The organism is Pseudomonas sp. CFBP 8772 (assembly GCF_014841665.1).
Taxonomy (GTDB): Bacteria; Pseudomonadota; Gammaproteobacteria; order Pseudomonadales; family Pseudomonadaceae; genus Aquipseudomonas; species Aquipseudomonas graminis_B.
This window is the reverse complement of sequence record NZ_JACYUI010000013.1, coordinates 1-115343: the sequence shown is the minus strand read 5'-3', so window position 1 is coordinate 115343 and position 115343 is coordinate 1. Positions and strand designations below refer to the sequence as shown.

The window sequence follows — 115343 nt, the reverse complement described above, 5'->3', positions numbered from 1 at the left end:
CGCAATTTCTCCATCATCGCCCACATTGACCATGGCAAGTCGACGCTGGCTGACCGATTTATCCAGATGTGCGGCGGCCTGACCGAGCGCGAGATGGAAGCTCAGGTCCTCGATTCCATGGACCTGGAGCGTGAGCGCGGGATTACGATCAAAGCCCACAGCGTCACGCTTTATTACAAAGCGAAGGACGGGATCACCTACCAGCTCAACTTCATTGATACCCCGGGGCACGTTGACTTCACCTACGAAGTCAGCCGCTCGCTGGCGGCATGTGAGGGCGCGTTGCTGGTGGTCGATGCCGGTCAGGGCGTAGAAGCCCAATCCGTCGCCAACTGCTACACCGCTATCGAACAGGGCCTGGAAGTCATGCCGGTCCTGAACAAAATTGACCTGCCCCAGGCCGATCCGGACCGGGTCAAGGAAGAAATCGAAAAGATCATCGGCATTGATGCCACCGACGCCGTGGTCTGTAGCGCCAAGACCGGCCTGGGCGTCGACGAAGTGCTGGAGCGTCTGGTTCACACCATCCCGGCACCGACCGGCAACATCGAAGATCCCCTGCAAGCGCTGATCATCGATTCGTGGTTCGACAACTACCTGGGCGTTGTTTCCCTGGTGCGTGTGCGTCACGGCCGCGTCAAGAAGGGCGACAAGATTCTGGTCAAGTCGACCGGCAAGATGCACCTCGTCGATAGCGTGGGCGTGTTCAACCCCAAGCACAGCGCCACCGCTGATCTGAAAGCGGGCGAAGTGGGCTTCATCATCGCCGGCATCAAGGACATTCACGGCGCGCCAGTGGGTGACACCCTGACCCTGAGCACCACCCCGGACGTTCCGGTGCTGCCCGGTTTCAAGCGCATCCAGCCGCAGGTCTACGCCGGTCTGTTCCCGGTCAGCTCCGATGACTTCGAAGACTTCCGCGACGCGCTGCAAAAGCTGACGCTGAATGACTCTTCCCTGCAGTATCTGCCGGAAAGCTCGGACGCGCTGGGCTTCGGCTTCCGCTGCGGCTTCCTCGGCATGCTGCACATGGAGATCATCCAGGAGCGCCTTGAGCGCGAGTACGACCTTGACCTGATCACCACCGCACCGACGGTCATCTTCGAGCTTCTGCTGAAGACCGGTGAAACCATTTACGTCGACAACCCGTCGAAATTGCCAGACCTGTCCACCATCGAGGACATGCGCGAGCCGATCGTGCGGGCGAACATTCTTGTGCCTCAAGAGCACCTGGGCAACGTCATTACGCTGTGTATCGAGAAGCGTGGCATTCAGCACGACATGCTGTTCCTCGGCACGCAGGTCCAAGTGACCTACGATTTGCCGATGAACGAAGTGGTGCTGGATTTCTTCGACCGACTGAAGTCGACCAGCCGCGGTTATGCGTCGCTGGACTACCATTTCGATCGTTATCAGTCGGCCAATCTGGTTCGCCTGGACGTGATGATCAACGGCGACAAGGTCGACGCTCTGGCGCTGATCGTGCACCGTGACAACGCCGCCTACAAAGGCCGCGCGTTGACTGAAAAGATGAAAGAACTGATTCCTCGTCAGATGTTCGACGTGGCAATCCAGGCCGCCATTGGCGGTCAGATTATCGCGCGTACAACCGTCAAGGCGCTCAGAAAGAACGTACTGGCCAAATGTTACGGTGGTGACGTCAGCCGTAAGCGCAAGCTGCTCGAGAAGCAGAAGGCCGGTAAAAAACGCATGAAGCAGGTCGGCAACGTGGAAATTCCACAAGAAGCCTTCCTTGCAGTGCTCAGGTTGGAATAGTCAGGCCCTATGTCACTAAATTTCCCGCTGTTGCTGGTCGTCGCCGTGTTTGTCTGCGGTTTGCTGGCCCTGTTCGATCTGGTCATATTGGCGCCGCGTCGCCGTAACGCGATAGCGAACTATCAGGGCAGCGTGAGCCAGCCTGATGTCGCGGTCGTGGAGCGGTTGAACAAGGAGCCGTTTCTGGTCGAATACGGCAAATCGTTCTTTCCGGTGTTGTTCATCGTTCTGGTCCTGCGCTCGTTTCTGGTTGAGCCGTTCCAGATCCCGTCGGGCTCGATGAAGCCGACGCTGGACGTGGGCGATTTCATCCTGGTCAACAAGTTCTCGTACGGCATTCGCCTGCCGGTGATCGACCTCAAGGTCATCCCGGTCGGAGACCCGCAGCGTGGCGACGTGATGGTGTTCCGCTACCCAAGCGACCCCAACGTCAATTACATCAAGCGGGTGATCGGCTTGCCAGGTGATGTGATTCGCTACACCAACGACAAGCAGTTGTTCATCAACGGCCAGTTGGTGGCCAAGCAGTTGATCGGTTCGGAGCCGGGCACGCTGGGCAGCGCAGAGCTTTACAACGAGAAGCTGGGCGAAGTGGAGCACCAGATCCGTCAGGAAATGAGCCGCTACCGCGCGCCGCCTGATCATGAATGGACCGTTCCGGCCGCGCACTACTTCATGATGGGCGACAACCGCGACAATTCGAATGACAGCCGTTACTGGGATGATCCCAACATTCCCAAGGACGAGCTGGGCATGGTCCCCGACAAGAATATCGTCGGCAAGGCCTTCGCGGTCTGGATGAGCTGGCCTGAACCCAAGCTCAGCCACTTTCCGAACTTCTCGCGAGTCGGTCTGATCAAGTAACCGATGCGGCGCTGCCATTGGCAGCGCCGTATGTCATTCAGGGCCATGTTGCGTGGCCGATCTCGCAGGTGACGAGGAAGGGCTACTCTTGAAAACAATCATGACGTCTGCCGGTCCGCAAAAAGGCCTCTCGTTCATCGGCTGGCTGGTGTTGCTGGCGATTCTGGCCTTCGCCGGAAGCGCTGCCGCCAAGATCGTGCCGCATTACATGGACTACCTGTCTATGAAGAAAATCATCGAAAGTGCCGGCACTGATCGCACGGCAGACATCACCAACGCCGGTGACCTTTACGCCTATGTGGCCAAAGGTATGCAGGTTAATAACATTCGGGATTTGGATTTGAACAAGGCGTTAACTGTGACGACGGAGAACAACAGGTTCCTCGCTCATTTGAACTACGAAAAACGTGAGTCACTGATCCAGAACATCGATCTGGTGGTCAAGTTCGACCACGAATTCAGCGTGGGTAAACCGTGAGCGTTTCATTGAGTCGCCTGGAGCGTCAGCTCGGCTATACCTTCAAGGATCAGGAGCTGATGATCCTGGCCCTGACCCACCGCAGCTTTGCCGGACGCAACAACGAGCGTCTGGAATTCCTCGGTGATGCCATTCTCAACTTCGTCGCCGGCGAAGCGCTGTTCGAGCGTTTCCCCCAGGCGCGTGAAGGTCAGTTGTCCCGTCTGCGCGCCCGTCTGGTGAAAGGCGAGACCCTTGCGCTTCTGGCTCGCGGTTTCGATCTGGGCGAATACCTGCGCCTGGGCTCGGGTGAGTTGAAGAGCGGCGGCTTTCGCCGTGAGTCGATTCTGGCTGACGCACTGGAAGCCCTGATCGGTGCGATCTACCTCGACGCCGGCATGGACATGGCAAGGGAGCGCGTGCTCGCCTGGCTGGCCAGCGAGTTCGAAACCCTGACCCTGGTCGACACCAACAAAGACCCGAAAACACGGCTGCAGGAATTCCTTCAGTCACGCGCCTGCGATCTGCCACGCTATGAAGTGGTGGATATCCAGGGCGAGCCGCATTGCCGAATCTTCTTCGTCGAATGCGAGATCTCTTTATTGAATGAAAAAAGCCGGGGACAAGGCGTAAGCCGTCGCATTGCCGAGCAGGTAGCAGCGGCCGCAGCCCTTATCGCCCTGGGTGTGGAGAATGGCAATGACTGATTCACCTGCAACACGCTGTGGCTATGTTGCCATTGTTGGCCGGCCAAACGTGGGCAAGTCGACGCTGCTGAACCACATCCTCGGCCAGAAACTGGCAATCACGTCGCGCAAGCCGCAGACGACCCGGCACAACATGCTTGGCATCAAGACTGAAGGCGCCGTGCAGGCGGTCTATGTCGATACCCCCGGCATGCACAAAAACAGCGACAAAGCGCTTAACCGCTACATGAACAAGACCGCTTCGGCAGCGTTGAAAGACGTCGATGTGGTGATTTTCGTGGTCGACCGCACCAAGTGGACCGAAGAGGACCAGATGGTTCTCGAGCGCGTGCAGTACGTGACCGGCCCGTTGATCGTGGCGCTGAACAAGACCGATCGCATCGAAGACAAGAGCGCGCTGATGCCGCATTTGTCCTGGCTGCAGGAGCAACTGCCGAACGCCCAGATCATCCCGATCTCGGCGCAGCAGGGGCATAACCTGGAAGCGCTGGAGAAGGTCATTGCCGATCAGCTGCCGGAGAATGAGCACTTCTTCCCGGAAGATCAGATCACCGACCGCAGCAGCCGTTTTCTCGCAGCGGAACTGGTGCGCGAGAAGATCATGCGTCAGCTGGGTGCCGAGTTGCCGTACCAGATCACCGTCGAGATCGAGCAATTCAAGCAGCAGGGCAAGACGCTGCATATTCACGCGCTCATTCTGGTCGAACGCGACGGGCAGAAGAAAATCATCATTGGCGACAAGGGCGAGCGCATCAAGCGCATTGGCTCGGATGCGCGTCGTGACATGGAAGTGTTGTTCGATTCCAAGGTCATGCTCAATCTGTGGGTCAAGGTCAAAGGCGGCTGGTCCGATGACGAGCGCGCGTTGCGTTCGCTGGGTTACGGCGACTTGTAATCTAAGCAGTCTGGTTGTGCCGAACACGTGTGGGAGCGAGCTTGCTCGCGAAGAGGATGTGACATTCAGCATTTGATGTTGACTGGGATCGCCTGTTCGCAGGCAACCTCACTCCCACAGTCGTTTCAGATTGCCCGTCCGGCCGCGTTCTTTCATCGAGATAGCCATGTCACAAACCCCTCCCGTCGGTCAGCTCGCTTATGTGTTGCACAGCCGTGCGTACCGCGAAAACAGCGCACTGGTCGATTTCATTACCCCGAAGGGTCGCTTGCGTGCGGTGTTGCGCAGCGCTCGGGGAAAGGCGGGGACGATGGCGCGTCCGTTCGTGCCGCTGGAAGTCGAATTTCGCGGGCGGGGCGAGCTGAAGAACGTGGGGCGCATGGAAGGCGTCGGCGTCGCTACGTGGCTGGAAGGCGAGGCGCTGTTCAGCGGTCTCTATCTCAATGAATTGCTGATTCGTCTGTTGCCCGCCGAAGACCCGCACCCGGGCGTGTTCGAGCATTACGCTGCGACCCTTGTGGCCCTGGCCGAAGGGCGCGCGCTGGAACCGTTGCTGCGCTCGTTCGAATGGCGGCTGTTGGACGATCTCGGTTACGGCTTTGCGCTGGATGCAGACGTCAACGGTGATCCCCTGGCCAGCGACGGCCTGTACCGGCTTCAGGTGGACGCAGGCCTTGAGCGGGTGTATCTGTTTCAGCCGGGATTGTTTCAGGGCGCCGAATTGCAGGCGATGTCTGAAGCGGACTGGACTTCGCCGGGCGCGCTGTCGGCGGCCAAGCGTCTGATGCGCCAGGCCCTGGCCGTGCATCTGGGTGGGCGGCCGCTGGTCAGCCGTGAATTGTTTCGCAAACTCTAGCGTCCAGCGGCGCAAACCTAGAAAATCCTTCCTCGCTTGCGCAATCAGCCACTACTGGCTGGCACCGCCACAGTAATCAGGAGAACCCCGTGACCCACAGCACTCGCATTCTGCTCGGCGTGAACATCGACCACGTTGCTACCCTGCGCCAGGCCCGCGGGACGCGCTATCCCGATCCGGTCAAGGCCGCGCTGGATGCCGAGGAAGCGGGTGCCGACGGCATCACCGTGCATTTGCGTGAGGACCGTCGGCACATTCAGGAACGCGATGTATTGCTGCTCAAAGACGTGCTGCAAACGCGCATGAATTTCGAGATGGGCGTCACCGAAGCGATGATGGCGTTCGCCGAGCGCATTCGGCCGGCGCACATCTGCCTGGTGCCGGAAACCCGTCAGGAACTGACCACGGAGGGCGGGCTGGATGTCGCCGGTCAGGAAGCGCGCATCAAGGCGGCGGTGGAGCGGTTGTCTGCCATCGGCAGCGAAGTGTCGCTGTTCATCGACGCCGATGAGCGCCAGATTGCCGCGTCGGCCCGGGTTGGCGCGCCGGCCATCGAGCTGCACACGGGCCGTTATGCCGATGCCGAAACCCCGGCGGCCGTCGCCGAAGAGCTCAAGCGCGTTGCCGATGGCGTTGCTTTTGGTCTGGCCCAGGGCCTGATCGTCAATGCCGGTCATGGTTTGCACTATCACAACGTTGAAGCGATCGCGGCGATCAAGGGCATCAACGAACTGAACATCGGCCATGCGCTGGTGGCCCATGCCCTGTTTGTCGGCTTCAAGTCCGCGGTATCGGAGATGAAGGCGTTGATTCTGGCAGCGGCGAGTTCTTCTCACCGCCAGTGATCTGAAGGGACGACCACCATCGCCTTCGCGAGTAAGCTCGCTCCCACGGGTGATTTGTCCGCAATGACAGCTGCGGTGTTGTCATGCTCCACGAGCGCGCGCGATGGCGCCGTTGTGGGTTTACGGCTTGCGCCCAACGATCACCGCACGCCGCGGTGCAGGCAGTCCTTCCACGGTCTTGCTGTGATCAGCGGGATCGAGAAAGTCGCTCAACGATTGAAAGCGCATCCAGTCGGTGCCGCGCTGTTCCTCTACCGTGGTGGTGCTGACGTCGACGCAGCGCACATCCACAAAACCCGCGCGGCGCAGCCACAGTTTCAGCGCGGGGACTGATGGCAGAAACCACACGTTGCGCATCTGTGAGTAGCGGTCTTCCGGCACCAGCACCTGATTCGCGTCGCCTTCCACCACCATGGTTTCCAGCACCAGCTCGCCGCCTTTGACCAGGCAATCCTTGAGTGCCAGCAGGTGATCGATGGGGGATTTGCGGTGATACAGCACGCCCATGGAGAACACCGTGTCGAAGCCTTCCAGCCGCGCGGGTAGATCTTCCAGGGTGAACGGCAGGTGCCACGCCGGCAGGTCCGGCAGGTAGCGCTGCATGGCCTGGAACTGGCAGAAGAACAGCCAGTTCGGGTCAACGCCGATCACGCTGTCGGCCCCGGCCCCCAGCATGCGCCACTGGTAATAGCCGTTGCCGCAGCCCACATCCAGAACGCGCTTGCCTCTCAGATCAAGGTGCGGCGACACCCGCGACCATTTCCAGTCCGAGCGCCATTCGGTGTCGACGTGCACGCCAAACACATCAAAAGGGCCTTTGCGCCACGGCGACAGGCCCATCAGCGCCGCGCGGGTCTGCTCGCGGGTGGCGTCGTCGCAGTCGGCGTCGAGGATGAAATCGTCCTTGAGCTCGATGCGGCTTGGCGTCAGATCAGGCAAGGCATTCAGGGCGCCTTGCCAGCGTTCGAGGTCGCCATGACCCTTTTCCATCTTCGCGTCGAGTTGCGCCTGCAGGCCTTGGGCCCAGGCATACAGTGGCGTGCCCGCCAGACGGCGGACCAGGGGAGCGAGATCAATCATGGCAGGGCAATCAACGAGGCGAAATTAAGGCACTGAAACCAGGGCACGACTTTACTGAAACCGGCGGCCAGCAAGCGTTCGCGGTGCTGCTCAAGGCTGTCGGGCTTCATCACATTTTCGATCGCGCTGCGTTTCTGCGCGATCTCCAGCTCGCTGTAACCGTTGGCGCGCTTGAAGGCGACGTGCAGATCGCTGAGCAGCGCGTGCTCTTCGGTGTCATCAAAGCGCAGCTTCTCCGACAGGATCAGCGCGCCGCCGGGCAGCAGCGACTGGCGGATGCGAGTCAAAAGGGCGAGGCGTTGCTCGGGGGCGATGAACTGCAGGGTGAAGTTCAGGGCAACGACAGAGGCCGGCTGAAACTCGAGACCCAGGATATCGCCGTCGATGACCTCCACCGGCAGCAACTCCTGGTACATCGAGTCCTGGGCGTTGAGGTATTCGCGGCAGCGCTCGACCATGGCCGACGAGTTGTCGATGGCGATCACCCGACAATCTTCAGTGCGCACATGCCGGCGCAACGCCTGAGTGACGGCGCCCAGTGAGCTGCCCAGGTCGTAGAGCACGCTGTGGGGCTGGGCGAACTGCGCCGCGAGCACGCCGAGGTTTTCGACGATGGTCGGGTAGCCCGGTACCGAGCGCTTGATCATGTCCGGGAACACCCGCACGACGTCTTCGTTGAAAGCGAAGTCGGGCACCTGGGGCAGCGGCTGGGCGAATAGGCGGTCGGGTTCTGGGCTCACGGCGATTCCGGGTGACAAGGCGAAAAGTGCGGCATTTTAGCCAATTCCGTCCCTCGGCTGGAACCTCATCTCATCGTTCGTGTGCAGACGTTTGCCCCTCAACGGCAAAAGCCGCCCCGGTTGCACCTGGGCGGCTGAGACGCAAGCCGTGTTATCAGTATGTCCAGCTTACCGATGCGGTTAAGTTGCGTGGATCACCGAAGTTGCTTTGGTTGTAGCGCAGGCTCTGTTGGTATTTCTCGTTGGTGAGGTTGTTGAGGTTGAACTGGGTGCTCCAGTGCTGATCGATGTCATAGCGGGTCATCAGGCCGATGAGCGCGTAGGCCTCCTGCCGGGCGGCCGGTGCGTCGTCGTTATGGGTCTTGCTCTGCCAGCTCAGGCTGCCGCCGACCTTGACCTTCGGTGCCATTGGCAACTGGTAGGTCATGGACGACGTCAGGGCGTGGCGCGGGATGAATTTGCGCGCACGGCTGTCGTTGTCGTCGGTGATATAGACGTAGGTGTACCCGCCGTTGATTTGCAGGCCGGGTGCCACTTCGCCGGACGCTTCCAGCTCCAGGCCGCTGCTGTCGTAGGACATCGCCTCGTACACGTAGCCGCCAAGGCTGGCGTCATACACCGAACTGCCCGGCACGTTGTCCTGCTTGGCATGGAACACCGCTGCGCTGACGTTGAGCTTCTTGTCCAGCAACTGGCCCTTGATGCCCGCTTCATAGCTTTTGCCTTCAAGGGGATCGAGCACCCGGCCTTGGCCGTCGAGGTAATACTGCGGATTGAAGACTTCGGTGTAACTGGCGTACAGCGCGTATTCGGGGGTCAGGTCGTAGACGATGCCGGCGTACGGCGTGACTTTGCCGTGAATGCGCACCTTGCGCGCGGAGCCGTAGTTGTCGCCATTGCTGTCGGCGCTGAGCATGCGGGCACCGGTGATCAAATGCAGGTCGTCGGTCAGGCTGAAACGCGCGCCGGCGTAGACGCTCTTCTGGCGATCGGTGTAGTTCGACGTCGCAGCGGGCAACGCGGCGACGTAATTCGGCCGCGGCAGGTAGCCATGCAGCGCATCTTCAAGGGTGACAGGCGAGTAGTTGAGTATGTCGCCATACTGCGAGGATTCGCGGTTGCGCTGGCGTGCAGCGTTCGCCCCCAGCGTGAGTTGATGTTCGCGACCGCCCAGCATGAAGGGGCCGCTCAGGGAGTAATCGCCACTGAGTTCGAGGTTTTTGTCTTTGTACTTGGAGCCCAGACCGCTGTAGCCGGTCGGCGAGTCGGTGGAGCTCAACATGTAGAACATCTCGGTGTCTTCGCGGTGCTCGGCGCCGGCGACGGTCAGCTTCGACTTCCAGTCATTGGCGAAGGTGTGCTCCCACTCGGCAAACGCGCGTTGCGTGTGAACATCCCAATGCACCCACGGCTGGGAAATATTGGAATGGGTGCTGCTGTAATGGATGGCGTTGCCATTGCCATCGACCAACGGCAGTGCGCCCCAGCTTGAGCCATTGGCGTTGGTTTTCTGGTCTTCGTAACCAAGGGTCAGCGTGTCACTGTCGCTCAAGTCGAATGCCAGCAGACCGCTGAAGATGTTCTTCTCGCGAGAGTAGCGATCAAGGTATGAGTTGCCGTTCTCGTTGGCGTAGATGACGCGTCCGCGCACGTTGCCTGAGTCGGTCAGTGGCCCGGAAACGTCGATGTCCACCCGGCGTTTGTCCCAGGAACCGGCAGTCACGTCGATCTTCGCCTGGGGATCGTAGGTCGGGCGTTTGCGGATGAAGTTGACCGTGGCCGAAGGGTTGCCGGATCCGGACATCAAACCGTTGGCGCCGTGAACGATATCGACCTGTTCGTAGGGCGCCAGGTCAATGTCGCCCACCAGCAACCCATTGGTCATCGGCATGGCCGTGCCGTCGTACTGGAAGTTGTTGATGTCGAAACCGCGCGCGGTGAAATAGGTGCGGTCAGTTTCGACTTTTTGCACGTTGACGCCGGGGGTACTGGTTAATACGTCGCGAATGCTGTTGAGCTTGAAGTCATCCATTTGCTCGCGCTTGATGTTGGTAATACCTTGAGGCGTTTGCTGTTTGGTCAGGTCCAGCCGGGTAGTGGTACTGCCGGGTTTGCCTTGATAACCGAGCGGGTCGCCGGTGTCACCGTAGGTGGCCGTTGACGTCACGTCGGTGGCGGGCAGGCTGAGCGCTGTGTCTTCGGCATTCGCTGTGTTAAGCACGCTCAGTGCGATTAACGAAAGGGCCTTTGGGCAAAAGGGGATCGAGTGGCGCATGGCGGGCGAAGCTCCGGCGAATGTAACGAATGATGATGGTTCTCAAGTATCGGCAAGTTATAATTGAGAATCAATGTCATTTATCGATGTTCACCCCACCGCATTAAAGCTTTCCCATCCTCAGTCGAAGAACCTTAGTTGCAACCCATTTCATTACCAGACACAGGGAACCGTGGCATGCATGCGTTCAAGGCGTTGTACGAGTCCGTCGAGCGGCAGTTTTTCGATTCTTTGACCAAGAAGCTGTCGAGCCTTTTCCTGATGGTGATGGTGAGCGCCCTGGTGTACTGGGTGGCCGTGAGCATCCGCGCGGACATTCTGCTTCAGTTGCGCAGCGCGCAGTTGCCGGCGGGGACGCTAGGCATGATCGAAGGCAAACTCGATGTGCTGAGCAACGCCATTCTGGGCAGTACGCTGTTCACCCTGTGCCTGGTCAGTTTCATGGTCTGGTATTTCCGCCACCTGATCGTGCGGCCGGTGACCCAGATGACGCTGGCGCTGGAAGGCATTGCCAATGGCGAGGGCGACCTGTCCAAGGACTTGCCGCTGTTGACCCATGATGAAATTCGCGTGCTGGCGAGCACCTGCAACCGGTTTCTCGCCAAGCAGCGGGAGATCATCAGCAGCGTTCAGGCGCTGACCGTGCACATTGCCGTGGAGTCCGCGCGCTCGCTGAAAAACATCAGCGATTCCAGCGACAGCGCGACCCATCAGGCGCGCTTCGCCAGGGAAGTCATGGAGCAGAGCAACGACGCAGTCGGGCGGATTGCCGAGGTGTCCCGGCAGACCCAGGGCATTTCCGGGACCACCGCGCAGAACCTCAGCATGGCCCGAGACTCCTACACCGAGCTGCTGGAAGTGACCGGCAACATCAGTGAGATTTCCACCAGCCTGAATGAGTTCGGTACGCTGGTGTCGGCGTTGAACCAACGCTCGTCGAGCATCAAATCCATCGTCGGATTGATTCAACAGATTTCCTCCCAGACCAACCTTCTGGCGCTCAACGCGGCGATCGAGGCGGCGCGTGCGGGGGAGAGCGGCCGTGGTTTCGCGGTGGTTGCCGACGAAGTCCGGACCCTGGCCCAGAACGTCAGTCGTGCCACCGAAGACATTTCCCAGAACATCGACGCCATGCTGCTGGAAGTGAGCTCGACCCACGAGCAGACCACCCAGATCAGCCATAGCGCCCGGGAGACCCAGAAAGTGGTCGAGCGCGCGTCAGGGCATTTCGAGAGCATGATCGGCGATTTCGAATCCACTCACATCAAGTTGGAAGACATCGCCTCGCACATCTTGCAGTTCGCCGACAGCAACACCGGCATCAATAACCGCGTCACCCAGATTCATGCGGACAGCCAGTCCATCGACCAGCGCATGCAGCATTCCGCTACCGCCACCCGCGATCTGTCGGGCGTGGCGGAAAAGGTCCAGGCGCTGCTGGGACGCTTTGTCCTCGGGCACGGCGCGCTGGACGCCGGCATTACCCGCGCCTGTCATTGCCGCGACCGACTCCAGGTGCGTCTGGCCGCGCTGCAACGTGAAGGGGTCAACCTGTTCGATCAGAACTACAAACTGATCCCCGGGACTGACCCCAAGCAATACACGACCAGCTACAGCGAGCGCTTCGCCCAGATCTGTCAGGAGGAGTGCGACGCGCTGACCAAAGGCACGCTGGGGGGCAAGGTCACCTTCATCGTTGACGCCAAGGGCTACTGCCCGGTGAATAACAGCTGGGTGTCGAAAAAACCTACGGGTGACCGGGCTGTCGACCTGCCGGTCTGCCGGAACAAGCGCATGTTCGCTGACCCCATCGGCCTGCGTGCAGCGGGTAACCAACAGCGCTTCCTGTTGCAAACCTACCTGCGCGACACGGGGGAAATCATGACCGAGATCGACGTGCCGTTTTTCTTCGACGGCCGTCATTGGGGCAACTTGCGCATGGGCTTCGATGCGGCGCAGTTACTGACCGAATGACGGGGCTTACGCCAGTGCTTGGCGACTTGCATGGACGGGGATAGATTGATTTACGGAGACGCGTGTAAATACATGGACGGGGACAGATTTATTTACGGAGAAGCGTGTAAATAAATCAGTCCCCTTTCGATCAGTTCACGGTGATCACGCAATCGAAGGTGCGTTCTGGCGCCACTTCCGGCGCCCACGGCTGCTGGTAGACCATCATCAGATGGCCCGTGCCTGCATTGGCGGCTCGGTAGCGCCAGACCGACTGACCGCCTTCACCCACCAGACCTACATCTTTAGAGGCATTGAACACCTCAGGCCCGAGGCTGGCGAGTATCGACGGCGCGGGGTTTTGCATCAGCCAGCGGTGCCCGGTGGTGGGGTTGCTGGGCAGCATCAGCATGAGGGTCTGGCCGGTTTTGAGGGTGAGCGGGCAGTCTTGCTGATCGTCCAGGGAAACGATCTGCTTCGGTGTCGCCGCGCAAGCGGCAAGGAGGGAGAGGCTGAGCGGGACGAGCAGGCGGGCAGGGGTCATGAAGGCTCCGGTCGTGGGCAACGTTTGGGGTGAGGATAACCGAAGATCGGGTGGTTTTAAGCGTGCCTGGACGGGGACAGATTAATTTACGGAGAAGCGTGTAAATAAATCAGTCCCCTTTGATGCGAGTCCCCTTTGATGCGGAAGATCGGGTAGTTTTAAGCGTGCCTGGACGGGGACAGATTAATTTACGGAGAAGCGTGTAAATAAATCAGTCCCCTGTGATGCGCAACCACGTTCGCATGTGACTGGGCCAAATGCGTTGGTTCAGAGAACGAATTGGGAAATGTACCTGGAAATTTCGACGATGGAGGTCTTCCCGGTGAATTCGAACTTCACTTTGCCCAGGGCTGAGAAGTAGATCTCGAGTTCCGAGTCGAGGTCGAAGGTGCCGGACGTTTCCACCGAGTAAGCCACGATGTTTTTATACGGCAATGAAGTGAAGTCCTTCTTGCTGCCGGTAATGCCTTGCACGTTGACGGAAATGATCCGCTTGGTCGTGAAGACGACGCCGTCGCGCATCGACTTGTAGGCGTCGATGACGGTTTCATCCTCAAGCAGCAGCGCGGCCACACGCTCAGCGTATTCGTTGTTCTGCTTGAGTTTGAAAAAGCCTTTGTTGTTGAAGTCGAGCATGTTGAACTCCTTGTCTGAAGCCCACTTCCACAGGTCACGATTCGCCCCTGTGGAAGTGATGCTGGTCCGTCTTAGAACAATATCTTCGCCACATCCGCAAAGCGTTTGGCGAAGTGTGCGGTGATGCCTTCTTTCAGGTAATCCGGCAGTTCTTCGAAGTTGCCTCGGTTGGCTTCCGGGAGGATCAGCTCGTAGATCTTCTGCCGCCGCGCCGCAATGACCTTCTCCCGCACGCCGCCAATCGGCAGTACGTGGCCGGTCAGGGTCAGTTCGCCGGTCATCGCCACGCCTTTTTTCGGCGCCTGGTTACGCGCCAGCGACAGCAGCGCGCTGGCCATGGTGACGCCCGCACTTGGCCCGTCTTTCGGCGTCGCACCTTCCGGCACGTGCAAGTGGACGAAGGCTTCGTCGAAGAAGCTCTTATCGCCGCCAAACTTCGCCAGATTGGAGCTGACGTAGCTGTAGGCGATTTCGGCAGATTCCTTCATCACGTCGCCCAGCTGGCCGGTGAGCTTGAAGCCGCGGTTGAGCGTATGGATCCGTGTCGCTTCGATCGGCAGCGTCGCGCCGCCCATGCTGGTCCAGGCCAGGCCGGTGATCACGCCGGTGCCCGACAGCACTTGCTCGTTGCGGAACACCGCCATGCCCAAGGAGGCTTCCAGTTCTTTCGGGCCGATCTTGACCACGGTGTCCGGGTTGTCCAGCAGCTTGACCACCGCTTTGCGCACCAGTTTGCCCAGCTGTTTTTCCAGCTGCCGCACTCCGGCTTCCCGCGCGTACCCGTCAATCACCGCGCGCAATGCACTGTCGCTGATCATCAGGCTGTTTTTCGAAACGCCGGCCTTGGCCAGTTGCTTGGGCCACAGGTGGCGCTTGGCAATGGCGAGCTTTTCTTCGGTGATATAGCCGGACAGCCGAATCACTTCCATACGGTCCAGCAGCGGGCCGGGGATCGAGTCCAGGGTGTTCGCGGTGCAGATGAACAGGACCTTGGAGAGGTCCAGACGCAGGTCCAGATAGTGGTCGAGGAATTCGACGTTCTGTTCCGGATCCAGGGTTTCGAGCAGCGCCGAGGCCGGGTCGCCCTGGAAGCTCTGGCCCATCTTGTCGATCTCGTCGAGCATGATGACCGGGTTCATCACTTCCACGTCTTTCAGCGCCTGCACCAGCTTGCCCGGTTGGGCGCCGATGTAGGTGCGACGGTGGCCTTTGATCTCGGCCTCGTCGCGCATGCCGCCAACGCTGAAACGGTAGAACGGACGTCCCAGGGATTCTGCGATGGATTTGCCGACGCTGGTTTTACCCACGCCCGGCGGGCCGACCAGCAGCACGATGGAGCCGGAGATTTCACCCTTGTAGGCGCCGACGGCGAGGAACTCGAGGATGCGGCTCTTGATGTCATCAAGGCCGGCGTGGTGTTGATCGAGCACCTTGCGCGCATGTTTCAGATCGAGCTTGTCGTCACCGAACACGCCCCACGGCACCGAGCTTGCCCAGTCCAGGTAATTACGGGTGACGGCGTATTCCGGCGAACCGGTTTCCAGCACCGACAGCTTGTTGATCTCTTCGTCGATGCGCTTGCGCGCCTGCGGTGGCAGGGTCTTGCCCACCAGGCGCTCTTCGAACTGTTCGATATCTGCGCTGCGGTCGTCCTTGGTCAGCCCCAGTTCCTGCTGAATGACCTTGAGCTGTTCCTTGAGGAAGAACTCACGCTGGTGCTCGCCGATCTTGCGGTTCACTTCGGCGGAGATTTCTTTCTGCAGGCGCGCGACTTCGACTTCCTTGCGCAGCATCGGCAGGACTTTTTCCATGCGCTTGAGCACGGGCACGCAATCGAGCACCTGCTGCAGCTCGACGCCCGTGGCGGAGGTCAAGGCGGCGGCGAAGTCGGTCAGCGGCGACGGGTCGTTGGGGCTGAAGCGATTGAGGTAGTTCTTCAATTCTTCGCTGTACAGCGGGTTGAGCGGCAGCAGCTCCTTGATCGCGTTGATCAGCGCCATGCCGTAGGCCTTGACCTCGTCGGTCGGCTCGTTGGGCTGATGGGGGTATTCGACCTCCACCAGAAACGGCGGGCGGTGGTGCTTGAGCCAAGTCTTGATGCGCACGCGGCTCAGGCCCTGGGCGACGAACTGCAGCTTGCCGTTTTCACGGCTGGCGTGGTGCACCTTGACCAGCGTGCCGTACTCCGGCAACGCCTTGGTGTCGAAATGACGGGGATCGTCGGGCGGGGTGTCCATGAAGAACAGCGCCAGGGAGTGGTGATCAGACTTGCTGACCAGCTCCAGCGTTTCGGCCCAGGGCTCTTCGTTGACGATGACCGGCAGCACTTGGGCGGGGAAGAAAGGACGGTTGTGGATCGGAATGATGTACACCTGATCCGGCAGGTTCTGGCCGGGCAGGGCGAGGCGCTTGCTGTCGGAGCCGAGGATTTCGTGCTCGTGATCGTCGTCCGGGTGCGGCTGGTTGGCGTCGGATTGCTGGTCGCTCATGGGGCACCTGCATAAATGGAGATGAGCCTTAGATGGGGCAGATTGGCTCAGGTTTCAATAGCGTCGGTCGATAGCAATGACGGGGGATCGTTTTAAAGCCTGTAAGGCGTTGCGCCAGGCCGTGGCATTCCACTAATGAAGGCCATGTGCTTTGCTGGAAGTCCGTCTGATATCGCTGACCGCCGATGTGGGCTACGCTGGAAATCATCGCCACGGAGGCTCTGCCGGCCTCGCTGTCTGGAACATCTGTCATGCGCCACGTTTTTATTTCATTGTTGCTGGTTGTAACCGCGCTGCAGGGCACCCTTGCCAGTGCGGCCAGCCTGACCGCCGAATTCGTTGATGCCCAGGGCAAGCCGCTTCCCGACGCGGTGGTTACCCTGCGCGGCGCAACGGCGCCGCCTGCCGGGCCGATGAAAGCCGACATGGACCAGCGCGATGTGCAATTTGCCCCCCACGTGCTGGCCGTCCGCAGTGGGACGGAAATCAGTTTCCCCAACAGCGATCAAATCCGCCATCAGGTGTATTCGTTCTCGACGCCCAAGCGTTTTGAATTGCGGTTGTATGGCGGTACCCCGTCGGCCCCCGTGCTGTTCGACAAGCCGGGCGTGGTCGTGCTCGGCTGCAACGTCCACGACAACATGATCGGGTATGTGTACGTCACCGACGATGGCTGGTTCGGCGTCAGCAACGACAAGGGCGCGCTGACCCTGGATCAAGTGCCCGCCGGTCACTACGCCGTCACTCTCTGGCACCCCCAGGGGGCCGACATGCTGCCCGTGTCCGGTGGCGACATCGACATCCCGGCCGGCGGCCTCAAGCAACGGTTTACCATCGCTGTGCAGCCCAACGCTGATAACACCCCGGCCGCGCCGACGCCCAGCGCGTTCGGCGATGCCTTTCATAAAGCAGCCCACGAATGAAGGTGCGCATCAGCTTTCAGGCGCGGATTGCCGGCGTGTTGATCATGCTGCTGCTGATCGTGGTCTTCGCCGTGTTTATTGCAGTGAGAGCGGCGACCCAGGACGCGGTTCGCAAGCAGGCCCAGGCACAGCTCGAAGTCGGCACCCGGGTGTTCGAAGGTTTGCTGGAAATGCGCGGCAAGCGGCTGCGCGACGCCGTGCAATTGCTGTCCACCGATTTCGGCTTCCGCGACGCCGTGGCATCGGCGGACTCGGCGACCATCCGCTCGGTGCTGCTCAATCACGGCGCCAGAATCAACGCCAATGACATGTTCCTGCTGGGCATGGACGGCACGGTCATGGCCAGCACCGTCGCGCAGATCCCCGAAGGCTCGCCGTTCCCCTACACCCAGGCGTTGCGTGAGCTCAAGGGCAAGAATCAGTCGATGCTCATCGTGCCGTTGCAGGGCCAGCCGCACTTGCTGGTGGAGAGCACGGTCCTCGCACCGCTGCCGATTGCGCGCGTGGTGATGGGCTTCAGCATGGACGGTGATCTGGCGCAGGAACTGCGCTCGTTGAGCGGTTTGCAGGTGTCGTTTCTGTCGATCGTGCAAAAGCAGCCGGGTCAGATGATCAGCACCCAGCCGGCGCCGCTGTTCGACAGCCTGCGCGGGGTGATGATGAACCCGCTCAGCGACGAGATGCAGATGACCGAGCATCAGAACCAGAGTTTTCTGAGCAAAACCCTGCGCCTGGGGAGCAACAGCGACAGCGAGGTCGTGGCCCTGCTGCAGAGCCCGCTGGATCAGGCCATGCAGGCATTCGCGCCGCTGGACAAGACGCTGTTCTGGATCACTGTCGTGGCGCTGGCGTGCTCGCTGGTCGGCGCGTTGTTACTGGCGCGCAACCTGTCGCGGCCGGTGAGTGCCCTGGCCCAGGCGGCCCGGCGGATTGGCGAAGGTGATTACGCCACCCCCGTGGTGTTGGATCGCCGGGATGAACTGGGGCTGCTCGCCAGCGCTATCAATTCGATGCAGAGCGGGATCGCCGAGCGTGAGCTGCAACTGGCCCACAACGCCCTGCATGATCCACTCACCGGGCTGCCCAATCGCGCGCTGGTCATGGAACGCCTCGGCAGCGCGGTCATTGCTCAACGGCCAGTGGCCCTGCTTTATCTGGGCATCGATAACTTCCGCGCGATCAGCACCAACGTCGGTCTCGAGGGAGTCGAGCAACTGCTGCGCATCATCAGCGAGCAACTGCAGGAGCCGCTGCGTCCCGGTGATACGGTGGCGCGGCTCTCCGACAACGAATTTCTGCTGCTGGTGCACAACGCTGAAACCGACAGTGCCGTCGCGGTGGCCGACCGGCTGCAGCGTCTATTGGTCAAGCCTCAGCGCATTGGCGAGCAGGACATCGCGATGGATGCCTGCATCGGCATCGCGGCCTATCCGGCCAATGGCGATTCGGCGTCCGAGTTGCTCAGACGTGCCTCCATTGCGCGGCAAGACGCGGCGCAGCTGCCGGGGCGTCTGCAGGTCTATGTGGACGGTCGCGATGTCGCCCACTTGCGCCAGATCAGCCTGATCCGCGACCTGCGTCAGGCCGCACGCAATGGCGAACTGTCCCTGCATTACCAGCCCAAACTGGACATCCGCAACGGCCGCGTGACTCAGGCCGAAGCCTTGCTGCGCTGGCAGCACCCGCAATTCGGCTCGGTGTCCCCGGCCGAGTTCATCGTGCTGGCAGAGCGCACCGGCAGTATTCAGATCCTCACCAACTGGGTGATCGAAGAAGCCCTGCGCCAGTTGGCCGAATGGGCATATCGCGGTCTGGTTCTGCAGGTGTCGGTGAACATCTCGGCGGACGACCTGTTGGACGGCAATCTGGCTGACCGCGTTGCTGCGCTGCTCAAGCTGTACCGCGTGCCGGCCGAACAGTTGATTTTCGAGATCACCGAAAGCGCCATCATGCGCGAGCCCGAGCAGTCGCTGAAGGTGCTCAATCGCCTGCGCGAATTCGGCATCAGCCTGTCGGTGGATGATTTCGGCACCGGTTACTCCTCGCTGGCGCACCTCAAGCGGCTGCCGGTGCAGGAATTGAAGATCGATCAGTCCTTCGTGCGCGATCTGGATGAAACCAGCGAAGACGCCGTCATCGTGCGGTCGACCATCGAGATGAGCCACAACCTGGGCCTGAAGGTGGTCGCCGAAGGCGTCGAGTACGAACACAGCCTGCGTTTACTGGAGCGCTGGCACTGCGACACCGCGCAGGGTTACCTGATCAGCCGTCCGCTCGATGCGATCGCTTTCGAAGCCTGGATTGCCCGCTCCCAGCTCCCACCCCGCATGACGGTGTATTGATGGAACACGGATTTATGGCACGACGCCTTTCGACGTACTTGAATCCCGTGCTGCTTGCCAGCGTGGTCGGAGGCTGCGCGACATGGTTCGCGCCGGCGGCCGAAGCCGAGCAGGGGCGCCTGATCGCCACCGGCGGCGCCAGCAGCATTGAAGGCGGCGCAGGCGGCGGGATCATCCCCTGGGCCATGCTGGCCGGGTATGACGAGCAGGGCGAGTGGGGCGGCAACGCGTTCGCCACCCACGTCGACTTGCCGGACTACACCCTCGATGTGGTCGGCGCTGCAGCGTCCTACGGCAATCGGATTGAGGTTTCCTACGCCCATCAACGCTTCGACCTGGGCTCACTGGTCAGCAAGCTCAACCTCCCGGATGACAACCTCACCCAGGACATCTTCGGCGTGAAGGTTCGCCTGTTTGGCGACCTGATCTACGATCAGTTGCCGCAGGTGTCGGCGGGGCTGGAATACAAACACCAGAACGATTTCCTCATCCCCAGCCTGGTGGGCGCCAAGCGCGATTCGGACGTCGAGGGTTATGTCACCGCGAGCCGTCTGTTCATGGGCGCGGCCTTTGGCTACAACGTGGTGGTCAACGCCGGCCTGCGTTACAGCCGTGCCAACGAAACCGGGTTGATGGGCTTTGGCGGCGACCGGCGCGATACCCGCAGCGTACTGAAAGAGGGCGGCGCAGCCATCCTGCTCAACCCGCATTGGGCAGTGGGCATGGACTACCGCGAGAAGCCCGACAATCTGTCGTTCGCCGGCGAAAGCGACTGGGCGGACTTCTTTGTCGGCTGGTTTCCCAACAAGCATGTTTCCGTGGTGCTGGCCTACGCCCGGCTCGGTGAAATTGCCACGCTGGACAACCAGAACGGCACCTACCTTTCCGTGCAGGGGAGTTTCTGATGGGGCGGTCTCAGTGGCTGATTCTCGGGCTCAGTCTGTCGTTGCTGGCGGGGTGCGCCCAACAGCCGCCCAAGGACGACAGCCTCTATCAGGACTTGGGCCAGCGCGCCGGCATCCAGAAAATCGTCGAAGGCATGCTGCTGCACATTGCTCAGGATGACCGCATTTATAAATACTTCGCCAAGGTCGACATCGTTCGGGTACGCGACAAGCTGGTGGAAAGGTTTTGCGTCGAAGCCGGCGGGCCGTGCACGTACACCGGTGACTCCCTGGAAGAAGTGCACAAGGGCATGAAACTCAGCCGCAGCGATTTCAATGCGTTGGTCGAGAACCTTATCGATGCGATGAACGAGCAGCACATTGCGGTGACGACGCAGAACCGTTTTATCGCCAGGCTGGCGCCCCAGCGTGGTGAGGTGATCGAGAAGTAGGGGCGCTAAAGGGGACCGCAAAAGGGGACAGATTTATTTACGGTGAAGCGCTGTAAATAAATCTGTCCCCTTTTGAGCGAAGCGCCTTTTGAGCGTTTCGGCGCGCAGAAAAAAAGGCGGTCACCTCACGGGACCGCCTTTTCTGTTACTGCACGACGCTAATCAGTGAAGCGGATCAATCCGGCAGTTTGTAGGCGATGACGTAATCGCCCTGTTTGGTGCCCAGCGAACCGTGACCGCCTGCAACGACCAGCACGTATTGCTTGCCGTCCTTGCCGGTGTAAGTCATCGGCGTGGTCTGGGCGCCTGCTGGCAGGCGGCCTTCCCACAACTGCTTGCCGTTACGAACGTCGTAGGCGCGCAGGTACTGGTCCAGCGTGGCACTGAGGAACGACACACCACTGGCAGTGATGAACGTGCCGCCCAGGCTTGGAACGCCCATGGTCAGCGGGATCGGAACCGGCGCGCTGTCACGCACGGTGCCGTTCTTGTGCTTCCAGATGGTCTGGTGGTTGGTCAGATCGACCGCCGCAACATAACCCCACGCTGGCGCCTGGCACGGCAGGCCCATTGGCGACAGCATTGCTTCGAGGATCACACCGTAAGGCGCGCCCTTGTTCGGCTGCACGCCTTCGGTTTCGCTCTTGCGACCCGGGCCGCCTGCGACTTCGGCCGCCGGCACCAGTTTGGAACGGAACGCCATGTAGCTCGGGTTCACGAAAGCAATCTGACGCACCGGATCGACCGAAATGCCGCCCCAGTCGAACACACCGAAGTTACCCGGGTACACCAACGTGCCTTGCAGCGATGGCGGAGTGAACGGACCTTCATAACGCAGGGATTTGAAGTCGATGCGGCAGAGCATCTGATCAAACGGCGTCACGCCCCACATGTCGCGCTCTTTCAGCGGCGGCGGCATGAAGTTCAGATCGGACTTCGGCTGGGTAGGCGACGTGTGATCGCCGGCAACAGCGCCCTGGGGTACAGGGATTTCGTTGATCGGTACGATGGGCTGACCGTTGCTGCGGTCCAGCACATAGATGCTGCCTTGCTTGGTCGAGGCCAGAACAGCAGGCTTCACGCCGTCAGCGGTTTTCATGTCCATGAGCGTTGGCTGACCGCCGACGTCCATGTCCCACAGGTCGTGGTGGGTGAACTGGAAGCTCCATTTCACGTGACCGGTGGCGATGTCCAGCGCGACCAGACCGGCGCTGAATTTCTCCGAGGCCTCGGTGCGGTCGCCGCCCCACTGATCAGGCATCTGGTTGCCCATCGGCAGGTAGAGCATGCCCAGCTTTTCGTCGACGCTGAACATCGACCACATGTTGGGCGAGTTGCGGGTGTAGGTCTTGCCCTCGGCAAGCGGCGTGGTGTCGTCCGGATTGCCGCTGTCCCAGTTCCAGACCAGACGGCCGGTGTGCACGTCGAACGCACGGATCACGCCCGACGGCTCGTCGGTGGAAACGTTATCGGTGACGTGACCGCCAATGACCACGAGGTCTTTGGTCACTGCCGGTGGCGACGTCGAATAGTAACCGCCCGGTGCGTAAGTGCCGATGTTGGCGCTCAGGTCGATCGAACCGTTGGTGCCGAAGTCTTCACACATCTTGCCGGTGTCGGCGTTCAGGGCGATCAGACGGGTGTCGGCGGTTGGCAGGAAGATGCGACGCGGGCAGGCATTGGCTGCGCCGGCAACCGCTGGAGCAGCAGGGCTTTGCGCAGGTGCGGCAGCGTCGGTCGGCGCGGTGGCAGCGTAGGCGGCGTCATCGTGATACGACACGCCACGGCAGGTCATGTGCGCCCAACCCTTGAAGTTGGCCGCCTTGCCGCTGCTGATCTTCGGATCGAAGCGCCAGATTTCCTTGCCGGTGTCCGGGTCCAGTGCGATGACCTGGCTGTGCGGCGTGCAGACGTAGAGCATGCCGTTGACTTTCAGCGGGGTGTTTTCGGCCGTGGTCTCACCCGGGTCGTTCGGACCCGGAATGTCGCCCGTGCGATAGGTCCACGCCGGGACCAGCTTGCTGACGTTGTCCGGGGTGATCTGCGACAGCGGCGAGTAGCGATCACCGAAGGCCGTGCGGCCGTATGACTGCCAGTCGCCGTCAGGCATGGCCGGCGCGGCGCTGGTGGTGCCGGCGGTTTCGCGGTCCAGTTGGCCTTTGATTTCACCGGGGTTAGTAAATTGGCTGGCCAGCGCGGCGATGCCCGCCACGATCACAGCGGCGCCCAATGCGCGGGTACCCGTATCGCCGACCTGGCCACGCAGGACCGGACGACGGAACCATGGCAGCAGCATGACGATGCCCAGGGCAAACCAGAGTGCCAGACGCGGCACCAGCTGCCACCAATCCAGACCCACTTCCCATAGCGCCCACACAGTACTGGCGAACAGCACCAGTGCGTACAGGCCGAATGCCGCGCCGCGACCCATCATCAGCAGGACGCCGGTGATGGCGAAGCCGATGCCGGCCAGCAGGTAGTAAAGCGACCCGCCCAGCGTCAGCAGTTTGATGCCGCCGACCAGCAAGGCCAGGCCCATTATCAGAATCACCAGCCCGAGCAAGCTCGGAAGCAGGCGACCCTTACCGAAAGCACCCTCAGTGCTCATAAGTGTTGTACTCCGTAACGATGTGGTGGTTAACGCGTGTTGGCGTGAAGGCGCGGCGGATAAGCCATGCCTTCAATGCCGATGCCTGGGTGCAGACGGGCGAGCTGGGCTGATCAGAACGAGGACTGGATTTTCAACCCCGCGACCAGCGCGTCATCAACCTGATTCACACCGCCCGGATGGCGGATGAATTGCAGGTTCGGGCGCACGGTCAGCCAGTTGGCGACGTGCACGCCGTAGTAGATTTCGGCGTTGTACTCGGTGTCCTGCACGGGCAGGAACGCCGGGTCGTTGTAGTCCGAAACGCCTTCGGCCTGATTGCGCAGGTTGCTGTTCTTGCGGTACGCCGGGTTGACGTGGATGCGGCTGATGCCGACGCCGATGTCATCCTCGGGGCGCGCATCGAACGGGCCTTTGTACGTCGCACCGAGGGCAACGAAGTTGTCGATCATGTTGGTTTTCTTGTCGTGCAGCGTGCCGTTGGCGAACAGGCTCAAGCCGCGGTCGTTGTCGCTGGACTCGCTGCTGACTTGCTGGCGCAGGGTCAGCCACATGCCGTGTTTGCTGGACGACGAGGCGTAGTCATCGCCACTCTGGGCGGCGTATCGACCGTTGCTGTCCTTGGAAACGTCGCTGCTGTCGGCGGTGCTGTAGTAGTAACCGGCGCGGTATTCGCCCGGCAGGCCGTTGACCTTCGGCGACCAGACCACCTCGACCGGCAACACGGCGCCCTGGGTACCGCTGCCGCTGAGTTTGAAGGCGTTATCGTTTTCCAGGTTGGAGGGGTTCTGCTCGAACGCACCAACCTGCACGAACAGTTCAGGGGTCAGCTGATATTTGACGCGCATTGCCCACTGGCTGACCGGCCAGTTGTACCAGATCCCGCCGTCCCAGTTGCCGACCTGGGAGCCGCACAGTGCCAGGTTCTGGAAGTCGCACGGGAAGGTGTTGAAATCTTCGCCTTCGTTGAACCGGCCGACCTTGACGCTGAGCGTCTGGTCGAGAAATTTCTGCTGGTACCAGAGGTCGGTCAGGCGTGTGACGTTGCCGCGGCCCCAGACTTCCTGGGACGACGAAATGGTGCCGGTGCGCGGATCGCCCACGCGGTCGTTGCTGATGTTGTCGCCGTTACGGTTGGTGAGGGTCAGTTGAAATTCAGCGTCGTGCCAGCCGAGGATCTTCTGCAGATCCATGTGCGCACCGAGGGCGAACTGGTCGCTGTAACGCGTCGCCTTGTCGTGGTTGTAACCGCCGTGCAGGTTGGAGCCCACTTCGATGACTGAGTCGAGCTTGAAGTCGTAGCCCTGTTCGGAAAGCTCACTGCGCTTGCCGCCCCAGTCACCCAGCATCCACGGCGACGCGCTGTCGAACGCCGGTGCAGCATGGGCACAGCTTGCAAACTCCAATGCGGCAAGGCTCAGGGCGCTGGCATGACGAAGGGCTCGGGACGATTTGCAGGTCGGGCGTTTCAGATGACGGGGCATAGGGCGTGAGGTCTTTTTGAGTTATTCGAGAGCAAAGGGCGACGCCGCTCGCAATGCTTGGGAGGCGCATTGCAAGGTCTTAATCAATGACGAGTTAGCCGTTTCAGCGTTTAGGGCGGCGATGATAGGACGCTAACGTTTTTTAAAAAAGTCGAAATTGCGACATGGATCGTTGCGGTTGGCGTAACAGTGGCGTGTGGCCAGGGTAGCGCTGTCCATGGTCTGGCCCGGGTGTCTGCTTTGTAAGAGAGCAGGGTGAAGCCCCGCCAACCCTTACAGAGGGCGCATGGATGTGCGTTTAGAGGGGAGTTCAGGTTGTAGGATTCTGCGGTGTGATGGCTGACGCTCCCGGCTGAATGGATGCGCTCAAATTGTAGGACCGGCTTTAGCCGGGAAGAGGCCAGTGTGTGCACCCTGAACGTTGCGGCATGACGACTGACGCCTTCCCGGCTGAAGCCGGTCCCACTAAGATCCTGCGTCGTGCCAGCAGGAATGCGCTGAATGCACGCGATCCAAATTGTGGGACCGGCTTTAGCCGGGAAGAGGCCCTGGGGTCACCCTCAGGTTTGCGGCGTGACCGTTCAGGTGACGGCGTTAAAACGTCGTCCGTAGCCCGACCTCCACGCTGCGCCCTTCTGCCGGTGCGATGTCGCGCAGAATGGAGCTGGCGTAACGCACGGTTTGATTGGTCAGGTTCTCGCCGCTGACGAACGCCAGCCACTGACTGCCGCCCACCTTGAACGTGTAGCCGGCGCTCGCCCCCAACGTCGTGTAGCCGTCGGTGCCGGTTTCGTTGTCCGGTACGCGCCGTTGGGAAGCGGCGTGTTCGAGGTCGATCCTCGCTTGCCACTTGTCCAGTTCCCACAACAACCCGCTTTGGAGCCGCAAAGGCGCGATCCGCGGCAGGGCTTCTCCCGTATCAAGATTCTTGGCGCGGGTGTAATCGCCGGACAGCTCCAAGGCGAAATTGCCATAGCGGGTTTCGCCGAGCTTCCAGTGATCCTTGGCCTCGAACCCGGCAAACCGTGCGCGCACGCCTGAATAGGTGTATTCGGGAATGCCGTCGGGGTCGTCAGCGCCTTCATCGTTCAATGTGCGGCCGCTGCCCAGCAGTCCGATGTAGTTGGAGAAGTGGCTATAGAACACGCCGACACTTCCTTTGTGGGTACCGTTGTCGAAGCGCAGCGCCAGATCGCTGGAAACGGCTTTCTCCTTCGACAGGTCCGCATCACCGAGCTCGTACGTGCCGGTGGCGACGTGAGCACCATCGGCGTAGAGCTCATAGAACGTCGGCGCCCGCTCGGTGTAGCCAAGGGTCGCCGCCAGCGACCAGATCGGCGTCAGGGTGTAAACGGCCCCGGATGAAACGCTCCCTGCGGTAAAGCTGCTTGAGCGGCTGGCGTTTGCGAATCGCGCGTTGCCTCCGCTGTCCGGGTCCACAGTCGTGTGTTCAATGCGCCCGCCCAGGCTGAGCTTGAGGCGGTCGGTGGCCTGCAGTTCTTCCAGAATGAACAAGGCACCGGCGTCCGTATCGGTCTGCGGCACGAAGGCCTCTTCGCCCAGGGCTGAAAACTCACTGCGCGTCACTTGCGCGCCGACGACGCCCTCGACCGGGCCGATGGGCTGGTGCCGGGCCTCGACGCGGGCTTCATAACCCTTGTTCTTGAAGGTGGTGCCGACTTCGCCGTCTTCGATCTCCATGTGCTTGTAATCGGTGTAACCGGCGTCGAGTTTTACCGAGCTGAACGGGCCGGAGAGATTGCGGATCTCGGAGGCAAACGCGTAATGGTCCTGCTTCATGCGGATGCGCACGCCCTGCTCGGCAGGCGAACCGTAATTGGAATCGTAGTTGCTGTAGGAAACCCCGGCGTAACCGTCGTCCCAAGTGTAGGAGCCTCCTATGGCGCCTCCGTCCTGCCGACCATCGCTGTTGCCCAGGCGATGTTTCTTGTCGCTGTCTTGCGGATCCCGCGCGCGTTGATCGGCGGTGCGGGCATAGCCCGGGATTTTCAGGTCGTTGAACTCACGAGCATTGGCGTCCAGGTGCAACGCAAAGGTGCCATTGCCTGCTTCCAGTTTCCCGGCGCTGCTGCGGGTCGTGTCGGCACCGCCGTAACGCAGTTCGCCCGCGCCCTGAATGCCCTCGATGGATTCGGTGGGGATGCGGTTGTCGAACGTGTTGACCACGCCACCGATGGCGCTGCCACCGTAAAGCAGTGCCGCAGGGCCGCGCACGATTTCAATGCGGTCGACGTTGACCGGGTCCAGCGGCACCGCGTGATCGTAGGATAACGACGAGGCGTCGAGCGCACCGACCCCGTTGCGCAGGATCCGGATGCGGTCGCCGTCCAGCCCCCGAATGATCGGCCGGCTCGCGCCCGGTCCGAAATAAGAAGAGGACACGCCGGGCTGTTTATTCAGCGTCTCACCGAGGCTGCCTTTCTGTTGCAGGGTCAGCTCATCGCCGGTCAGTACCGTGCTGGGCGAGGCGAGTTGATCGCTGCCGAGCGGGTTGGCGGTGATGATTTGCGGCTCTACTTCGATGGCGTACGCAGGTGAGGCAATCAGCAAAGCGGCAGCGAGTGGCGTCAGGCGCCACGGGCGGAGTTTTGAGGGACGGGACATGCAGCGTTTCCTTGCAGAACGATTCAAAATGTACGATTTGTAAGTGTTATAACATAACACTAAAAAAGCAATCATTTTGATATCGGTTGCTGCTTCGGGTGCTTGCAGCCTTCACACTGATCACTGCGTCCGCTAAGGTGCGCAGCTCGCGAAACCTCTTGCCAATCAGCCCCGTCCCATCAGCGTCCATAGGCCCGCCATGACCACACCCAATAACAACCCGCTGCACGGCGTGACTCTGGAGCAGATCCTCATCGCGCTGGTCGAGCATTACGAGTGGTCGGGCCTGGCCGAGCGCATCGACATTCGCTGCTTCAAGAGCGACCCGAGTATCAAGTCCAGCCTGACGTTTTTGCGCAAGACGCCCTGGGCGCGGGAGAAGGTCGAAGGGTTGTACATCAAGCTGGCGCGCACCAAGCGCCCGAGCTGATTCGCTGACTGCCAAGGATGTGAACGCAATGCAAAACCCCCTGCTGCACCTGTCCCCAGGCCGGCGCCGCTTCGTCGTCACGGCGGCCATGCTCGGCTGGTTTGGGCTCGCGGTGCAGCTGTACCTGATTCTCTGGGGGCGATGGATTGACCACGCCAGCCTGCTCGGCGGCCTGGTGCGCTTCTGCAGTTTCTTCACCGTGGTGACCAACACGCTGGTGGCGGTGGCGCTCAGCTGCGCGGTCATTGACCGGCATTCGGCGGGGTACCGATTCTTCCGTTCTCCCGCTGTCTGCGCCGGCATCACCACCAGCATTATTCTGGTGAGCCTCGCTTACAACCTGCTGCTGCGCCATCTGTGGACGCCCGAGGGCTGGCAGTGGATCGCCGATGAATTGCTGCACGACGTCATGCCGCTGCTGTTCCTCGGCTACTGGTTGTTCTTCGTGCCCAAAGGCCTGTTGAAACCTCGACACGTGTTGATCTGGACGCTGTATCCCGTCATGTATTTCGGCTATTTGCTGCTGCGTGGGAATGCCTTCGGCGACTACCTCTATCCATTCCTGGACATCGGCACCCTTGGGGTGGCCAAGGCGCTGACCAATGCGCTGGGCGTGCTGGCGGGTTTCGTGGGAATCGGGTCATTTGTTTTCCTGATTGATCGGGTGTTGGGCGGCAGAGGGCAGTTGTAAGCATTCAACAATGCTGACGCGCCCTGAATCTCGGGCGCGGGCAATATTCAATCATCTCCGACGACCTCGTACGCCTCACTCCTCGTCCGAACCGTCCGCGCGCCAGTAGCCCGCGGCTTTGACCGACGCCTCGTCCAGCTTGAACTCATCCAGCAGCACGCGCCGCACTTTGCGCGACAAGGACGATTCGGTCGCCACCCAAACGTATAAATCGCCATTCGGCAGGGTCAGTTGGCGCGTGACTTCAAGCAGATCCTGCTCGCCACGCACCACCCAGATCACCTCGGTCTGTGCATCGCTGGTCAGCGCCTGTCGCTCCGCCAGGTTATCGATTTCAACCACCACCAGCGCACGCCGACCCGCCGGCAACGCTTCCAGCCGACGACCGATGGCGGGGAGGGCGGTCTCGTCACCGATCAACAGATAGCTGTCGAACATGTCCGGCACGATCATCGAACCCCGAGGCCCGGCGATATTCAGCGTTTGCCCGGCTTCGGCCTGGGCCGCCCAAGTCGCTGCCGGACCGTCCCCATGCAGCACGAAATCAATGTCCAGCTCGCCGGACTGCGGGTCGTAGCGACGCGGGGTGTAATCGCGCATCGCCGGGCGCGGGCCTTCAGCGTTTTGCAGCGGTGCGTCACTGTCCAGCGCCGCCTGCTCTTCGGGCGTGGTGGCGAACAACAGTTTGACGTGGTCATCCGTGCCCAGACTGATGAACCCTTCAAGCTCCGGCCCGTGCAAGGTGATGCGGCGCATGCGCGGGGTGATGTCGGTCACCCTCAGCACCTGCAGCGTACGACGTTTGATCTCGTGGCTGACGCGGTGAATTCCCTGGGGTGCATTCATTCAGATTTCTCCGCAGCGGGTTGTTGGCCGTCGACGATGGCTTTCGCGGTGTCGTTCAGCAGGTCGCGAACCCGCAGGATCTCCTCAGGGTTCCAGCGGCCGTGGTGCATCTGCAACGCATGACGCAGGTTATGCACGGCCTCGTGGATTTCCGGCGGACGATCATGCCCACGCAACGAGCGCTTGCTGACTTCGATGCGCATTTTCACGCCATCCAGCGCGACGGCCTGTTCGGTCAGGAACTGCTGACCGGCCTCGGTGATGCAATAGCGTTTTTTGCCGCCGTCGGCATCGCCCTGGATCAACTCGCTTTCTTCCAGAAAGGTCAGCGTCGGATAAATCACGCCGGGGCTCGGGCTGTAGGCGCCGTCGAACAGCGCTTCGATCTGACGAATCAAGTCATAGCCATGGCACGGCTGATCGGCGATCAGCGCCAGCAGCATCAATTTCAGGTCGCCTGGGGCAAATACCCGAGGCCCACGGCCGCCGCGTTCACGGCCGGGACGTTTCTCGAAACCATCGCGGCCGTCGCCGTGTTCGCCGAAGTGTGGGCGGTGGTGGTGGGGGTGATCGTGTGAGTGGTCTTTCATTTTTTTCATCTCTTGGTACAAGTTAGATATACCTTAAGATATATCTTATTGTTTCCACAAGATGGGTTAAGACGAACGGTTGTCGTCCCGTTTCAGAGGCATGGGATCGATGAATACCGGTTACAGAAGCGTGGCCACCTGCGTAGGGACGGGCGCTTTGCACTGGGTGAAAGTGCCCGGCTCCAAGTAGGGATTGAGGATCGGCGCCATGCCTTTGAGGACTTGCACCGGAAGGGCGGAGGTGAATTTGAAGCTCTCGGCGGCGCGTCCCGGGACGTAGGCCGTCAGCGTGCCGTAGTGGTTGTCGCCGATGAAAAACACGAACGTCGCGGTGCGGTTGATGGCCTTGGACGCCAGGATTCGACCCCCTGCGCCAATGCTTTCGATACGGTTGTCGCCCGTGCCGGTCTTGCCGCCCATGGCCAGCACGCTGCCGTCACGGGTTTTGAAACTGCCGGACACGCGCCTTGCCGTGCCGGCATCCACCACCTGGGACAGCGCCTCGCGCATGGCTGCGGCGACTTCCGAGGGCAGCACCCGTTTGCCCAGCTCGGGGTTGTTGATCAGTTGCGTTTCGTACGGTGTCTGCGCGGCAAAGTGCAGGCTGTCGATGCGCAACACCGGCAGGCGGATGCCATCGTTCTGGATGATGCCGATGAGTTCGGCAAGCGCGGCGGGTCGATCACCGGAACTGCCAATGGCGGTGGCCAGCGACGGCACCAGATGATCGAACGGATACCCCAGCCGTTGCCAGCGCTGGTGGATGTCGAGAAACGCTTCGATCTCCAGCATCGTACGGATACGGCTGTCGCGCGCGCTCTTGTGCTGGCTCTTGAACAGCCAGCTGTAGACCTCCTGACGCTCGAAACGGCTGGCCGCGACGGCATCCTTGAACGTGGCGTCCGGGTTCTGCAGCAGATACCCCACCAGCCACAGATCCAGCGGATGAACGCGGGCAACGTACCCTTGATCCGGCAGATCAAACTTTCCGGGGCCGTAGGCGAAATAGAGGTCGTCCAGGCGCTTCTCGGTGAGCGCCGTTTTACCCTTTTCCCCGGCCATGTGCGCCCGCACGAACGCATTGAACGCGCTTTGCGAAGCGTCAGGCAGCAGGTAACGGTGCACGGCGGCAAGTCGGCTCGCGGCAGGATGTACCCCGTCGAGGAAGGTGTCGAGTCGGTCTTGGGTGGATTTGTTTTTATAGCGTTTCCAGAAGCGCAGCAGGAACGACTTGCCCTCGCGGTCGGCGAAATCGGCCAGGTATTCCTGGCGCCTCGGATCGCTGTCGTCCTTGAGCAACACCGCGCTGTTGTTGGGCCCTTGGTAGGTGGTGTAACGCACCAGATCGCGCATCAGGCGAATGAACGGCAAGTTGATCGACTCGCGCAACGCCTCGCGAAGGGTGGGGTTGCGCGCGTTGTCCTCCCGGCGAAAATTATTGAAATGATGCAGGCCGCCGCCGGTGAAAAAGCTTTCGCCGGGGCTGGCCGAATACTGACGATCGAGGGCCGCAGCGAGCATCTTCGCGAGGTCCCGATCGGTGTTCTGAATCAGGTAGTCCACCGCCCAGCGGCTAAGGCGGTCGGACTCCTCGACCGGGATTTTTCTCAGGGCGCTGGCGGGCAGATCGACGTACTTGTCGTGCAGCTCGGCGATGATCTGCAAGTACGTCGTCAGCACGCGCATCTTGGCCGTCGATCCCAGCTCCAGCTTGCTGCCCTCGTTGATGTCGAACGGCTGATCCGTGCTGTCCGTCTGCACCCGCACCCGCGAGCCATCGGGGTCGCGCTCGAACAGGGTAAAGCTGTAACGCACCGCCTGGGTGCTGGCCGGCGTCAGCAGATGCTCACCGATCAGCCCCATCTGACCGGCAAATTCGGGCTTGGCGAGGTCGCGCAGGTACTGGCCGACGCTGACCTGCAGGTCGTTTTGCAGCGTGCTGGTGGCCGAAAGGTCCAGGCGGTCAAGGTCGTAGAGCGAACGGTTGAGCATGTTCGACAGCCGCGTGCGGGCGACGGTGATGCCTTTGTTGCTCTCAATCGGTTGCACGGTCGGCTGCTGCACCCAGTCGCGATAGGTCAAGCTGGCGGCCAGAGCGGCGTCGGCCAGCGGTTGATCGATGACATGGTTCTGCGCGAGCACGCGCAGATGGCTGTCAGTCAGATCCGCAAGCTCCTTGCGCCCCTTCGCCAGAAAGTGCGAGGGCCTGCGCTGCGCGATCACCAGCGACAGGACCTCGCGCAGCGCCAAACCCTGCGCCGCCAGGGTTTTATCGTCTTTTGCCGTCGACGCCAGCAACTGGTTGGTGCGGTCGAAGTCCGCGCCGTACCAGACCCGCAACCCTTCGGCCATGCCGTGGACTTCACCATGACCCGGGACCGCCGACAGCGGCACGCTGTTGAGATAGTCCCGCACCACCCGCTGCCGCGCCTCAAGGGTCTGCTGCCCCGGCTGATAAGCGCGAACGCTGGCGGACACCATCTGACGAATCTTCTCGCTGCCCGACAGCGTCAGGCCGTCCGGCGAGTGCCGGTACTTCTCCAACTGTGTCGCCAACGTGCTGCCACCGGCCGATTGCCCCGGCAACCCCACCATTTTCGCCAGCTGAGAGAGCGCCGCCTTGAAGAACCTTGGCCAATCCACCGCCGGGTTGGCCAGCGGGCGCTGATCATCCAGCAAGTCGCGGTTCTCGATGAACAACAGACTGTTGACCAGCACCGGTGGGATCGCGGCAAAGGTCGGGTACAGCTGCTGCGGATAGGTGTACTGATACAGCGGCGCGGCGCGACAGTCAGAAATGGTCAGGCCGGATTGAATCTTCTCCTGATACGGGACGAAGAAACCGCGCCTGGCGTAGGACATAAGATCAGGGGAGAACCGCGCCTGGGCGCTGATCAGGTAGTCACGCTTGAGCAAGCGCGGCAGGAATTCGCCGAGGGCGGAATAGCCCAGACGCTTGTCGAAAGGCCCGTCACCGGGATACACAATCGCGTCGCTGGGACCGGCTTCGACAGCGTAGCTCAGGCCTTGGGCCAGATGACTGAACTCCTGCGCCTGCAAACGGGAGCTGCGCACCTCGGTCGAGACCACAAATCCCAGGATCACTGCTGCCATCAGCACCGCCACCAGCAAAAACCGCCACACGTAACGCCGTGGGCGAGCATGGGCTGGCACTGATCCGTTCCCCTGACTGTCAGCCTTGACCGCAGCCTTCTTCGTATCGGAATGCCAAAAAGCGCCCATATCGTAAGCCCGGTCAAACCTGCACATCGCACTTGTTACAAGCGTAGACGCTGGTGGGCGCGGGTGAAGAGTTTGTGACCGGCGCTCGGTCGGCTTCTTTAGGAGGCACGTTCGTCATCCAACCGCTGGAACTTCGTGATGGGCGCGAGGGATCTCGCGCCTCGTGCCTGATTATTCCTTCCCCGGGGGCCGTTATGGGGACTGACTGATTTGTAGGAAATCTCTTGTTTTCAGCCTCGTCAGTTGACCGGCGTTGATTGAGATAGTTACGTCCTTTTGTCACCTCTGAATGCGGTGGCAAATCAATTTAAAGAGGATGAAACTATGAGCAGAAAAATAATTTTGAGTGACATGTTAAGAGGATTTTTTGTAGCGTGTGTCTGTACTCTCGCCGCGCCTGCCAGCGCTCAATCAATCTCCCCCGCTCAACCCTATGCCAAAGGTTTAGAGGAAAGTGTTTCTGAGGTACATGATGATGGTGAGATGATTCTTACTGTGTTGTCTGATCAAACTCACGTGTTAGACGCTGTGCTTAAAAGCAAGACCGCCGTTCACTACTACAGTTTTACTTCCGTCCGGGGCCAAGATGTACTGGTGTCTAACACACCGGGATTGTCAGGTGCACCGTTTTGGGAGCTGGAATACTTCGATGGTGCTAACTGGCTTAAAAAACCTGACTCTGAAGATAAGTTCTCTAGTTTGATGCCTGGGACTGAGGTGCTTATCAGGGTTATCCACAGAGCGGATGTCCCTTTATCTGGACAGCCTTATCATTTGGCGATCGGCTCTTACCCCGTTTTAAAAAATTTCGAATTTAGCGACGAAATCGGTGTTAACAGGATTCCTTCAGGTTATACCGAACCGTCTTGGTTATGGACACAGGGCTACACCCAAGGAATCTTGAAAGGAAGATTCACTGACTCTGTCGGGGCGCCGCTGAAAGGGGCTGTCGGGCGATTTGTGCTCAGTCTTAAGGAATCCCGCATTCGGCCGGTCGTAGAGAAGGTGATCAGTGACGAGCACGGTGTCGTCACCAAAGTCGTTAACTTCGAGCGCTGTGCCGGAGGCCACGAGGCCAGGGATTACGTAAGCTACAATCACGGTACTAACACGTGGAGAAGTTATTACTATGTGGGCGGCTATGTATTTTCCAACTTTTTACTGGGTGCTAAGGGAGAGGTAGAGGCCAATAAAGATCTTAGGCTATTCGGCCATATCTGCAATCAACGGCTAATTAAAAGTGTTCCTGGGCCCGCCTGAATGAATGAGCTTGGCTGGTCATTCTCCAGCCAAGCTTATCGCTGCTTCAGATATGCACTGAGATAAACGGTGTCCGTTTTTCCGCCCTCTCAGAGATTTGTTTTTTCCACGTTTGCTCCATGTCGTCGCTCTCGAGGATTTTTCCGTAGTCAACAATCCGGGCGATATCAGCCGCCTCAAGCTTGTAGAGGGTATTGAAGCCGGTTTTGTCATATTTGGCTAACGCTAACATTGCGCTGGAATGGTCGACCAAATGATCCTCAATGCCTCGGTGCTTTAGCTGCTCGGTCAGCCAGATCCGCTCCTCTGTGGAGAGACTTTCCTGAGGGTCGAGTATCTGGATATTCCCACTGCTATCAAAGCCAAAGCTGAAGTTTTTGGAAGCCAGTTCCGGTCGTAGTTTATAGAGCTCGTTTTTGAATGACGTATAAGCCAGATTTGCCAGTTCAAGCGATATGGCCGCATCAACCCTTTTCAAGGTTAGATAGTCGGCCATGCTTGTTATGTTCTTCATATTCGGCTCGGCAAGCCACGGTTGTTCATCTTCCACTGCAACTGGGCCTTGAGACACGTCTAGGCTGCCGGGGGATTCTTCGCCCTGCTTTAGCTGTACTGAGATCCTCGCTGGTGCTAAAGCCACGTGCTGCATCAGGTGATGTAGTTCCATTTTTTCCTCCGCTGATTTGTCCACTCCTTCGCGTAACGGCAATTCGCGAAAAAGCTTTGCCTGATAAACCAGTAGGAAATTTCCGAAGCTCCATCCAAGTGAGACATGGTTCTCAAACCTTCACCACCTGCACCGCTTTCGGACTGCCCAATCGCTTGTTCAACTCCAGCCAGTTCGACAACAGCAGCATCAATCCCAGCCCCAACAACGCGGTGATCACGCGCATTTGCCAGGCATCGTCAGCCAGCGCGTTCGCCATGTCGGCCAGCGGGGCGAGGAGGACGCCCAGGCAGAAGATCTCCAGCGAATAGCGGCCCATCCGGCAGGTCTGCTGGACAGGCCAGTTGTCGAGCCAGGTCATCGACGTCGGCAGCGTCTTCGCGACGACATACACCAGCGCAAGGAAATGCAGCAGGCGCAGCGGCGACAGGTCGGTTTTGCTGATTGGGTAGATCAATTCGGTGAGCGCGGTAGGCAGGAGCGCGTCATGCACGTCGGGAAATTTCCACAGCACGGTGATGACGCCGGCCAGCAGCAGGTAAGCCGCGGCTATGAGAAACAGCGGCTGTTGCCAAAGCGGCCGAGCAGGGGCGATTACGATTGGCGCCCGTTGGGTATGCAGGGCAAAGGCCCCGCCGAGCACGAAGATCAACTGCCAGGCGACGGGATTGAAATACCAGTAACCGCCGCCTTCGTAGGCGCGCAGGTTCCAGCCGAGCAACGGCACCATCATGTACAGGGCAATCGACAGGCCGATCGCCAGCGCTGCGTTGCGCAGCATGACAGGCAGGATCAACGGCAACGTGCCCATCAGCAGGATGTACAGCGGCAGCGGGTCGGTGAGGTTGGGTTTAAAGCGCAGCAACAGTTCATCGGCCAGCGCCTGCTGCGGGTTGCCGACGAAATACTCCAGGCCCATCTCCCGCACCATGTCCCGGGTTTCGACGTGATTGTTGGCGACGAAAACGATGCCCATCAGCAGCGTCAGCAAGAAGATGTGCGCGACGTACAGCACCCATGTGCGCCGCAGGATACGCACGCACGCCACGACATAACCGTCACGCTGCGCCACGCGCCCGTAAGCGAGTACGGCGGCATAGCCCGCGAGAAACACGAACACCTCGGCGGCGTCGCTGAAGCCAAAATTGCGCAGCGTCAGTTGCGCGAAAGGGTTGGCTGGCACGTGATCCCAAAAAATGAAAATCAGCGCCAGACCTCGAAAGAAGTCGATGCGATGGTCGCGTCCGTTCGTCATGACGGTGGGCCTTGCAAAGGTGTTTAAAGAAGAGGGGCCAATGGGGCCATGGTTCCTTGCCGTCAGCAGGGTCTGATCGGCGGCGCGCAGGGTGGCGGGTTTGCGGGGTAAAAGCAAAGGGTGGATGTTGCAGGATGTCTCGCTTTATAGCTCTTCTGAAAGCCGGGACAAATCATCCATCGGTTTTCGGCTGGCTTCGTCGCGTTTGTTCTTGAACGCCATCAGGTCAGAGAACAACACCCTGCGGTGGCGACCGGTTTTAAAGTGAGGAAGAGCGCCTTCCCCAAGCAGCTTGACGAGATGAGGTCTAGAGACGTTGAGGAGATCAGCGGCTTCCTGAGTCGTCAGTTCGGCATGCACCGGGACCACCCTGACAACGTTGCCTAGAACTGAGGATGTTATTCGAAATAAACGAAAATGCGATGGCGCGCTCAGGTGAGCCTGCCGTCTCGGCTCGCAAGCCGTAGAGCAGTCCGAAATCGACTGGTGGACGGCGGCTCAACGCTTTCATTCGATCTCATCCCTGCGACACCGTCAGGTTGGCCTGGAACCGGCATTTTTAACGACGAGCAATGCACCAGGGGAACTCACAGGCGCCCCTTTTTTCGCGGAGATTTCCAACCCAACCGTGAATTACTGAGCTTGCGGCATCAGCATCGGCTTGCGGTCCAGCGTCTCGCTGACCATTCGATAAATGTCTTCTTTGCCCTCGTCGTTGCAGCAGCGGATCTCGTGGAGCACTTCACGCTCTCTGGGAGACAGCGCGATGTAGTTCCATTCACACGCCTGGCGCATGAACACGTCGTGGTCGTTGACCGGCATGACGTCGTCAGCGGCTTCGTGAAAAGCCTCCACGATCGTTTCGATCAGGCTGACGAGTTGCTCGGATTCAGGCTTGCCGCCAGTTGCCTGGACCAGACGCTGCAGATGATTCAACGCGCTGCGGGCGTCAATCAGCTTCATGTGTCCCGGGACACTCATTTCGTATCGATCGATCAAGTGCATGGCACTCCCTCCTGGTGTTTTTGTTCATTCCGTTCCCGTCGAGGACCGGGCTGAGGTCGTCAGAGGCGCGAACGTTAGCGGCAGGGGAAGCGGCGGAAAAGGCGAAAGTTGTAACCGTTACAAAATCGTTAGCGGTTGAACTTTATCGAATTGATACTGTATAACGTATTACATGATTGTTTACATTCTGGAGAAAAACGATGAAGCCCGACATCCATCCCGACTACCGTAAAGTGCTCTTCCACGACACTGCTGCCGATGTGTTTTTCCTGATCGGCTCCACGGTTGATACCGATCGCACACACACGCACACCGATGGCACCACCTACCCTTATGTTGCCCTCGACGTGTCCAGCGCGTCGCATCCCATGTACACCGGTCAACAACGCAAGACCACCACCGAAGGCCGCATCGCGGGCTTCAACAAGCGCTTCGCGACCTTCGGTTCCGGCGCCAGGAAAGAGGAATGACAGCAGCACCTCCCGCGCTCCGGGCATCGCCAGTCGATCACCCGGGCGCGGGATTTTTTTGCCCCGTTTTTCCTGTATTCCGTCTCGCAAGCCACCTTGGCACTGGACTATCGGGCCAAATTGCTTTTAGCTCTGCGACCTGAAATTCAGGAGCATCCCCCTTTGAAAAAGTCAGTCGCCATCGTTTTCGGTGGGCAATCCTCCGAGCATGAAGTGTCGTTGCAATCGGCGCGCAACGTGATCAACGCGATTGATCGCAACAACTTCTCCATCACCCTCATTGGTGTCGACAAGCAGGGCCACTGGCTGCGCTTCGACGAGCAGGATTACCTGCAGAACCCTACTGATCCTGCGCACATCAAGCTCAGTGACTCCGGGCGTCTGCTTTCGCTGATGCCGGGCGCCAGCGGGCCGCAATTCGTGGAAGTGCAGACCGGCGCAGAGGTGCCGCGCATCGACGTGGTGTTCCCGCTGATCCATGGCAGTTTCGGCGAAGACGGCTGCCTGCAAGGCATGCTGCGGCTGCTGGACATTCCGTTCGTGGGCCCGGATGTGCTGAGCTCCGCGGCTTGCATGGACAAGGATGTGACCAAACGGCTGCTGCGCGATGCGGGTATATCGGTGGCGCCGTTCGTGGTCCTTCAGCGTGGCGAGACCGTGGATTTCGTCAGCGTCTCCGCCCAGCTGGGCCTGCCGCTTTTCGTCAAACCGGCGTGCCAGGGATCGTCGGTTGGCGTGAGCAAAGTCACCGACGAGGCCGGCTATGCAGCCGCCCTGAAGCTGGCCTTCGAGTACGACAACAAGGTGCTGATCGAGCAGGGTATCGTCGGTCGCGAAGTGGAATGCGCCGTGCTGGGCAACCACGAGCCGAAGGTCAGTGTGTGCGGTGAGGTCGTGGCCAATGACGAGTTTTACGCCTACGACACCAAGTACCTGAACGACGGTCAGGCGCGCATCGCCATCCCCGCGCAGATGGCCGAAGAGATGAGCGAGGCCGTGCGTGAAGTGGCGCTGCAGGCCTATCGCGTGCTGGGCTGCGCCGGTTTGGCGCGGGTGGATTTCTTTGTCACCGAGGCACGGGAAATCATCATCAACGAGGTCAACACGCTCCCCGGCTTCACCTCCATCAGCATGTACCCGAAACTCTGGCAGGCCAGCGGATTGAGCTACGCCGAGCTGATCGATCGGTTAATCACCCTGGCGCTGGAACGTGCCGAAGAAACCCGCGCGCTGAAAACCGAGGTGGTGCTGTGACGGTGAAGACGCTCCGTATTGCCGCCGCGCTGCTGACCCGTGCCGATGGCAAGACGCTGCTGGTGCGTAAGCGCGGGACCGAAGCGTTCATGCAGCCGGGCGGCAAGATCGATGCCGGCGAGTCGGCGCTCGATGCGCTGGCCCGTGAGCTGAACGAAGAACTGGGGCTGGTCATCGCGCCTGAACACGCGCGATTCCTGGGCGAGTTTTCGGCGGTGGCGGCGAATGAGCCGGGCTTCGAAGTGAACTGCCAGCTGTACGGCGTTCACGTGGACGAGCCGGTCAATCCCGCGGCCGAGATCGAGGAAGCGATCTGGGTCGACGGCGAGAATATTGAGCAGTTGCACCTGGCGCCGCTGACCCGGGATTCGATATTGCCGCTGTACCGAGGCCTGCCAATCGCCTGATTTTGATGGGGGGTGCGGTGCGGCGGGTTAACGAACCGCGCTTACCCCGTCCAGTGTCGAAAACGACGTGTCCTTCGCCGTCAGCAAGAAGTCACGCATGTAGGGCGCGTCCAGCATGTCAGCGCGAATCGCCGCGTACAGCGTGGCGAACAATCCTTTTTCCCCCAGCCGCTTGCCCTTCACGTACCCGCGTGAGCTGTATTCATGCAGCGCCCAGTGGGGCATCCCGCACACGCCGCGGCCGCTGGCGACCAGTTGCATCATCATCACCGTCAGCTCGGACGTGCGCACCTGCGCCGGTTCGATGTCGGCCGGCTCAAGGAAACGCGTGAAGATGTCCAGGCGGTCGCGCTCGACGGGGTAGGTGATCAGGGTTTCATTGATCAGATCTTCCGGCACCACATAAGGCCTGGCCGCCAGCGGATGCTGATTGGCGACCGCGAGCATGGCCTCGTAGGTAAACAACGGCACATAGGTAATACCTGCCAGTTCCAGAGGGTCCGACGTCACCACCAGATCCAGATCGCCACGGGCCAGGGCGGGGAGGGGCGCGAAAGCGAAGCCCGACGCCAGATCAAGCTCCACCTCCGGCCATGCATCGCGGAACTGGTCGATTGTCGGCATCAGCCACTGAAAGCAACTGTGGCATTCGATGGCCATGTGCAGACGCCCTGCGACACCGCCGGCGAGTCGCGAGATATCCCGTTCGGCATGGCGCAGTTGCGGCAGTACCGAGTCGGCCAGTTGCAGCAGTCGCAGGCCCGCGCTGGTGAAGCGCACCGGTTTGGTCTTGCGCACGAACAGCGGCATGCCCATGCGTTCTTCCAGCTCCTTGAACTGGTGCGACAGCGCCGACTGCGTCAGATGCAGGCGGTCAGCGGCGTCAACGAGGCTGTCTGCTTCGCGTAAGGCATGCAGGGTTTTCAGGTGGCGAATTTCCAGCACCGACGGCGCTCCATGAGTAAATTTTGTGATCAACACGAATTTAATGAGTTTGTCTCATGTCAGGGTAAGTGTCGACAATGGCGCCATCTTTTGAAGGAAGCAGTCAGCATGGGCCAGGTCAACAACTCTAATTTTCCTCACATCGGCGTGGCCAGGGGCTTCAAGCACATCCTCGAAACCCTGGGTGACGGCATTGATGTGGATTCGGTGCCAACGTTTACCCATGACCAGCGCTTCAACCTGAGCTGGGCGCCGCTGTTCGATGAGGTCGACCAGGCCCGCGCCGAGGGCCACACCCTCCGGCCGGAGATCATCGGTCCCTTGACGTACCTCTGGCTGGGACAAGCGGAAGGGGAGGGCTTCGATAAGCTCGACCTGCTCGACCGTCTGCTGCCGGTCTACGGCGAGATCCTCGGCCGGCTGGCGGGCAAGGGCGTCGAGTGGGTACAGATCGACGAGCCAATTCTGACCCTCGACCTGCCCCAGGACTGGAAGAACGCCTTCGAGCGCGCGTACCACGCCTTGCAATACTCGCCGCTTAAAAAGCTGCTCGCGGTCTCCTGCGGCGGTCTGGGGCTGGGCAGCAACCTTGGCCTTGCGGTGTCTTTGCCAGTGCAAGGCCTGCATGTCGATGTGCTCAGTGCCCCGGAGCAAATGCCTCTGGTGCTGGACCGCCTGCCCATCTACAAGGTGCTGTCGCTGGGTGTAGCAGGCGAACTTGACCCCGCTGGCACCGACAGCGAAGCCGCCCTTGAGGTGGTAAAAGAGGCTCAACTGCGCTTCGCCGACAACCTGTGGGTGGCAGATTCGATCAGCTCGCCGGCAACAGCGGCCGCGTGAATACAGGGTGAGATGACCGTTTTGCTACCGCTCAGCCCTCTTCATCAAACTGTCACGCAACTGTGGCAGCGCGCTTGAGCAAACTTCATCAGACTCGCGGCCTACTGGGGTTCTGTGTGTCGGTGTTTTTCCATGCGGGTTTTACTTTTTCTGGCTGCGCTCTTGTGCAGCCTGCCGTCTTTTGCGGCCTCTCGATGCGATGTTGACGTTCCCACGCAGGTGGTCGAGCTCGATGACGTGCACCTGGCGTATCAAAGCATCGGGCGTGATTCCGATCCGGCGCTGCTGTTGGTCATGGGGCTTGGCGGTCAACTGATCCACTGGCCGGACGAAGTGGTCGTTGCCTTATGCCAGCAGGGCTTTCGCGTGATTCGCTACGACAACCGGGACGTAGGATTGTCGACCTGGGTCCAGGCGCCGCCGAGTCCCAACCTTACCTACGAAGTGCTGCGCTACAAAATCGGCCTGCCGGTGTCGGCGCCGTATTCGCTGACCGACATGGCTCAGGACGCGCTCGGCCTGATGGACGCGCTGCACGCTCAGCAATTCCATGTGCTGGGGGCGAGCATGGGCGGCATGATTGCGCAGCATCTGGCGGACGTGGCGCCCAAGCGCGTGGAGAGCCTGACGCTGATCATGACCAGCTCCGGCGCGCCCGGGCTGCCGATGCCCAGCCCGGCGCTGTTGCAACTATTGGCCCGTCGCGGCGCGCCTGACCGGCAGACTGCCCTTGAGCAACAGGCCGATCTTCTGGCGGCGCTGGGCAGCCCGGAGGTCAAGGATGATCGGCAGATGCTGTTGCATCAGGCGGCGGTTTCCTACGACCGGGCGTTCAACCCTGAAGGCGTGAAGCGCCAGATTCTGGCGATCCTGTCCGAACCCAGCCGAGTGGAATTGTTGAATCGTCTGCGCGTGCCGACGCTGGTCGTTCACGGCACCGCCGACCCGCTGTTGCCGGTCATGCACGGAATTCATGTGGCGGCGCACATTCAGGGCAGCCAGTTGAAGCTCATTCCCGGCCTGGCCCACCGCTTTCAGGAAGCCTTCAAGGCCCCGCTGCTGGCGGCCGTGTTGCCGTATTTGCGCGAGCATCGTGAAGACGCATCCCACGTCGCGCAGCTCTAATAAGACGGCGGGGTTGACCCGCCCATTGAGGGTGGGCGTGCCGGTGTAGGGTTTGAGCGCCACCGTGATCGGCGTATCGTGGTGCTTTTCCTCTCTTGCACGAGGCTGCCATGAGCACTCCGCTGAAAATCGATTTCATCTCCGATGTGTCCTGTCCCTGGTGCATCGTCGGCCTGCGCGCGCTGGACCAGGCGCTTGAGCATCTGGGCGATGAAGTTCAAGCCGACATTCACTTCCAGCCCTTCGAACTCAACCCGCAAATGCCCCCTGAAGGCCAGGACATCTTCGAGCACATCGCCGAAAAGTACGGCTCGACGCGGGAACAATTCCAGGCCAACGCCGAGAACATCCGTGAGCGCGGTGCAGAACTCGGGTTCGTCTTCAAGCAGGGCGAGCGGCGCATTTTCAACACCTTCGACGCCCATCGACTGCTGCACTGGGCTGAGCTGGAAGGCAAGCAGCACGCGCTGAAAGAAGCGCTGTTCACGGCGTATTTCAGCCAGCATGCCAACGTATCCAGCCACCAGGTGCTGGCGGATGTTGCGCAGAAAGTGGGGCTGGACCGGATGCGCGCCGAGGCCTTGCTGGCCAGCGATCAGTACGCCAGCGACGTTCGAGAACTCGAGCAACTGTGGGTATCGCGGGGCGTAAGTTCGGTGCCGACGATCGTCTTCAACGACCAGTACGCCGTTTCCGGTGGGCAACCCGTCGACGTGTTCGTCAGCGCCATTCGTCAGATCGTGGGCGAAGAATCCAGCGTGGTGAATCGGGCTGATTGAAACGCGAGATGAGGCCTGACGCGCAGCGCACAGGCGGCTGATCCGGGCTCTTCGACCCCGGACGGCCGATTATCCTTCTGCGCGTGCAGCCGTCACCTGCTGTTACGCCTCCGTCATTGCATTTCAAAAAACACTTGCTCCTCCCAGCCACTTTCGGATATCAATTTGTACATGATTAGACAGGTTCGATTCGACAAGAAAAAACGTGTGGTGGATGAGCTGGCTCGCCGCATCGAGACCGGACAGATGGGGTCGGGTGAGTTGTTGCCGGGCGAGAATCTGCTCGCACAGGAATTCAACGTCAGCCGCGGCACGCTGCGCGAGGCGCTGTCCGAACTCAAGCGGCGCAACTACATCGCCACGCAAACCGGCGTCGGTTCGATCGTCACCTACGACGGCATCTCGCTGGATCAGCGCGCCGGTTGGGCCCAGGCCCTGGCCGACACGGGGGCCAGGGTCAGCACCGAGATTCTGCGTCTGGTGGCGGTGCAGCGGCCCGATCTGGCAGGACGGTTCGGCACGGCCGAGTTCATCGCGCTGGATCGTCGGCGCACGGCGGGGGATGGCAGCGTGGTTTCCCTGGAGCGTGTGCTGATCCCGGCCTGCGACGGTCTGGAAAATCTGCCCCGCGACGGGCTGATCGATGATTCGCTGACGGTCACCCTGGCTGCCCACGGGTATGTCGGTGATCGCGGCGATCAGTGGATCGGTGCCGAGCCCCTGAGCAACGACGACGCGGCGCTGATGTTGCGCCAGCCGGGCTCGGTGTTCCTCAAGGCGACTCGCACTACTTTTGATCGCCGCGAACGTTTCATGGAGCACGTGGAAAGTCTTCTTGACCCCGTGCATTTTCGTCTGCATCTGGCTTTTGGATCACCCACATGACTGCACTGATCGACACGCGCGACCGAGGCCTGGGCGCTTTTTACGGATTGGCGCTGGGCGACGCGTTGGGCATGCCGACGCAGTCCTTGAGTCGCGAGCAGATCAGGCAGCGATTCGACCGCATCACTACGTTGCAGGCTGCCGGTGCCGATCAGCCTATTGCGCCGAACATGCCTGCCGGATCGATCACCGATGACACCGAACAAGCCGTTTTGGTCGCTGAACTGCTGGTCGCTGGAGAAGGGCGCATCGAGCCGTCGGATCTGGCGCAGAGCCTGATCGACTGGGAAGCGGTGATGCAGGCCAAGGGTTCGCAAGACCTGCTCGGCCCCTCGACCAAGCGCGCCATCGAGATGATTCTGGCCGGTCACAGCCCCGAAGAATCGGGGCGTTTCGGCACCACCAACGGCGCCGCCATGCGCATCACGCCGGTGGGCATTGCCTTCGATGTGCGCGAAGAGGCGCGTTTCGTCGAGGCGGTCAAACTGGCCTGCCAGGTCACCCACAACACCAATCTCGGGATCTCCAGCGCAGCAGCGGTCGCGGCGGTTGTCTCGGCGGGTATCAGCGGTGCCACTCTGGGCGAAGCCCTCGACGTCGGCGCGCGCATCGCCCATGAGGCCGAGGGCTACGGGTACTGGATCGCCGGCGGCCGCATTGCCGCCCGAATCCGGTGGGCCAAACAACTGTGCGTCGAATGCAGCAATGAACAACTGCCCGAATTGATTTATGACGTGATCGGCACGTCCGTCGCCTCCCAGGAATCGGTCGTCGCTGCGTTCACTGTCGCGCATCAGGTGGCTCGCGGGCAGTTGTCGGCATTCGACGCACTGTGCATGGCCGCCAGTCTGGGCGGTGACACCGACACCATCGCCGCTATTCTCGGGGCGATGCTCGGTGCCTGCGAGGGCATGGCCGCCTGGCCCGCACCGCTGATCGAAGAGATCCAGACCGTCAACGCGCTCGACCTTCATCCCGTGGTCGAGCAGTTGCTGTCCCTGCGCGGGGTCTGATCCGACCGAAGCCATCCCGTATAAAGAACAAGACCTACCTCGCGGCTCCATGTAGCGGCGAGTCAGGGTTTTTGCAGCCTGCAAAAGCCCACGCTGACACGGATGTCGTTTGCTTTGCGTACTGCCCACAACCAGAACAAATGGCACAGGAGCATTCACATGACGACATCCAACGCCGCTCAAGGCGCAGGTCAGCTTGAAACACGCGGCATCGAACCGGTTCCGGAGAACGAATGCAACGGCCACCCGTTGCAGCTTTTCTGGGTGTGGTTTGCGGCCAACATCAGCATCCTCGGTCTGCCGCTGGGGGCAACGCTCGTGGCCTTTCGCGGGCTGTCGATCGGGCAGGCGATCATCGTGGCGATCCTCGGCGCGGCCGGTTCGTTTGCTGTCGTGGGGGTCATCTCCATTGCCGGCCGACGGGGCAGGGCACCGAGTCTGACGCTGTCGCGGGCGATTTTCGGGGTGCGCGGGAATATCGGCCCTACCATCGTCTCGCTGATGTCGCGCCTGGGCTGGGAGACGGTGAACACCACGACCGCCGCTTTCGTACTGCTGTCGCTGTGCTCGATTCTCTTCGCCACGCCGGTGGAAGCTAAAAGTGCGCCGGGCCTGACCCTGGTGTTCATCGCCATTTTCGTGCTGATGACGCTGACCGTTTCCGGGCTCGGCCACGCCACGCTGCTGGTCATTCAGAAATGGGCGACGTACATCTTTGGCGCTTTGAACGTCATCGTCGGCGGGTTCCTGATCGCGCACATCGACTGGGCGGCCGTGTTCAACGCCGCGCCTGCACCGATGAGCGCGATGATCATCGGCATCGGCACCATGGCGGCCGGCACGGGCATCGGCTGGGCCAACGCGGGCGCCGACATGTCGCGCTATCAGCATCGCAGCGTCAAGGCCACGCGGCTGGTGGCCTCGGCCGCTTTCGGCGCAGGCATTCCACTGGTGTTGCTGATCACCCTGGGCGGGCTGCTGTCGGTGGGCAATGACCACCTGGCGTCGGCCACCGATCCGATCATCGCGATCCGCGAACTGCTGCCGACCTGGATGGCGGTGCCGTACCTGATCACGGCATTCGGCGGGCTGCTGCTCTCCAACAATCTGTCGGTGTACTCGGCGGGCCTGACCACGCTGACGCTGGGCCTGAGGATCAAGCGCGTGCACGCAGTGATTGTCGACATCGTGGCGATCTTCGCCGGCTCGATTTACTTCATGCTGATCGCCGACAGTTTCTACGGCCCGTTCATCACGTTCATTTCGATGCTAGCCGTGCCAATCACCGCGTGGGTCGGGATCTTCGTCGTCGACCTGATGCATCGCCATTACTATTCCCCCGCTGACTTGATGGACGTCTCGCCGCGCAGTGCCTATTGGTATCGCGGCGGGATCGAGTGGCGTGCGCTGGGTGCGTGGGCCCTGGCCATCGTGCTTGGGTACAGTTTCACCACCGTCGCGACCACGCCGGAGAACGTGATATTCAAAGGTTTGCTGTCCGACTCGTGGTTCGGCCATAACGGGCTGGGCTGGATCGTGACCTTCGTGGTCGCGGGCGGTGTGTATGCGTTGCTGGGCGGCGCCCGTGACCGTCGCGTTGTTGCCGAAGAGGTTGTTCATGCCCGCTAGATTGCTCTACACCGGCCAGGTCGTGGTCGATCTGGTCATGGCGCTGGACGCCTTGCCTCGCTCCGGCGGCGATGTGCTCGCCCGCTCGGCGGCCTTCGAAACCGGCGGGGGATTCAACGTGATGGCCGCCGCACGGCGCAGTGGTATGCCAACGCTGTACCTCGGTCGCCACGGCGCGGGGCGTTTCGGCGATCTGGCGCGACAGGCCATGGCGGCGGAAGGCATCGACATCGCGGCGGCGGCGTCGACGGGTCAGGACACTGGCCTGTCGGTGGCGCTCATCGAGCCTTCGGCCGAGCGCTCGTTCATTTCCTACGTCGGTGCCGAGGGCGGTTTGTCGGCTGACGATCTGCGTGGCGTCGAGGTGCAGCCTGAAGATTATGTGTTCGTCAGTGGCTACAGCTTGCTGCACGACGGCAAGGTGTCGACGCTGCTGGACTGGCTCGCGCGCATGCCAGCGGGGGCGGGCGTGGTGTTCGATCCGGGGCCGCTGATCGATTCGCCGGAGGCGTCCGGGATGCAGGTGGTGTTGCCATTGATCACGCTGTGGACGAGCAATGCCGAAGAAGCGCTGCGCTTCACCGGGTGCGAGACGATCGAGGGGGCCCTGGACAGGCTGGCGCACTGGCTGCGCAAGGATGCCTTGATGGTGGTGCGCGACGGACCGAATGGCTGCTGGATCCGTCAGGGTTCCGAGCCCCGACACGTGCGCGGCTTCCCGGTGACGGCCATTGACACCAATGGCGCCGGTGATGCCCATGCGGGGGTGTTGCTGGCCGGGCTGGCGTCAGGGCTGTCCGCTGCAGAAGCCGCATTGCGCGCCAATGCGGCGGCGGCCATTGCCGTCACTCGCTGGGGCCCGGCGACTGCACCGACGGCGGCAGAGGTGGATGAGTTAGTCGGCAGCAGCGAATTTCCCCTGGCACCCTGATGACCCCCGCCATCGCATGACCTGTAGGAGCGTGGCTTGTCCCGCGATCTGGCGCGAAGCGGCAGCCAATCCGCTGACTGCGTTCCTCAGGAAGGACCGAGTCGTCCGGTTTACGACTGCTGCGCAGCCGATCGCAGGACAAGCCACGCTCCTACGGTCTGCGGCCAGAATCAAACAGCGAACTTGCTCACCCCAACCCGTATTTCTTCACTTTGTCGAACAGCGTGGTCTTGGCCATGCCCAGTTCCTGGCTGGCCTGGCTGAGATTCCCGCCGCTGCGCTGCAGCGCCTCACCCAACAGGTTCTTCTCGAATGCTTCCACGGCTTCGGCGAAATCCAGGCTCTGGGTGGCGACTTCCGCACCGGCGGTCTTGAATGCTGGCAGGCCCAATGCGTACCGCTCGGCGACGTTGCGCAGCTCGCGCACATTGCCCGGCCAGTCGTGGGCCAGCAGCGCCGAGCGGGTCTTTGCGTCCAACTGCGGCGCCTCGCGGTCGAAGCGCAGTGACGACTGCTGCAGAAAATGTTCGAACAACTGCAGGATGTCTTCACGGCGCTCGCGCAGGGGCGGGAGTTCGAGGGTCACCACGTTGAGCCGGTAATACAGGTCGCTGCGAAACTGGCCCGCTTTGCTCAGCGCGTTGAGCTCCGACTTGGTCGCCGCGATCACCCGGCAATCCACCGCCACGCTCTGGTTTGAACCCAGTCGCTCCAGCGTGCGCTCCTGTAATACCCGCAGCAGTTTGATCTGCAGGTTGATCGGCATGCTTTCCACTTCATCGAGAAACAGCGTGCCGTCGTGGGCGTGTTCGATCTTGCCGATGCGGCGTTTGCCGGCGCCGGTGAACGCGTTGGCCTCGTGGCCGAAGATTTCGCTCTCGAACAGGCTTTCCGGCAGGCCGCCGCAGTTCAGTGCAACGAACTGATGGTCGTGGCGGCGGCTGAAGTCATGGAGGCAACGGGCAACCAGTTCCTTCCCGGTGCCGGTCTCGCCTTCGATCAGCACGTTGGCCGAGGTGTCCGCGACGTTGGCGATCAGTGCGCGCAGGGTTTGCATCGCCTGGGAGCGGCCAATGATCTTGCCTTCCAGAGAATCGCGCTCGGCCAGTTGCCGACGCAATGACCAGACTTCCCGGGCCAGCCCGCGTTGCTCCAGCGCGCGGCGGGCGACCTCGACCAGCCGCTCGGGGGAGAAGGGCTTTTCCATGAAGTCGTAGGCGCCATCGCGCATCGCACCGACGGCCATCGACACGTCGCCGTGACCGGTGATCAGCACCACGGGCAGGGTTCGATCGCGCTCTTTCAGGCGCTTGAGCAGCTCAAGCCCGTCGATGCCCGGCAGGCGAATGTCACTGATGACGATGCCGGCGAAATTCTCACTGATCAACGCCAGCGCTTCTTCGGCGCTGCCCACGCCCTGGCTGTGAATGTCTTCCAGCGCCAGCGCCTGTTGGCAGCCGAGCAGGACATGCGGGTCGTCTTCGACAATGAGGACCGTCAGATCAGTGTTCATGGTGTATTCCAGTGCTTGCCCGCGAAGCGGTGTGTCAGGTTTTCGAACAGGGTCGCTGCCCGGGTGCTTTCGCGAGCAGACTCGCTTTCATCAAACATCACCACACCGCTGAATCTTCAGCGGCTGGGATGCCGTCTTCGTGAGCAAGCTCACTCCCACATGAACTGTCGCACCGAGACTGGGGATGCACGGGTCTCTCATACACCCGCCGCCCCGGGGTCAACCAGCGGCAACACCAGCACAAACATCGTGCCGCCCTCGGCCGGGTGCTCAGCGTTGAGTGTGCCGCCGGCCGCCGTGGCAAGGCTGGCGGACAGCGTCAAACCCAACCCGAGGCCCTGCTCACCAGGCTTGGTGGTAAAGAAGGGTTCGAACAAATGCTTGCGCGCTTCGGCGTCGATGCCGTGGCCGTTGTCCCGCACACGCAACCGATAGCGGCCCTCGAACACGTCACCTTCCAGCCACAGAGTCGGCAGCGGCTGCGCCTGCATGGCGTCCAGCGCGTTGCCGATCAGGTTGACCAGAATCTGCTCAAGCCGGGTCTGATCAATCGCCAGTTCGACATCGTCGATCTGCTGATGCAGCGCCAGTGACGCATTGTCCAGACGCGTCGCGAGCAATTGCACTGCAGCCTCGACTGCCTTGCCCAGGGACGCCTGACCTTTATCTTCCCCGCGCCGGGCAAAGGCGCGCAGGCTGGCGGTGATACGGCCCATGCGGTCCACCAGATCGTTGATGGTGCGCAGGTTCGCACTCGCCGTGTCCAGCGCACCGCGTTCGAGGAACCGAACGGTGTTGCCGGACAACGTGCGCAGCGCCGCCAGGGGCTGATTCAGTTCATGGGCGATGCTGGTGGACATCTGGCCGATGGCCGCGAGTTTGCCGGCCTGGATCAATTCATCCTGGGCCTGGCGCAGGGTCTCTTCGGCCTGGCGACGTTCACGGATCTGGCCCTTCAGGCGTTCGTTGCTGGCGCGCAGATCGGCGGTGCGGTCGGTGATGCGCCGTTCCAGCTCGTTGTTCGCCTGCTCCAGCGCTTCTCGGGCGGCGAGGCGGGTGGAAATCACCTTGCGCCGCTCGTTCCAGGCAATCAGCAGAAATGCCACCAGCGCGCAGGCGACGGCGACCAGCATTCCCTGATTGGCGGCTTCCCGGCGCAAGTCTTCCAGTGGTGTCAGCAGGGTCAGGTGCCAGGGCGTGTCAGCCAGTTCGCGGGTCTGCGCCAGATAACTCACCACCGTGTGTTCATGATCGACGCTGGTGTTGGCAGGAAAGGTCAGCTTCTCGACGCCGTCGGCAATCGATTCACGTTCCAGCGGCACCAGCTCGTTGAGCGGCCACCAGTAATATTGCAGGCTGCGCGCCAGCCGCTCCTTGATCTCGGCGGTCAGCGGGCGGACTGATTTCAGCCGTCGCGCCGGATCGCTGGAGAGGATGATGATGCCGTTCTCGTCGCTGACAAACGCTTCCAGGCGCGCGCGCTGCCAGCGCTCTTCCAGCGCTTCAAGCCGGACCTTGATCACCGCGACGCCGATGATTTTGCCTTTCTCTTCCAGCCCGTGGGCCAGGTAATAACCCGGTTCGCCGGTGGTGCTGCCGATGCCGTAGAAGCGCCCCGGCAAACCGCGAATCGCGTCCTGATAATAGGCGCGGAAGGACAAGTCCTCGCCGAGGTAACTGTCGGCGTCGCGCCAGTTGCTGGTCGCCAGCACCCGGCCGGTGGTGTCCAGCACATAGATGGCCCGACTGCGGCTGCGCCGGTTCAGGCCTTCGAGGTAATCGTTGACCTTGGAACGCAACTCCGCAGACGGATGGTTGAGCAGGTCGGAAACATTGGATTCCAGCTCCAGCACGCTGGGCAGGTAGTTGTACTTGTTGATCTCGCTCTCGACGGTGCGCGCGTGCAGCTCAAGCTGACGCTGACCGTTTTCACCCAGCGCCTTGATGGCATTCTTCTCGCTGTACAAATACGTGACGTAGCCCAGCGCAATCATCAGCAGGATGATCAGCGGTGGCACGAACAGATGGCGAATCAGTCGGGGTTTCACGGCGAGTGATGGCGGCGCGGCGCGGTAGAGAGGGGGGTCGCATTTCATCACAGTCGTCCTGGACCGGCCAGCCGCCCGTTTCATCAGGGATGAACGGGCGGCCGGCGGTTTTTACGCCCTCGAAGGGCTAATGCTTTTTAGTGCTGCAGGATTTTGTTGAGGAATTGCTGAGCCCGCTCGGAGCGCGCGTTGACGTCGCCGAAGAACTCTTCCTTTTCGCAGTCTTCGACGATCTGGCCCTTGTCCATGAAGATCACCCGATCCGCCACTTTGCGGGCGAAGCCCATTTCGTGGGTCACGCACATCATGGTCATGCCTTCATGGGCCAGTTGCACCATCACGTCGAGCACTTCGTTGACCATCTCCGGGTCGAGCGCGGAGGTCGGTTCATCGAACAGCATCACCACCGGGTCCATGGCCAGTGCGCGGGCAATCGCCACACGTTGTTGCTGGCCGCCCGACAGTTGCCCCGGATGCTTGTGGGCATGGTCCGACAGGCCCACACGTTCGAGTAGTTGCAGGCCTTTTTTGGTGGCCTCTTCCTTGCTGCGGCCCAGCACTTTGATCTGCGCGATGGTCAGGTTTTCGGTGATGGTCAGGTGCGGAAACAGCTCGAAATGCTGGAACACCATGCCCACGCGCGAACGCAGCTTCGGCAGATTGGTTTTCGGGTCAGCGATTGAGGTGCCATCGACCACGATGTCGCCTTTCTGAAACGGCTCCAGCGCATTGACGCATTTGATCAGCGTGGACTTGCCCGAGCCCGACGGGCCGCAGACCACAATCACTTCACCTTTTTTGACCTCCGTGCTGCAATCGGTCAGCACCTGGAAGTCCCCATACCACTTGTTGATATTTTTGATGGAAATCATACGGCTAACCTTTTTTGCATGAACTTGACCAGGCGCGACGCGGCGAAGCTGATCGTGAAGTAAACCAGACCGGCGACAATCAGGAACTCGTTGGAGCGCCCGATGATGTCGCCGCTGGAGCGTGCCGAGTTGAGGAAGTCGACCAGGCCGACCGTGTAGACCAGCGAGGTGTCCTGAAACAGGATGATGCTCTGCTGCAACAGCAGCGGGGTCATCTTGCGGAACGCCTGGGGCAGGATGATCAGGCGCATCATCTGGCCGTAGGTCATGCCCAGCGCCTGAGCGGCGCCCATCTGGCCGCGGGAAATCGACTGCACGCCGGCCCGCACGATTTCACAGAAGTAGGCCGCCTCGAACATCATGAATGCCACGACGCAGGAGGTGAACGCGCCGATCGGCGTGTCTTCGCCGGTGATCCAGCGCAGCACGAACGGCACCGCCAGGTAGAACCAGGTGATGACCAGCAGCAGTGGGATTGACCGGAAGTAGTTGACGTAGGCGCCGGCAAGACGTGACGCCAGCTTGTTCGACGACAACCGCATCAGCGCCAGAATCGTGCCGATGATGATGCCGCCCACGATGCCCATGACCATCAACTGCAAGGTCATGAGCATGCCGTTCCACATGCCCGGGATCGCAGGAATCACTCCAGAGAAGTCCATTATTTACCTCCCACGGAGATCAGGCCTGGCACCGCTACTTTCTTCTCGACCAGGCGCATGAGCAGCATCAGGCTCATGTTCAGGGTGAAGTAGATCAGCGTCGCCAGGGTGAAGGCTTCGAACAGGTTCGCGGAAAACTCGGCGGTCTGTTTGGTCTGCGCGAGCAACTCCATCAGGCCGATCAGCGACGCCACGGACGAGTTCTTGAACACGTTGAGGAATTCGGAGGTGAGCGGCGGAATGATGATCCGGTACGCCTGGGGCAGCAGCACGTTCCAGTAGATCTGCGGCAGCTTGAAACCCATGGCGCGCGCAGCGGATTCCTGCCCCACCGGCAGCGCCTGAATACCGGTGCGCACTTGCTCGCACACACGTGCGGCGGTGAACAGGCCCAGGCACACGACAACACTCAGGAACGCTGAAGTCGTCGGGTTAAGGTCTTGCTTGTACCACTCCTGCAGGTTCTCAGGCAGCAGATCCGGCACCAGGAAGTACCAGATGAACAGCTGCACCAGCAGTGGCACGTTACGGAAGATTTCCACGTAAATCGCGGCAATTGAAGAAACGATGCGGTTGGGCACCGTGCGCATCACCCCGAGCACCGAGCCCAGCAGCAACGCAATGATCCAGGCAGCAACGGCAATGGCGATGGTCCAGCCCAGCCCGGTGATGTACCAGTCCAGATAGGTCTCGCTGCCGACGCCCGTGGACTTGAAGAACACGCCCCAGTCCCAGTTGTAGTTCATCAGGGTCTCCCCTCTTATCGATCGTTATGCACGCACGCGCCAGGTAGCGGCTTCCGGAAACGCAGGGCGTCTCCGGAAGTCAGGCTTTTCACGTTGTCAGAATGGCGGAGCGAAGGACTCAGGCCTTCTTGTCCGGCGCCGGCTTGTCGTTCGGGTTGGCGATCAGCGCTTTGAGCTGTTCGCTCATCGGGAACATCAGGTTCAGGCCTTTTGGTGGAATCGGCTGGGTGAACCACTTGTCGTAGATCTTGTTGATCTCGCCCGATTTGTAGGTCGCAACGATGGCGTCGTCGACGGCTTTCTTGAACGCAGGGTCTTCCTTGCGAACCATGCAACCGTAGATTTCGTAGGACTGAGGGGTGCCGGTAACGGCCCAGTCGGTCGGCTTCTTGGCCTTGGCCATTTCGCCTGCAAGCAGGGCGTCGTCCATCATGAAGGCAACGGCGCGGCCCGATTCCAGCATCTGGAACGACTCGCCGTGGTCCTTGGCCGAAATCACGTTCATGCCCATCTGTTTGTCGGCGTTCATCGCCTTGAGGAGGCGCTCGGACGTGGTGCCCGCCGTGGTCACGACGTTCTTGCCCTTGAGGTCATTGAAGTCTTTGTAGGACGAGTCAGCTTTGCTCAGCAGACGCGTGCCGATTTCGAAAATGCCGACGGAGAAGTCGACTTGCTGGGCGCGCTCGGCGTTGTTGGTGGTCGAACCACATTCGACGTCGACGGTGCCGTTCTGGACCAGCGGGATGCGGGTCTGGGAAGTGACCAGGTTGTACTTGACCTTCAGATCAGGCATGTCCAGGTCTTTCTTGATCGCTTCGACGATCTTCAGCTGGATGTCAGCGGAGTAACCCACTGGCACGCCGGAAGCATCAGCGATATAGGAAAAAGGAATGGAGGAGTCGCGGTGACCGAGGGTGATGGTGCCGGACTCTTTGATTTTTTTAAGCGTGCCGGTGAGTTCGGCGGCGAAAACGGGGGTGGTGATCAGAGCGGCAGCAATGGCTGCGCCCAGGAGTTGGGGAACGATGCGCATCTGTTTTTCCTCGACATTGTTTTTTTTATTGGGCCGGTCTTGGACGGCCCTATCGTTTCAGAGCGCTTCAACGGCGGCCCAGTCAGGCGACACGCTACATCGAAGCAATCGTGCAAGAGTGTAGAGCATGAGTCATGCCAGAGAGGTGACCGAAGCTAAGGGTATGAAAGTGTTGGCTATTTATGGAGGAGGGAAGTGTGCGAGGCGGATCGGCCGTCCGGGATTCCGAATCGGGTGGGGCGAGATGTTCGGGAATCCGAATGATAGCGGCGGGGTGGGGCGTGTTGAGGCAGATGGTTTTGCGGTGTGCTGTCTGACGCTTTCCCGGCTAAAGCCGGTCCAACAGAATCGCGGTGATTCCATGGGACCGGCTTCAGCCGGGAATTGGATCTGGCAGATTATGCGTGAATCTTTGGCGCCGACACGGGCCATTCAATACGCTCAACGGCCCCGTTGCGGCGTGCCTCGTTGCCCAGGTACGCCTGAACCTTCTGATGCTCTTCGTCGGTGGTGAACAGACCCAGCTTGGTCCGGCGCCACAGAATGTCCTGGGCCTTGGTCGCCCATTCCTCACTGCACAGGTAGTCCACTTCGCGGCTGTACAGACCGCCGCCCAAGTGTTCGCCCATTTCGCCCAGCGTCTGAACGCCCTCCACGATGCGCCAGCTGCGTGAGCCATAGGTAATGGCCCAGCGCTTGGCGATTTCGGCCGGCAGCCATGCACAACGCTGCTGCAGCTCGGCGGCCAGTGCCTGAGGCGTGGTCATGCTCTCACCGCCCGGGAGGCTGGCTTTCGCGGTCCAGCTTGGCTTCATCTGCGGGAAGAACGGCGCCAGTTGCTGCATCGCCGACTCCGCCAGTTTGCGGTAGGTCGTCAGCTTGCCGCCGAACACGGACAGGATCGGCGCCTCTTGGGCGCTGCCCGACAGCGAAAGGGTGTAGTCGCGGGTGATCGCCGACGGGTTGTCCGACTCGTCATTGCACAGCGGCCGCACGCCTGACCACGTGCTCAGAATGTCGGCGCGGCTGAGTTGCTTCTTGAAGTGATCATTCACGATCTTCAGCAGGTAATCGGTCTCGCCTTCGGTGATCGCTACTTTGCCCGGGTCGTCAGAATATTCGCGGTCCGTCGTACCAATGATGGTGAAGCGTTCCAGGTACGGAATGGCGAACACGATGCGCTGATCTTCGTTCTGCAGAATGAAGGCGTTTTCACCTTCGTACAGTTTCGGCACGATCAAGTGGCTGCCCTGAATCAGGCGAATGCCGTACTGCGATTCGAGCTTCAGATCTTCACGAATGAACTTGGCAACCCATGGACCCGCCGCATTCACCAAGGCTTTGGCGCGAATGGAAAACTGACTGCCATCCGCACGCTCCATGTTCATGTGCCACACGCCGCCGCTGCGATGGGCGCCCAGGCAGCGGGTCTGGGTATGGATGTGCGCGCCTTTTTCACGGGCGGCCATGGCGTTGAGGACGACCAGACGTGCATCGTCAACCCAGCAATCTGAGTATTCGAAGCCTTTGGTAATCGAGCTGTTCAATGGGCTGTTGGCGCCAAAGCGAATGCTTTTCGAGCCTGCCAGCTTCTCGCGTTTGCCAAGGTGGTCATACAGGAACAGCCCGGCGCGGATCATCCACGCGGGGCGCAGGTGCGGACGGTGGGGCAATACGAAGCGCATCGGCTTGACGATGTGCGGTGCTTTTTCCAGGAGCACTTCACGTTCGGCCAGCGCTTCGCGAACCAGACGGAATTCGTAATGCTCAAGGTAACGTAGGCCACCGTGGATCAGCTTGCTGCTGGCCGAAGAGGTGTGGCTGGCGAGGTCGTCCTTCTCGCAGAGAAAGACTGAAAGGCCCCGGCCCGATGCGTCTGCCGCGATGCCGACACCATTGATGCCACCACCGATCACGGCAACGTCGTAGACCTCGGAAAGGGGTGGGGTCGGCAAACTGGACTGGGCCATCGGGGCCTCCTGAGTGTTCGATCGCGTTCGAATGTTGCGCTACTGGGAGGGCGAATTCGAACATTTATGTTCATTTCCGAAAATAGTAGCGCAATAAGGCGAACACAGCTACTCAGTATTCATTGAAAATACTGATCAGAGAAAAGGGAAAGGAACAAAAGCGAACATCGGAGGTGAGGCGAGCGCCGGAATCGCGCTCGCTCATGGATCGGGGTTAAACCACTTCCAGCCGAATCTTGTTCTGGGTCAGCAGTTGCGACAGCGCTGGCACGGGCGTCTGGTCCGTCACCAGGCAGTCGATCAACGTGATCGGTCCCAGTCGAACCATCGCGTTGCGGCCGAACTTGCTGGAGTCCGCAGCCAGAATCACCTGACGCGCGTTGGCGATGATCGCCTGGGAAACGCGCACTTCCTGATAATCGAAATCCAGCAGGCTGCCGTCCTCGTCGATTCCGCTGATGCCCACCAGGGCGAAATCGACCTTGAACTGGGTGATGAAGTCCACGCTCGCTTGACCGACCACGCCGCCATCGCGGCGCACATTGCCGCCGGCCAGCAGCACTTCGAAGTCGTCCTTGCCGCTGAGAATCGACGCCACGTGCAGGTTGTTGGTGATGATCTTCAGGTGGTTATGGTTGAGCAGCGCGCGGGCAATGGATTCGGTGGTGGTGCCGATGTTGATGAACAGCGACGCGTGATCCGGGATCTGTGCGGCGATGGCCTCGGCGATGCGCTGCTTCTCATCGCGCATCTGATCGGCACGCATGGCGTAAGCAGTGTTTTCGATGCTGGAATCGTAGGCCGCGCCGCCGTGGTAGCGACGCAGGAGATTCATTTCCGCGAGCTGATTGATGTCGCGGCGGATGGTTTGCGGGGTCACGACGAACAGCTGCGCCATTTCCTCAATGCTGACGTAGCCGCGCTCACGGACCAGCTCGAGGATCTGCTGTTGACGGGGTGGCAGATTCATTTTTTATCCTTCGGGCACGGGCGCCCATGATGCCGCAGGCAGCCATTACCTGTCAGCCGGAAAAAATGCCCCTGACGCCCCGTCCGGGATCGCGCTTATTCGGCCTCTTCGTGGGGTTCCCAGTCGCGCGTGCGGTCTACTGCCTTGCGCCAGCCGGCGTAGAGCTTTTCCTTCTCGGCGTCATCGCATTGCGGCTCGAACTTGCGCTCGATGACCGCTTTGCCCCTCAGCTCGTCGAGCCCGCTCCAGAACCCGATCGCGAGACCTGCCAGATAGGCCGCGCCCAACGCGGTGGTTTCGCGCATTTTCGGGCGCTCCACCGGCGTGCCGAGAATGTCGGCCTGGAACTGCATGAGGAAGTTGTTCGCCACTGCGCCGCCGTCAACGCGAAGGGCCTTGAGCGGCTCGCCGGCATCCTGTTGCATGGCGTCGAGCACATCGCGGGTCTGGTAGGCGATGGACTCCAGCGCGGCCCGAATGATGTGATCGACCTTCACGCCACGGGTCAGGCCGAACAAGGCGCCCCGTGCATACGGGTCCCAGTAGGGCGCGCCCAGACCGGTGAACGCAGGCACCAGATAGACGCCATTGCTGTTCTTCACTTTGGTGGCGAAGTATTCGGTGTCCATGGAGTCGTTGACGATTTTCAGCTCGTCGCGCAGCCACTGCACGGTGGAGCCGCCGTTGAACACCGCGCCCTCCAGTGCGTATGCCACTTCACCGCGCGGACCGCAGCCGATGGTGGTCAACAGACCGTGATTGGATTTGACGGCTTTCTTGCCCGTGTTCATCAGCAGGAAGCAGCCGGTGCCGTAGGTGTTCTTCGCCTGACCCGGCTCGACGCACATCTGGCCGAACAACGCCGATTGCTGATCCCCGGCGATCCCGGCGATGGGGATGCCGCTTTTGCTGTGGCCATAGACTTCGGATGACGACTTGACCTCCGGCAACATTTCCCGGGGCACGTCGAGCACGTCGAGCATGCGCTGATCCCATTCCAGCGTATGGATGTTGAACATCATCGTGCGTGAGGCGTTGGTGTAGTCAGTGACGTGCACCTTGCCGCCGGTAAATTTCCAGATCAGCCAACTGTCGACGGTGCCGAACAGCAACTCGCCACGGCGGGCGCGCTTACGGCTGCCCTCAACGTGATCGAGAATCCACTTCAGTTTGCTGCCGGAAAAGTAGGGATCGATGACCAGACCGGTGGTGTCGCGGATGTAGTCTTCCAGACCGTCACGCTTGAGTTGCTGGCAGATCTCGGTGCTGCGGCGGCATTGCCAGACCACGGCGTTGTAGATCGGCCGGCCGGTGTCCTTTTCCCAGACCACCGTGGTTTCGCGCTGGTTGGTGATACCGATCCCGGCGATCTGGTTGTGATGCAGATTCGCCTGCGCCAGCACCTTGGTCATGCACGCGGTCTGGGTCGCGAAGATCTCCATCGGATCGTGCTCGACCCAGCCAGGCTGGGGATAATGCTGAACGAACTCGCTCTGGGCGCTGCTGACCACGTTGGCGTCACGGTCAAAAATGATGGCGCGGGAGCTGGTGGTGCCTTGATCCAGAGCGATGATGTAATTCTTATTTTCGGTGTCGGTCATGGTGAATGCCTGGTGATGTAGCGAGTTTCCGGAAACGGCCGTCCGTTGTGTTGCCAGTGCTCAGTGCCTTTGCGCACTGAATACCGGGATGGCGTCAAGGAAGCAAGCGAGATATTCGTATTCGAAAAAATATAGACGTAAACGAACCTTGTCAAAGGTCGAAAGCGAACCTTATCGATGAATGTTCCAAGACGCCGATATTAGTGGATAAGTCCTTCTCGAATGCAGGCATTTCGATAACCAATGGCCTAAAGTATCGGCAGCAAACAATAAAGTGTCTGGTTGTCTGGAGCACTGCATGACCCCTGCATTGGATTTACTGAAAAAGGTTCGGGCCGAACATCGCGTCCACAGTTACGAGCATGATCCCAAGGCCGCATCGTATGGCCTGGAAGCGGCAGAAAAGCTCGATCTGGCCCCCGCTCAGGTGTTCAAGACGCTGCTGGCCAGCACCGAAAAAGGCGAGCTGCTGGTGGCGGTCGTTCCGGTGGTGGGCTCGCTGGACCTGAAGGCCCTGGCCCATGCCGCCGGCGCCAAGAAGGCCGAAATGGCTGACCCGGCCGCCGCCCAGCGTGCCACCGGCTATCTACTGGGCGGGATCAGCCCGCTGGGGCAGAAGAAAAGGCTGCGCACCTTCATTGATGAGTCCGCTCAACCGTTCGCGACGATTTTTGTCAGCGCCGGTCGACGAGGGCTCGAAGTCGAACTGCCCGCCGCCGTACTTGCACAACACACCGGTGCGACCTTTGCCCGTATTGGCCGGGAATGATTCTTCGGGTTTGTCAGAAATGCCAGACTCTTTCATGCGGTGACACTGACCGCAGACCCGCAGCGCCCGGAACGGGTTGCCGCGTTTCTTTACTCGGGGATGCCTTCCATGAAGCTTGAATTCCATCAGGTCGACGCCTTCACCGACCGCCCGTTCTCAGGCAACCCGGCAATGGTCTACCGCCTGGACGCCTGGCTTTCCGATCAATTGATGCAGCAGATTGCCTCAGAGCACAATCTGTCGGAGACCGCGTTTTTGGTCCGTGAAGCACCGGGCTGGCACATACGCTGGTTCACACCGACCCATGAAGTGCCGTTGTGCGGACATGCGACCCTGGCCAGCGCCTTCGTGCTGTTCGAGAAATACGGCGAGAAGGCCGAGGTGATCCACTTCACTGGCAAATCCGGCGAGTTGAGCGTGAGCCGCGAGGGCAATCGGCTGGTCCTGGACTTTCCGTCCATGCCGCCCGCCGAGCAGGGTGTGACGGTGGAAATCGAACGCGCCCTTGGGGTTGCCGTCGTCGACGTGCTGAGCGCTGCGGAATTGCTGGTGGTGCTGGAGTCCGAGCAGGCCGTTCGCGATTGCAAGCCTGACTTCGCCGCCCTCGCGCGTTTGCCGTGGCCCGGCGTGATCGTGACCGCAAAAGGTGACGGCGAGCGCTACGATTTTGTGTCGCGCTACTTTGCGCCGGGCATCGGCATCAATGAAGACCCGGTCACGGGCTCGACGCACTGCAGCCTGATTCCCTACTGGTCGGCCCGGCTGAACAAGTTCAGCCTGACGGGCTATCAGGCGTCGACGCGGGGAGGGGAGCTGTTCTGCCGGCTTGAGGGGGAGCGCGTGAAAATCGGCGGGCACGCGACGCTGGTCGCCAGCGGCGCGTTGATACTGAGTTAGTCGATATCGGGCTGAAAGTGCCTGGTCGAGAACGACAGGCCCTCAGATCACCACGTCCCGATGCACCGGAACGCTCCGATGCACCGGCACGCTGCCCGAGGCCGGAAACAGCACCAGATGCTCGGCTGACACCGTGAAGCCGACCTGATCACCGGCGCGCAGATCCACATGGCTGGGGAACAACGCCTCCAGTTGCGTGCCCGTCGGCAACTGCAGGCGGTACAGGGTCGCCGCGCCCTGAAAATTCAGGCTCGCCACGCGGGCCTTTATCGGGCCGTCGGGCGCATAAACAATGTCATCAGGGCGCAGCAGGACATCCATCGGAGTGCCTGGCGCGCCGGCATAGGCGCGATTGCCGCGCAGCACACCCAACTCGGTCTGCACCGATTCGGCATCGATCAGTTGCCCGCGAATGAAATAACCCTGACCGACGAAACTGGCGACATAAGGCGTCGCCGGCTCGTGATAGAGGTTGTAGGGCGTATCCCACTGCTCCAGCCGCCCGTCTTTGAACACGCCGACGTGGTCGCTTACGGCAAAAGCCTCTTCCTGGTCGTGGGTCACCAGAATCGCGCTGGTGCCCCGGGCCTTGAGAATGTCGCGCACCTCATGGCTCAGGCGCCGTCGCAACTCGCCATCCAGGTTCGAAAACGGTTCATCGAGCAGCAGCAACTGCGGCTCAGGGGCAAGTGCGCGGGCCAGCGCCACACGCTGCTGCTGTCCACCGGAAAGCTCATGGGGATGACGCGTGCCCAGCGCGCCGAGATTGACCAGCTCCAGCATTTCCTGAACCACCTGCTTCTGGCGCGGATGATTGCGGATGCCGAAGGCGATGTTGTCGGCCACGGTGAGGTGGGGGAACAGGGCATAGTCCTGAAACACCATGCCGATCCGGCGCTTCTCCGGGGCCAGGGTAAACCCGGGTCGGGAAATGACGTTACCCGCCAGGGTGATCTCGCCCTTGTGCACCGGTTCGAAACCGGCGATGGCGCGCAAGGTAGTGGTCTTGCCGCAGCCGGAGGAACCCAACAGGCAACCGATGTCGCCGGCGTTCAGGTGCAGATTGAGGTGCTGCACCACGCGTTGGTCCTGATAACCGCAGGCGAGGTCATGCAGCGTCAGCAGCAGGGGCTGACTCATGGGGCAGCGAAGGCAGGAGCGACGAGGAATTCCAGCAGGGCTTTTTGCGCATGCAGCCGGTTCTCCGCCTGATCCCACGCCACCGAGCGCGGGTCATCCAGCAGGTCCTCGCTGATCTCTTCACCACGGTGCGCCGGCAGGCAGTGCATGAAAATCACATCGTCAGCAGCGCGGTCGAGCATCTCGCGAGTGACCTGGAAAGGTTTGAACAGGGCCAGACGCTTGGCGGCTTCTTCTTCCTGACCCATGGACGTCCACACATCGGTTGAGACCAGGTGCGCGCCTTTCACCGCTTCGTGGGGATCGCGGATCAATGTCACGCGATCGCCCGCCAGAGCCAGGTAATGCGCGCTGGGTTCGTAGCCTTCCGGACACGCAACACGCAACTGAAAGTCGAACTGAATCGCGGCTTCTATATAGCTGTTGCACATGTTGTTGCCATCGCCGATCCACGCCACGGTCTTGCCCTGAATGGAGCCGCGGTGTTCGAGGAACGTTTGCATGTCGGCCAGCAACTGGCAGGGGTGAAGGTCATCGGACAGGCCGTTGATCACCGGTACGCGGGAATGGGCGGCGAATTCGGTGAGGTTGCTGTGGGCGAAGGTGCGGATCATCACCGCATCGACCATCCGCGACATGACCCGTGCGCCATCGGCAATCGGCTCGCCACGGCCCAGCTGGGTGTCCCGAGGGGAGAGGAAGATGGCCTGGCCGCCCAGCTGGATCATCCCGGCTTCGAACGAGACACGGGTCCGGGTCGAGGATTTTTCGAAGATCATTGCCAGGATGCGGCCCTTCAATGGCTCGAAGAGCACGCCTCGATTTCGCAGGTCCTTCAGCTCAACGCCGCGACGAATCACCCCGACCAGCTCAGCGGGGGTGTAGTCCATCATCGAGAGAAAGTGCCTTGCGCTCATCATTAACTACCTTGTCTGCAACAGACCGCAGATCCTCAAAGCCGGGTTTTTCGGAAAAACGGGCGAGACCTGCGGCGAAAGCCGCACGGGGCGACGAATAGGGAAGGCGCGAGGGTATAAGAAAATGTCGCCTGATGCCAAGGCCCGCCGTGACCGAAAATCGTAGTCGGACGTTCGGTAGCCTGAAAGCGGCGTTCGCAGGACGCATTTCATGTAACGAAGTGCTACAGTCATGTTTCTGCGCAGGCCATTCGCCATCGCATTAGTCCTGATCAGACAGCTCGCTTGTAACGCTCTTTGGCGTCGCCGCGATTACTGCCTGATTCGTAACAGTCGCAAACCACTGTGCAGCCTTATGCGACATGCTTCACGCCGCGGAGACCCGGACGTTTCCTAAACCATCGGCGTGGGTTATAAAGGCGGCTTATGTCCTCCAAAAGAGGTGGGGAATGGATTCAAAAGAGCAACAACTGACGGAACTACTCGGGCTTACGGCTCGGACCCTTACGCACCTCACGGCGTCCATGACGTCGATGTCGTTCGAACTGATGCGCAGCGAAGACGAAGTGACCCGTTCTGCGGGGCGCCGGATGATCGATCGCATGGCAACCATCAGCGCCGGACTCGACGAACACTGGCGGCTGATCGGCGAACTCACCGGCATCCAGGTGTCTCAGGAACAGATCGAAACGGTTCATGAGGTGCAGATGCAGCGCAAGGTGGTTACGCCTATCGGTGGCTCTGCTTCCTGAGTGACACTTCTTTCATCGGGTGAGCTATCGGCTCGCCTGATGCTGCCCGATTCACGGCGCTGACATTTCTGGCGCATCGCCCGGACAGGTCCCATAGTTTTGTATCCGCGATCGGCTGATCGCCCTATAAAAACTCGAGACTGGCGATGACCAAGACTCTCCACCACCGTGCCTGTCACCTGTGCGAGGCGATTTGCGGCCTCACCCTCGAAACCACCCTGCTGGACGATGCCAGCACCCTGATTACCTCCATAAAGGGTGATGCGCAGGACACGTTCAGTCGCGGGCACATCTGCCCCAAAGCCGTCGCGCTGCAAGACATCCAGAATGACCCCGATCGGCTCCGGCAGCCCATGCAGCGTATCGGCAACGACTGGCAGCCGATCGAGTGGCAGGCCGCGTTTGATCTGATCGCCGAGCGCCTGGCCGGCATTCAGGCGCGTCATGGGCAAAATGCGGTGGCGGTGTACCAGGGCAACCCTAGCGTGCATAACTATGGGCTGATGACCCACAGCAATTATTTTCTCGGGCTGCTGAAAACCCGTAACCGCTACTCCGCAACCTCTGTGGACCAGTTGCCACACCACCTGACCAGTCATTTGATGTACGGCCACGGCCTGCTGCTGCCCATCGCCGATATTGACCACACCGATTTCATGCTCATCCTCGGCGGTAATCCGCTGGCGTCCAACGGCAGCATCATGACCGTGCCCGACGTTGAGAAGCGTCTGAAAGCGATTCAGGCCCGTGGCGGCAAGGTCATTGTGGTCGATCCGCGCCGCAGCGAAACCGCCGCCATAGCCGATAAGCACCTGTTCATCCGGCCGGGCGGCGACGCGGCGTTTCTGTTCGGCTTGTTGCATACCCTGTTTGCCGAAGGCCTGACCCGTGAGAGCCACCTTGCGGTTGATGGTCTGGAGGACGTCCGCGCGGCCATCAGCGAGATGAACGCCGAGGCGATGAGCCCTCGATGCGGCGTGCCTGCCGAGCAGATCAGGCAGCTCGCACGGGACTTCGCCGCCGCCGAACGCGGCGTGTGCTACGGGCGCATGGGCATTTCTACCCAGGCGTTCGGCACGCTGTGCCACTGGCTGGTGCAACTGATCAACCTGGTCACCGGCAATCTCGATCGGCCAGGCGGTGCGCTGTGCACCGAGCCGGCGCTGGATCTGGTGGCGTCGACCTCCGGCGGCAGCTTCAACCGCTGGCAGAGCCGCGTTTCGCAACTGCCGGAATACGGCGGCGAGCTGCCGGTCTCTGCGCTGGCCGAGGAAATGCTGACCCCGGGGGAGGGCCAGATCAAGGCGCTGATTACCGTGGCGGGCAACCCGGTGTTGTCGACACCGAACGGCCGTCAGCTTGACACCGCGCTCGAAGGGCTGGAGTTCATGGTCAGCGTCGATTTGTACATCAACGAAACCACACGGCACGCGGACCTCATCCTGCCGTCGACGTCTGCGCTGGAAAATGACCACTACGACACCACGTTCAACATGTTCGCCGTGCGCAACGTCACCCGATTCAACCGTGCGATTCTTGCCAAGCCCGAGGGTGCGCTGCACGACTGGGAAATCTTCGTCGGCCTCGCCCAGGCGTTCGCACTGAAAACCGGGCGCGAATTGAAACCGACGATGCCGCCTGCGCAGATGGTCGATCGCGGTCTGCGGGCCGGGCTGTATGGTGATGCTTCGCCGCTCAAATTGTCGCTGGAGACACTCGCGCAGTACCCCCACGGCCTGGACCTGGGGCCGCTCAAGCCCAACCTTGCCAAGCGTCTTAAAACCTTCAACCAGCGGGTACAGGCCGCCCCGCCCGTGATTCTCGCTGACCTGGCCCGTTTTGCCGGGGAGCCTTCGCCCCAGGCCGGTGGCCTGATGCTCATCGGTCGGCGTCATGTGCGCAGCAATAATTCATGGATGCACAACTTCCATCGTCTGGTGAAAGGCAAGCCGCGGCATCAGTTGTTGATGCACCCCGACGACTTGCTCAGCCGAGGGTTGATGGACGGACAGCGGGTCAGGGTCAGTTCGCGGGTAGGCGTCATTGAGGTAGAAGTGATGGGCAGCATCGAGATGATGCCCGGCGTCGTAAGCCTGCCCCACGGCTGGGGCCACGGTCGTCCGGGCGTGAGAATGGACATCGCGACGGCTCAGCCAGGTGAAAGCGCGAATGACCTGACTGACGAGCGTGCGCTGGATGGCATTTCCGGGAACGCCGTGCTGAACGGGGTGCCGGTTACGGTTGCGGCGGCATGACGGTCATGGGGGCGGTCAAGGCCAAGACCGAGCGTTATGCTCGGGAATCGTTTAGAATGCGCCACCGTGTCGACACATACAGTCGTAAAGTTTAGCCGAGGTGCTCCATGGATATTATCGAAACGATCAAAGACCAGATTGCCAGCAACACCGTTCTGCTCTACATGAAAGGTGCTCCGAATGCCCCGCAGTGTGGCTTTTCGGCCAAGGCTTCTCAGGCACTGATGGCGTGTGGCGAAAAGTTCGCGTACGTCGATATCCTGCAGAACCCGGAAATCCGCGCCAACCTGCCGAAGTACGCCAACTGGCCAACGTTCCCGCAGCTGTGGGTCGGTGGTGAGCTGGTCGGCGGTAGCGACATCATCACTGAAATGCAGGCTGACGGTTCGCTGCAGGAACTGGTGAAAGCCGCTGTTGCGAAAAACGCCACTGCCTGATTTCGGCAGTCGTAAAAAAGCCCCGCTCTCTGCCGAGAAGCGGGGCTTTTTATTGGGCGGTCTTGTTGGGAGGCAGGGACGAGAATCAGTCCTCTTCGCCCATCTGAGACTGCAGGTAGTTCTCGATGCCGACCTTGTCGATCAGGCCCAGCTGGGTTTCCAGCCAGTCGATGTGCTCTTCTTCCGATTCCAGAATGTCTTCCAGCATTTCGCGGCTGCCGAAGTCGCCGACGGTTTCGCAGTGCGCGATGGCGGCTTTCAAATCGGCGTGGCCCTTGCGCTCGATGCGCAGGTCACACTCAAGCATTTCCTTGGTGTGCTCGCCGATCAGGATCTTGCCCAGGTCCTGCAGGTTCGGGAGGCCTTCCAGAAACAGGATGCGCTTGATCAGTTTGTCAGCGTGTTTCATCTCGTCGATGGATTCGTGGTACTCGTGTTTGCCCAGCTTGTTCAGGCCCCAGTCTTCATACATGCGCGCATGCAGGAAGTACTGGTTGATCGCGACCAGCTCGTTACCGAGGATCTTGTTGAGATGCTGGATGACTGTGATGTCGCCTTTCATGATCGGGGTCCTGTCGAAGATATAGGTAATGCAGGCGGGAAGTCTGAGCCCAGCCTATAACTCTGTCAAACCTAAGTTATTGAATAATAAGTGAAAATAAATAGGAATAAGAATGTTTGTGTTCCGCATCTTGTTGCTAAGCGATTGAATTAAAGGCATAAAAAAACCGGACAGGGCCCGGTTTTGTTTGAAAGCGGTCTTTCAGGCAGCTGAAAATTCTGCGGGATAGGCGAGGGCGGCGTGGCTGGTTTGCAGCTCGGTCAGGGTTTCACGCACCACTTCCTTGGCGAGGCAGGCACATTTCCCACACTTGCTGGCGACACCGAGGGTCTCGCGGACGTCACGATAGCTGCAGCATCCTTCCATGATTGCTTCACGGATTTGTCCGTCGGTAACACCTTGGCAGAGGCAGACATACATATAAGAAACCGTCGCTGAGTGATTGGCTCAATGCGAGGGATACTAATGTTAATGAGAATGCTTGTCAAAACTACTCAGGCTTCTTCGCGTGGCTACCGATGAGTGGTCGGCTGCGGCGATAGGCATGATCGCTTGTGAGGGTTGTGTGTATATCCATTATCGGCGGTGGTGCTGATTACGGTTCCGCCCTTACGGCGGGTCACTTTTTCCAAGAGCCGAAAAAGTAACCAAAAAGGCCCTGCTCCTGGTTGGGTTCCTCCTTCGTCGGAATACCCTCACTCCGGTCTCGCTCCGTGGGCCCGCCGCCATCCGCCATCCATGGCGGGGGGCGGCTCTCGCGGCATCCATGCCGCTCGGCCCACTCCGCGAAACCTGCGTTCAGCCTGCACCCAAGTCGCGTTCTGCGGTGTTTGGGCTTTTTGCGTATGAAGATCAAAGGCAGATCAGAAGCAGATCAGAAGCAGATCAGAAGCAGATCAAGAGCTTCCCGGCTGAAGCCGGTCCTACAGGGGGGCGCCGCCGATCTCGCTGAATGCACGCCCTGCTTTTAGTGGGACCGGCTTTAGCCGGGAAGGGGCCAGTCGGGGCGCTGACGGAGTTTGAGCCGATCACTGCCTGCCAATCCCCACCCATAAAAAAACCGGCCACATGGGCCGGTTCGTTTATTGCGCAGCCGCATCGACTCAGTTGTCGAAGTCGTGCCAGCCGCCCATTTCTTTCCAGCGGTTGACGATGCCGCAGAACAGCTCGGCAGTCTTCTCGGTGTCGTAACGGGCCGAGTGGGCCTCGCGACCGTCGAAATCGATGTCCGCCGACTGGCAGGCTTTGGCCAGGACAGTCTGGCCGTACGCAAGGCCCGCCAGCGTCGCGGTGTCGAAGCTGGAGAACGGGTGAAACGGATTGCGCTTCATGTCCAGCCGCGCGACCGCTGCGTTGAGAAAGCCCAGGTCGAAGCTGGCGTTGTGGCCGACCAGGATCGCACGCTTGCAGCCGTTGGCTTTCAGCGCCTTGCGGATGCCGCGGAAGATGTCCGTCAGCGCGGTTTCTTCACTCACGGCCATGCGCAGCGGGTGATCCAGCTTGATGCCGGTGAACTCCAGCGCCGCGGCTTCCACGTTGGCGCCCTCGAACGGTTCGACACGGAAGAAATAGGTGTGGTCCGGGAAGACAAAGCCTTTCTCATCCATGCCGATGGTGGTGGCGGCGATCTCCAGCAACGCATCAGTGGCGCAATTGAACCCGCCAGTTTCTACGTCAACGACAACGGGCAGGTAACCGCGAAAACGGGCAGCCATCGGGTGCCGGGAGCCAGTGCCGCCGCCGGAGCCTTCTTGCTCGTCTTCGTAATGATCTTCACTCACGCGTGTTCCTCCAGCAGGCGCCAGCGCAGTTTTTCACCGGCGCGCAGCGGGATAACAGAAAGCTCGCCAAACGGCAGGCTGGCGGGGGCCGTCCACTCGTCACGAACCAGGGTAATGGTGTCGGTGTTGGTCGGCAGACCATAGAACGCCGGGCCGTGCAAACTGGCGAAGCCTTCCAGCTTGTCCAGCGCGTTGCGTGATTCGAACGCCTCGGCGTAAAGCTCGATGGCGGCGAATGCGGTGTAGCAGCCGGCACAACCGCACGCCGCTTCTTTCGCGTGCTGCGCGTGGGGCGCGGAGTCCGTACCGAGGAAGAACTTGCTGCTGCCGCTGGTGGCGGCATCGAGCAGGGCAACCTGGTGGGTGTTGCGCTTGAGAATCGGCAGGCAATAGAAGTGAGGGCGAATGCCGCCGACCAGCATATGGTTGCGGTTGTACAGCAAATGGTGGGCAGTGATGGTCGCGCCCACATTGGCCGAAGCTTCATTGACGAACTGCACGGCGTCGGCGGTGGTGATGTGTTCGAACACCACTTTCAGCGTCGGAAAACGCTCGACGACACGTCGCATGTGCTCGTCGATGAAAATCTTTTCACGGTCGAACACGTCGATGTCGCCGCGGGTCACTTCGCCGTGGATGAGCAGCGGCAAGCCCACCTCAGCCATCGCCTCGAGCACCGGGAAGATCTTGTCGACGCTGGTGACACCGGAATCGGAATTGGTCGTCGCGCCTGCCGGGTACAACTTGGCGGCATACACGAAGCCACTGGCCTTCGCGGCGCGAATCTCCTCGGGCTGCGTCAGGTCAGTGAGGTAAAGCACCATCAGCGGCTCGAAGCGGCTGCCTTGCGGACGTGCAGCGAGGATGCGCTGACGATAGGCGTCCGCTTGCTCCGCGTTGCGTACCGGGGGCACGAGGTTCGGCATGATGATCGCGCGGCCAAAGGTGCGCGCTACGTCGGCGACGGTGTGGGGCAAAACAGCGCCATCTCGAAGATGGATATGCCAGTCGTCGGGGCGCAGGAGGGTCAGGCGTTCGGACATTGGGGATTCCAGGCGGGTCAAACTCGCTGGGAATGCTACCGGAAAAGACTCCTCCAGGCACTCGCTATCAAGTTTTGCGGGAAGTTACCGATAGCCACGTGTAAGTCATAAATCTTGTTACACGTGAATTTAGTGGAGCCTCCCGTGCGCCAGCGATATCTAGCCCTGCTCAGCGCGTTTGCCAGCCTGCCGGCCGTGGCGCTCACCTTCCAGACGCGTCTGGAGAATATTGAGTGGAAGGTGGAAGGCGACCAGTTCGAGTGCAGACTGACTCAACCGATCGCCGATTTCGGTGCGGGCGAATTCGTGCGACGCGCGGGCGAGCAACCGACGTTTCGGCTGAAGGCAAATGGCTACAGCCTTTCGTCCGGCTCGGCCACGTTGATTGCCGCGGCGGCGCCGTGGCAGCCGGGTCGCGGAGATCTCAATCTTGGCGCAGTGAAAGTCGGCAACGGCGAGATTCCTTTCAATACCAACCAGGCCCAGGCCACGCGGCTGATCGCGGGTTTGATGGAAGGTCGCAGCCCGATGATTCGTCACACCCTGCGAGATGGCGGCGGCGCGATGGAAGTCAGGCTGTTGCCGGTCAAATTCAGCAAAGCCTATGGTGACTTCCAGGTCTGTACCGCGAAGCTGTTGCCGATGAATTTCGAGCAAGTGCGGCAGTCCGAGATCGGTTTCCCGGGTGGCGGCATCGAGCTGGACGCTACGGCCAGGCGCAAGCTGGACACTGTGCTGGCTTATATGAAGGCTGATCCGACGGTCAATCACGTCGAACTGGACGGCCATTCCGACAACAGCGGCAACCGGTTGACCAACCGCGACCTGTCACGGCGTCGCGCGCTGTCGGTCATGGACTACCTTAAAGCCCAGGGCGTCCCGGAAGAGCAGATCACCCTGCGTTTCCATGGAGAGCAATACCCGCTGGCGCCAAACACCAACAACGCCAATCGCGCGCGCAACCGCCGGGTGAACATTCACCTGGAGCGTGTGGCGCAGCAGACCCCGGCCGTGACGCAATCCGCTGCACCTGCGCCGACGCCGGCCCCACTGCCAGCACCTGCCGCCACGCCAACCCCAGGCGCTGCGCCCGCCACAGCGGCAAGCGCGGCCCCCGCCAAGGCCTCTTGACGACGGGCAGCGAAGTCGTCTGACTGACAGAATCTGTCGCTTTGTCGTCAGAAGCTGTCGCGACACTGTAAATTCCCGCGCGTGAACGGTAAACTCGTCGGTTTTCCGTACAACGCGTTGGAGTGATGGCATGGCGGACGTAAACAAGGTAGTTCTCGCGTATTCCGGTGGCCTGGATACTTCGGTAATCCTCAAGTGGCTGCAAGATACGTACAACTGCGAGGTGGTGACCTTCACCGCTGACCTGGGTCAGGGCGAAGAAGTCGAGCCAGCACGCGCCAAGGCGCAAGCCATGGGCGTCAAAGAAATCTACATCGATGACCTGCGCGAAGAGTTCGTGCGTGATTTCGTGTTCCCGATGTTTCGCGCCAATACCGTCTATGAAGGCGAGTACCTGTTGGGTACTTCCATCGCACGTCCCCTGATCGCCAAACGACTCATCGAAATCGCCAACGAAACCGGCGCTGACGCCATTTCCCACGGCGCTACCGGCAAGGGCAACGACCAGGTTCGTTTCGAATTGGGCGCCTATGCGCTCAAGCCTGGCGTGAAAGTGATCGCGCCATGGCGTGAGTGGGACCTGCTGTCCCGCGAGAAGCTCATGGACTACGCCGAGAAGCACGCGATCCCGATCGAGCGCCACGGCAAGAAAAAATCCCCGTACTCGATGGACGCCAACCTGCTGCACATCTCCTATGAAGGCGGCGTGCTGGAAGACACCTGGACCGAACACGAAGAAGACATGTGGCGGTGGACAGTGTCGCCGGAAAACGCACCGGACAAGCCGCAGTATCTGGAGCTGACCTATCGCAACGGCGACATCGTGGCGCTGGACGGTGTTGAAATGACCCCGGCCACCGTCCTTGCCACCTTGAACCGCATCGGCGGCGAGCACGGCATTGGTCGTCTGGACATCGTCGAGAACCGCTACGTCGGCATGAAGTCCCGCGGCTGCTACGAGACCCCGGGCGGCACCATCATGCTGCGTGGTCACCGTGCGATCGAGTCGATCACCCTGGACCGCGAAGTCGCTCACCTCAAAGACGAGCTGATGCCCAAGTACGCCAGCCTGATTTACACCGGCTACTGGTGGAGCCCTGAGCGTCTTATGCTGCAACAGATGATCGATGCGTCGCAGGCCCACGTGAATGGTGTCGTGCGCCTGAAGCTTTATAAGGGCAACGTGATCGTGACCGGTCGCAAGTCCGACGAGTCGCTGTTCGATGCGAACATCGCGACGTTTGAAGAAGACGGCGGCGCGTACAACCAGGCAGATGCGGCGGGCTTCATCAAGCTCAACGCATTGCGCATGCGCATTGCAGCGAACAAGGGCCGCAAGTTGTTCTGATCGCTGTCGTGATTGATGTGCAGCCCTGTTCAGGGCTGCACTCATTACATCTGTCCTCCCTGTGCCGCTGGCCATTCATTCGACACTCTTTCCGCCCCCACGCTGGCCGGTTATTGCCTCGTTTTACAGGCGCTAAAAGACGTGCTCTCGCTGTGCGTCATCTCATTCGTCATGTTGACAAATCTGTCTCCTCGCCAGCGGTTTTCTCAGCCGTATCCCCCTGCGAAGTTGTTCGAAACTCAAAACGATAGGCTTTGCCAATGTCCCGGATATCGCGTACCCCGACGCCCAGTAGTTGAGCGATTTCAGGAACGGTGTAGCCCAGCGCCGAGTAATGCATGGCGTGTCCGGCAATGGCGTCGTCCAGGGTTACCGGCTCTCTTTGCCGGGACGTGCGTGATCGGCGAACAGGCTGGCAATAGCGGATCTTCAGACCGTTCTCGCTGGCCAGGCGCTTGATGTCCTTCTGGTTCATGCGCAGCGAGTATTGCAGCGCCGCGACCCCAGCTCCTTTGGCCACTAGCCCCTTGAGCAGATCGACCTTGGTGCACAGCTCCGCTTCCGGATCGGCGTCCCGGGTTTGCCGGGACGATTCGGTCTCCCGCGACTCTCCTTCTGCAATGACGTTAATAACGCCGCCTTGGGAAACGTAGCGCTCTACCGCTTCCGCCAGCTTTAGAGGGTCGCTGCTTGCGCCAATGGGGTATTTAATTTTCTTGGTCATGGTAGGTTCCTTTGAACATATCAACTAAACAGCCTGCACTGTCGGGACGTTCACGCTTAAGAACGTTTAAACACTGAATGCTTTATTCATGCCGAAGAGTGGCCTGCGCACGGACCGCTGGCAAAAGAAGCCCCCGCCTTTATATGCGCAATAATCTTGTATTGTGATAAGAGCCACTAACTAACAGTGGGTTGAACCATTCGCTCATCAAAAAGTAACGACTGGTAATAGGTTTGGCAAGTAAAAAGCCAAAAAATGGGCGGTTTGTTTTTTAACGCCATTGGGTGAAGTTCTTGGCGGTAATAATAGTCCGTTAGTTATGTAGTATTTTTCTGGAATGACGTGAGGGTGCTGGATGTTATGTGTCGAATAGTATTACGTGGAAGGCGGCCGAGCCCCTTTTTTTAAAAGCGGGTGATGTGATCCAGTCGTTATTGAATTGAGTCGCAGGGTTTGGAGGTGGTTAAGCGCTGTAACTTTCCAGGCTGCTCCGTGCCCACGTCCCGGGTAAGAATAGTTGAAAGTTGATTCGGGCTGTTCAGACATTTCTGAACCCGTTGTAGGCTCTTTCGAGTATTTATATGTAATGAAACTCGTCGAACCCGCGTGTGTAAGTTAACCAAGTGTGTGCGGTCGCCGACGCCTCGCCGGGCCTGCAATATTTTATGATTTTTGTTTGCTGGCGGCCCGGTAAGATGGGCATATGCTGAAGTCATAACACTCGTGGTGAACGGGCTGTCACCCGGTGGCCAGAAGCCGTGTTTTAAAGAGGAATCTCATTTTTCCGGGCGTCACGGATGGCCCTGGCTTTCGCACATCCAAACCGGTCGGCGGAGCAACCAAATCGTGGATCAACCTTAGGACAAACCGAGCTATCAACCTGCAGTCATATAGGCAGAAAAGCTTAGGGAAGTCAGGATTCAAAAATTACCACTTGCGGTCTTGGGAATTATGCGGTCACGTACTGAGACGGGATTGAACATCGTAAAAAATAGAGCGGATAGGGCAGGTTTTGTAGGATTTTTCTGTTGGTTGAGTGAGAAAGGTCTTTGCCTGCTGGTCTGCAGGGAGGAGCGCCATGCAAAGCACTAAACGACTAAGCTATTGTGCGGGCTCTGAAAATTCGAACAGCGAAGAATGGACTGCTCATGAATAAAGTGTTGATCGTGGATGATCACCCTGTCATTAGGCTCGCCGTACGCATGTTGATGGAACGTCATGGCTACGAAGTCATTGCCGAGACGGATAACGGCGTGGATGCGTTACAACTGGCGCGCGAGCACTTGCCGGACATTGTCATTCTGGACATCGGTATCCCCAAGCTGGATGGTCTGGAGGTCATCGCCCGATTGTCGGCGATGACGCTGGCCTTCAAAGTGCTGATCCTGACCTCCCAGGCGCCCGGGCATTTTTCAATGCGCTGCATGCAGGCGGGGGCGGCGGGGTATGTCTGCAAACAGCAGGATTTGACCGAATTGCTCAGCGCCATCAAGGCGGTGTTGTCCGGTTACAGTTACTTCCCCAATCAGGCGCTGCACACGGTGCGCTCCAGTCTCGGCAATGCCAGTGAGGCGGAGATGGTGGATCGACTGTCGGGTAGGGAAATGATGGTGTTGCAGCAGTTGGCCCGCGGCAAGACCAACAAGGAAATCGCTGACGGCATGTTCCTGAGCAACAAGACTGTCAGCACGTGCAAGACGCGTCTGTTGCTCAAACTCAATGCGCACTCGCTGGTTGACCTTATCGAGCTCGCCCAACGTAACGGCCTCGTTTGATGGCCGAGGAACAACGGTGCTTCAAGGCGGCGTTTTCAGACCCTGTATTCTGCCCAAGCCTCTCGAGGGAGAGGCCTTCAGGCAGAGCGTTTCAAGGAGCGATCAGAAATCGAAATCGTAGTCTGCAAGCTGCCGTTGCAGACGACGCTCTTCCAGCAGGTTATCGATGGTGCGGCGCTTGCTGAGGTTGGTCTTGGCGGTCTCTACCGGTACGGGCAGGACTTCTTCCGGCTCTTCGATGACGAAGTCGTCGTCCACTTCGATGGTGTCTTTTTCATCGCTCATGATTCAGCCTCAGGCGTGAACAGTCGTTGGCGCTCCTTATAGCGACAAACCCCGCGCGGGTAAAAAAGATTTTTTTAATCGATCAAAGCCTTGGGACGCTATCGTTCAATCGTCAGAGGTCTTTGCCTTGTACTCGCACAAGTCCTCGATCCGGCAGCTGCCACACCGAGGCTTGCGCGCAATGCACACGTAACGGCCGTGAAGGATCAGCCAGTGGTGCGCATCCATGAGGTAACCCCTGGGCACGAACTTCATCAGCTTGTTTTCAACTTCCACGACATTCTTCCCGGGTGCGATGCCGGTACGGTTGCTGACGCGGAAGATGTGCGTATCGACCGCCATTGCCAACTGGCGGAACGCAGTATTCAGAACCACGTTCGCGGTCTTGCGGCCAACGCCGGGGAGGGCTTCGAGGGCCTCTCGGGTTTGCGGCACTTCCCCTCCGTGCAGTTCAACCAGCAGGCGACACGTCTCGATCACGTTTCGCGCCTTGCTGTTGTACAGGCCGATGGTCCTGATATAGGCAGACAAACCCTCGACGCCCAACGCGTAAATCGCCTCAGGCGTATTGGCCACGGGATATAGACGCGCCGTGGCCTTGTTGACGCTGACATCGGTCGCCTGTGCCGAGAGAATCACGGCGATCAGGAGCTCGAACGGTGTGGAGTAGGCCAGTTCCGTTTTAGGATCGGGGTTGTCTTCGTGCAAACGACGAAAGATCTCAAGGCGTTTGGCGGCGTTCATGGGGTAGGCGTTTCCTGAGAAGACGGTGCCGAGGGCGTCGGGTCCTGCAATTGGGCGAGCGCATGCTCAGCCTCGTCGAGGCCGCGCTGCAACTGCACGAGTTGTGCGGCTTGTTCGGCAATGGGCGGGTGACCAAAGGCTTTCAGCGACTTCAGCAATTGTGCTCTGCTCATCGCGACCTGGGCGCGTGCCTGTTTCAACGCCGCATCGCCACCCGCTGAAGGTCTTGAGCGAATTCGGGCCAGCGCGGCTTGCGCCGGGTCTGGCTGGGGAACGGCAGGTGTGACAGTCCGCGGCTGGCGAGCCTGGCGTTCGGCCTGCCGTCGCTGCTCATCGCGCTGCAGGCGAGCGGAGCGCGCATCAAAGCGTTGCCGTGCGCGACTGCGTTTGACGGCCCTGACCGACCGCTGGGCGTCGTCCATTGCACAATCGCCAATGAAAGGAATCGCGGTCATCGGCAGCGGCAGCATGTCGATGCAGTCGACCGGGCAGGGGGCAACGCACAGGTCACAGCCGGTGCATTCCTCAACGATGACGGTGTGCATCAGCTTGGCAGCGCCGACGATCGCGTCCACCGGGCAGGCCTGAATGCATTTGGTGCAGCCGATGCACTCGGCCTCGCGAATAAACGCAACCTGCGCCGGCGCGCTACCGCGTTCGATGTCCAGTTGCAGGACTGGCACGTTCAGCAGTCGAGCCAGTGCCGCGATGGTCTCGTCGCCACCGGGTGGACATTTATTGATGGCTTCGCCGGCCGCAATGCCTTCAGCGTAGGGCTGGCAGCCCGGATGGCCGCATTTCCCACACTGGGTTTGTGGCAGCAAGGCGTCGATGCGCTGAATCAGGCTCATGCTTGGACCCGATCGACGACCCGAGCGGGCCGTCGATAATGTGCAGAATGTGGCGGTTCGGGGCGGGTTACTTGATGCGCTGACCGGGCTTGGCGCCGCTGTCAAGGCTCAGCAGGTAAATCTCTTCACCGCCAGGACCCGCTGCCATCACCATCCCTTCGGAGATACCGAAGCGCATTTTCCGAGGCTTCAGGTTGGCGATCATCATGGTCAACCGACCCTCCAGCTCTGCCGGGTTCGGGTAAGCGCTCTTGATGCCGGAGAAGACGTTGCGCTTCTCGTCGCCGATATTCAGCGTCAGGCGCAGCAGCTTGTCGGCGCCTTCGACGTGCTCGGCTTTTTCGATCAGCGCGACCCGCAGGTCAATTGCCGCGAACGCATCAAAGTCGATCTCCGGGGAGAGCGGGTCTTTCGTCAGTTCGCCATTGCTCTGTGGTGCCGCACCAGTGTCAGTGGCGCTGGCGGCCAGGTCTTCTTTCGATGCGTCGGTCATGGCTTCCACTTTTACAGGGTCGATGCGGGTCATCAGGGGCTGGAACGGGTTGAGCTGATGATTGCTCAACAGCGTCTGGTGGTCATCCCAGGTCAGTGGCGCAACGTTGAGGAACTGCTCGGCGTCTGCGGCCAGATTCGGCAATACAGGCTTGAGGAAGATCACCAACTGACGGAACAGATTGATGCCCAGTGCGCAGATCGCCTGGACCTCGTCCTGCTTGCCTTCCTGCTTGGCCAGCGACCAGGGCGCCTTGTCTGCAATCCAGGCGTTGGCGCGGTCGGCCAGGGCCATGATTTCGCGCATTGCGCGGGCAAAGTCACGTGCCTCGTAGGCATCGGCAATGCTTGGCGCTGCGGCATGAAAAGCGTCGGTCAGCTCGGGCTCTGCGTTGCCCGCCACCAGCAAACCTGCGTTGCCTTTCTGAATGAAGCCCGCGCAACGACTGGCGATGTTAACCACCTTGCCGATCAGGTCAGAGTTGACCTTCTGCACGAAGTCCTCAAGGTTCAGGTCAAGATCGTCGACGCCACGGCCCAGCTTGGCGGCGTAGTAGTAACGCAGGTACTCCGGCGACAGGTGCTCAAGGTACGTACGCGCCTTGATGAAAGTGCCGCGGGATTTCGACATCTTCTGGCCGTTGACGGTCAGGTAGCCGTGCACGTTGATGCCGGTAGGCTTGCGGAATCCCGAACCTTCGAGCATCGCTGGCCAGAACAGCGCATGGAAGTTGACGATGTCTTTGCCAATGAAGTGGTAAAGCTCGGTCGTCGAATCCTTGCGCCAGAAGGCATCGAAGTCCAGTTCCGGGCGACGTGCGCAGAGGTTCTTGAAGCTCGCCATGTAGCCGATGGGAGCATCCAGCCACACGTAGAAATACTTGCCCGGCTCGTCGGGGATCTCGAAGCCGAAATACGGCGCATCGCGGGAGATGTCCCACTGCTGCAGGCCGGAATCGAGCCATTCGGCGATCTTGTTGGCGACGGCGTCCTGCAACGTCCCGCTTCGCGTCCAGCTCTTGAGCATGGCGTCGAATGCCGGCAGGTCGAAGAAAAAGTGCTTGGAGTCCCGGAGCACCGGGGTTGCACCGGAAATCGCCGACTTCGGATCTTTCAGGTCAGTCGGGGCGTAGGTGGCGCCGCACTTTTCACAGTTGTCGCCGTACTGGTCTTCAGTGCCGCATTTCGGGCAGGTGCCTTTGATGAAGCGGTCGGCCAGGAACATTTTCTTTTCCGGGTCGAAATATTGCGTCACGGAGCGCGTGGCGATGTGGCCGGCGTCGCGAAGGCGTTTGTAGATCTCGCTCGACAGCTCACGGTTTTCATCAGCGTGGGTGGAGTGGAAGTTGTCGAAATCCACCAGGAAGTCAGCGAAGTCGGCGCTGTGCTCGGCCTGCACGTTGGCGATCAACTGCTCGGGCGTAATGCCTTCTTTCTCGGCGCGCAGCATGATGGCCGAACCATGGGCGTCGTCCGCACACACGTAAATGCACTGGTTGCCACGGTGCTTTTGAAAGCGCACCCACATGTCGGTCTGGATGTACTCGAGCATGTGGCCAAGGTGAATGGAACCATTGGCATAGGGCAGGGCGCTGGTGACGAGAATCTTGCGTGGCTCGGACATTGGGCTCGGCTACTTGAAGTGAAACGGAGGTCGGCCACTATAAAGGCCTGAGCGTTTTTTTTCATCCCGCGCTGCATGTCGGAATCTGCCGATGCGCTTGAAAGGAAACGTCGTTGCGTTCTTTATCGGGCATACAAGGTAGGATGGCCGCCTGTTTTAGTCAGTCTTTATAGGGAGTCACCCATGAGCGCTGTCAATCGCGCAACGGTGGAAGCCGTCCTTCGCCAGTACACCGATCCTTACTTGAATCAGGACCCGGTCAGCGCCGGGTGTGTCCGCGCCATCGAGATCGAAGGCGACCGCGTGAGTGTCCAGCTGGAACTGGGTTACGCCGCCGCGCTGTTCCAGAACGGCTGGGCACAGATGCTTCAGATGGCGATTGAAGGGCTGGATGGGATCGCCTCGGCCAGTGTCCGGATCGCCTCGGTCATTCATCCCCACAAAGCCCTCGGCCAGATCCCCGGCCTGGCCAATGTGAAGAACATTGTGGCCGTTGCGTCCGGCAAAGGCGGTGTCGGTAAATCCACGACGGCGGCGAACCTGGCGTTGGCGCTGTCCCGAGAAGGCGCGCGCGTCGGCATTCTTGACGCCGATATTTACGGCCCGAGCCAGGGCGTCATGTTCGGCATCGCCGAAGGCACCCGTCCCAGGATCAAGGATCAGAAGTGGTTCGTGCCGATCGAGGCCCATGGCATCGAAATGATGTCCATGGCGTTTCTGACCGACGACAACACGCCGATGGTCTGGCGAGGGCCGATGGTGTCGGGGGCACTGCTGCAACTGGTGACTCAGACCGCCTGGAATGATCTGGATTACCTGGTCATCGATATGCCGCCTGGCACCGGTGATATCCAGCTGACCCTCGCGCAGAAAGTGCCGGTCGCGGGCGCAGTGATCGTCACGACCCCGCAGGACCTTGCATTGCTGGACGCGAAGAAAGGCGTGGAGATGTTCCGCAAGGTCAATATCCCGGTGCTAGGTGTCGTCGAAAACATGGCCGTGCACATCTGCTCGAACTGCGGCCATGCCGAGCATCTCTTTGGCGAAGGCGGAGGGGAAAAGCTGGCGACGCAATATGGCGTCGAGCTGCTGGCCTCGCTGCCGCTGTCCATGTTGATTCGAGAGCAGGCCGATGGCGGCAAGCCGACGGCGATTGCCGAGCCGGAGAGCCAGATTGCGATGGTGTACCAGGAGCTGGCGCGTCATGTCGGCGCGCGTATTGTGTTGCAGGAAGCTGCGAGTGCGCAGATGCCGAACATCTCTGTGAGCGACGACTGATCCGCTGAAGCTGAAAGCTGGAGGCGCGATGTGCCGGACGATCGGCATGTCGCGTTAGCAAGAGGCGAGGTAGGGGGCAGAGGGGATGTGCAGCAGTAGCCTTTATGCAGGCGTAAAAAAACCCCGCTTTTGAGGGCGGGGTCTTTTAAGCGAATCAGTACAAGTTAGATAACTTGAACTTCTTCAGCTTGCATGCCTTTCTGACCGCGGGTAGCGATGAAAGAGACCTGTTGGCCTTCTTTCAGGCTTTTGAAGCCGTCAGATTGGATAGCTTTGAAGTGAACGAACAGGTCGTCACCGGATTGTGGAGTGATGAAGCCGAAGCCTTTTTCATCGTTGAACCACTTAACGGTACCAGTTTGGCGATTAGACATGGTGTATCTCCTTGGACAAAGTTAACTGCGACTCAGGAAATGCCCTGGCCGAGACTGAGTGCAAAGAGCAGGAAAAATTCTTGGAGATGGTTGGATCGAAATTCAACATCGTGTAGATATTCTCAGTGACACAAGCAACACAGTGGGGTCACCTTACCCCTTTTTCCGGAATGTGCAAAGGGTCTGTCCGAGATTTTTTCTTGAGGTGGCTCAACGACCTTAATGCGCACGGCGCGCAATCTTTGAACCCGGGGCGTTCGACCGGTAAGATGCCGGACATCTTTTTCACCTCGCTATTCAGGACACCGCCATGAGCATCAAATCGGACAAGTGGATTCGCCGCATGGCGCAGGAACACGGCATGATCGAGCCGTTCGTGGAGCGTCAGGTGCGCGGCGAAGGCGCTGATCGGGTGATCTCTTTCGGTGTCTCCAGCTATGGCTACGACGTGCGTTGCGCCGACGAATTCAAGGTGTTCACCAACATCAATTCGGCCACCGTCGACCCTAAGAATTTCGATGAAAAAAGTTTTGTAGACATCAAAAGCGACGTTTGCATCATCCCGCCGAACTCGTTTGCGCTGGCACGTACCGTCGAATATTTCCGTATTCCTCGCAATGTTCTGACCATTTGCCTCGGCAAGAGCACCTACGCGCGCTGCGGCATCATCGTCAACGTCACGCCCCTCGAGCCGGAATGGGAAGGCCACGTGACCCTGGAATTCTCCAACACCACCACGCTGCCGGCGAAGATCTACGCCAACGAGGGCGTTGCCCAGATGCTGTTCCTGGAGTCCGACGAAGAGTGTGAGGTGTCCTACAAGGACCGTGGTGGCAAGTACCAAGGCCAACGCGGTGTAACGCTGCCCCGCACGTAATCATGCCATTTGTCAGCCCGTTACTGAATTTGTCTCGGAATTCGCACTCTATTGACTGAACTGTTCCCATCGGCACCATGCGGGTGGGGCCAACGCTCAGGAGTGCCCTATGAAGAGACACATCAACACCAGCAGCAATGAAACCGACCCGAGTCCCAATCAGGTTGGGTTGCTGGCTTGGTCGCTGTTAGCGCATCCACACCTCAATAACATGGTCGCCGGGGGTATTCCCGGGCAGCCTAATCCTGACACCCCGGACTTTGAGCAACCCTTAGAGCCGGGCGTGCCGACCATTCCGGACGAGCCACCGCCTGCACCGGTCGCTTGATTCAGCTCCCGCCGTTGCCTGGGCATCGGCGGGAACCTCCTGTCTTCTGCCAATTCAGTGGCGCCCACTTGGTGCGACCCGGTAAGTCATCAAAGCGTGCCTCGTCGATTGTTCGGCTCGGTGCTCAAACCGCCTCCCATACCGCCCCATCCCCCACCACGTAAACCCTGCTGTTTTCCGCCCGGTCGATGTTCATGCCGCCTGTAAACGCGCCGAACGCCGGCAGCAGACTCACGCGTGGCAATACGTAGAAACACGGCAACCGCAAGCGCTGTCGTCCTCGTCCGTACAGCCGGTAGGCCGGGTGCACATGGCCCGCCAGGACGTGGAAGTCAGGGTGCGGGTCAGGCTCATGCTGAAGCGCATACGGCCCCATGAACATCGGTTCCTCGACGATGTCCATGCGCAATTCCGGGGGTGGGTCGCCGGCACGCTTGTCATGGTTACCCCGAATCAGAGTGATCGCCAGACCCTCATGCTTGTCGCGCCATGCCTGAATGGCCGACAGCGTGCCGGCCGCATGGGATTCCGGGGCGTGCAAAAAGTCCCCCAGAAAGATCAACCGGTCGCAGTCATAGCTCGCCAGAAGTGCATCCAGGCGCTGAAGGTTATCGTCGGTGGTGCCGTGGGGCACTGGCTGACCCAACCGTCGGTAGGCAGCAGCCTTGCCAAAGTGAGCGTCGGCGATCAACAGCGCCCGCTCGGCCGGGTAGTAAATCGCTTTGTCCGCCAGTAACCACAACTCCGCACCTGCCAGCTGAATCGACAGATACGGCCTCACGTCATGACCTCAGGCCCGGCGGCTTTCTCGAGGTCGCTGACCATCCGTGCGATACGGTCGGAGAGTTTTTCGGTGCTGAGGCTTTCGCGCATGCGTTCTACCAGCAGCGGGAAGGCCATCGGGGTGGGGCGTTTGATCACGTGTAAATCCAGGGTTCGATTGTTGATACGGCTCAGGGTTTGTTCGAGACGGGCCACGTCCAGCTCCTGCCGCAACACTTCCTCTTGAGCTTGCGTCAGCAGCAGGTTGCCGGCGTCGTACTGTTTGAATACTTCGAAGAACAATCCGCTCGACGCCTGGAGCTGTCGGTTGCTCTTCGGCGCGCCGGGGTAGCCGGAGAACACCAGCCCGGCGATGCGGGCAATTTCGCGGAAACGGCGCAGCGCCAGTTCGCCGGCGTTCAGGCTGGCGATGATATCGGCCAGCAACTCGTCTTCGGAAAACAGCTGGGTCGTCAGGCGCTCGTTCCAGTCGATCGGGGTGGCGCTGAGCAGCTCGAAGCCGTAGTCGTTCACGGCGATGGAGAAGGTCAGTGGCGTGTCGCGGCTCAGTCGCCACGCCAGCAGGCTCGCCAGCCCCAGGTGCACATGGCGCCCGGCGAAGGGATAAAGAAACAGATGCCAGCCTTCGCGGGACTTCAAGACTTCCGCCAGCAGTGTGTCCTTGCGCGGCAAGGCTGACCATTGCCGCTGCACTTCCAGCAGCGGGCTGACGATGTGCATCTCGGGGCTGCTGAAATCGCCCCGGGCAGCGGCATCAAATTTTTCGACAACGGCGTCTGCCAGTTCGTTGGAGAGCGGCATCCGTCCGCCATTCCAGCGTGGGACGGCGGCTTTTTTGCCCGTAGCCTTTTTCACGTACGCGGTCATGTTCTCCACGCGCACCAGTTCCAGCAGGCGACCGCTGAACAGAAACCCGTCTCCGGGTTTCAAGCGAGCGATGAAGCCCTCTTCGACGCTGCCGAGGGATCCACCTCCGCCGCCCTTGCTCCAGTACTTCACGTTGATGCTGGCTTCGCTGACGATGGTGCCCACGCTCATGCGGTGGCGGCGGGCCAGGCGGGCATCGGGGACGTGCCAGATGCCGTCTTCGTCAGGCTCGACGCGTCGATAATCAGGGTAGGCCGTCAGTGACAGGCCGCCGTAGCGCACGAAAGCCAAAGCCCACTCCCACTCCTCGTCGGTGAGGTCGCGATAGGCCCAGGCGGTGCGAACTTCGGCCAGTAGCGCGTCGGGCATAAAGCCGCCACCGAGGGCCATGCTCACCAGATGTTGCACGAGGACATCCAGCGGTTTGTAGGGTGATTCCCGGGGTTCGATCAGACGCGCGTTGACGGCGTCGCGGGCAGCGGCGGCTTCTACCAGCTCCAGGCTATGGGTCGGCACCAGCGTGACCCGTGACGGACGGCCCGGCGCGTGGCCCGAGCGTCCCGCACGCTGCATCAGCCGCGCGACGCCCTTGGCCGAACCGATTTGCAGTACGCGCTCGACTGGCAGAAAATCCACGCCTAAATCGAGACTGGAGGTGCAGACCACAGCTTTCAGGTGGCCTTCTTTCAGCGCACGTTCAACCCAGTCGCGGACCTCACGGGACAGCGAGCCGTGGTGCAGCGCGATCAACCCGGCCCAGTCCGGGCGGGCTTCCAGCAGCGCTTGATACCAGACTTCCGACTGTGCCCGCGTATTGGTGAACAGCAGGCAACTGGAACTGCTGTCCACCTCGGCCAGCACCTGCGGCAGCATGCGCAGCCCCATATGTCCGGCCCAGGGGAAGCGTTCGATGGAGGGCGGCAACAACGTGTCGACGATCAATTTTTTGACCACTTTGCCATGGACGGTGGTGCCGTGGTCGCCCACCAGCACCTGTTGCGCGTGGGCTTGATTGCCGAGGGTCGCGGAAAGGCCCCAGATGACCAGTTCAGGATTCCACTGGCGCAGCCGGGCCAGCGCCAGTTGCAGCTGAATGCCGCGCTTGTTGCCGATCAGCTCGTGCCATTCATCGACCACGACCATCTTCAGCGTCGACATCGTCGCCTGGGCATCGGCGCGGGTCAGCAGCAGCGTCAGGCTCTCCGGCGTGGTGATAAGCGCGGAGGGCAGGCGCCGACCCTGTTTGGCGCGCTCGCTGCTGCTGGTGTCGCCGGTGCGCAGGCCAACACTCCACGGGATCTGCAAATCCTGCAGCGGGCCTTCCAGTGCGCGGGCGGTGTCGGCGGCGAGGGCGCGCATGGGCGTGATCCACAGCACGCTCAGGGGAGCGGCAACGGGTTTGCGCTTGCGCGGCTTCATCTCGGTCGATTCGGGTGCAGGCCGGGCGAACTGGTTGAGGGCGGCGAACCACACCGAGTAGGTCTTGCCCGCGCCCGTGCTGGCGTGCAGCAAACCCGACTCGCCGCGAGCGACGGCGGCCCAGACTTCTTTCTGGAAGGGGAAGGGTTTCCAGCCACGCTCGGCAAACCAGCGCTTGGCGAAATTGACGGCTTTTGGCATGCGCAGGCTCTGGGAAGGGGTTAAGTCAGAGACCGCTCAGAGCGTGGAATAGTTTGATGGGATGTCCGTTTGGATTGGTTTGAGTGACTCGTTTTTTCCCTTGGACCGCGTTGTCGACTGTGAGGACAAATCCTGTGGGAGCGAGCTTGCTCGCGAATGCGGTGGGTCAGCAGCAAGGAAGCTGACTGACAGAATGCCTTCGCGAGCAAGCTCGCTCCCACAGGCTACGCGTGCGCTGAACCAGAGTGGGGTGTCAGCCCCGTATCTCTACAGCAAGTGACTATTTCAAATTTCCACTCAGAAACTGCTGCAAGCGCTCGCTCTTCGGGCTGCCCAGCACGTCGTCCGGGTGGCCCATCTCTTCGATCTGGCCCTGGTGCAGGAACACCACCTGATTGGCGACCTTGCGGGCGAAGCCCATTTCGTGGGTCACCAGAATCATGGTCCGGCCCTCTTCAGCGAGGCCCTGAATCACTTTCAACACTTCGCCGACCAGCTCAGGGTCGAGGGCTGAAGTCGGCTCGTCGAACAGCATGATTTCCGGTTCCATCGCCAGCGCACGGGCGATGGCCACGCGCTGCTGCTGGCCACCGGACAGAAACGCCGGGTACTGATCGGCGACGCGCGCGGGCAGGCCGACCTTGTCCAGGTATTTGTGCGCACGGGCCTCGGCTTCGGCTTTCGACACGCCCAACACCCGGCGCGGCGCCATGGTGATGTTTTCCAGCACCGTCATGTGGCTCCACAGGTTGAAGTGCTGGAACACCATGGCCAGTCGCGTGCGAATCCGCTGCAGCTCGGCCGGGTCGGCGACGCGCATGCCGCCGGTGTCGCTGACCATGCGCACGGGCTGGCCGTCCAGGCTCATGGCGCCGTCATTGGGTTGCTCGAGAAAATTGATGCAGCGCAGGAACGTGCTCTTGCCCGAGCCGCTGGCGCCGATCAGACAAATTACGTCGCCGACGCTAGCCTTCAGCGACACCCCTTTGAGCACCTCGTGGTCACCGTAGCTTTTATGCAGGCCATCGATGGTCAGTTTGTACATGAAGGGCAGTCCTCAAGGAGAAAGTAAGTAGCCGCTGCGGTAGGCTTCGGTGCCGGCGACATGGGCGATGACCATGCCGGCGGTCGCCATGCGTCGCAATGAGCGGGCGTACATAAGGCCAGCGTTGGCCGTGTGGATCGGGGTCACTGCGTCGCTGATCGGGTCGATGACCTCAGCGATCAATTGCCCCGCCTCGACGTATTCGCCGGGCAGTGCGCAGAACACCAGCAGACCACCGACAGGCGTGGCAACCGGTTCGACCCCCGCCAGCGGGGTCGCCGGGTACAGCAGTTCGGGTGGCGCAACCGGCTCGCCGGCAATGGCGCCGTGGTGCATCAGGTAGCTGATGATCGCCTGACAGTCGCGGCTGGCGAGGGCGTGATTGACATCGCCCTGGCCGCGCAACTCCAGGGTGACGGAAAAGCTGCCCATTGGAATCGGGAAGCGCTTGGCAAAGCGCTGCTGCAGTTGCCACCAGACCAGCGTGAAGCATTCATCGAACGACTGCCCACCCGAATCCGTCGCCAGCAGGCTTGCCTGTGCGCCGAGATAACGCGACAGCGCTTCGACCTGGGGCCAGGCCTCAGGCGTGGTGTACAAGTGCTCGACGGATTCGAAATCGCAATGCAGGTCCAGCACCACGTCAGCGTCACAGGCCAGGCGCTGCAGCGTCAGGCGCTGAGACTCCAGTTGGGTGCTGCCGACGCAGTTATTCAGTGCGCCCAGCAAGGTTTTGCGAATCAGTGCGACGTTGTGCCGGGAATCATCCGTCAGCAGCGCTTCGACTTCATCGCCCACCTGCTGACCGAGGTCGACGAAGCGGCGGTTGAAGTTCTGTCCGCTTTCAAGCTCGTAACGGCCCAGCGGCATGTCCATCAGGACCTGCTCCAGCCCGACGGGGTTGGCCACCGGAACGACCACCACTTCGCCGAGCAACTGACCGGCGCTTTCAAGCTCGGCCAGCCGTTGCTTCAAGTACCAGGACACCAGCATGCCCGGCAGCTCGTCGGCGTGCAGGGACGACTGGATGTAAACCTTGCAGGCGCCGTGTTCCGGGCCGTAGTGAAAGCTATGGATCTGCCGCGCGGTGCCAGGCACCGGGGCCAGCAGATCATGGGTCTGGTGTCGCATGCAGGGTTCCTAGTGAGTCGGGCCGAGGAAGGCCAGCCAGCGGCGTTCAGCCAATCGGAACAGGCCTACCAGAATGAACGTGACCGTGAGGTAGATCAGCGCCGCAATACCGAACGACTGGAACGTCAGGAAGGTGGCCGAGTTGGCGTCCCGCGCTACCTTGAGGATGTCCGGCACGGTGGCGGTGAAAGCCACGGTGGTCGAGTGCAGCATCAGGATCACTTCGTTGCTGTAATAAGGCAGCGAACGGCGCAGTGCCGACGGCATGATGACGTAGGTGTACAGGCGCCAGCCGGTCAGGCCGTAAGCCTTGGCCGCCTCGACTTCGCCGTGGTTCATGCTGCGAATCGCACCGGCGAAGATCTCGGTGGTGTAGGCGCAAGTGTTCAAAGCGAAGGCGAGGATCGTGCAGTTCATCGCGTCACGGAAGAACGCGCCGAGCATCGGCTGCTCCCGTACGGCGGCGATGCTGTAGATGCCGGTGTAGCAAATCAGCAACTGGATATACAGCGGCGTTCCACGGAACAGGTAGGTGTAGAACTGCACCGGCCAGCGCACCAGGGGATTGCGGGACACGCGGGCGATGGACAGCGGAATCGAAACGATAAAGCCGATGGCGATGGAGGCGCTGAGCAGCCACATCGTCATGGCCAGGCCGGTGATGTTCTGGCCGTCCGTATAAAGGAAGGCGCGCCAGTATTCTTGCAGCAACTCGATCATCGTTGAGCCTCCCGGCTGCCGGCGGCATAACGCCGTTCGGCCCAGCGCAGGGCGAAGTTGGACACGCTGGTGATGACCAGATAGATCAGTGCGGCGATTACCAGGAAGTAGAACAGCTGATAGGTGCTTTTACCCGCGTCCTGCGCGGCTTTGACCAAGTCGGCCAGACCGATGATCGACACCAGCGCGGTGGCCTTGAGCACCACTTGCCAGTTGTTGCCGATGCCGGGCAGGGCGAAGCGCATCATCTGCGGGAATACCACCATGCGAAACCGTTGCGAACGGCTGAGCCCATAGGCCGTGGCGGCTTCGACCTGACCGCGCGGTACGGCGAGAATCGCGCCGCGGAAGGTCTCGGTGAAGTACGCGCCATAGATGAAGCCCAGCGTGATGACGCCGGCAGAGAAAGGGTCGATCTCGATGTAATCCCATTCCATCGCATTGGTGAGCGTGGTCAGCCAGGTTTGCAGGCTGTAGAAGATCAGCAGCATCAGTACCAGGTCCGGTACGCCACGGATCAACGTGGTGTAGATCTGGGCAGGAACGCGCAGCACGGCGGCTTTTGACAGTTTGGCACTGGCGCCCAGCAGGCCGAGCACAATGGCCAGCAGCAGCGACATTACCGATAATTTGACGGTCATCCAGGTGCCTTGCAGCAACAGCGGGCCGAAGCCTTTCAGGCTGAATGCTGACAGTCCCAGGTTTTGCAGGAGAGTTTCGAACATGTGCAACCTATACAGTCAATAAAAACGCCCGTGAACTTCAGCGACGGATTCTGGCTGAAATCAACGGGCGTCTGTTTGCTTATTTACCGCTGTACAGATTCAGATCGCCGAAGTGCTTCTTCTGGATCTCGGCGTACTTGCCGTCGTCGTGTAACGCTTTGATACCCTTGTCCAACAGTGCTTTCAGGTCCTTGTTACCTTTCGAGATGCCGACTGCGGTTTTGGCTGGCAGCAGGGGATCGTCGATAGGCTTGCTGACTTCATAGTCACCGCCTTGTGGCGATTTCAGGAAGCCCAGTTCGGCTTGCAGCATGTCTTGAACCGAGGCATCCAGACGACCCGAAACGAGGTCGGCATAGACCTGATCCTGGTTGGCGTAGGCCTGGGTTTTCACGCCAGCCTTGTCCAGAACGGCCTTGGCGTAGGCTTCCTGGATGGTGCCTTGCTCGTAACCCACGGTTTTGCCTTTGAGCGAGGCCGTGTCAGCACTCAGGCCGGAGCCTTTTTTGTAGACCAGTGAGGTAGGGCCGGAGAACAGTTCGCTGGAGAAGTCGATGACTTTCTCGCGGGCCGGGGTCACGGTCATGGAGGAGATCACGCCGTCGAACTTGTTGGCTTTGAGACCTGGGATCATGCCGTCGAAGTCGCTTTCGACCCACTTGCACTTGACCTTCAATTCAGCACAAATCGCGTTGCCCAGATCGATATCGAAGCCTACCAGGCTGCCATCGGCGGCTTTGGATTCGAAGGGCGCGTAGGAAGGATCAACGCCGAAACGCAGCTCCTTGTACTCCTTGGCCATTGCGTTACCGGCGGCCAGACAGATGGCGAGAGCGGAAAGGGTCAGCCATGCTTTTTTCATCGTTCAGTCCTTAAAACCAAATTGAGCGTTGGGAACACGCGAAGGCTTGCTACCGGCAAAAGCCAGACCGCAAATAGACAGCAATTTCCGAACCAAAGAAACGAACGCGCGTTTTAAATGTACGGAGTTGTCGCAATGATGACTTAGCGCCATCTTTTGTCTTTTTTTGAGGCCCCGCAGGCATCGGCAGAGTAGCCGTATCCCGTTGAGAGTGGGCGAAAAAGTTGCAGCCTTCGGGGTGACCAGCGGCGCTTGTTGTGATGGAGGGGAGATTCGAAACGCCTGGCGGGGCTTGTCGCTGAGGGGTGCGTTTTTCAGCGCGCCCCATTTCAGCGCATTCGACGCGGACCGAAGCCAGGCCCGCGCACCGCGACGGTGCTCAGGCCAGCAGGTCCTGCAGCGTCGCCAGGCTGTCGGCTTCGGCAACGGGCTTGTCCAGGCGCCAGCGCAGCATCCTGGGGAACCTGACAGCGATTCCGCTCTTGTGCCGTTTCGACAGGGCGATGCCTTCGAAGCCCAGCTCGAACACCAGGGTCGGGGTAACACTTCGCACCGGGCCGAATTTGTCGACGGTGGTCTTGCGGATGATTGCATCGACTTTGCGCATCTCTTCGTCGGTCAGCCCCGAATACGCTTTGGCGAAGGGCACCAGCGTCCGTTCGCTGGATTCCGGCGGGCCGTCCCAGACCGCAAAGGTGTAGTCGCTGTACAGGCTGGCGCGGCGGCCGTGACCGCGCTGGGCGTAGATCAGCACCGCGTCGACGCTGAACGGGTCCATCTTCCATTTCCACCAGACGCCCATGTCCTTGGTGCGCCCGACGCCGTACATCGAGTCCCGTGCCTTGAGCATCATGCCTTCCACACCGAGACTGCGGGACGCCTCGCGCTGCCGGCCAAGGTCGAGCCAGTCAGTGCCGGTCAGCACGGGGGACGGCATTAATACCGGGCTCTGGGCGCTGGCGATGACTTTTTCCATCTGCGTGCGGCGCTCATGTTGCGGGCGACTGCGCCAGTCGTGGCCTTCCCATTCCAGCAGGTCGTAAGCCAGCACGACGACCGGCACGTCTTCCAGAATCTTCTTGCCAAGGGTTTTGCGGCCGATCCGCTGCTGCAGCAGGGCGAAGGGTTGTACCGACGGCGTCGCTTCGCCAGGTGTGCCGGGCGCAGGGGTGTCCAGCGCGAACTCGCCGCTCTCCGGATTCTCCGGCGTCGCGGCTTTCCAGACGACAATCTCGCCATCGATGACGGTGCCGTCGGGCAGGCACTGAGCCAGGGTGTGCAGTTCAGGGAAGCGATCCGTGACCAGTTCTTCACCCCGCGACCAGATCCACAGCCGACCTTCGCGCTTGACCACCTGGGCGCGAATGCCGTCCCACTTCCATTCCACCTGCCAGTTTTCCGCGGCGCCCAGCAGATTCTCGAACTGATCGACCGGCTGCTGCAGCGCGTGGGCGAGGAAGAACGGGTAGGGCTGGCCACCGCGTTGCGCGTGTTCGTCGGCCGATTCTTCGGCGATGAGTTTTAGATAGCCCTCGGCGCTGGGGCGATGGGAAAGATCGGTGTAGCCGACGAGTCGCTGGGCCACGCGCTTGCTGTCGATATCAGCCAAGGCCGCGAGGGCCCGTGTCACCAGCAGCTTCGAGACACCGACGCGGAAACTGCCGGTGATCAGCTTCAGGCAGACCATCAGGCTTTGCGGGTCCAATTGCGACCAGAACGTTGGCAGGCGCTCGAGCAATTCTTCCGGGGGCAGACCACGTAGGGGCAGCAGATGGTTTTCCATCCAGCTGGCCAGGCCTTCTTCGGAGCTGTGCTCGGCTTTGGGTAGCAACAGCGACAGGGTTTCCGCCAAATCGCCGACCGCCTGATAGCTCTCCTCGAACAGCCATTCCGGCAAGCCGGACAACAACAGTGCCTGCTCACGCAACATGCGCGTCGGCACCAGTTGCCGTGGGCGTCCGCCGGACAGGAAGTACACCGCCCACGCGGCGTCTTCGGGGGCGGCGTTGCTGAAGTAGGCTTGCATGGCCGCCAGCTTGGCGTTGCTGGAGGTGGTGGCGTCGAGGTCCGAATAGAGTTCGGCGAAGGCCTTCATGAGGAGGCCTCGCCTGTCGATTCGGGGCCGGGTGCAGGTTCGGTCTTGGCCGCTGCGTCGTCTTCTTCGTCGCCGTATTCGGTGCTGAAGCCTTGGGCGTCGAGGCCCAGTTCGCGCAGATAGCGCACCAGCACGGCCACTGAACCGTGGGTGACCATTACTCGCTCAGCGCCGGTGTTTTCAATGGCCCAGAGCAAGCCCGGCCAGTCGGCGTGGTCGGAGAGGGCAAAGCCTCGGTCGACGCCGCGCCGACGTCGGGTGCCGCGCAGCATCATCCAGCCGCTGGCGAAGGCGTCGCTGAATTCGCCAAAGCGGCGCATCCAGGTGCTGCCGCCGGCGGAGGGTGGCGCGACGATCAGGGCGCTGCGCAACGCGGGGTCGGTTTTTTTGAAGTCGCCGGCGTAGTGAGTTTCGGGGATGCGCACGCCGGCTTCGCGGTAGACGCGGTTCAACGGTTCGACGGCACCGTGGACGAGGATCGGGCCGATGCTGGGGTCGATGCCGTGGAGGATGCGTTGAGCTTTGCCAAATGAGTACGCGAACAGGACGCTGGCTTTGCCGGCGGCGGCATTGGCGCGCCACCATTCGTTGACCCCGGCGAAGATTTCCGCCTGGGGTTGCCATCGGTAGATCGGCAGGCCGAAGGTGGATTCGGTGATGAAGGTGTGGCAGCGCACGGGTTCGAAGGGTTCGCAGGTGCCGTCGGGTTCGACTTTGTAGTCACCGGAGGCGACCCAGATTTCGCCTTGGTATTCGAGGCGGACCTGGGCGGAGCCGAGGACGTGGCCGGCCGGGTGGAGGCTGAGTTTGACGCCGTGGTGGGTGATGCTTTCGCCATAGGCGAGGGTCTGGAGGTTGATGTCCTGGCCCAGTCGGGAGCGCAGTATGCCTTCGCCGGGCGCGGCGGCGAGGTAGTGTTCGTTGCCGGTGCGGGCGTGGTCGCCGTGGGCGTGGGTGATGACGGAGCGTTCGACCGGGCGCCATGGATCGATGTAGAAATCACCGGGCGGGCAGTAGAGGCCTTCGGGGCGGGCAATGACGAGATCCATGGGTTAACCGGGTTTGGGGACTTGTCAGGTAGAGCGGTGGCGGGGCGCAGAAGTTCGGGGTTTTGACGCTAGATCAAGATCAAGATCAAGATCAAGATCAAGATCAAGATCAAGATCAAGAGCGTCGGCCTAACGGCTCGACTGTTTCGGCTTCGCCGAGTTACTTGGAAAAGCACCCCAAGTAACCAAGGGTGCTTGCTCTCGGTTGGGCCCNGCGGGGGGCGGCTCTCGCGGCATCCATGCCGCTCGGCCCACTCCGCGAGACCTGCGTTCAGCCTGCACCAAAGTCGCGTTTGGCGTTGTTTGAGCCTTTTGCGTATGAAGATCAAAAGCAGATCAAAGGCAGATCAAAGGCAGATGCAGATCAACGGCTTCCCGGCTAAAGCCGGTCCTACAGTCGGCGCCAATCTCACTGGATGCATGCGATTTCTTGGTAGGACCGGCTTCAGCCGGGAAGAGGCCGGGTTGAGCGACGTCTATTTTTGCGCCTTGACACTGATCGTTCCCACGCTCTGCGTGGGAATGCATCCCGGGACGCTCCGCGTCATCCCGGATGGCTCGGCCATTTACTTCCCGGGCGTCAGCGTCAGGCGTTGTTTGCCGTAGGCTTTTTCGAAGTTTTCCGGTTGCATCGGCACGGACATGTAGAGGCCTTTCATCCAGGGGTCGATGCCGTTGGCGTTGTATGGGCTCGCGGGGTTGCCGGATTGGCCCGCGGCGTTTTGCGCCATCATCGGTTCTTGCTGGGCGAAGTCGACGATGATGCGCATGGCCGGTACGACGGCGGCGTTGAAGTCCTGGCCCCAGTGGAAGCCCGACGCGTTGAGGGTGGTGTGGTCGCCGCCCGTGGCGATCGGGCCTTTGATCACGTTTGCCTTGTTGCCCCCCAGCGCCGCGCTGAGTTGGGCGCTTTGGGCGGTCCAAGTGATCTGGTGCAACTTGCCCCACTGCCAGGCTTTGTGATCGGCGCCGAGTTGAGCTTCGCCGACGGTGATCGCAGCGGCCAGGCTGCGGGCGAGGATGGCGGGTTTGTCTTCTTTTTGCGGCGTTTTCACGTCGTCCCAATACGGACTGTCTTCGCGGCCCAGCAGGTGATCGGCTTGGGGCGAGTAGGACAGGTCCGCGCTTTGCACCAGCGCTTTCCAGGCAGGGCTGGTTTCCGGGCCGAGTTCGTCGAGGAAAGTCTGGCGGGCACTCTCTTGCAGGAACAATTCGTAAATCGCCGCATCCGCCGAACCCGGCGACAGTCGGCCGTCGAACGCCATCAGGCGGGTCAACGCATCACGGGCTTTGTCGCGCTCTGGCGCGGGCAGGGCGTCAATGGCCTGTTTCAAAGGCGCGGACATGCCCGGCGCGGAGAACATTTTCTTCAGTTTGGCGGCGAAGGTCGTGGTCTGGTCGTATTGCATGGCGACGGTGCTGCGGGTGTCCTGCTTGCCGGCACTGGCCAGTTCGGCGATGCGTTCGGCGCGCTCCGGATAATCCCAGGAATTGGAGAGCTGCATGCCATAGCCTTTCGGCACCGTGCGTTGATTGGCGGTGGCGATCCAGCCCTGTTGCGAATCCTGATCGTACGGGTGCAGCATCGCGTCAGCATAGCCGTCCCAGTCGAACCGGCCGTCCCAGCCCGGCGAAGGAATCAGGCCGAGCCCGTCGCGCCGATTCGGGTATTTGCCGGTGACCTGCCAGCCGGTGTTCGACGCATCGGCGAACACCATGTTCAGGGTGATAGCACGGATTTCCCGTGTAGTGTCGAAGGCCCGCTGCACGTTCGGCGCACGGGTCAGGTCGAAGAGGGCGTCGAGGGTTTTGTCGTCCTTGGCATCAGGCGTCTGCAGGGCGATGCCCAGGCCGCTGGCCAACTGCGCAGAACTTGCGTTGAGCAGTGGACCATGGCGTGTTTCGTAGGCTGGCTCGCGCACCGGGCTCTGGCCTTTGACGAAGTAGGTTTCCTCATGGGCGCCTGCCGCGACCCATTTGCCGTCGGCCATCACCATCAGGCGGTTGTTTTCGCGCTTGAGCTTCTCTAGGAACAGGTCCTGATTGTCGCCCATTGCCGGGCCCATGCCCCAGGCCAGTTTGCCGTTGAAGCCGGACAAGACCAGCGGCAATCCCGCAACGGTGGCGCCGGCGGCCTGGTATTTCGGCGAGCGGATCTGTACGAAATTCCACATCGACGGCACAGTCGGCGCCAGTTGACTGTCAGTGGCCAGCAGACTTTTGCCAGCGCGCGCGCGTTGCGGTGAGATCACCCAGTTATTCGACGCCGAAACCCCCAGCAGGTTGAGGTCGGAAAGCTGCAGCGCCGCTTTGTCCAGATCGCTCAGGCCCGCCAGCTGGCTGCCCAGATTCAGGCCTTTGAGCTTGTCGGCTTCAGCAAAGGGCAACGCTTCGTCGGGATAGGTCGGCAGCAGCCAGGCCAGCTTGTCTGCCCCGACTTTTTGCGACAGCACCAGGGAGGAAATCTCCTCCTGCAGGTTCACCGACAGGCTGAAGTTGAGCAGGCTGAAAATCAGCGCCGAGTCTTCCGGCTTCCAGTATTCAGGCTTGTAACCCGAATCGGCGAGGTCAGCCGGCAGCTTGTCGCGATAGCGGAACAAGTAGGCGTTGACGCCGCGTGCGTACACCTCGAAGAAGCGTTTCAGGCGCGGCGAGGAGGCCGCATACAGCTGGCCAGCGGTCTGCTTGAGGTTGGCGGCGCGCATCATGCGGTCGAGATCGAGGGCGCCCGGCCCTGCGATTTCCGACAGCCGGCCCTGAGCGAGCAAGCGCATTTGCATCATCTGGGTGATGCGGTCGGTCGCGTGAACGTAACCGAGGGTGAACAGCGCGTCATGGAATGTGCTGCTTTCTATCAGCGGCATGCCCAGGTTGTTGCGGCGAATCGAGACATTCTGCGCCAGCCCTTTAATGGCAAACACCCCGCTGGCAGGCGGCAGGCTGTCGCGGTCTTCACCCCCCAGCTGGCAACCGGCCAGGCTCAGGAGTCCGATCATGGCAGCGGCCGCGCTCATGCGCGTTTTCAGAGTTGAAAGGGCTGGCGAGGCCATGATGAAGCTCCTGCGGGGGGGTGTGCGTAGAAAAGGCGCTACGTTAGAGAGCAGGCGAGCGCCACGCAAGCCGGGGGAGGGAGTTTATTTTCGCGATTTTCGCTCCACGGTGAAGGCGGCGTCTGTCCGTTCATGGCTTCGGCGGATTGATCTTGTCGGCCAGCGCATAGGCCCGCTTCACTGCATCGCGATTGGCGACCGTCTCGAACCAACGCTTCAGGTGCGGGAAGTCATCCAGGTTCTGCTCCTGAAACGTGTGAGGCACGATCCACGGATAGATCGCCATGTCCGCGATGCCGTAGTCCTCGCCCGCCACAAAGCTGCGATCGGCCAGACGCTCGTTCAACACGCCATACAAGCGCGCGGTTTCGTCGACGTAACGCTTGATCGCGTAGGGAATCTTCTCTTTGGCGAACCGGTTGAAATGGTGATTCTGACCGGCCATCGGGCCCAGGCCACCCATTTGCCAGAACAGCCACTGCAGGGTTTCCTCGCGGCCGCGCAGGTCCGTTGCAATGAACCGGCCGGTCTTCTCGGCCAGGTACAGCAGGATAGCGCCGGACTCGAACAGGCTCAGCGGTTCGCCGCCGTCAGCAGGTTCGTGGTCGACGATGGCCGGGATCTTGTTGTTGGGGGAAATCTTCAGAAAATCGGATTCGAACTGCTCGTTCGCGCCGATGTTGACCGGGAAAATTTTGTACGGCAGGCCCGCTTCTTCGAGGAAAATCGAGACTTTGTGGCCGTTGGGGGTGGTCCAGTAGTGCAGATCGATCATTGCGCGCTCCAGGTGAAGTCATCACGACTGCCATTAAGGCTTGAGCTCTTTTACCCCTTCAGGCGTCGATCACACAAATAAAAACGGCCTGAAGATTCAGGCCGTGGAAGCATCCGAGAGCATTATGCGCCGTGGCACTTCTTGAATTTTTTCTCGCTGCCGCAGGGGCAAGGGTCGTTGCGGCCGACGTCCTTGAGCGTGTTGCGGACCGGCTCTTGAGGCGCGTGGCCGCAATGCGGGCCGTGCACGTGGCCGTGGTCATGGTGGTGATCGTGATGGTCGTGATCGTGGTCACAATCGGGACCGTGCACGTGGGCTTGCTGGTTCATGGGGTTACTCCGGAATCAAATCGCCGGGGATTATGTCGCCATTGCGCCCGATGCGCACGCTGTGTCCGAATAAAAATCCGGTCTTGAGCTTGCCTTCCAACCGGTAATGCACCGGCTGATTGGCTTTGCCGAGCACCTTGGAGATGTCCTTGAGGTGTTCCCACAGATTGGTGCGGATCGGCACGGAAAAGTTTTTGTGGCTGTTGGCTTTGACGATGAACCAGTCGCTGTAGACGCCTTCGCTGAGCAACATGTCGTTGAGCAGGATTTTGTAGCGCAGACCGCGGACCAACAGGCTGGAGTCATTGGGGTTGTCGACCCGAAAGCGCAGCTTGAAGTCCTGACGCAGCAACTTGGCCTTGACCACTTCCACCTTCAGCAGCTTGACGTCGGGGTCTTCGAAGCCGCCGGTTATCCAGGTCGAGCAGCCCGACAGCGCCAGGAGCGCGAAGAGGCCTGCGATTCTGAGGACGTGTGCTGCAAACATCATGGGTCGCTCCCTTTTATGCCCGGTCTGACCGCCACTTCACGTGACTCGCCGTTCTCTACAGCCTGCGCCATACTCGCGTCATGTGTCGAAGGAGTATTGACCATGCAGCACTACGAAATCGTATTTTCCGGCCAACTGGTGCCCGGCGCGCAGCCGGATCTGGTCAAGGCCAACCTGGCAAAGCTGTTCCAGGCGGACGCTAAGCGCATCGCGTTGCTGTTCTCCGGCCGTCGGCTGGTGCTAAAAAATAACCTCGATGAGGCCGCCGCCGAAAAGTACCGCTCGACCCTCGAACGCGCGGGGGCCATGGCCCAGGTTGTGTCGATGGTGCCGGTCGTTGAGGCGCCGGGTCTGGTCGAGGTGGAAGAAGTTGAACTGGCGCCGCCGCCGGACGAGCCGACCTGGACGCGCAAGGCGTCAAGCCTGACGCCGCCGCCCAACGATGCCACACCGCCGCGCAAAGCCAGCGTCAAGCCGCGCGATGTGTACATGGCTGCATTTGTGGACGTCGAGGCGCCGGATTTCACGCTCTCCGAACCGGGCCAGGACGTGCAGGATCCGAAGATGCCGGCGCGTGCGCCGCAGCTTGACCTGTCCGGCTTGAGCCTGGCACCGGCCGGCGCTGATCTGGGTCAGGACAAGCCGGTTGAGCACGCGCTGGTGCCGGACGTTTCCCACATCAGGCTGGCCTGAGGACTGCGTGTCTCTGAGTGGTGACTGGCGTCGCTGAAAGGTCAGGTGAGATAAGCCGAACAGCACTTCTTGAATTTCTGCTGACTGCCGCAAGGGCAGGCGTCGTTACGACCGGCTTTGATCGACACTGTCGGGTCGATGAAATACCAGCGTCTGTCATGCTGCACGAACGCCGAGCGCTCGCGGTGACAATGCTCGCCGTCGGCATCGTGCCAGCGGGCGGTGAAGGTCACGAATGCATGTTCAGGCTGACCGCCGATCAACTCCGCACCCTCGACTTCCAGACCCAGCCAGGTGCTCCGGGCGCTCCACTGGCTGATCGCGTCACGGTCCAGCCCGGCCTGTTGCGCCGGCAATGTGGTGTCCAGCAAATAATCCACCAACCCCAGCACATAAGCGCTGTAGCGCGAACGCATCAGCGCTTCGGCGCACGGCGCGGGCTGACCGGCGTGATAGCGACCGCAGCAACCGTCGAGAAGATTGCCGCTGCCGCAAAAGCATATTGCGCTGCTCATGATGCGTTTCTCACCACCAGTACTTGCCGTAATTCTCCGGATTGGCCCAGAACTTCGCGTTCAGCCAGTCCGGCACCTGTTTGTATTCGCGCAGATCGTAGGTGAACAGCGTCAGCACTTGTTCATCCCGGGAAAACCGTTCACTGGCCTGCAGTGCCAGCGAGTAGAAATCCGTGGACTGCCAACCGCAGGCATCAAGATCCGCCAGCACGGCAATGCGGCTGGCATTGAGGTTGCGGATGCCGCCCAACAACTCCAGGCCCGTACGTTTGGGCATGTGTTCAAGGCAGTCCACCACCAGCGCCAGATCGAAGCGCTGTCCGGCCAGGTCGGCGGGTAAGAGACCTGGCCCCGCGTGGGCCAGCTCGGTCTGCGGATGCGCTTCTTGAAAGGCCTGCAACGCCGGAAAAGTCTCGGCGCCAACCAGCAGCAAACGATTCGGCGCATAGAGGTCGAGCAGGGCGGCCAAGGCCTGTTGCGGCGTGCGGCTGGAGAAGGGGTCGGTCATTGGAGATCCTCGATCAGGCGGGCAAGGTTAGCGTGCTGAACTTCAATGGCCTAGTGCTTGCAGGCTTTCATTTCGCATTACAACGATGCGTATGGAGTGAAGGCGGAAGGCTGTTCTCCACAGAAGAGCCCGAGTTGTGCGGTGAAATCCGGTAAAACCCCCGTCATCCGGGTGGCGAACGGCCCCACACGCGTCTTTACTGCATTTCAGTCGGTTTTAGCCGATACCAAAGGAGAAGAAACGTATGAGCATGATTCGGACAGCGTTACCTCTGATTCTGGTGACCAGTGTATTGACGGGATGCGCGGGCTTGCAAAAGACCGACTGGCCTCTGTGTGCGGCCGGGGGCGCGCTGAGTGGCGCTGCGATCGGCGCCTTCCAGAGCGCGTCGGTGGCGGCAGGCTTCGGTGCTGCAGTGGGCGTCATGGCAGGCGCATATTGCTGGACCCACGGGGACGGCGATGATGACGGAGACGGCGTCCTCAACAGCATGGACAAATGCCCGAACACACCGAAAGGCACCCCGGTCGATGTCACCGGTTGCCCGATCGTGACACCGGCCCCTGAACCGATGGCCGCGCCGGTGGTGCTGCCGAAAGAAGAAATCATCACCATCCGTGACGTGCACTTCGAGTTCAACAAAGCCACCCTGACACCGGGTGACAAACAGCAACTGGACATGGTTGCGACCAAACTCAAAACCGAAGCGCCGAATGTGCAACTCCACGTCAGCGGCCACACCGACAGCGTAGGCAGCGACGCCTACAACCAGAAACTGTCGCAAAAACGTGCGCAATCGGTGACCGACTACCTCGTCAGTGCCGGCATCCCGCGTGCCTCGTTCGTGTCCGTCGAAGGTGACGGCGAAGCCCGCCCAGTGGCCGACAACAAAACCGCCGACGGCCGAGCCCTGAACCGCCGCGTCGAGATCAAAATCAACCGTTGAGACAAGGTTGACGCCATAAAGAAAGCCCCGGTCTGCAAGCCGGGGCTTTTCTATTGGCGGGATTTGAATTCATGTTCAAAAAAATCAGCGCTCAAACCGGCCCCTTCCCGGCTAAAGCCGGTCCTACATGGGACGACATCGGTCCCACGGACTGCACGCGCTGCTTTTCGTAGGACCGGCTTCAGCCGGGAAGCCTTTGCCTTTGCCGTTGCCGTTGCCGTTGCTTTGATCTTCATACACAAAAAGCCCAAACACCGCCAAACGCGACTTGGGTGCAGGCTGAACGCAGACGACGCGGAGTGGGCCGAGCGGCATGGATGCCGCGAGAGCGCCGTCAGGACATGGATGTCCGTTCGGCGCGGGCCCACGGAGCGTCGTCGGAGTGAGGGAATCCCGACGAAGGAGGGACCCAGCCAGGAGCAGGCACCCTTGGTTACTTGGGGTGCTTTTCCAAGTAACTCGCCGAAGGCGAAACGATCTGCCGTTAGGCAGAGCTTTTTCTTGGCCGCAGATAACTTTTGAAACCTGCCTCTGGCATAGTCCCGCGCCTCCCCGTACTGTGCGCAAACCGTTTTCACCGCACAAAACCAAAAACAGCAGAGGCACCACATGAGTGTGATTTGGGGAACAGGGAAAGTACTGACAACAGCATTCTGGCTACTGATAATCACCAGCCTGACCATCGCCATGCCACACCCCTTCGACCTGTTGTTCAAAGTGGCCGGCGGCCTCTTGCTGCTCGTCCACCTCATCGAACTGATCAGCTACAACGCCAGCCTGCGCGGCCGCCCCCATCCCTGGCGCGATCGCCTCAAGATTCTGCTCTTCGGCCTATTCCACCTGAACACATTCAAACGCCCACTGGCGGAGGTACACCATGCGTAACGCGATGCTGATGACGGCAGGCCTGCTGTCCGCCCTGAGCAGCCCCTGGATCATGGCCCAGACCATCTCCGTCGAAACCCACTCGCTCATGCGCCTGCCGTCCAAAACCAGCGTATTGCAACTGGACCGACTCGAAGTGGCCGACTACGGCACCCTCCTGATCCCGGCCGGCCTCACCGAAGTCAAAGTCGGCCAACTTGTCATGGGCCACGAATCACGCATCGCCATCGTCCCGAGCGCCGAGCCGTTCAGCCTGCAAGTCAAACAGGGCGACCTCGGCGGCGGCGCGGAAATCACCGCGCGGGGCGCTCCGGGCACCTTCGAAAAACCGCCGACCCCAGGCCGCAACCTCAACCTGCGGATCGAACAACTCAACGCCGACCAACTCTACATCGACGCCCGCGGCGGCGCAGGCTCGCCCGGTTACATCGGCCTCGATGGCGGCAACGGCATCGATCCGGGCTGCACGTGGGGTTCCGCCAGTCGCGGGATCGACGGCGACAATGGCGGCAACGGCCGTGACGGCGCGCCGGGTGCGCTCGTTCGTCTAGAGCTGCCAGCGACCTTCGGCAATGAGCGCATCAAGGTCAACGTACAAGGCGGTGCCGGTGGCATCGGCGGCGACGGCGGTCGCGGCGGCAAAGGCGGCGCGTCCAAAGGCTGCGTGGTCTATCGCGCTGACGGCGCCAAGTCCGGCAAGAACGGCGACAAGGGTCAGTCCGGTGCAGCAGGGCCGGCGGGCGCTATCGTGGTTCGCAACTTATAAGCGTTGTGGGAGTGAGCTTGCTCACGAAGACGGTATCTAAACCGCTGAATGCCTGGCGGGTGTACCAGTCTTTCGGGAGCAGGTTCTTCCCCACACATCAGAACATTGGCCTGATGGCAGCGATCGCCACAACGGCCACCCCTACCATCAGATTGATCCCCACCAGACGCCGAATGCCGGTCATCGCGGCCGCGCCATCCGCCCATTGTTCGGCGAGCACAGCCTTGCGCAACTGCGGCAGGTTCAGCGTCGAAACGCGCAGAAACAACGCCACCATCACCACATACAGGCCCATCATCACCTGCACATAGCGGGGCGCAGTCTGAAAGCCGCTGAAGTTGATGTTGATCATGCCGATGCCGGTCACCGGCAGCATGATCACCGCGCACCAGACCCACACAAAGAAACGCGGTAGTACCTGCAGCCACAGCTTCAACCGGGCCGGGCCCTCCAGGGTGGCGATGACCGCCGGTCGAAGAATCATCCAGGCGAAAAACATTCCTCCTACCCACACAATCGCCGCCAGCACATGCAAGGCGTAGACAAAGGCTACAGGTGACATCGAGAACTCCGATCTGCGCAGAAAGAATTAGCGCGGTATGATAGCCGCCCGCTGCGACTACTGAAGATATATCCAGCGGTTTTCGTGTTTTCATTCAGCACCCGTGACGCCGAGCCAACGACCCAGCCCATGATCAGCACCGAACTCAAATCCCAGATTCAGGGCGCCTACTCGCGTTTCCTCGAAGCCAAGAGCCTCAAGCCTCGTTACGGCCAGCGCCTGATGATCGCTGAAGTGGCGAAGGTGCTGGGCGACGTCGACACCGACGAAGAAGGCCGCCGTTCGGGTGATCCCGCCGTGGTGGCGGTTGAGGCGGGGACCGGCACCGGCAAAACCGTTGCCTACGCCATCGCAGCCATTCCAACTGCCAAGGCTGCCGGCAAGCGCCTGGTCATTGCCACCGCGACTGTCGCCCTGCAGGAGCAGATCGTCTACAAAGACCTGCCCGACCTGATGCGCAACAGCGGCTTGAACTTCACGTTCGCGCTGGCCAAGGGCCGTGGCCGCTACATGTGCCTGTCCAAGCTCGACATGCTCCTGCAGGAAGGCGACGCCCAGAGCGCGACCGCACAGCTGTTCGAAGAAGAAGGCTTCAAGATCGAAGTGGATGAAGCCAGCCAGAAGCTCTTCACCACCATGATCGAAAAACTCGGCGGCAACAAATGGGACGGCGATCGAGACAGCTGGCCCCAGGAACTGGCCGACCAGGACTGGGCGCGGCTGACCACCGATCACAGTCAGTGCACCAACCGCCATTGCCCGAACTTCCAGCAGTGCGCCTTTTACAAAGCCCGCGAGGGCATGGGCAAAGTCGACGTCATCGTCACCAACCACGACATGGTCCTCGCTGACCTGGCGCTGGGAGGCGGTGCGGTCCTGCCCGATCCCCGCGACACCCTGTACGTATTCGACGAAGGCCATCACCTGCCAGACAAGGCGATCGGTCACTTCGCTCATTTCAGTCGCCTGCGCTCCACCGCCGACTGGCTGGAGCAAACCGCCAAGAACCTCACCAAATTGCTGGCCCAGCACCCGCTGCCGGGCGACCTGGGCAAGCTGATCGAGCAGGTGCCCGAGCTGGCGCGGGAGATCAAGACCCAGCAGCAGTTCATGTTCACGGCCTGCGAGCAGCTTGCCGACTTCAAGCAAGGCGAAGACATGGAAGGCCGCGAGCGTCCGCGGCATCGCTTCGTCGGCGGCGTGGTCCCCGAACACATGCGCGAGATGGGCATCGAGCTGAAAAAAGGCTTCGCCCGGCTCGACGACCTGTTCACGCGCCTGACCGAGCTGCTTAAAGAAGGCATGGACGGCGAGGTCAACATCGGCATCGCCAGCCATCAGGCGGAAGAGTGGTACCCGCTGTTCGGCAGCTTGTTGGCCCGCGCCCACGGCAACTGGGAATTGTGGACCGCCTTCACCGCTGAAGATCCGGAAAACAGCCCGCCCATGGCGCGCTGGCTGACCCTCGCCGACAGCGGCTCGCTGTTCGACATCGAGGTCAACGCAAGCCCGATCCTGGCGGCCGAAATGTTGCGCCGCAACCTGTGGAACGTTGCCTACGGCGCGCTGGTGACCTCCGCCACCCTGACCGCGCTGGGCAAGTTCGACCGTTTTCGCATGCGTGCCGGGCTGCCGAAGGACGCCGTCACCGCCGTGGTGCCGAGCCCCTTCCACCATGCCGACGCAGGCGTGCTGCGCGTGCCGGACTTGAAAGCCGACCCTCGCAACGCGGCCGAACATACGGCCGCCATCATCCGCGAACTGCCGAATCTGGTCGAAGGCTCCAAAGGCACGCTGGTGCTGTTCTCATCGCGCAAACAGATGCAGGAAGTGTTCGACGGGCTGGAGCGGGACTGGCGCAAGCGGGTGTTCATCCAGGGCAATCTGTCCAAACAGGAAACCCTCAACAAGCATAAGGCGCGGGTCGACGGTGGCGATGAAAGCGTTCTGTTCGGTCTGGCCAGCTTCGCTGAAGGGGTCGACCTCCCCGGCGCCTACTGTGAGCACGTAGTGATCGCCAAGATTCCCTTCGCCGTGCCGGATGATCCGGTCGAAGCTGCGCTCGCCGAATGGATCGAAGCCCGGGGTGGCAATCCGTTCATGGAGATCGCCGTTCCCGATGCCTCGTTGCGCCTGATCCAGGCCTGCGGTCGTCTGCTGCGCACCGAACAGGATCGCGGCATCATCACGCTGCTGGATCGCCGGGTCGTGACCCAGCGCTACGGCAAAGCCATCCTCAACGCACTGCCGCCATTCCGGCGCGAAATTTCCTGAACCCGTGTTGCAAATGAAACACGGATGACCGGGTCTTAGATTCGGTCCGCCCTGATGCGCGCAACCCCTCGTGCTCCGGGCCTCAGATGATCAAGGAGCTTCAGATCACATGATTCGCCGTTCACTGTCCGCCATCCTTGCCACGCTGTGCGCGGGTATGGCCCACGCCGCGCCTGACGTTCAGCAAACGCTGTTCAATTTCGTCCGGCCCGCCGACGTGGTGAAGGTCACCACCCAGGATGCCGGGTTTCCCCAAGCCAACGCCGAACAGACGGCCGAAGGCGAAGTGCTGCGCCGAGTCGTTTTCAATCCGGTCGCCAAACCCAGTCTGCGACTGACCCCGCAGACCGGCGTCTGGGACTGGAGCCACGACAGCGCCATGACCTTGCGCCTGCAGAGCGCGATGGACTGGGCATTGACGGTGTACGTGCAGATCGAAAGCCGCGACGGCAAAGTCCTCACCAGCCGCATCGACCTGCCTGCCGGCCCGGCGCAAACCCTGGTGCTGCCGCTCAAGGCCAGTTCGCCGCTGACCCAGGGCATGCGCGCCGGTCCGCCGATGCCGTGGGTTTACGAGGGACAGCGCGTGTTGCTGGCCAGCACCCAAGGTGACCTGAACAGCGCTGAGGTTTCATCGGTCACCGTGTCGATGTCTCAACCCAATGTTGCCCAGTCCGTCTTGATCGAGAAGTTCGGCGTGCAAGAGGGCGATGCCTTGCTAACCGCTGCCTACGGCAACCTGGTTGACGGTTACGGTCAGTTCACCCGAGGCAAGTGGCCGGAGAAGGTCACCAGCGACGAGCAGCTCAAGACACTGGCGGGCAAGGAGCAGCAACAGTTGCAAAGCTGGCTGAAAGACCGGCCGGCTCACGACAAATACGGCGGCTTGCTCAACGGACCGGCGTTCGAAGCGAAGGGCTTTTTCCGCACCGAGAAGCGCGACGAGCGCTGGTATCTGGTGACGCCAGAGGGCCATCCTTTCTACTCCCTGGGCGTGAATGCCATCTCCGCTGACGACAGCCAGACCTACGTCGAGGGTCGGGAAACCATGTTCACCGGCCTGCCCGGCAGCGACGATCCACTCGCCGCGTTCTACGGCAAGGGCGACGACAACCGCGAGACGGGTGCCAACCGCAACCGGCAGTTCGATCAGGGCCGCTGGTTCGACTTCTATGGTGCAAATCTGCAGCGTACCTACGGCGTGCCGAAGTGCGTTGAAGTCTCCAAGCCTGTTGATCCGGCGGACGACGAAGACGAAACGCCAGCCAACACTGCAGCCACTCCAGCAGCAACGACCGCGTCAACTGGCGACAGCGCTAACGGTCAGACCTTGCCAGCGCCTCAGCCTGAAAAAACCGCCACATCTGCGCCTGCAGTCGAATGCAAGCCGGTGATCGTCGACCGCAAACGCTGGGTTGATCACACCCTGCAACGCTTGCAGGCCTGGGGCTTCAACACCGTCGGCAACTGGAGCGAGCCTGCGCTGCAAAACCTCGAAAGCAGTAAAAAGGAACGCGTGCCCTACACACTGCCGCTGTCCATCGTTGGCGACTACGTCAGTATCAGCACCGGCTTGGATTGGTGGGGCGGCATGCCTGATCCGTTCGATCCGCGTTTTGCCATGGCCACCGAGCGGGCCGTCGCCATCGCTGCTCGCGACCATCGTGATGACCCGTACCTGATCGGTTACTTCGCCGATAACGAATTGGCCTGGGCTGCGCCGGGCAACGCTCCGAAGGATCGCTACGCATTGGCCTACGGCACGCTGAAGCTGACCACCGATGTGCCGGCCAAGCGTGCCTTCCTCAAGCAGTTGCGCGACAAGTACCGCAACGAAGAGGGGTTGTCCAAGGCGTGGGGTATTCACTTGGCAGCGTGGGAGTTGATGGAAGACCCGGGCTTCGAGCCGCCGCTGCCCAGCGCAGAGCACCCGGAGATCGAAAACGACTTCAGGTATTTCCAGCGTGTGTTCGCCGAGACCTATTTCAAAACCATTTCCGACGCGCTCAAGTGGCATGCGCCGAACCATCTCCTGCTCGGCGGGCGCTTTGGCGTCACCAGCCCTGAGGCGGTCGAAGCCTGCGCCAAGTTCTGCGACGTGCTGAGTTTCAACTTCTATACGCTCAAACCTCAGGACGGCGTGGACTTTGCAAAACTGCACGTCCTCGACAAGCCTGTGCTGGTCAGTGAGTTTCACTTTGGCTCTCGTGATCGCGGGCCGTTCTGGGGCGGGGTGCTCGAAGTGCCGCGTGAAGAAGATCGCGGCCCGGCGTATGCCAATTTCCTGAAGAGCGCGCTGGCCGAGCCTTCCATTGTCGGTGTGCATTGGTTCCAGTACCTGGATCAGCCTGTCACCGGCCGATTGCTGGACGGTGAAAACGGCCACCTCGGACTGGTAGGTATCACCGACGTGCCGTACTCGGGCTTCGTCGAGGCGGTGCGCAAGGCCAATGCACAGGTCGTTGACGTGATCGGCAAGCGCCCTTAACCAGACGGTTCCCAAAGCGCCCAATCGCTGGAACAATGTGCGCCATTTTTTTGCAGCCCGACCGGAGAGCCAGACCGTGCAGATTCAAGGCCATTTCGAGCTTCAGTTTGAGGCCGTTCGCGAGGCATTCGCCGCGCTGTTCGACGATCCGCAGGAGCGTGGCGCTGCGCTGTGCGTGCAGATCGGCGGGGAGACGGTGCTGGATCTGTGGGCGGGCACGGCAGACAAGGATCGCGGCGAAGTCTGGCACAGCGACACCCTCGCCAATCTCTTCTCCTGCACCAAAACGTTTACTGCCGTCACGGCGTTGCAGCTGGTGGGCGAGGGCAAGCTGAATCTCGATGAGCCCGTGGCGCGTCTCTGGCCCGAGTTCGCCGCCAACGGCAAACAATCCATCACGCTGCGCCAGTTGCTGTGCCATCAGGCCGGGCTTCCGGCGATCCGTGAAATATTGCCGGCTGAAGCGCTTTATGACTGGCAGGCCATGACGAGCGTGTTGGCTGCCGAGGAACCCTGGTGGACGCCGGGTCAGGGCCACGGTTATGCCGCCATCACTTATGGCTGGCTGGTGGGCGAGATGATTCGTCGTGCCGACGGGCGCGGTCCGGGCGAGTCTATCGCTGCGCGTATTTCGCGGCCCTTGGGCCTGGATTTCCATGTCGGTTTGGCCGATGAAGAATTTCATCGTGTCGCCCACATTGCCAGGGGCAAGGGCAATGTGGGTGATGAGGCCGCGCAGCGCCTGTTGCAGACCACGATGCGCGAGCCTGCTTCCATGACGGCGCGGGCGTTCACCAACCCGCCCTCGATCATGACAAGCACCAACAAGCCGGAATGGCGGCGCATGCAGCAACCTGCCGCCAATGGCCATGGCAACGCCCGCAGTCTGGCCGGTTTTTACAGCGGCTTGCTGGATGGCAGTCTGCTGGACGGCGACCTGCTCAACGAACTGACCCGTGAGCACAGCATTGGGCAGGACAAGACGCTGCTCACTCAGACCCGCTTCGGTCTGGGCTGCATGCTCGATCAACCGACGGTGCCTAACGCCACGTTCGGGCTGGGCGCCAAGGCATTTGGCCATCCCGGCGCAGGCGGCTCGGTCGGCTTCGCTGATCCCGAGCGCGATGTGGCGTTTGGGTTTGTGACCAACACCCTCGGTCCCTACGTGCTCATGGATCCGCGCGCGCAGCAACTGGTGCGCGTGCTTGGTGAGTGTTTGCAATAACTATCGCCGTTAAGTGCTTGTTCTACCGACTGTCAGTTAAATCTGGATAACGGAGCCGTAGGGCGGTTTCTTTTTCCAAAACAGTCTTTATGCGTGTTATATGAGCGCTGCTTCGTTCATTTTCTGATCAATTATTCATGTGGGTCACCCATGTCAGCTAACAAAAGCCTCGCATTCGCCATCTGCCTCGCCGTCACCGGCTGTGCGCAAACCCCTCAGGATCAGTCGGCCAGCAATGACCACTGGTGGTCGTTCGGTTCAGGCAAGGGCGCCGATGCCGCTCCTGCAACCCCGGCGCCAAGCCCGGCGGCTGCACAAGTGGCCAAAGCTCAGACCGAAACCGGTACGCGCTGGTACTGGCCGTTCGGCTCTGACCATGGCGAAACCGAGAAGAAACCGGAAGTCGCCGCCACTCAACCGGCTGCAGCCCCGGCCGTTGCCCAGGCCGGCGACGCCAACAAGTGGTGGTGGCCGTTCGGTGCAACCGACGCCAAAAAAGACGCCGCACCTGCTGTTCCCAAAGTCGACCCGAAAGTGACCCAGGCCTGGCTGGATCTGAACGAGCCGAAAGTCCGCGAAGCGATCAAGGACAGCCAGTTCCAGCTGGAGCGCCGTGACGACATCCTCGTGGTGACCGCGCCGGTCGACAGCACCTTCAATCCGAAGCGCCCGGAAATGCTCCTGCCGACCAATCTCGGCCCGATCAGCCGCATGGCCAAGATCGTTGAAGTCGACCCGCGCGCCGCCGTTCTGGTGCTGGGCCACAGCGATGTCGCCAGCGATTCCGATCTCAAGATCAGCCAGCAGCGCGCACAGTCGGTCGCGGCGATTTTCCGCCTCAGCGGCCTGCAGCGTAACCGTCTGAGCCTGCGTGGCATGGGCGCCGATATGCCCCGGGCAGCCAGCGATAGCGTGCCGGGTCGCGCACTCAACCGTCGTGTGGAAATCATCCTCACCCCGCAAGACACCATGGTTGCCCAGATGGCCAAGTACAACTTGCCGCCAGCACCGACCCTGCTGGCCGTGCAAACTGCCAACGCGCCGGCCCCTGCACCCGTTGCTGCACCGACCAAGGCCGCTGCGCCTGCCAAGTCGGCCGCACCGGTGAAGAAAGCTGCGGCGACCAAGGCTTCCGCAGCCAAAGCGCCTGCGGCCAAAAAAGCACCGGTGAAGAAAGCTGCACCGGCGAAAGCCAAGGCAGCGCCTGCGAAAGCTGCGGCCAAAAAACCTGCGCCGGATGCTCAAGCCGGCAACTGAGGTTAAGATCGGGGTTCTGTTCACGGATCTCGATTAAGGAAGGCAGTGATGAGCCAGCGTCTGGCCGATATGCGTCGTAACTACGCCCGCGAAGGGTTGACCGAAGCCCAGTCTCCGGAAGAACCCTTCGCACTGTTTCATCGCTGGTTCAACGAAGCGGTCGAAACCGAGCAGGCGCCGGTCGAGGCCAACGCCATGACGCTGGCGACCGTCGACGCCGACGGCCGCCCGCACTGTCGGGTCCTGCTGCTCAAAGGTCTGGACGCTCAGGGATTCACGTTCTTTTCGAACTACGAGAGCGCCAAAGGCCAGCAGTTGAATGCACGTCCTTTTGCCGCCATGACGTTTTTCTGGCCCACTCTGGAACGTCAGGTGCGCGTTGAAGGCCGCGTGGCCAAGGTCAGCCACGAAGAATCCGACGCCTATTTTCAGGTACGCCCCCTCGGCAGCCGCCTCGGTGCCTGGGCATCGCCGCAAAGCCGGGTGATTGCCGACCGTGAAGCGCTCGAGGGCTTGCTCAAAGCCACCGAGGCGCGTTTCATAGACGCCCAGCCTGACTGTCCCGATCACTGGGGCGGCTATCGTCTGGTGCCCGATCGCATCGAATTCTGGCAGGGGCGTCCAAGCCGCCTGCATGACCGCCTGAACTATCGTTTAGTTGAAGATGAGTGGCAGCGCGAGCGCCTCGCGCCCTGATTGCCGGTCTTTGAACACCCGGCTTCAGCGTCTCTGTCACACTTTTCTTTGAATCAATTTCCGGCGCTGTCGTCCACTGAGGTAGACGTCGGGGTGTTGCTGTATCACGCCTGAATAAACGTAAATTATCGGTACAGGGCCGTGACATCGATTGGCGTCGCAGAGTCTAATGGCTACCTGTTCCTATGGAGATAACTGTTATGCGCAAGTCTGCTTTGTTGGTTGCTTCGTTCACCGCCATGGCGCTGATGCTGGGCGGCTGTACTTCAAGCCTCACCGGCGACTCGTACTCGCGCGACGAAGCTCGTCAGGTGCAGACCGTACGCCTGGGTACCATCGAATCGCTGCGTCCGGTGAAGATTGAAGGCACCAAAACTCCGATCGGCGCGGGTGCCGGTGCCATCGTCGGTGGCGTGGGCGGCAGTGCCATCGGTGGCGGTCGCGGCAGCATCGTGACGGCCGTGATCGGTGCGGTCGCCGGTGGTCTGCTGGGCTCCGCGGCGGAAGGCGGCCTGACCCGTGCTCAAGGCGTCGAGATCACCGTGCGTGAAGACGACGGCACCATGCGCGCCTATGTGCAGGAAGTTCAGGAAAACGAGATCTTCCGTGTGGGCGAGCGTGTTCGCATCATGACCGTCAACGGTACCAGTCGCGTCAGCCACTAAACGCCGATGCACGTCCTGAAGCGCTGCTTGGCCCGAAGCCGAGTCTAATGCCCGCTCATGAAAACGCCCCGATCATTCGGGGCGTTTTGCATTTCAGTACGCGCTGGCGGGGAGGGTAGTGCTGGGCTTAGCCAGCAATGCCCAATATGTCGCGGGCCAGTGCTTCGGCGATGCGGATCCCGTCGACACCGGCCGACAGGATGCCGCCGGCATAGCCTGCGCCTTCGCCCGCCGGGAACAGACCCTTGACGTTCAGGCTTTGCAGGTCTTCGCCACGGGTGATGCGCAGGGGCGAGGAGGTGCGCGTTTCGATGCCGGTGAGGATCGCGTCGTGCTGCGAGAATCCTCTGATCTGCTTCTCGAACGCGGGCAGCGCCTCACGAATGGCTTCGATGGCGAAGGCGGGTAGCGCGTCGGCAAGGTCGGTCAGCTTTACGCCCGGCTTGTAGGAAGGTTCAACGGTGCCCAGCGCTGTTGACGCTTTCCCCGCGATGAAATCACCCACCAGCTGCGCCGGGGCTTCGTAGGTTTCGCCGCCCATGAGGTAGGCGTGGGACTCCAGACGCTCCTGCAGTTCGATGCCGGCCAGCGGGCTGCCCGGATAATCCTGCTCGGGCGTGATGCCCACGACAATGCCGGAGTTGGCGTTGCGCTCGTTGCGCGAGTACTGGCTCATGCCGTTGGTGACGACACGGTTGGGCTCCGAGGTCGCTGCCACTACGGTGCCCCCGGGGCACATGCAGAAGCTGTACACCGAACGGCCGTTCTTGGCGTGGTGCACCAGCTTGTAATCGGCAGCGCCAAGCTTCGGGTGACCGGCGTACTTGCCCAGCCGCGCGCGGTCGATCAAACCCTGAGGGTGCTCGATGCGGAAGCCGACCGAAAACGGCTTGGCCTCCATGAACACGCCGCGGCCGTGGAGCATGCGGAAGGTGTCCCGGGCGCTGTGGCCCAGCGCCAGAATCACGTGCCGGGAGTCGATGCGCTCGCCGCTGTCGAGCACAACGCCCTGCATCTGGCCGTCTTCGATCAGCACATCGGTGACGCGCTGCTGGAAACGCACTTCGCCGCCCAGCGCTTCGATCTGATGACGCATGTTCTCGACGACGCCGGTCAACCGGAAGGTGCCGATGTGCGGCTTGCTGACGTAGAGAATTTCTTCCGGCGCGCCGGCTTTGACGAACTCGTGCAAGACCTTGCGGCCAATGAATTTAGGGTCTTTGATCTGGCTATAGAGCTTGCCGTCAGAAAACGTTCCCGCGCCGCCCTCGCCGAACTGCACGTTGGACTCCGGGTTGAGCACGTTCTTGCGCCATAGGCCCCACGTGTCCTTGGTGCGCTGACGAACTTCCGTGCCGCGCTCCAGAATGATCGGCTTGAAGCCCATCTGCGCCAGCAACAGGCCGGCGAATATCCCGCACGGGCCGAAGCCGACAACCAGCGGACGCTGGTTCAGCTCGGCAGGGGCGTGGCCGACCATCTTGTAACTCACGTCCGGGGCCGGACCGATGTGTTTGTCGTGACTCAGGCGCTGAAGCAGGGCGGCTTCGTCGCGCACCTGAAAGTCGACGGTGTGAATGAACTGCAGCTCAGTGGATTTCTTGCGCGCATCGTAGCTGCGCTTGAACAGGGTGAAATCCAAAAGCTCGTCGCTGCCGATGGCCAGGCGCTGCAGAAGTGCGGGGCGCAGTTCGTCGTCCGCATGGTCCAGCGGCAGTTTGAATTCGGTGATTCGTAACATTGAAAGATCCGGTTTCGGGCCGCAGGATCGGCCCGGCAGCACTACAAGAGCGCGCGATTATAAGCCACATTGGGCAGGGAGCGGTGGCCCGAGCGACGACATCCGCCACTCCATCAATCGTTACGCATCGCGCCAAAGTACGCGCAACCGCGCTGAACCTGGCCATTGACCCGCAGTTCGGCGGTCAGGTGCTGGACCGAGCCGTTCGACGGGTCCACACAGCGCAGCGGCGCGACGTAGAGCTCGACGTGTTGATTGTTGGCGTCGGTGATCAGGTTGAAGCGGCCCTCGGGCATCTGCTCTTCCATGTAGGGCACAGCGAACGGCTCTTTGCCTTCGCGCTCAAGCACCAGACCCTTGCCGCTGGCGTTCAGGTTCCATTTCGGACCGTTGCCGCTGGCATGAATGGTCAGGCGCTTGAAGTTGGGGTCCTCGCAGGCACCGCTCGGGCGCTCGACGCGGTAGAGCTGATAAATGTCAGCCTGACCGTCACTGCCCTGGGCCTTGCTCGCGACGAAGTTGCCGCGAACATCGGCGAACGCTTTGCCGTTCTTGTCCACCACCGAAGCGGCTTCCTGCAGGACGCCGGTGTTGCCCTTGTCGGTCACTGCATAGCGGCGCTGTTCATTGCACGGAGCGAAGAACAGTTTGCCGCCGTCACCGCTGAGGGTGCCCTGCATGCGGATCATGCCGGCCGTCGACACCTTGCTGTCATTCGACGACAGGGGCATCAACTGGCAGCCGGCAAACAGGGGCAACAAGGCAAACATCAGGGCGGAACGAGCAGCGGACATGGGACGGTCTCCAGACAAGTGCCGCCACGTTACTCAGCCTGCTCGCTCATCACAAGGGGTGATTAACCGACGCGATACGTCTGTCCGGTTTGTAGCCCTTCGACACTTTTTGCATACGCCAGTGCGACATCTGCTGCCGGAACAGGCTTGAAGCCGCGGAAGTATGGCGCGTAGCTGTCCATGGCTGCGACCAGCACGTTGGGGCTGACCGAGTTGACGCGCATGCCGCGCGGCATCTCGATGGCGGCGGCGCGCACGAAGGCGTCGATGGCACCGTTGACCAGGCTGGCAGACGTCCCGGTGCGAATCGGCTCGATGCTGGTGATGCCGGTGGTGAAGGTGAAGGACGCGCCGTCGTTGGCGAATTCCCGGCCGATCAGCAACAGATTGACCTGACCCATCAGCTTGTCGCGCAGGCCCAGGGCGAAGGAATCGCCCGTCATTTCGCCGAGCGGCGCGAAGGTGACATTGCCGGCCGCGCAAATCAATGCGTCGAAAGGGCCCGTCCGTTCGAATAGTTTGCGGATCGAGTCGCTGTCACTAATATCGACGTGCTCGTCTGCGCCGGTTCTGCCGATGCGAACGACCTCGTGGCGTGGCGCCAACTCTTTCTCGATCGCCGAGCCGATGGTGCCGCTGGCGCCAATCAATAGAATTTTCATGATGCGGTTTCCCCTGGTATGGATCAGGCGCTCAGTGTGAGTCGCCATTTCCCACGGATACAGGGGCTAAACGGCAATCCCGGTTTGTCAGAAAGGAAACAATCATGAGCGAAATGGACGACCTGGCCGCGTTCGCGATGCTGGTGGAGGCCAACAGCTTCACCCTGGCCGCGCAATGGCTGGACACCAGTACCAGCCAACTGTCCAAGCGCATCAGCAAACTGGAAAAAAACTTCGGCGTGACGCTGCTGCATCGCACCACCCGCAGCCTGACCCTGACCTCGGCGGGCGCCATTCTCCTGCCCGAGGCCCGCGCACTGCTGGCCCAGCGCGACCGCGTCCGCGACGCCATGGCCTACCTGAGCGAAAGCCTGATCGGCACCGTGCGCCTGACCGTGCCGGTGTCATTGGGGGAAACCTTCTTCGAAGGCCTGCTCAGCGAATTCGCCCACACCTACCCCGATGTGCAGGTTGAGCTAGACCTCAACAACCACTTCCGCGACATGCGCCGTGATGGCTTTGATCTGGGCATACGCTCCAGCGTGGGCATTGACGAACGCCTGGTGGCCAAGCCGTTGCTGTCGCTACAGGAACTGACCTGCGCCAGCCCGGACTACCTCGCCAAACATGGCACCCCGCAAACGCCGGAAGAACTGCGCGTGCACCGATGCCTGCTCAACAGCCACCACAGCGGCCGTGAGTCGTGGGCTTACCACCAGAAACACGAACTGACCCGCGTCAACGTCCGCGGCACCTTCGCCAGCAACCACTACGGCCTCCTGAAAAAAGCCGCCCTCGTCGGCGCCGGCATCGCCCGCCTGCCGTCCTATATGGTGCATGAGGAACTGAAAGCCGGGCGGCTGCACTGGCTGCTGCGCGATTACCAGACGCCGGTTTCATCGCTGTACCTGGTCCATCCCTTTGAGGGACGACTGCCGAGAAGGGTGAAGGTCATGGCTGACTACCTGACCGAATGGTTCGAGCGCAGCACTGCGGTGCTGGAAACGCTCTGACGGCGCGAAAACTGGCTTCGCTGTTTGGGCGACAACAGAGCTAACGCAGAGCGTCAAGGGATGCATTAACGATCATCAACAGGTCGAGCGGGGGGCGATCAGGCAGGTTTTAACATTCAAAATTGATGGCGCAACCACAGGCCTCTTCCCGGCTAAAGCCAGTCCTACAACAGCACCAGCGTACACCCCGCAGAACCAGCGGCGATCCCCGTAGGACCGGCTTCAGCCGGGAAGCCTTTGATCTGCTTTAAAAGCGCTTTTGATCTTCAAACACAAGATGCCCAGACACCACCAAACGCGACTTGGGTGCAGGCTGAACGGAGGTTTCGCGCAGTGGGCCGAGCCGCATGGATGCGGCGAGAGCGCCGTCAGGACAGGGATGTCCGTTCGGCGCGGGCCCACGGAGCGAGACCGGAGTGAAGGAACCCGACGAAGTCGGGCCCAACCGAGAGCAGGCACTTTTGGTTACTTTTAGTGCTTTTTAAAAGTAACTCGCCGAAGGCGAAACAGTCTGCCCCCAGGCAGACGCCCGATCCGGGACTGTCAGATTTTTTGTGTGCGGGCCGGTTACGGCCTGCCGTTAGGCAGGCCGTGCTCTTACCAGGCCGGCCTG

Annotated in this window: 101 protein-coding genes and 3 pseudogenes (1 of these 104 running past the window's edge); 47 read left to right on the top strand and 57 right to left on the bottom strand. The window is 60.8% G+C overall.

Features of this window, described 5'->3' with window-relative positions; translation table 11 throughout:
- The 7 genes from lepA to pdxJ all read left to right on the top strand — a co-directional run.
- Positions 1-1776, top strand: partial view of a translation elongation factor 4 gene (lepA, locus tag IFT99_RS22320; protein WP_065992448.1) — the 3' portion only. The gene continues 21 nt to the left of window position 1, outside the view; only the last 1776 of its 1797 coding nucleotides appear in the window; its start codon lies beyond the left edge, outside the window; the stop codon is at positions 1774-1776.
- A 9-nt stretch (positions 1777-1785) separates the two neighbouring features.
- A complete protein-coding gene (gene lepB, locus IFT99_RS22315) occupies positions 1786-2640 on the top strand; it encodes a signal peptidase I (protein WP_065992450.1) in 855 nt (284 codons plus the stop codon).
- Positions 2641-2740: 100 nt separating this feature from the next.
- The gene (locus IFT99_RS22310; RefSeq protein ID WP_192135293.1) at positions 2741-3118 is read left to right on the top strand and encodes a DUF4845 domain-containing protein; all 378 of its coding nucleotides are present in this window, start codon (positions 2741-2743) and stop codon (positions 3116-3118) included.
- Positions 3115-3804: a ribonuclease III gene (gene rnc / locus IFT99_RS22305; protein ID WP_065992454.1), complete on the top strand. Its 690-nt coding sequence runs from the start codon at positions 3115-3117 to the stop codon at positions 3802-3804. Before IFT99_RS22310 ends, rnc begins: the two co-directional genes overlap by 4 nt.
- On the top strand, positions 3797-4699 hold the full coding sequence (gene era / locus IFT99_RS22300; RefSeq protein ID WP_065992456.1) for a GTPase Era: 903 nt from the start codon (positions 3797-3799) through the stop codon (positions 4697-4699). The genes rnc and era overlap by 8 nt, the downstream gene beginning before the upstream one ends.
- A gap of 166 nt (positions 4700-4865) precedes the next feature.
- Complete coding sequence (gene recO / locus IFT99_RS22295) at positions 4866-5555, top strand: DNA repair protein RecO (protein ID WP_192135216.1); 690 nt, start codon at positions 4866-4868, stop codon at positions 5553-5555.
- Between the two features lie 89 nt (positions 5556-5644).
- Positions 5645-6400 carry a pyridoxine 5'-phosphate synthase gene (gene pdxJ, locus IFT99_RS22290; RefSeq protein WP_192135214.1) on the top strand — a complete coding sequence of 252 codons (756 nt, stop codon included), beginning with the start codon at positions 5645-5647 and terminating at the stop codon, positions 6398-6400.
- Between the two features lie 120 nt (positions 6401-6520).
- On the opposite strand, the gene cmoB is transcribed toward pdxJ, so the two are convergent.
- From cmoB to IFT99_RS22275, 3 genes are all read right to left on the bottom strand, one after another.
- Positions 6521-7480, bottom strand: coding sequence for a tRNA 5-methoxyuridine(34)/uridine 5-oxyacetic acid(34) synthase CmoB (gene cmoB / locus IFT99_RS22285; protein ID WP_192135212.1), 960 nt, complete (start codon positions 7478-7480; stop codon positions 6521-6523).
- Positions 7477-8220, bottom strand: a complete 744-nt coding sequence (gene cmoA / locus IFT99_RS22280) for a carboxy-S-adenosyl-L-methionine synthase CmoA (RefSeq protein WP_065992462.1) — start codon at positions 8218-8220, stop codon at positions 7477-7479. Before cmoA ends, cmoB begins: the two co-directional genes overlap by 4 nt.
- Positions 8221-8374: 154 nt before the next feature.
- Positions 8375-10495, bottom strand: coding sequence for a TonB-dependent siderophore receptor (locus IFT99_RS22275; RefSeq protein ID WP_192135210.1), 2121 nt, complete (start codon positions 10493-10495; stop codon positions 8375-8377).
- Positions 10496-10672: 177 nt separating this feature from the next.
- Here IFT99_RS22275 and IFT99_RS22270 point away from each other — a divergent pair, with 177 nt between their 5' ends.
- Positions 10673-12469: a methyl-accepting chemotaxis protein gene (locus tag IFT99_RS22270; RefSeq protein ID WP_192135208.1), complete on the top strand. Its 1797-nt coding sequence runs from the start codon at positions 10673-10675 to the stop codon at positions 12467-12469.
- A 130-nt stretch (positions 12470-12599) separates the two neighbouring features.
- Here IFT99_RS22270 and IFT99_RS22265 read toward each other — a convergent pair whose 3' ends face one another.
- From IFT99_RS22265 to lon, 3 genes are all read right to left on the bottom strand, one after another.
- Entirely contained in the window at positions 12600-12992 is a 393-nt protein-coding gene (locus IFT99_RS22265; protein WP_192135206.1) for a protease inhibitor I42 family protein, read from the bottom strand.
- A 267-nt stretch (positions 12993-13259) separates the two neighbouring features.
- Positions 13260-13628: a PH domain-containing protein gene (locus IFT99_RS22260; RefSeq protein WP_065992476.1), complete on the bottom strand. Its 369-nt coding sequence runs from the start codon at positions 13626-13628 to the stop codon at positions 13260-13262.
- Positions 13629-13699: 71 nt separating this feature from the next.
- On the bottom strand, positions 13700-16117 hold the full coding sequence (lon, locus tag IFT99_RS22255) for an endopeptidase La (RefSeq protein WP_065992480.1): 2418 nt from the start codon (positions 16115-16117) through the stop codon (positions 13700-13702).
- 251 nt (positions 16118-16368) lie between these two features.
- On the opposite strand from lon, the gene IFT99_RS22250 reads away from it, so the two are divergent.
- From IFT99_RS22250 to IFT99_RS22235, 4 genes are read left to right on the top strand one after another with little or no spacing between them, the layout of a single operon-like run.
- A complete protein-coding gene (locus IFT99_RS22250) occupies positions 16369-17040 on the top strand; it encodes a methylamine utilization protein (protein ID WP_192135204.1) in 672 nt (223 codons plus the stop codon).
- Complete coding sequence (locus IFT99_RS22245) at positions 17037-19382, top strand: bifunctional diguanylate cyclase/phosphodiesterase (protein WP_192135202.1); 2346 nt, start codon at positions 17037-17039, stop codon at positions 19380-19382. Before IFT99_RS22250 ends, IFT99_RS22245 begins: the two co-directional genes overlap by 4 nt.
- Before the next feature lie 14 nt (positions 19383-19396).
- Positions 19397-20287 (top strand): DUF3034 family protein, encoded by an 891-nt coding sequence (locus IFT99_RS22240; RefSeq protein ID WP_192135200.1) that lies wholly within the window; start codon positions 19397-19399, stop codon positions 20285-20287.
- Positions 20287-20718 carry a group I truncated hemoglobin gene (locus tag IFT99_RS22235; RefSeq protein WP_192135198.1) on the top strand — a complete coding sequence of 144 codons (432 nt, stop codon included), beginning with the start codon at positions 20287-20289 and terminating at the stop codon, positions 20716-20718. The genes IFT99_RS22240 and IFT99_RS22235 overlap by 1 nt, the downstream gene beginning before the upstream one ends.
- A gap of 175 nt (positions 20719-20893) precedes the next feature.
- On the opposite strand, the gene IFT99_RS22230 is transcribed toward IFT99_RS22235, so the two are convergent.
- The 3 genes from IFT99_RS22230 to IFT99_RS22220 all read right to left on the bottom strand — a co-directional run bounded on the left by IFT99_RS22230 (position 20894) and on the right by IFT99_RS22220 (position 27435).
- Positions 20894-23326 (bottom strand): glucose/quinate/shikimate family membrane-bound PQQ-dependent dehydrogenase, encoded by a 2433-nt coding sequence (locus IFT99_RS22230; protein ID WP_065992486.1) that lies wholly within the window; start codon positions 23324-23326, stop codon positions 20894-20896.
- A gap of 113 nt (positions 23327-23439) precedes the next feature.
- Positions 23440-24810: a carbohydrate porin gene (locus IFT99_RS22225; protein WP_192135196.1), complete on the bottom strand. Its 1371-nt coding sequence runs from the start codon at positions 24808-24810 to the stop codon at positions 23440-23442.
- A 594-nt stretch (positions 24811-25404) separates the two neighbouring features.
- A complete protein-coding gene (locus IFT99_RS22220; protein WP_192135194.1) occupies positions 25405-27435 on the bottom strand; it encodes a TonB-dependent receptor in 2031 nt (676 codons plus the stop codon).
- A gap of 199 nt (positions 27436-27634) precedes the next feature.
- Here IFT99_RS22220 and IFT99_RS22215 point away from each other — a divergent pair, with 199 nt between their 5' ends.
- Both IFT99_RS22215 and IFT99_RS22210 read left to right on the top strand, forming a co-directional pair.
- Positions 27635-27865 carry a VF530 family protein gene (locus IFT99_RS22215; protein WP_192135192.1) on the top strand — a complete coding sequence of 77 codons (231 nt, stop codon included), beginning with the start codon at positions 27635-27637 and terminating at the stop codon, positions 27863-27865.
- A gap of 28 nt (positions 27866-27893) precedes the next feature.
- Positions 27894-28556 carry a Pr6Pr family membrane protein gene (locus IFT99_RS22210; RefSeq protein WP_192135190.1) on the top strand — a complete coding sequence of 221 codons (663 nt, stop codon included), beginning with the start codon at positions 27894-27896 and terminating at the stop codon, positions 28554-28556.
- A gap of 75 nt (positions 28557-28631) precedes the next feature.
- Here the strand turns inward: IFT99_RS22210 and IFT99_RS22205 are convergent, their stop codons facing one another.
- The 3 genes from IFT99_RS22205 to IFT99_RS22195 all read right to left on the bottom strand — a co-directional run bounded on the left by IFT99_RS22205 (position 28632) and on the right by IFT99_RS22195 (position 33235).
- A complete protein-coding gene (locus tag IFT99_RS22205; protein ID WP_192135188.1) occupies positions 28632-29402 on the bottom strand; it encodes a siderophore-interacting protein in 771 nt (256 codons plus the stop codon).
- Complete coding sequence (locus tag IFT99_RS22200) at positions 29399-29992, bottom strand: PadR family transcriptional regulator (RefSeq protein ID WP_192135186.1); 594 nt, start codon at positions 29990-29992, stop codon at positions 29399-29401. Before IFT99_RS22200 ends, IFT99_RS22205 begins: the two co-directional genes overlap by 4 nt.
- Before the next feature lie 120 nt (positions 29993-30112).
- Positions 30113-33235, bottom strand: a complete 3123-nt coding sequence (locus tag IFT99_RS22195; RefSeq protein ID WP_192135184.1) for a transglycosylase domain-containing protein — start codon at positions 33233-33235, stop codon at positions 30113-30115.
- 324 nt (positions 33236-33559) lie between these two features.
- Between IFT99_RS22195 and IFT99_RS22190 the strand changes: the two genes are divergently transcribed.
- Entirely contained in the window at positions 33560-34495 is a 936-nt protein-coding gene (locus tag IFT99_RS22190; RefSeq protein ID WP_192135182.1) for a hypothetical protein, read from the top strand.
- Positions 34496-34541: 46 nt separating this feature from the next.
- Here the strand turns inward: IFT99_RS22190 and IFT99_RS22185 are convergent, their stop codons facing one another.
- The 4 genes and pseudogenes from IFT99_RS22185 to IFT99_RS22170 all read right to left on the bottom strand — a co-directional run bounded on the left by IFT99_RS22185 (position 34542) and on the right by IFT99_RS22170 (position 37422).
- Complete coding sequence (locus IFT99_RS22185) at positions 34542-35162, bottom strand: hypothetical protein (protein ID WP_192135180.1); 621 nt, start codon at positions 35160-35162, stop codon at positions 34542-34544.
- A 112-nt stretch (positions 35163-35274) separates the two neighbouring features.
- Positions 35275-36417, bottom strand: coding sequence for an OpgC domain-containing protein (locus IFT99_RS22180; RefSeq protein ID WP_192135179.1), 1143 nt, complete (start codon positions 36415-36417; stop codon positions 35275-35277).
- 144 nt (positions 36418-36561) lie between these two features.
- Positions 36562-36819: pseudogene (locus tag IFT99_RS22175) on the bottom strand (helix-turn-helix domain-containing protein); the annotation flags it as partial.
- Positions 36820-37050: 231 nt separating this feature from the next.
- A complete protein-coding gene (locus IFT99_RS22170; RefSeq protein WP_192135177.1) occupies positions 37051-37422 on the bottom strand; it encodes a hypothetical protein in 372 nt (123 codons plus the stop codon).
- A gap of 200 nt (positions 37423-37622) precedes the next feature.
- Here IFT99_RS22170 and IFT99_RS22165 point away from each other — a divergent pair, with 200 nt between their 5' ends.
- The 3 genes from IFT99_RS22165 to IFT99_RS22155 all read left to right on the top strand — a co-directional run bounded on the left by IFT99_RS22165 (position 37623) and on the right by IFT99_RS22155 (position 39553).
- Entirely contained in the window at positions 37623-37892 is a 270-nt protein-coding gene (locus tag IFT99_RS22165; protein WP_065992508.1) for a type B 50S ribosomal protein L31, read from the top strand.
- Positions 37893-38054: 162 nt separating this feature from the next.
- On the top strand, positions 38055-39146 hold the full coding sequence (gene ddlA, locus IFT99_RS22160; protein WP_192135175.1) for a D-alanine--D-alanine ligase: 1092 nt from the start codon (positions 38055-38057) through the stop codon (positions 39144-39146).
- A 2-nt stretch (positions 39147-39148) separates the two neighbouring features.
- The gene (locus tag IFT99_RS22155) at positions 39149-39553 is read left to right on the top strand and encodes an NUDIX hydrolase (protein WP_065993203.1); all 405 of its coding nucleotides are present in this window, start codon (positions 39149-39151) and stop codon (positions 39551-39553) included.
- 27 nt (positions 39554-39580) lie between these two features.
- Here the strand turns inward: IFT99_RS22155 and metR are convergent, their stop codons facing one another.
- Positions 39581-40498 (bottom strand): transcriptional regulator MetR, encoded by a 918-nt coding sequence (gene metR / locus IFT99_RS22150; RefSeq protein ID WP_065992512.1) that lies wholly within the window; start codon positions 40496-40498, stop codon positions 39581-39583.
- A gap of 207 nt (positions 40499-40705) precedes the next feature.
- Between metR and IFT99_RS22145 the strand changes: the two are divergent.
- From IFT99_RS22145 to IFT99_RS22115, 7 genes and pseudogenes are all read left to right on the top strand, one after another.
- Positions 40706-41314, top strand: a pseudogene (locus IFT99_RS22145) (5-methyltetrahydropteroyltriglutamate--homocysteine S-methyltransferase); the annotation flags it as partial.
- Positions 41315-41470: 156 nt separating this feature from the next.
- The gene (locus IFT99_RS22140; protein WP_192135171.1) at positions 41471-42463 is read left to right on the top strand and encodes an alpha/beta fold hydrolase; all 993 of its coding nucleotides are present in this window, start codon (positions 41471-41473) and stop codon (positions 42461-42463) included.
- 110 nt (positions 42464-42573) lie between these two features.
- On the top strand, positions 42574-43242 hold the full coding sequence (locus IFT99_RS22135; RefSeq protein ID WP_192135169.1) for a DsbA family oxidoreductase: 669 nt from the start codon (positions 42574-42576) through the stop codon (positions 43240-43242).
- Positions 43243-43413: 171 nt separating this feature from the next.
- Positions 43414-44127, top strand: a complete 714-nt coding sequence (locus IFT99_RS22130; RefSeq protein ID WP_192135167.1) for a GntR family transcriptional regulator — start codon at positions 43414-43416, stop codon at positions 44125-44127.
- On the top strand, positions 44124-45140 hold the full coding sequence (locus IFT99_RS22125) for an ADP-ribosylglycohydrolase family protein (protein ID WP_192135165.1): 1017 nt from the start codon (positions 44124-44126) through the stop codon (positions 45138-45140). The genes IFT99_RS22130 and IFT99_RS22125 overlap by 4 nt, the downstream gene beginning before the upstream one ends.
- 159 nt (positions 45141-45299) lie before the next feature.
- Positions 45300-46769 (top strand): purine-cytosine permease family protein, encoded by a 1470-nt coding sequence (locus IFT99_RS22120; RefSeq protein WP_192135163.1) that lies wholly within the window; start codon positions 45300-45302, stop codon positions 46767-46769.
- The gene (locus IFT99_RS22115; RefSeq protein ID WP_192135162.1) at positions 46759-47700 is read left to right on the top strand and encodes a PfkB family carbohydrate kinase; all 942 of its coding nucleotides are present in this window, start codon (positions 46759-46761) and stop codon (positions 47698-47700) included. The genes IFT99_RS22120 and IFT99_RS22115 overlap by 11 nt, the downstream gene beginning before the upstream one ends.
- Positions 47701-47887: 187 nt before the next feature.
- Here IFT99_RS22115 and IFT99_RS22110 read toward each other — a convergent pair whose 3' ends face one another.
- The 9 genes from IFT99_RS22110 to glpK all read right to left on the bottom strand — a co-directional run bounded on the left by IFT99_RS22110 (position 47888) and on the right by glpK (position 59115).
- The gene (locus IFT99_RS22110; RefSeq protein ID WP_192135160.1) at positions 47888-49213 is read right to left on the bottom strand and encodes a sigma-54-dependent transcriptional regulator; all 1326 of its coding nucleotides are present in this window, start codon (positions 49211-49213) and stop codon (positions 47888-47890) included.
- Positions 49214-49410: 197 nt separating this feature from the next.
- Entirely contained in the window at positions 49411-51309 is a 1899-nt protein-coding gene (locus tag IFT99_RS22105; protein WP_192135158.1) for a sensor histidine kinase, read from the bottom strand.
- 89 nt (positions 51310-51398) lie between these two features.
- Complete coding sequence (locus IFT99_RS22100) at positions 51399-52133, bottom strand: amino acid ABC transporter ATP-binding protein (protein ID WP_065992531.1); 735 nt, start codon at positions 52131-52133, stop codon at positions 51399-51401.
- Entirely contained in the window at positions 52130-52798 is a 669-nt protein-coding gene (locus tag IFT99_RS22095) for an amino acid ABC transporter permease (protein ID WP_192135289.1), read from the bottom strand. The genes IFT99_RS22100 and IFT99_RS22095 overlap by 4 nt, the downstream gene beginning before the upstream one ends.
- A complete protein-coding gene (locus IFT99_RS22090; RefSeq protein WP_065992535.1) occupies positions 52795-53541 on the bottom strand; it encodes an amino acid ABC transporter permease in 747 nt (248 codons plus the stop codon). Before IFT99_RS22090 ends, IFT99_RS22095 begins: the two co-directional genes overlap by 4 nt.
- Positions 53542-53659: 118 nt before the next feature.
- A complete protein-coding gene (locus tag IFT99_RS22085; RefSeq protein ID WP_192135156.1) occupies positions 53660-54574 on the bottom strand; it encodes a glutamate/aspartate ABC transporter substrate-binding protein in 915 nt (304 codons plus the stop codon).
- A gap of 398 nt (positions 54575-54972) precedes the next feature.
- Positions 54973-56544, bottom strand: coding sequence for a glycerol-3-phosphate dehydrogenase (gene glpD, locus IFT99_RS22080; RefSeq protein ID WP_192135155.1), 1572 nt, complete (start codon positions 56542-56544; stop codon positions 54973-54975).
- 214 nt (positions 56545-56758) lie between these two features.
- Positions 56759-57514, bottom strand: a complete 756-nt coding sequence (locus IFT99_RS22075; protein ID WP_065992540.1) for a DeoR/GlpR family transcriptional regulator — start codon at positions 57512-57514, stop codon at positions 56759-56761.
- 95 nt (positions 57515-57609) lie between these two features.
- Positions 57610-59115, bottom strand: coding sequence for a glycerol kinase GlpK (gene glpK / locus IFT99_RS22070; protein ID WP_192135153.1), 1506 nt, complete (start codon positions 59113-59115; stop codon positions 57610-57612).
- Between the two features lie 298 nt (positions 59116-59413).
- Between glpK and ybaK the strand changes: the two genes are divergently transcribed.
- A complete protein-coding gene (gene ybaK, locus IFT99_RS22065; protein ID WP_192135151.1) occupies positions 59414-59884 on the top strand; it encodes a Cys-tRNA(Pro) deacylase in 471 nt (156 codons plus the stop codon).
- A gap of 108 nt (positions 59885-59992) precedes the next feature.
- Positions 59993-60781 carry a PhzF family phenazine biosynthesis protein gene (locus IFT99_RS22060; RefSeq protein WP_065992544.1) on the top strand — a complete coding sequence of 263 codons (789 nt, stop codon included), beginning with the start codon at positions 59993-59995 and terminating at the stop codon, positions 60779-60781.
- 42 nt (positions 60782-60823) lie between these two features.
- Here the strand turns inward: IFT99_RS22060 and IFT99_RS22055 are convergent, their stop codons facing one another.
- Positions 60824-61921: an ABC transporter ATP-binding protein gene (locus IFT99_RS22055; RefSeq protein WP_192135144.1), complete on the bottom strand. Its 1098-nt coding sequence runs from the start codon at positions 61919-61921 to the stop codon at positions 60824-60826.
- On the bottom strand, positions 61918-62838 hold the full coding sequence (gene argF / locus IFT99_RS22050) for an ornithine carbamoyltransferase (RefSeq protein WP_065992546.1): 921 nt from the start codon (positions 62836-62838) through the stop codon (positions 61918-61920). Before argF ends, IFT99_RS22055 begins: the two co-directional genes overlap by 4 nt.
- A gap of 449 nt (positions 62839-63287) precedes the next feature.
- On the opposite strand from argF, the gene IFT99_RS22045 reads away from it, so the two are divergent.
- The 3 genes from IFT99_RS22045 to grxD all read left to right on the top strand — a co-directional run bounded on the left by IFT99_RS22045 (position 63288) and on the right by grxD (position 66282).
- Positions 63288-63590 carry a hypothetical protein gene (locus IFT99_RS22045; RefSeq protein ID WP_065992547.1) on the top strand — a complete coding sequence of 101 codons (303 nt, stop codon included), beginning with the start codon at positions 63288-63290 and terminating at the stop codon, positions 63588-63590.
- Between the two features lie 146 nt (positions 63591-63736).
- On the top strand, positions 63737-65845 hold the full coding sequence (locus IFT99_RS22040; RefSeq protein ID WP_192135142.1) for a molybdopterin oxidoreductase family protein: 2109 nt from the start codon (positions 63737-63739) through the stop codon (positions 65843-65845).
- 107 nt (positions 65846-65952) lie between these two features.
- Positions 65953-66282 (top strand): Grx4 family monothiol glutaredoxin, encoded by a 330-nt coding sequence (gene grxD / locus IFT99_RS22035; RefSeq protein ID WP_074888979.1) that lies wholly within the window; start codon positions 65953-65955, stop codon positions 66280-66282.
- 85 nt (positions 66283-66367) lie between these two features.
- Here the strand turns inward: grxD and bfr are convergent, their stop codons facing one another.
- From bfr to pyrC, 4 genes are all read right to left on the bottom strand, one after another.
- The gene (bfr, locus tag IFT99_RS22030) at positions 66368-66844 is read right to left on the bottom strand and encodes a bacterioferritin (RefSeq protein WP_065992554.1); all 477 of its coding nucleotides are present in this window, start codon (positions 66842-66844) and stop codon (positions 66368-66370) included.
- A 201-nt stretch (positions 66845-67045) separates the two neighbouring features.
- Positions 67046-67264: a bacterioferritin-associated ferredoxin gene (locus tag IFT99_RS22025; protein WP_065992556.1), complete on the bottom strand. Its 219-nt coding sequence runs from the start codon at positions 67262-67264 to the stop codon at positions 67046-67048.
- 683 nt (positions 67265-67947) lie between these two features.
- A complete protein-coding gene (gene rnt, locus IFT99_RS22020) occupies positions 67948-68625 on the bottom strand; it encodes a ribonuclease T (RefSeq protein WP_192135141.1) in 678 nt (225 codons plus the stop codon).
- Positions 68622-69668: a dihydroorotase gene (gene pyrC, locus IFT99_RS22015; protein WP_065992558.1), complete on the bottom strand. Its 1047-nt coding sequence runs from the start codon at positions 69666-69668 to the stop codon at positions 68622-68624. The genes rnt and pyrC overlap by 4 nt, the downstream gene beginning before the upstream one ends.
- A 144-nt stretch (positions 69669-69812) precedes the next feature.
- Here pyrC and IFT99_RS22010 point away from each other — a divergent pair, with 144 nt between their 5' ends.
- Together IFT99_RS22010 and IFT99_RS22005 are read left to right on the top strand one after the other, a co-directional pair.
- A complete protein-coding gene (locus tag IFT99_RS22010) occupies positions 69813-70799 on the top strand; it encodes a flagellar protein MotY (protein ID WP_192135139.1) in 987 nt (328 codons plus the stop codon).
- 130 nt (positions 70800-70929) lie between these two features.
- Positions 70930-72147, top strand: coding sequence for an argininosuccinate synthase (locus tag IFT99_RS22005; RefSeq protein WP_065992560.1), 1218 nt, complete (start codon positions 70930-70932; stop codon positions 72145-72147).
- A 169-nt stretch (positions 72148-72316) separates the two neighbouring features.
- Here IFT99_RS22005 and IFT99_RS22000 read toward each other — a convergent pair whose 3' ends face one another.
- Positions 72317-72871 carry a hypothetical protein gene (locus IFT99_RS22000; protein WP_244657052.1) on the bottom strand — a complete coding sequence of 185 codons (555 nt, stop codon included), beginning with the start codon at positions 72869-72871 and terminating at the stop codon, positions 72317-72319.
- A 1148-nt stretch (positions 72872-74019) separates the two neighbouring features.
- Between IFT99_RS22000 and IFT99_RS21995 the strand changes: the two genes are divergently transcribed.
- The gene (locus tag IFT99_RS21995; RefSeq protein WP_192135137.1) at positions 74020-74646 is read left to right on the top strand and encodes a response regulator transcription factor; all 627 of its coding nucleotides are present in this window, start codon (positions 74020-74022) and stop codon (positions 74644-74646) included.
- Positions 74647-74748: 102 nt separating this feature from the next.
- Here the strand turns inward: IFT99_RS21995 and IFT99_RS21990 are convergent, their stop codons facing one another.
- The 4 genes and pseudogenes from IFT99_RS21990 to metG form a co-directional block, all read right to left on the bottom strand.
- Complete coding sequence (locus tag IFT99_RS21990; protein ID WP_065992563.1) at positions 74749-74931, bottom strand: PA3496 family putative envelope integrity protein; 183 nt, start codon at positions 74929-74931, stop codon at positions 74749-74751.
- 105 nt (positions 74932-75036) lie between these two features.
- Entirely contained in the window at positions 75037-75675 is a 639-nt protein-coding gene (gene nth / locus IFT99_RS21985) for an endonuclease III (protein WP_065992564.1), read from the bottom strand.
- A 20-nt stretch (positions 75676-75695) separates the two neighbouring features.
- Positions 75696-76526 (bottom strand): annotated as a pseudogene (rsxB, locus tag IFT99_RS21980) (electron transport complex subunit RsxB); the annotation flags it as partial.
- Between the two features lie 67 nt (positions 76527-76593).
- Positions 76594-78642: a methionine--tRNA ligase gene (metG, locus tag IFT99_RS21975; protein WP_192135132.1), complete on the bottom strand. Its 2049-nt coding sequence runs from the start codon at positions 78640-78642 to the stop codon at positions 76594-76596.
- 183 nt (positions 78643-78825) lie between these two features.
- On the opposite strand from metG, the gene apbC reads away from it, so the two are divergent.
- On the top strand, positions 78826-79920 hold the full coding sequence (gene apbC, locus IFT99_RS21970; protein WP_192135125.1) for an iron-sulfur cluster carrier protein ApbC: 1095 nt from the start codon (positions 78826-78828) through the stop codon (positions 79918-79920).
- A gap of 164 nt (positions 79921-80084) precedes the next feature.
- On the opposite strand, the gene IFT99_RS21965 is transcribed toward apbC, so the two are convergent.
- Positions 80085-80294 carry a cold-shock protein gene (locus IFT99_RS21965; RefSeq protein ID WP_002554837.1) on the bottom strand — a complete coding sequence of 70 codons (210 nt, stop codon included), beginning with the start codon at positions 80292-80294 and terminating at the stop codon, positions 80085-80087.
- Positions 80295-80604: 310 nt separating this feature from the next.
- Here IFT99_RS21965 and dcd point away from each other — a divergent pair, with 310 nt between their 5' ends.
- Together dcd and IFT99_RS21955 are read left to right on the top strand one after the other, a co-directional pair.
- The gene (dcd, locus tag IFT99_RS21960) at positions 80605-81171 is read left to right on the top strand and encodes a dCTP deaminase (protein ID WP_002554836.1); all 567 of its coding nucleotides are present in this window, start codon (positions 80605-80607) and stop codon (positions 81169-81171) included.
- Between the two features lie 109 nt (positions 81172-81280).
- Positions 81281-81499 (top strand): hypothetical protein, encoded by a 219-nt coding sequence (locus IFT99_RS21955; RefSeq protein ID WP_065992572.1) that lies wholly within the window; start codon positions 81281-81283, stop codon positions 81497-81499.
- A 124-nt stretch (positions 81500-81623) separates the two neighbouring features.
- Here the strand turns inward: IFT99_RS21955 and pdeM are convergent, their stop codons facing one another.
- The 13 genes from pdeM to IFT99_RS21890 all read right to left on the bottom strand — a co-directional run bounded on the left by pdeM (position 81624) and on the right by IFT99_RS21890 (position 97040).
- Complete coding sequence (gene pdeM, locus IFT99_RS21950; RefSeq protein ID WP_192135123.1) at positions 81624-82280, bottom strand: ligase-associated DNA damage response endonuclease PdeM; 657 nt, start codon at positions 82278-82280, stop codon at positions 81624-81626.
- Positions 82277-84769, bottom strand: coding sequence for a ligase-associated DNA damage response DEXH box helicase (locus IFT99_RS21945; RefSeq protein ID WP_192135121.1), 2493 nt, complete (start codon positions 84767-84769; stop codon positions 82277-82279). Before IFT99_RS21945 ends, pdeM begins: the two co-directional genes overlap by 4 nt.
- 280 nt (positions 84770-85049) lie before the next feature.
- Positions 85050-85814 (bottom strand): ABC transporter ATP-binding protein, encoded by a 765-nt coding sequence (locus tag IFT99_RS21940; RefSeq protein ID WP_172609421.1) that lies wholly within the window; start codon positions 85812-85814, stop codon positions 85050-85052.
- A 12-nt stretch (positions 85815-85826) separates the two neighbouring features.
- The gene (locus IFT99_RS21935) at positions 85827-86945 is read right to left on the bottom strand and encodes a succinylglutamate desuccinylase/aspartoacylase family protein (RefSeq protein ID WP_192135119.1); all 1119 of its coding nucleotides are present in this window, start codon (positions 86943-86945) and stop codon (positions 85827-85829) included.
- A 9-nt stretch (positions 86946-86954) separates the two neighbouring features.
- The gene (locus IFT99_RS21930) at positions 86955-87665 is read right to left on the bottom strand and encodes an ABC transporter permease (RefSeq protein WP_065992577.1); all 711 of its coding nucleotides are present in this window, start codon (positions 87663-87665) and stop codon (positions 86955-86957) included.
- Complete coding sequence (locus IFT99_RS21925) at positions 87662-88390, bottom strand: ABC transporter permease (RefSeq protein WP_065992578.1); 729 nt, start codon at positions 88388-88390, stop codon at positions 87662-87664. The genes IFT99_RS21930 and IFT99_RS21925 overlap by 4 nt, the downstream gene beginning before the upstream one ends.
- A gap of 79 nt (positions 88391-88469) precedes the next feature.
- A complete protein-coding gene (locus IFT99_RS21920; RefSeq protein ID WP_065992580.1) occupies positions 88470-89252 on the bottom strand; it encodes a transporter substrate-binding domain-containing protein in 783 nt (260 codons plus the stop codon).
- Between the two features lie 379 nt (positions 89253-89631).
- On the bottom strand, positions 89632-91347 hold the full coding sequence (locus IFT99_RS21915; protein ID WP_192135117.1) for an ATP-dependent DNA ligase: 1716 nt from the start codon (positions 91345-91347) through the stop codon (positions 89632-89634).
- A complete protein-coding gene (locus tag IFT99_RS21910) occupies positions 91344-92396 on the bottom strand; it encodes a ligase-associated DNA damage response exonuclease (protein WP_192135116.1) in 1053 nt (350 codons plus the stop codon). The genes IFT99_RS21915 and IFT99_RS21910 overlap by 4 nt, the downstream gene beginning before the upstream one ends.
- A 566-nt stretch (positions 92397-92962) precedes the next feature.
- Complete coding sequence (locus IFT99_RS21905; protein ID WP_192135114.1) at positions 92963-95446, bottom strand: penicillin acylase family protein; 2484 nt, start codon at positions 95444-95446, stop codon at positions 92963-92965.
- Between the two features lie 130 nt (positions 95447-95576).
- Positions 95577-96221 (bottom strand): glutathione binding-like protein, encoded by a 645-nt coding sequence (locus IFT99_RS21900; RefSeq protein ID WP_192135112.1) that lies wholly within the window; start codon positions 96219-96221, stop codon positions 95577-95579.
- Positions 96222-96343: 122 nt separating this feature from the next.
- Positions 96344-96550: an SEC-C metal-binding domain-containing protein gene (locus IFT99_RS21895; RefSeq protein WP_065992586.1), complete on the bottom strand. Its 207-nt coding sequence runs from the start codon at positions 96548-96550 to the stop codon at positions 96344-96346.
- A 4-nt stretch (positions 96551-96554) separates the two neighbouring features.
- Positions 96555-97040 carry an LEA type 2 family protein gene (locus IFT99_RS21890; protein WP_065992587.1) on the bottom strand — a complete coding sequence of 162 codons (486 nt, stop codon included), beginning with the start codon at positions 97038-97040 and terminating at the stop codon, positions 96555-96557.
- A gap of 102 nt (positions 97041-97142) precedes the next feature.
- Here IFT99_RS21890 and IFT99_RS21885 point away from each other — a divergent pair, with 102 nt between their 5' ends.
- Entirely contained in the window at positions 97143-97733 is a 591-nt protein-coding gene (locus IFT99_RS21885; protein ID WP_192135110.1) for a hypothetical protein, read from the top strand.
- A gap of 41 nt (positions 97734-97774) precedes the next feature.
- Here IFT99_RS21885 and IFT99_RS21880 read toward each other — a convergent pair whose 3' ends face one another.
- Both IFT99_RS21880 and IFT99_RS21875 read right to left on the bottom strand, forming a co-directional pair.
- Positions 97775-98248 carry a YchJ family protein gene (locus tag IFT99_RS21880; protein ID WP_192135108.1) on the bottom strand — a complete coding sequence of 158 codons (474 nt, stop codon included), beginning with the start codon at positions 98246-98248 and terminating at the stop codon, positions 97775-97777.
- Between the two features lie 10 nt (positions 98249-98258).
- The gene (locus tag IFT99_RS21875) at positions 98259-98756 is read right to left on the bottom strand and encodes a DUF6231 family protein (RefSeq protein WP_192135106.1); all 498 of its coding nucleotides are present in this window, start codon (positions 98754-98756) and stop codon (positions 98259-98261) included.
- A 244-nt stretch (positions 98757-99000) separates the two neighbouring features.
- On the opposite strand from IFT99_RS21875, the gene IFT99_RS21870 reads away from it, so the two are divergent.
- The 3 genes from IFT99_RS21870 to IFT99_RS21860 all read left to right on the top strand — a co-directional run bounded on the left by IFT99_RS21870 (position 99001) and on the right by IFT99_RS21860 (position 101353).
- Entirely contained in the window at positions 99001-99702 is a 702-nt protein-coding gene (locus tag IFT99_RS21870; RefSeq protein WP_192135104.1) for an OmpA family protein, read from the top strand.
- 609 nt (positions 99703-100311) lie between these two features.
- A complete protein-coding gene (locus tag IFT99_RS21865) occupies positions 100312-100587 on the top strand; it encodes a DUF1145 domain-containing protein (protein ID WP_192135102.1) in 276 nt (91 codons plus the stop codon).
- Positions 100580-101353 carry a collagen-like protein gene (locus tag IFT99_RS21860; protein WP_192135100.1) on the top strand — a complete coding sequence of 258 codons (774 nt, stop codon included), beginning with the start codon at positions 100580-100582 and terminating at the stop codon, positions 101351-101353. Before IFT99_RS21865 ends, IFT99_RS21860 begins: the two co-directional genes overlap by 8 nt.
- A gap of 97 nt (positions 101354-101450) precedes the next feature.
- Here the strand turns inward: IFT99_RS21860 and IFT99_RS21855 are convergent, their stop codons facing one another.
- Positions 101451-101915, bottom strand: coding sequence for a CopD family protein (locus IFT99_RS21855; RefSeq protein ID WP_192135098.1), 465 nt, complete (start codon positions 101913-101915; stop codon positions 101451-101453).
- Positions 101916-102044: 129 nt separating this feature from the next.
- Between IFT99_RS21855 and dinG the strand changes: the two genes are divergently transcribed.
- The 6 genes from dinG (at position 102045) to IFT99_RS21825 (ending at position 110520) form a co-directional block, all read left to right on the top strand.
- Positions 102045-104189 (top strand): ATP-dependent DNA helicase DinG, encoded by a 2145-nt coding sequence (gene dinG, locus IFT99_RS21850; RefSeq protein WP_192135097.1) that lies wholly within the window; start codon positions 102045-102047, stop codon positions 104187-104189.
- Positions 104190-104298: 109 nt separating this feature from the next.
- Positions 104299-106677 carry a beta-galactosidase gene (locus IFT99_RS21845; RefSeq protein ID WP_192135095.1) on the top strand — a complete coding sequence of 793 codons (2379 nt, stop codon included), beginning with the start codon at positions 104299-104301 and terminating at the stop codon, positions 106675-106677.
- A gap of 76 nt (positions 106678-106753) precedes the next feature.
- Positions 106754-107902 carry a serine hydrolase gene (locus IFT99_RS21840; RefSeq protein WP_192135093.1) on the top strand — a complete coding sequence of 383 codons (1149 nt, stop codon included), beginning with the start codon at positions 106754-106756 and terminating at the stop codon, positions 107900-107902.
- A gap of 150 nt (positions 107903-108052) precedes the next feature.
- On the top strand, positions 108053-109159 hold the full coding sequence (locus tag IFT99_RS21835; protein WP_192135091.1) for an OmpA family protein: 1107 nt from the start codon (positions 108053-108055) through the stop codon (positions 109157-109159).
- A gap of 48 nt (positions 109160-109207) precedes the next feature.
- Positions 109208-109855, top strand: coding sequence for a pyridoxamine 5'-phosphate oxidase (pdxH, locus tag IFT99_RS21830; RefSeq protein WP_192135089.1), 648 nt, complete (start codon positions 109208-109210; stop codon positions 109853-109855).
- Between the two features lie 200 nt (positions 109856-110055).
- Positions 110056-110520 (top strand): glycine zipper 2TM domain-containing protein, encoded by a 465-nt coding sequence (locus tag IFT99_RS21825; protein WP_192135087.1) that lies wholly within the window; start codon positions 110056-110058, stop codon positions 110518-110520.
- 127 nt (positions 110521-110647) lie between these two features.
- On the opposite strand, the gene IFT99_RS21820 is transcribed toward IFT99_RS21825, so the two are convergent.
- From IFT99_RS21820 to IFT99_RS21810, 3 genes are all read right to left on the bottom strand, one after another.
- Positions 110648-112261, bottom strand: coding sequence for an NAD(P)/FAD-dependent oxidoreductase (locus IFT99_RS21820; RefSeq protein WP_192135085.1), 1614 nt, complete (start codon positions 112259-112261; stop codon positions 110648-110650).
- Positions 112262-112374: 113 nt separating this feature from the next.
- A complete protein-coding gene (locus tag IFT99_RS21815) occupies positions 112375-113055 on the bottom strand; it encodes a hypothetical protein (RefSeq protein ID WP_065992615.1) in 681 nt (226 codons plus the stop codon).
- Between the two features lie 62 nt (positions 113056-113117).
- Entirely contained in the window at positions 113118-113717 is a 600-nt protein-coding gene (locus IFT99_RS21810; RefSeq protein ID WP_192135083.1) for a short chain dehydrogenase, read from the bottom strand.
- Positions 113718-113821: 104 nt separating this feature from the next.
- On the opposite strand from IFT99_RS21810, the gene IFT99_RS21805 reads away from it, so the two are divergent.
- The gene (locus IFT99_RS21805) at positions 113822-114730 is read left to right on the top strand and encodes a LysR family transcriptional regulator (protein ID WP_192135081.1); all 909 of its coding nucleotides are present in this window, start codon (positions 113822-113824) and stop codon (positions 114728-114730) included.
- Positions 114731-115343 lie beyond the last annotated feature (613 nt).

Bases quoted from the DNA above. Each gene is read 5' to 3' on its own strand.
- IFT99_RS21810 (WP_192135083.1), bottom strand. From the start codon at position 113,717: ATGAAAATTCTATTGATTGGCGCCAGCGGCACCATCGGCTCGGCGATC.
- IFT99_RS21880 (WP_192135108.1), bottom strand. From the start codon at position 98,248: ATGAGCAGCGCAATATGCTTTTGCGGCAGCGGCAATCTTCTCGACGGT.
- IFT99_RS22310 (WP_192135293.1), top strand. From the start codon at position 2,741: ATGACGTCTGCCGGTCCGCAAAAAGGCCTCTCGTTCATCGGCTGGCTG.
- IFT99_RS22055 (WP_192135144.1), bottom strand. From the start codon at position 61,921: ATGAGTCAGCCCCTGCTGCTGACGCTGCATGACCTCGCCTGCGGTTAT.
- IFT99_RS21835 (WP_192135091.1), top strand. From the start codon at position 108,053: ATGTCAGCTAACAAAAGCCTCGCATTCGCCATCTGCCTCGCCGTCACC.
- IFT99_RS22090 (WP_065992535.1), bottom strand. From the start codon at position 53,541: ATGAACTACAACTGGGACTGGGGCGTGTTCTTCAAGTCCACGGGCGTC.
- IFT99_RS22125 (WP_192135165.1), top strand. From the start codon at position 44,124: ATGACTGCACTGATCGACACGCGCGACCGAGGCCTGGGCGCTTTTTAC.
- IFT99_RS22105 (WP_192135158.1), bottom strand. From the start codon at position 51,309: ATGAAATGCGACCCCCCTCTCTACCGCGCCGCGCCGCCATCACTCGCC.
- pdxH (WP_192135089.1), top strand. From the start codon at position 109,208: ATGAGCCAGCGTCTGGCCGATATGCGTCGTAACTACGCCCGCGAAGGG.
- IFT99_RS22225 (WP_192135196.1), bottom strand. From the start codon at position 24,810: ATGCCCCGTCATCTGAAACGCCCGACCTGCAAATCGTCCCGAGCCCTT.
- IFT99_RS21860 (WP_192135100.1), top strand. From the start codon at position 100,580: ATGCGTAACGCGATGCTGATGACGGCAGGCCTGCTGTCCGCCCTGAGC.
- IFT99_RS22140 (WP_192135171.1), top strand. From the start codon at position 41,471: ATGCGGGTTTTACTTTTTCTGGCTGCGCTCTTGTGCAGCCTGCCGTCT.
- IFT99_RS22075 (WP_065992540.1), bottom strand. From the start codon at position 57,514: ATGAATCTGCCACCCCGTCAACAGCAGATCCTCGAGCTGGTCCGTGAG.
- IFT99_RS21870 (WP_192135104.1), top strand. From the start codon at position 99,001: ATGAGCATGATTCGGACAGCGTTACCTCTGATTCTGGTGACCAGTGTA.
- IFT99_RS21825 (WP_192135087.1), top strand. From the start codon at position 110,056: ATGCGCAAGTCTGCTTTGTTGGTTGCTTCGTTCACCGCCATGGCGCTG.
- apbC (WP_192135125.1), top strand. From the start codon at position 78,826: ATGAGCGCTGTCAATCGCGCAACGGTGGAAGCCGTCCTTCGCCAGTAC.
- IFT99_RS22000 (WP_244657052.1), bottom strand. From the start codon at position 72,871: ATGACCAAGAAAATTAAATACCCCATTGGCGCAAGCAGCGACCCTCTA.
- recO (WP_192135216.1), top strand. From the start codon at position 4,866: ATGTCACAAACCCCTCCCGTCGGTCAGCTCGCTTATGTGTTGCACAGC.
- IFT99_RS21935 (WP_192135119.1), bottom strand. From the start codon at position 86,945: ATGCGACACCAGACCCATGATCTGCTGGCCCCGGTGCCTGGCACCGCG.
- IFT99_RS22190 (WP_192135182.1), top strand. From the start codon at position 33,560: ATGAGCAGAAAAATAATTTTGAGTGACATGTTAAGAGGATTTTTTGTA.
- IFT99_RS22025 (WP_065992556.1), bottom strand. From the start codon at position 67,264: ATGTATGTCTGCCTCTGCCAAGGTGTTACCGACGGACAAATCCGTGAA.
- IFT99_RS21910 (WP_192135116.1), bottom strand. From the start codon at position 92,396: ATGGATCTCGTCATTGCCCGCCCCGAAGGCCTCTACTGCCCGCCCGGT.
- nth (WP_065992564.1), bottom strand. From the start codon at position 75,675: ATGAACGCCGCCAAACGCCTTGAGATCTTTCGTCGTTTGCACGAAGAC.
- IFT99_RS21920 (WP_065992580.1), bottom strand. From the start codon at position 89,252: ATGAAAAAAGCATGGCTGACCCTTTCCGCTCTCGCCATCTGTCTGGCC.
- IFT99_RS21930 (WP_065992577.1), bottom strand. From the start codon at position 87,665: ATGATCGAGTTGCTGCAAGAATACTGGCGCGCCTTCCTTTATACGGAC.
- IFT99_RS22180 (WP_192135179.1), bottom strand. From the start codon at position 36,417: ATGACGAACGGACGCGACCATCGCATCGACTTCTTTCGAGGTCTGGCG.
- bfr (WP_065992554.1), bottom strand. From the start codon at position 66,844: ATGAAAGGCGACATCACAGTCATCCAGCATCTCAACAAGATCCTCGGT.
- glpD (WP_192135155.1), bottom strand. From the start codon at position 56,544: ATGGCCCAGTCCAGTTTGCCGACCCCACCCCTTTCCGAGGTCTACGAC.
- IFT99_RS22200 (WP_192135186.1), bottom strand. From the start codon at position 29,992: ATGAAAGACCACTCACACGATCACCCCCACCACCACCGCCCACACTTC.
- IFT99_RS22260 (WP_065992476.1), bottom strand. From the start codon at position 13,628: ATGCTCGACTTCAACAACAAAGGCTTTTTCAAACTCAAGCAGAACAAC.
- IFT99_RS22235 (WP_192135198.1), top strand. From the start codon at position 20,287: ATGGGGCGGTCTCAGTGGCTGATTCTCGGGCTCAGTCTGTCGTTGCTG.
- IFT99_RS22220 (WP_192135194.1), bottom strand. From the start codon at position 27,435: ATGTCCCGTCCCTCAAAACTCCGCCCGTGGCGCCTGACGCCACTCGCT.
- IFT99_RS22130 (WP_192135167.1), top strand. From the start codon at position 43,414: ATGATTAGACAGGTTCGATTCGACAAGAAAAAACGTGTGGTGGATGAG.
- IFT99_RS22245 (WP_192135202.1), top strand. From the start codon at position 17,037: ATGAAGGTGCGCATCAGCTTTCAGGCGCGGATTGCCGGCGTGTTGATC.
- IFT99_RS21945 (WP_192135121.1), bottom strand. From the start codon at position 84,769: ATGCCAAAAGCCGTCAATTTCGCCAAGCGCTGGTTTGCCGAGCGTGGC.
- IFT99_RS22170 (WP_192135177.1), bottom strand. From the start codon at position 37,422: ATGCACTTGATCGATCGATACGAAATGAGTGTCCCGGGACACATGAAG.
- IFT99_RS21995 (WP_192135137.1), top strand. From the start codon at position 74,020: ATGAATAAAGTGTTGATCGTGGATGATCACCCTGTCATTAGGCTCGCC.
- IFT99_RS22120 (WP_192135163.1), top strand. From the start codon at position 45,300: ATGACGACATCCAACGCCGCTCAAGGCGCAGGTCAGCTTGAAACACGC.
- IFT99_RS22250 (WP_192135204.1), top strand. From the start codon at position 16,369: ATGCGCCACGTTTTTATTTCATTGTTGCTGGTTGTAACCGCGCTGCAG.
- IFT99_RS22060 (WP_065992544.1), top strand. From the start codon at position 59,993: ATGAAGCTTGAATTCCATCAGGTCGACGCCTTCACCGACCGCCCGTTC.
- IFT99_RS22165 (WP_065992508.1), top strand. From the start codon at position 37,623: ATGAAGCCCGACATCCATCCCGACTACCGTAAAGTGCTCTTCCACGAC.
- IFT99_RS21895 (WP_065992586.1), bottom strand. From the start codon at position 96,550: ATGAACCAGCAAGCCCACGTGCACGGTCCCGATTGTGACCACGATCAC.
- IFT99_RS22265 (WP_192135206.1), bottom strand. From the start codon at position 12,992: ATGACCCCTGCCCGCCTGCTCGTCCCGCTCAGCCTCTCCCTCCTTGCC.
- IFT99_RS21885 (WP_192135110.1), top strand. From the start codon at position 97,143: ATGCAGCACTACGAAATCGTATTTTCCGGCCAACTGGTGCCCGGCGCG.
- IFT99_RS21815 (WP_065992615.1), bottom strand. From the start codon at position 113,055: ATGTCCGCTGCTCGTTCCGCCCTGATGTTTGCCTTGTTGCCCCTGTTT.
- dinG (WP_192135097.1), top strand. From the start codon at position 102,045: ATGATCAGCACCGAACTCAAATCCCAGATTCAGGGCGCCTACTCGCGT.
- IFT99_RS21965 (WP_002554837.1), bottom strand. From the start codon at position 80,294: ATGTCTAATCGCCAAACTGGTACCGTTAAGTGGTTCAACGATGAAAAA.
- IFT99_RS22210 (WP_192135190.1), top strand. From the start codon at position 27,894: ATGCAAAACCCCCTGCTGCACCTGTCCCCAGGCCGGCGCCGCTTCGTC.
- IFT99_RS22100 (WP_065992531.1), bottom strand. From the start codon at position 52,133: ATGATTTCCATCAAAAATATCAACAAGTGGTATGGGGACTTCCAGGTG.
- era (WP_065992456.1), top strand. From the start codon at position 3,797: ATGACTGATTCACCTGCAACACGCTGTGGCTATGTTGCCATTGTTGGC.
- IFT99_RS22205 (WP_192135188.1), bottom strand. From the start codon at position 29,402: ATGAATGCACCCCAGGGAATTCACCGCGTCAGCCACGAGATCAAACGT.
- lon (WP_065992480.1), bottom strand. From the start codon at position 16,117: ATGAGCGACCAGCAATCCGACGCCAACCAGCCGCACCCGGACGACGAT.
- lepB (WP_065992450.1), top strand. From the start codon at position 1,786: ATGTCACTAAATTTCCCGCTGTTGCTGGTCGTCGCCGTGTTTGTCTGC.
- argF (WP_065992546.1), bottom strand. From the start codon at position 62,838: ATGAGCGCAAGGCACTTTCTCTCGATGATGGACTACACCCCCGCTGAG.
- IFT99_RS22185 (WP_192135180.1), bottom strand. From the start codon at position 35,162: ATGGAACTACATCACCTGATGCAGCACGTGGCTTTAGCACCAGCGAGG.
- cmoB (WP_192135212.1), bottom strand. From the start codon at position 7,480: ATGATTGATCTCGCTCCCCTGGTCCGCCGTCTGGCGGGCACGCCACTG.
- IFT99_RS21905 (WP_192135114.1), bottom strand. From the start codon at position 95,446: ATGGCCTCGCCAGCCCTTTCAACTCTGAAAACGCGCATGAGCGCGGCC.
- IFT99_RS21875 (WP_192135106.1), bottom strand. From the start codon at position 98,756: ATGACCGACCCCTTCTCCAGCCGCACGCCGCAACAGGCCTTGGCCGCC.
- glpK (WP_192135153.1), bottom strand. From the start codon at position 59,115: ATGACCGACACCGAAAATAAGAATTACATCATCGCTCTGGATCAAGGC.
- IFT99_RS22240 (WP_192135200.1), top strand. From the start codon at position 19,397: ATGGCACGACGCCTTTCGACGTACTTGAATCCCGTGCTGCTTGCCAGC.
- IFT99_RS21915 (WP_192135117.1), bottom strand. From the start codon at position 91,347: ATGAAGGCCTTCGCCGAACTCTATTCGGACCTCGACGCCACCACCTCC.
- ybaK (WP_192135151.1), top strand. From the start codon at position 59,414: ATGACCCCTGCATTGGATTTACTGAAAAAGGTTCGGGCCGAACATCGC.
- IFT99_RS21855 (WP_192135098.1), bottom strand. From the start codon at position 101,915: ATGTCACCTGTAGCCTTTGTCTACGCCTTGCATGTGCTGGCGGCGATT.
- IFT99_RS22005 (WP_065992560.1), top strand. From the start codon at position 70,930: ATGGCGGACGTAAACAAGGTAGTTCTCGCGTATTCCGGTGGCCTGGAT.
- IFT99_RS22230 (WP_065992486.1), bottom strand. From the start codon at position 23,326: ATGAGCACTGAGGGTGCTTTCGGTAAGGGTCGCCTGCTTCCGAGCTTG.
- IFT99_RS21940 (WP_172609421.1), bottom strand. From the start codon at position 85,814: ATGTACAAACTGACCATCGATGGCCTGCATAAAAGCTACGGTGACCAC.
- grxD (WP_074888979.1), top strand. From the start codon at position 65,953: ATGGATATTATCGAAACGATCAAAGACCAGATTGCCAGCAACACCGTT.
- IFT99_RS22215 (WP_192135192.1), top strand. From the start codon at position 27,635: ATGACCACACCCAATAACAACCCGCTGCACGGCGTGACTCTGGAGCAG.
- IFT99_RS21925 (WP_065992578.1), bottom strand. From the start codon at position 88,390: ATGTTCGAAACTCTCCTGCAAAACCTGGGACTGTCAGCATTCAGCCTG.
- IFT99_RS22195 (WP_192135184.1), bottom strand. From the start codon at position 33,235: ATGGGCGCTTTTTGGCATTCCGATACGAAGAAGGCTGCGGTCAAGGCT.
- IFT99_RS21900 (WP_192135112.1), bottom strand. From the start codon at position 96,221: ATGATCGATCTGCACTACTGGACCACCCCCAACGGCCACAAAGTCTCG.
- IFT99_RS22045 (WP_065992547.1), top strand. From the start codon at position 63,288: ATGGATTCAAAAGAGCAACAACTGACGGAACTACTCGGGCTTACGGCT.
- IFT99_RS21955 (WP_065992572.1), top strand. From the start codon at position 81,281: ATGAAGAGACACATCAACACCAGCAGCAATGAAACCGACCCGAGTCCC.
- IFT99_RS21990 (WP_065992563.1), bottom strand. From the start codon at position 74,931: ATGAGCGATGAAAAAGACACCATCGAAGTGGACGACGACTTCGTCATC.
- IFT99_RS22085 (WP_192135156.1), bottom strand. From the start codon at position 54,574: ATGCGCATCGTTCCCCAACTCCTGGGCGCAGCCATTGCTGCCGCTCTG.
- IFT99_RS22115 (WP_192135162.1), top strand. From the start codon at position 46,759: ATGCCCGCTAGATTGCTCTACACCGGCCAGGTCGTGGTCGATCTGGTC.
- IFT99_RS22135 (WP_192135169.1), top strand. From the start codon at position 42,574: ATGAGCACTCCGCTGAAAATCGATTTCATCTCCGATGTGTCCTGTCCC.
- pyrC (WP_065992558.1), bottom strand. From the start codon at position 69,668: ATGTCCGAACGCCTGACCCTCCTGCGCCCCGACGACTGGCATATCCAT.
- IFT99_RS21865 (WP_192135102.1), top strand. From the start codon at position 100,312: ATGAGTGTGATTTGGGGAACAGGGAAAGTACTGACAACAGCATTCTGG.
- IFT99_RS22270 (WP_192135208.1), top strand. From the start codon at position 10,673: ATGCATGCGTTCAAGGCGTTGTACGAGTCCGTCGAGCGGCAGTTTTTC.
- IFT99_RS22040 (WP_192135142.1), top strand. From the start codon at position 63,737: ATGACCAAGACTCTCCACCACCGTGCCTGTCACCTGTGCGAGGCGATT.
- metG (WP_192135132.1), bottom strand. From the start codon at position 78,642: ATGTCCGAGCCACGCAAGATTCTCGTCACCAGCGCCCTGCCCTATGCC.
- IFT99_RS22110 (WP_192135160.1), bottom strand. From the start codon at position 49,213: ATGAACACTGATCTGACGGTCCTCATTGTCGAAGACGACCCGCATGTC.
- IFT99_RS21890 (WP_065992587.1), bottom strand. From the start codon at position 97,040: ATGATGTTTGCAGCACACGTCCTCAGAATCGCAGGCCTCTTCGCGCTC.
- IFT99_RS21845 (WP_192135095.1), top strand. From the start codon at position 104,299: ATGATTCGCCGTTCACTGTCCGCCATCCTTGCCACGCTGTGCGCGGGT.
- IFT99_RS21820 (WP_192135085.1), bottom strand. From the start codon at position 112,261: ATGTTACGAATCACCGAATTCAAACTGCCGCTGGACCATGCGGACGAC.
- IFT99_RS21805 (WP_192135081.1), top strand. From the start codon at position 113,822: ATGAGCGAAATGGACGACCTGGCCGCGTTCGCGATGCTGGTGGAGGCC.
- dcd (WP_002554836.1), top strand. From the start codon at position 80,605: ATGAGCATCAAATCGGACAAGTGGATTCGCCGCATGGCGCAGGAACAC.
- IFT99_RS22275 (WP_192135210.1), bottom strand. From the start codon at position 10,495: ATGCGCCACTCGATCCCCTTTTGCCCAAAGGCCCTTTCGTTAATCGCA.